This is a genomic window from Eikenella sp. NML03-A-027, assembly GCF_001648395.1.
In the GTDB taxonomy this organism is placed as follows: domain Bacteria; phylum Pseudomonadota; class Gammaproteobacteria; order Burkholderiales; family Neisseriaceae; genus Eikenella; species Eikenella exigua.
This window is the reverse complement of sequence record NZ_LXSM01000011.1, coordinates 1-114,387: the sequence shown is the minus strand read 5'-3', so window position 1 is coordinate 114,387 and position 114,387 is coordinate 1. Positions and strand designations below refer to the sequence as shown.

Below are 114,387 nucleotides of genomic sequence, written 5' to 3'. Positions count from 1 at the left end.
CATCCACCGCCACCGTGTTCAGGATATTGCGCACCGAATCCACGGCGTTGATGCGCTGCTGCACCTGTTCTTCCAAGTCGGCAGAAATCAGCTCACCTAGCCCCTTCATCGAGAATACCGCCTGTTGCTTGCGCTCCATGATGGCCTTGGTGCGGCAGCGGGCTTCCTCCCATTCCAATACGGCTTTATAGCCGCGCGTTACTGCATCGCGCCCCTGCCAGTAAATGCGGCGCGTTTTAGTGTCCTGCGGCATCGGATCACCAGGAAGTGGAATCAAGCGGCTCTCATGCACAATAAAGCTGCCGCCAGTGGTGCTGATTTGGTAAAACTCCGGCTGTCCGAAGTTCGGTTTGGTCGCGTCAGAATACAGGCTGCCTGAAACCGATACCTGGTCGATGTGATATACGCGCAGTTCGGCGATTTTATCCAAGCTGCCGTAGTCCAACGGATCAGACAACGATTTATTATCAGCCACCACCGGCACAATACACGCCCCGCCGTACAACCGTGCCCAGCGCAATGCTTCTGCCACGGTAGAAATCACTTTCAGGCGATCTATCTCGTCCCGAATCGTGCCGTCATCTCCGACAACTGTGAAACCGCCAGCCATCGCCTTATCAGCAGGTGCATCCACAATCCGCGCAAATATCCCACCTTGAGCATACAGAAAAGGCGCAGAAACCGAAGTTACCCGCGCCTTTGCCATCCGACTACCCAAAACAGCAGATTGGTAGTTATCTAGTCGAAATTGTTTCATGTCAGCTTAATGCCTTAAAGCGGCTTGCTATGTTGCCGTTTTTCATTAATGGCTCTAGGGCATAGCGCACCGCATCAATGTAATGGTTGTTTTCGTCCAGTACCGCCGGCAGTACATCGCCGCTTAATCGGTCTGTTTTGTAGCTGTATAGTTTAAATTCCCGCAACGTAGCGGTGGCATCGGGGTGGATGAATACGCGCTTAAACGACTTAATGAACTCGATACCATCTTCCACGCTGCCTTTGCCTTTCAGCACGCCGATAATACGGGGCAGGCCGTGGCGTTTCAGGTAGCTGATGGATTCAGGCCGTGCGCTGTCTGCGCGTATCACATATTTTTCAATGCCGGATAGGTGTTGCCGCAGCATGGGTGCGGTATCGTCTAACTCTAGGCCGATTTTGCCATAATCCTGCTCGATATACAGACAGCCGTCATATATCCAGCATTTAACCGCTGCCGTAGGGTCTTGTGAGAAACCGAAGTCCAGCCCGAAATATGGACCATCCCAATCATCGCGCGGCGTGAAGGATTTCTCTTCATACTTGCCACGGAAAATCTGTGCTTCGCTCTTGGTGTTGTATTCCCCAAGCCATACATGACCGAACGAGTGCTGGTTATATTTGCGGTCGTACTCCATCTCACAGCGCAGCTCATCCGACAGGAATGGATTGTCGTAATAGTTCACATGAACCAAACACACTTCATCCGAGCCGTTGGCAATCGCTTCATTGAAAAAAGCATCAACCGCATCCATTGGCTGGTCGGGGTTCCATGTTACCCAAATCTCACTACCAGAGGCGCGGATAGTAGGGCGTAGCAGTTGGAAGCTGTGATGCGATAAGCTTTGCCCTTCCTCCACCCATGCAATATCAAAACCTTCTAACGATTTGATACTGTCGGCGGTGTGGTCTTGCATGCCCTGAAAAATTATCAAGCCACCGCCCGGGGTGCGGATTTCATCGCGCGTTATCTCGAATAGGCGCGATAAGCCGAATTTCTGTATCTTGCTTTCAATAAGTGCCTTGGCTGAAAATTTAAGCGACTTCTGAATCTCGCGGATACATACCACCTTTAAGCCGGGGCGCAGGATTGCCTGCTCCACCAAAGCTTCTGCCCGTTCATGCGATTTACCTGAACCGCGCCCGCCTTTAACTCCTTTGTATCGGCATGGCTTCAATAAGGGAAGAGACCAGCGCGGGGTATCAATGCTCAGGTTCATTCTGCTTAGGATCAATCACAATACGGGTAATGGTTGTTGGGGTCATGCTGCCGTCAGAGCTCACGTTATCCACCACTTGAGTTTCACTCCATCCAGCCTGTGTTTTTAAAAAGAAGATTGCAGCCGCCACATTTCCTTCGCGAGCCTGCTGTAGCAAGCCTTGCGCTATTGAATCGATGGCTTTTGCTCTCCCTTTTTTATATCTTTCAGAAACCTCAGGCTGTCTTTTCTCGATTTCGATGAATGTTGTTTGCGACATGCCGAAATAATCAGCAATTTGCGCCTTTGACAATACCGCAGCCAATGCCTCTACTTGTTCGATTTGCGCTTCAGTTAGCTGTTTTTTCGGCCTGCCGCCGCTTCCTTTCTTGCTTACCATTTAAACCACCTTTACCACAGACAGCGCCGTCAGTCTGAAGGCGGCTGTTCTTCTCTTGAGTTACACCAGCAAATGCAAAAAGCCCGAATGCAATTAAAGCACTCGGGCTGGATTCTATATTTGTTACCCATGGCAAAACCCCCGCATGGGTAACAATTGAATAATACGCCGCTGATAACTGAAATGCAAGTGTTTTTTATATTGTTTGTATATGAGATTTAACTAACAACACAAAAGCAGCCCGAAGGCTGCTGAAAAGCCCGCACGGGGCGGGCTGGTGGGTATCTTGATTATACTGGTCCGGCAGTAATGCGCCCGAGTGGCAGGTTGGAGCGGATACCGAAATCAGACAAAAGTTCCTTGAGCTTGGTTTGGATAGCTGTTTCATAAAGCACTTGCGCTTCATATATCAAAACATCCTGCAGGAACTTTTCGGCAGCTTCCTGATTCCAATCTCCTTGTTCCTGTGTCCATGCGTCAGTTTCAAAGAAAGCAGAGATTTTGCCGTTTAACACAGTCAATTCTTGAGGCTGCTCTCGATTGCTTATGTCATGGGCGGTATAAGACAGGCTGATAGATAAGGCAAATTTATCTTTATTTTTAGCACTTACCAAATAACCCTTTACCCCAGTTGTGCTGCGCTCTTGGATCGAAGAGGTGTTCAATGTTCTGGTTTCTTCATGAACACGCACTTCGAGCGTCTCAAACCGAATACGTAGGAGGGAAAGATTATGATTCATATACCACCTCTGCGACAGAAACCGGTTTAAACTGTTTTGGGTTGTCGACTTCCCAATCGCCGGATTCGGCCAGACTTATTTTTTCTACCGTTGCCAGTAACGAGCGTGTATCATTCTTCCGCAGCCGAATAATGTGCGGGTCAGGCTTTAAGGAAAGCTGGAATTGCTTATCTAAAGCAGTAGCAATATCAGCAATTGTACCGAGGGTAAGGTTCTTTTCTTCGGTACTTAGTATCTGTGACAAGCGGGCAGCAGAGATATTTAATTTGTTAGCCAGCTCTTTCTGCACGATGCCCTGTTTGGCAATTTCTTCCCGCAACAAATCAGCCGCCTGTATATTAAGAGCAGTGCGGTTGAATTTCAGGCGGTAGGCGTTTTTCTCCAGCATGCGGTTGAGAACACCTTTTCTTTGCGGCTTAGTAGCCGCCGTTTTTACTATATTCATCATAAATCTCCTTCATCAGTCTTTTATCCGATGGGAGCAGTTTAGGGGTTGTCTTGCGGTGAAAGTGAGTAATCACCATTTGGTGTTCGTCGCTTTCAAAGTGGCGGAAGTAGGCGCGCAGACTGCCCGGGCGTTGGGTCTTGATGGCAAACCATGGATAACCTTCTGAATTGAACTCCAGCTCAAACTTCAAATCGCTCGGATCGTTGCAATAACGCACAATACGGGCTATAAGTTCGTCCGTATCGAACCCAAATAAGCTGTCTGGGAAATCATCTTCTTCCCCGTCCATACCCAGTTGCTTGGCTGCATAATCAGAGAGGATACAATCAAAGCGCTCCCCTTCATACAACAATATCGGCATAATAATTAACTTTAAACTTAACTTCAATAGCCATGTACTAGCTGGCGGCACAATCCAACATTCCACCATCATATCGTAGCCACAATAAAAAAGCAGCCCGAAGGCTGCTGAAAAGCCCGCGCTGGGCGGGCTGGGGGATTATCGTTTTATCGGTTCGGCATCTTTGATATAGGCGTCTTTAAATGTCTGCCCAGTATAAGTTTTGTTGAGAGTAATAGACAACGGACTACGATTTCTAAATGCCTGCCACAACAATTCTTGTGTATCAGCATCTATTTCCTTTGTATCCAACGCGGCAGAGATTTCATTTCCATTACTATCTACAAGAGTTAATCGGAGAATATCTGAGTCTCTGAAATTAGAAATAATAATGAAATAAGTGCCTGTTTCAATTACCGCCTTTAGCTGCCCACGTTCTGCGCGCTGGGTAGCATCTCGAATTTCAGCACTTGAATATTGCTGATTGCCTAGCTGTACGGTATTTGCTGTTTTTACTCCATGCAGCACGGCTATTCTGCTGTCTTCGCTGGTCTTCTCTGTGTGATCTAGCACCTGTTCTGCTGTTGGTAAGGTGCCGCGGGGACTGTTTAATGCAGCTTTCAATCGTTCTGTTTGTTGTTTTTCTGCCTCTTGTTTGGTACGTTCTTGCTCTGCATCTTGCTGTTGTGCAATTTGAGCTCTAGCTGTTTGCCCTTGCTCCCCTATAGCCTTCCAGCTAACAACGAAAAAACCAATCAGCGATATCATAGCCATAATGAAAATAGCTTTTGATTTCACGTCCATTCCATCCATAACTTTGTTAGCTAACTCACATACTGCGTTGATTATTTTATCAACTATTACATCTGTTGAGCCTGATTTAATTGTAAAAATAAGCTCATAATCTTTCAAGTCCTGCTTGGTTAATTTCCGGATATCATCCTTCCCATATAGCGCATAAGCAACAGACTTATAAAAATTTCTTTGAATAGTAACTAACGCTTCAGCAAAGGATGAAGGGAAGCTTGCCTGATAATCTTCACCATCAACCTTAATAAACAATATCAACCTATCTTGATGGCTTTGTAATAAGGCCTTTAAATCGCTTTCATCTGTAATGGTTTCAATCGACTTATAAATATCATTAAAATCAGCAGTCTGAAGAATAGCGCTCATTTTTTATCCTTTCCAATTTGGCGTTCCACTACAAATAACTCTGTTTGAACTTGCAACAGGGGTGGGACTAAATCCGTATTTTTCTCATCTATCGCCATGTTTTTTAACACCTCTTACCCGGGACTAAAACGCCATTATAACGCAGCCAGTCCTAATTACTATTAATCCAACTCGCTTCACCAAACCGCGCGGCCATCCCTGCCTCAGTTTTAATTTGGTGGAATTCTACCAAATTAAAATTTGGGTTATTGATGGTTTCCCAAACCCCAAGAAAATCAATGGTATTTTTATTTCTTAACCACGATTCGATTAAGGGGCTTGGGCTACCTGAAATCAAATATCAAAACAGAGTCGGTGATACTGCTGTTTCTCCGCCGCATCACCCGCCCACGGGAAGCTGTCGAAATATCGATGGTCGGGCAAGTTTACGCCCAAGTGGCGGGCGGTGGCGCGGATAAGCCGCATCACATCTTTGGCATGGTCGCTGATACCTGCCGCCAGCGAACGATTGAATAACCTGAATGCCGCATCATGATGATAGATGAACTCCGCACAGAACAGCGTATGGAACAGCATCGGTTCGAGATTGGGCAGCGTGGCAGGCAGCCTGTCCAACACTTCGCCGCTAATACCGTTATGCAACATCAAGCTGTGAACGTAGGCCACCGCAGAGGGCAGCAGCGGCGCGGCGATTTGGTCGATATGCGCCACACCGAAGCGTTGATGCACCATGCGGTAGGCTGCCGAATAATCGATACCGCAGCGGGCGACCAGCAGCTTGACCGCATCCACTAAGCCGCGCCGTTCGTCTATCGTGGTTTGGGTTTCGAGCTTGGGGCTACCTGAAACATCTTCCTGCGTATCGAGAAACGCACGGATAACCTTCAGCGAGAAGGCGGGGGAGATCCACATGCCGTAGTGAACCACCAGCTCTTTGCAAACGAATGTGCCAAGCCCTTGTTTTGACTGGATAACACAGTTTTGTGTTTTCTCTAATTCTTTAATAAGTTCAATAGCTTGCTGACTACGAAGCCAAGCATGCGGCTCATGCTTACGTTCTTTGCCAGCAGCGCGGTGTAAATCGTTGATGGAATAAAGCCCGTTGAACTGACGGACAGAGACATTGGCCACAGAGATTTGAGCGTTCATTTCTGAACTCCTTTTGATTTAGGGATTAAAGGCCACCTGAATAGGTGGGGGTGTCCTACGCTCAAAAGATGCGCCGGGTCGTTGCCGATACCCGCACCCCCGTAAACTTGAAAATCTGTTGAAGGAGAGAGCAATCAGCAGACTGTTGGGGATTTGGTATAGATACAAAAATACCGACAACTGGTCGGGTACAGCTTTTGAAGTAGGAGACTGCATCATAAACAAAACCCCCTGCAAATGCAAGGGGCTTTGATTATTGGTTACTTCATCGCCATACTGACTTCTACATCCGTATCGGTAATAACGCAACGTGCGCGGTACTCTATTTCCATGCCAGCATTATTTTTTGCAGTAAAGCCACGGGTAACAACAATATTCCCTGTCGCCCCGATAGATGTTCCTGTATCAAGAATATGCCCGCTAAACGTGGATGGGTTTGCTAATTGCCGCTTAATAGCAGCATCGCATAGGTTGATAGCAGCGGCTTCATCAACCTGCTTATCCTGCACAGCCGTAACAGATGCTTGGCCTTTAATATCAGCCTCGGAAACATAGAAACGCTTGCCGTTGGCGCAATCGGCGAAGAATACAATCTGACTGCGCGGCTTACTCTTGCTGTCAGAAACCTCTACGATTTCCACCCTGTCGCAAGTGGATTCATTGGCCACAAGTAAAGCAGCCTGTGGCAGTAGTTCGTTGATTTTCGCAACGCCTGCCTTACCCCAACGTTGATAAAGTTTCGGGTAGTCTTTTTGCGTGTATTTGAAATCCAAAATACCAGCAGCAATTTTGGATTCTGGAGAGACAGTAGACGATTGACTGGCTTGACTGCCTCCACCAGACGAGCTACCGCCATCACAACCCCTGCCAAGTGAGAAAAACACACAGACGGCAAAAAGTATCCAAAGCACCTTTTTAACTGGGATTTTTTGTTTAGTTCCCACGCCGTTTTCAGGAGTATTTTGTTTGATTTTCACGCCTTTTTGTTGTTTAGTTCCCACACTAGCTAATGTTTGGCGCTGTATCCAGTTCTGCCTACGGACTTCCAAATCTTGCGGTTCGTCAAATAACGCGGTACGCAATGTTTTGATAAATGCTTCATTTTGCTCTATCAGCAACCGCCTACCATCAAACAGGTGGATTTCAATTACGCCGCCGCTTTCTTCGCTATATGATTCAATATCGATTAGATAAATCTTTGTTTTCCTGTTGAAAACAATAAATGAATCATTATAAGCAGCAGGAGCTTTTGGGAAGTCCCCTGCCAGCACTTTAATTAAACGCATCATCTTTTAGCTCTCTTGTGCAGTTGGGAATATTACTAAATCTTAACAAAACCATTACAACTGTTCAAACAACAGCTCGAAATCTTCCCCTGCCAGCTTGCGGATTTCCTCCAGCCAGTACATTAGCCCTTTATCTGTTTGGGTGTGGACTACTCTTTCCCCGTGGATAGCAAATGCCTGCTGTAGCCGCTCTTCATAGTCAGCTTGAGATTTTGCGCCCATGCCGAACGAGACCTTAATCATCTTTTGCATGGCCTGCGGAACTTTGCCCCATGCTGTTAGTCCAAGCCAGAAGGCATCTTCGCCGTATGGATATACGGTTTTGCTCTCTTGCTGTTGTTGCGGCTTCGGCTCGCCTTGGTAGCGGTGTTCGATGCTCAAACAATGCGAGCGGGCGCGAACATCACGATAACGGCGCTCGAAGGCTTGGGCGTAATCAATCATCAGCTCTAAATTGTTCATACTATTTCCTGTTCATCTGTTTGGATAGTAGTTTCTTGATACGGCGGCGTTTCATTACCCGGTACCAGCGGCTTGCCCGGATTTTTGCCTTGCGTTGCCGCTGGGCTTCACGGCGGGCTACTTCATCAAAGGTCGGGTCTTTGTAGGTTTGCGGCATTCACCCCTCCCTTCCGCCAAACTCCACCCCGTTGCCCGCCGCCCACGCCTGGATATACTCAATCAAACTCGCCGTACGCCGCACCCCCATCCGCGCCGTACTCTCCCGTAAGTTGATGACTTCGCCCTCCAAGCCAATCGCCATTTCAGCCGTGCCGCCGGTGGCAATCCGGTGCCCGGAGACAAAAATCATCTTCCATTGCTCGATTGAGAGTTTTTGGCCATTAAAGGTTTTCTGTTTCGCAATATCCCCCAGCATCGCGTGCAGCTTGGCATTTTGCGCATCCGAACGTTTCCGCTCCCGCACTTCCACAATGACCTTTTCATGCGACTGCAATAGCGTTCCCGCCATCTCATACGCCAGCTTCATCACATCCCGCTTGTTTTTCTTGTCTAGCACCCGCTCAAACTTTTGGCTCATTCGATTTCCCTCGCCTTCCTGCGGTACTCCGCCGCCAGTTCGCGCAGCTCCTCTTTCGTCCACTTCCGCACTTCATGGTCGGCATCCAGCTCCTCCACCCGCGCCTGCCCGATGCGTTCAATCAAGCCCTGCCGGTAGCCCCGGATATTGCCGCTCTCGTACAGGTTGCAGCGCACACAGCCGCCATGCACATTGGCCTCGTCAAACCGCAGCTTGCCGCTCCTGCCCGCCGGCACATAGTGGCAGGCTTGGAAGTTGTCCTTCCACGGTGTGCCGCAGCTGATGCAAGGCCTGCCCCTGTCCCGCAGCCGGATGTAGCGGTTAAACGCCTGTTGTGCCTTCTTGGTCAGCTCCGGTATCGTCTCCAGCCTGTGCCGCAGTGCCTTGGTTCTCGCCCGCTCCTTGCGCTTGGCTTCGCGCTCTGCCTTGATAGCCGCCTTGCGCTTCTGCTCGCGCCGATACTCAATGCCGCAGGTTATGGAACAGACAAGCTGCCCCATCCTCTGCTTCTCAAACACCGTGCCGCACACCTTGCATTTACGCTTGGCCATCCCGCTTCCTCCCGCGCCAAACCGTCCGGTAGCGTTGCGGGTATGATGTGATGTAGCCCCGGTATTCGCGCCAGCATTCCGATACGAACAGCCAAGCCCCGGCCAAAGCCGCGAATATCAGCAACAGCACAAAGCCAATCAACAGCACCACGGGCGAAGTCAGGATATACAGCCATCTGTGCTGCTCGTAACGTTGTAAAAATTCATCAATCGATTCCATGTTGTTTCCTCACTTTCTCCAAAATCTCTTCACGGGTCGGCGCACCGGACATGGCAGTCAGCTGGTGCAACATCTTCTCCTGCAGCTTCCTGTTTGGCCGGCAGCGGCGGATTTGTTCGGCACAGCATTCCGGGCAGCGGAAGTTCAGCACAGGGCCGGTAGGCGGGCAGCAGGGGCAGTTATCCACGGCTGCTCTCCCAGTCGAATATCAACACTTCCCCGCCATCCTCTTTCACGCGGTCGGCGATGCGGTCGCCCACCGCCGCTTTGAAGCCTTCAGGGTCGAGGTTGGAAATCAGGATGGTGGGTTTCATGTTCTGATAGCGTTCGTTGAACACGTCGAACAGGGCGCGGCTCTCGGCCTCCGTGCCGCTCTGCACGCCCACCTCGTCGATAATCAGCAGGTCGTAGCCGCCGAAGGCCTCGATAACCTCGCTCTCGCTTATTTCGCTGTCGTAGCTCTTGGATTCGCGCACGATGCGGTTGATTTCAGCCACGCTGGTAAAACGGGCAAAACCATTGCAGTTGCGGATAACATGCCGCCCGATGGCGCAGGCCAGATGGGTTTTGCCCGTACCAGCATTGCCCAGCAAAGTCAGGCAGCGGCCGGAATGTTCGCCACTACTGAACTCTTTGGCGTAGGCTTTGAAACGCTCCACGATGTAGCGCTGCTGCTCGTTGTCGGCACGGTAGCCGGAGATGGTTTTGTCGCAAAACCGCTTCGGAATGCGGGAATCGCCAATGCGTTTCTCAATTTGCTGCAGATGCCATTGGCGGTATTGTTCCGCCCGCTCTTCAGCCTGTTTCTGCTGGCGTTCCGCTTCGGCTTCTTTGGCACATTCAGGGCAGCCGCGAGTGAAGCGGGTGTACACCTCCTCGGTGTACTCGATGCCGTGTTTGGCACAGGTTTTCTGGCTGGTGCTGACGGGGGTAAACAGGTCGGGCAGTTTTTCGCGTACAAGGTCGCCGATGCTGTGCAGGGTTTCGGTTTCCATCACAAAATATCCTTGGCTAGGTGGGCGCCGCCGTTGCTGTGCTGCGGCACGGTGTTGATGCGGTTGGGCTTGGGGTTAGGGGCATTGCTGCCACGGTTGGCATGCAGCCATTCGGCACGGAAGCCGCGCCAGCCCCGTTCACAGCAAATCGTCAATACCTGCTCCAGCGACAAGCCCGCGTTGTTGGCCTCACGCTCGATGCCCTTCAGCGCGGTTTGGGTTATCGGGGCACGGTGGGATTTGCGCAGGGCGATGTAGTCTTGGGCAAGCTGGCCGTCTATGCCGTGTTCCCCAAGTACCCGGTAAGCCTCCGGTTCGATACGGGCGGCAGACGGTTGGCGTTTTTTCGGTTTGTCAGGTTTTAGCGGTTCAAGTTCGGCAGGCACAGGCGCATCTGCGACAGCGGATGCGTGTATATCTCTTGCTGTAATCTCTTGCTGTAAGTCTTTTGCTGAAATCTCTTGTTCCTTATAAGATTGCTCATTTTGATTCGTCGATTGCTCATTTTGACGCGATGATTGCTCATTTTGATTCGTCGATTGCTCATTTTGAGCAATCGATTGCTCAACCGTTTCCAGCGCGAAATAATCAATGGCGAACCAGCGCCGCTTATCAAAGCCGGACTGGTTGTATTGAGTGGTGGTAATAATCAGTTTCTGCTCTTCCAAGCTGGCAATAACCCGGCGGATGGTCGGGGCAGACCAAAACGGGAAAATGGCCTGCCAGTCGGCAGACGAGTTGTATATCCAGCGCTGCCCGTCTTTCTCATGCTTGCTCATGCTCAAAAAGTAGTGAAGCTGCTGTAAGAATATGGCTTCGTTCAGCCCGATGCGGATAGCCAAAGTAGGCAGCACCTGCAACGGGGATTCGTTGATTAACAGTTTGCTCATCATAGATTCCACATATCAATGAATGCTTGGGTTTCGCTTTCGATAGCCGCCCGCCACTCAGTCCAATTTTTGGTCGATAGTGCCAGCTCTTTCAGCCAGTCCATCCGTACCCCCTCATTAACCGCGTTCTTCATCAAAACCAGTGCCATTTTTTCATTCACATAATGAAACCGATTCCGCATAATTCCTCGGATGTATAGCAGTTGGCGCATATCTTCCGGCACGCTTTGATAGGCAAGGTTTCTCGGGATATAGTTGAAAAAATCATCTGCCGAATCAGGCATTTTTGCAGAGGAAAAGCGTTCAGCTACCTTATCTATCGAATCTAACACAGCATTAAGCGAATACTTTTTCAGCCATCGCTTAATGGTTCTTTTACCTTGGTCGTTTACTGCGGCTGGGGAAATAAACTCATTGATTCTTGTTGCCACTGCCTCAATGCATTGGCTATCAATATCTTGCAATTCCTCACGCCATTTCATCAGCATTTCCAACTGCTCACGCCGCTGGTTCAGTTCATCCAGCATGGCTTTCTGCTTTTGAATCACAGCGTGATCGTCCAGCGTCCGATGCTTCTTACCCTGATTGCAGTCCCGGCACAAAGTAATCAGATTCATGATGTCGTTATCGCCACCATTGCTGACCGGATTAATATGGTCTATTTCCAACACCACATCAGGTGCAGCTGCCACAATACTGACAAGTAAAGGAATCTCGCTTTAAAACTTCAAACCTAAGTTTTTTTGTTATCGATTTGCGCTTGCTTTGTGTCGTCTTGTTTGTCATAATCTACTCCGATTTGTAGCTCTCCCTAACACCATTGCCCGCCACGCTCCGGCGGGCTTTTTTTCATCCCCACCATTCCCGAAACCGCCGAAACCAGGCAGCCCTGACCGGCACATAAATCCGTTGCATGATTTGCCCGTCATAACGCGCATTGGCCGCAGCCCCCAGTTTCTCCCTAGCCTCTTCCGGGCTGTCCGCCCAAATGCTCAATGACCACGTCCTGCCTTTGAAACGGTAGGAGAACGTATATTCGTTTTTCGCATAATCCATAGGAGTTCCTTAGTGTGATTTTCCAGCCCGCCTCAGCGGGCTTTCTTTTGCCCGTCTGTCCGGGCTGCCAAGCGTCTTTCCGCTTTGTCTGCCGTGGTAGAATGGCTGCCTCTCACAACAGCCGACCACGGAGTTAGAAATGGCTATACCTGATTCACTTCCCCTTACCTGCCCGCAATGCGGCGGACAGGGATTCCACGTCGATAGAAGCGACGGCGACGGTCTGAACGCCTTGATTGGCGGTGTCTGCCCCAGCTGCGGGTACGTTTTCAGCCAAACGGATGTCGATAAAATCACCAACCACCTCAAGGAGCTTATGGCAGCCGAACTGCGCGACCAGCTCAAGAAGGCGGGGTTCAAATAGATTTAACCCGCTGAAGTCCAGCTTCAACGCTTGGACGAATACACCTTCTTTCGTTTCTTCCTGGGCAAACCATCCCCTCTTTTCCAGCAGTCGGTCATAATTCCGAACGGTGGCGACGGCATGGCACATCTCTTCAGCTTTATCCAGTAGGTTTGCTCCGGGATGTGCTTCCGCCAACCTCAACAACGCCCTGACAATCTCTTCTTGGTCATCAAGTGAAACAAAAGACCGTTGTTTTTCTTTCATCTTCTTTCCTTTCCTCAAAAATATTTGCGACCCTACTCGTCCCTAATCGTCTCTGTGAGCAAATCCTGATTAGGCGTAACCTCTCCGTACAGTTTTTCGCGCAGCAGTTGGCGAATCAGCGGGCTGAGCGAATCGTAGCCACGTATGGCGGCCAGCGTTTTCAAGTCGGCCTTAAGCTTCTCCGGCAGGTGCAGCTTGACCTCTTCAGTGCATTTTTCGCGTTTCATGGCTTAACCCTAAATACTTCCGCATACAAAGCACGCAGTTTGTCCATAACGATGTATGAAGGGGTTGTTCGGGTGCCGTTATTCAGCTTCGACACATAGGCGGTTGAGCAGCCAATATTCTTAGCAATAGCCTCATTACTCAGGCCTTTTTTCTTAATATTCGCTACAAGAGTTCTCGGTTTCATAGTCTTATCCTACTCATCAATAGCTGCATTATAAGTACTAATGTACTCAAAAAGCAAGCACCAAGATACTTATCTCATTAAGTACAATAGTACAAAAGGAAATTAAGATGAAAACACTACAAGACCGTTTGAAGTTTGCTCGAGCCAAGAAGGGATTAAGTCAAGCCAGCCTAGCTAAAGCCATCGGTAAATCCCAGTCCTCCATTGCCGCCATCGAAGCAGGCCGGAATAAAGAGACCACCAATATTGCTTCACTAGCTATGGCATTGGGCGTAGATGCAGTTTGGCTGGAAACAGGTAGAGGTACACCATTCATCAACAGTGCCAACGTCCGTGAGTTAGACATTCCCCTTAATACCGTCCCCCTCATCTCATGGGTCAAAGCCGGGTATTGGGCGGAAGCCATCGATTTGCTCCAGCCCGGCGAAGGCGAGCGCATCTCCACCAGTATCAAAGTCCGCCGCCACACCTACGCCCTAATCGTGGATGGCGACAGCATGGAGCCGGAATTTACCGATGGCGACATCATCATCGTAGAGCCGGATGAAGAGCCCGTCCCCGGCAAATTCGTCATCATCCGCCAAAACGGCGGTGAGGCCACCTTCAAGCAGCTCATCAAAGACGGCAGCCGCTGGCTGCTCAAGCCGCTCAACCCCCGCTACCCCGTCATGGAGATGCGCGAAGACGCCGTCTTCTGCGGCGTGGTTAAAGAAAAAATCAAACGCTATTAGCTAAAAGGAAAATAAGGATGAAAGGTTTGGCACTCATAGTTTTCTTGGCCTATTCACTGGCTTCGCTGATATTGGGAGTAATGGGTATAGGCCATGAATTTGGTTACTGGTGGGCATTTGCCGCAGTTGCCGCTTTTATTTTCGCCCGCTTTGCCATTCCGATATCTGTCGGCGTCTATCTCTATGCCCACCACGTTTGGGGGTGGCATTGGATCGGCGCGGCCGCATTCGCCTTCCCATTGGTCGCCGTCCAAGTCGCCTTACTGTTCGGCGTAACACTTGCAACCGCCTTCGAATACATCACACGCCCCAAGTCATAGGCCGCGTGTTCTGGTGGAGCGTGTTGGATTAGTTCGGCCAAGATATGGCCGTGTGTTGAAATGTGGAGCGTGTTGGATTAAAGCACTGTGGCAGGGCGGGATATTGCCGCAGGGGTTGGCTGGGGACTAGTGCTTCAGTAAGGTAAATGTAATTGCACTATATAACTAAAAAGATATAATATGCAGCTTAACATACATGAAAATGCAATATCTGATTTAAAATTTCTATCGGAAAAGGACGCGGAAGGTGTCGCCTATATTGACTTAGTATTTAATTTAATCAGTCAAAACCCAAGTTTTCTAGAGCACTTATTTCAAGAACAAAATTTCCGAGATTATTATGATCCTCCAGATAATATATTAGGCATCTGCGTTAAAAGGATCAGATCTCTCTGGAAGAGGGATATAAAAGTTATGCGGATTAGGCTAGATGATGAATCTGTTATTAACTATCGAATTATTTTTTGTACTAATTATGAAAAACAAGCAGATGGCTCCTACGCGAACAGGGAAATACAAATCCTTGCTGTGCTAGATAAACAGGTAAATAAGTTTAATTATGAGGTTGATCACACGATAACACAAAGGATTATAAGAGACTATGCTGAACTATCCTCAAACTAGCCACACTTATGCTATCGGATGGGCACTGTTGAGTGGGGTTTTATTATCTTCAGGGCCATCTACTATTGTGCCTTATCAAAATACACCAAAAACTGGTTATTACTGTAATAGATGCGTAGCCAAGCAGCGCAGTAAAACTGTGAGAGCAGATGACTATCTTGCACAAGTTCGCCGTGACCCGAGAAGAAAAGCTGCAATGGATAGAGTGGCAAGAAAAATTGCTGCTCGTTTGGATGCTAACACAAGCGGGATGACTATTGTTTCTTTGAGGCTATTACAAGGGCTTACTCAATCTGAACTGGCTCAAAAAACAGGATTGCCGCAACCTTATTTATCCCGTATTGAAAATCATCGGCAATCGCTATACGATCAAACCGTAGAAAAATTAGCAGCTGCGTTAACGGTGTCGCCGGAAGAAATTCGCCAAGCATTTAACAATCAATGGCAATACTTAGAAAGCCTTAAGTCATGAAGCCAAGCATATTTGTAAACTACTGTGATGATGTTATTCAACATGTTGATCCAGGGAAGCATAGTGCAGTTGGTATATATCCTGGTGTATATCCAATTAAAGAATTTCCGTGGGTTGTGCCAAAAATAGGTTTTAGTATCGCACTGTCAATCCCGGCAACATATGACCGTTTATACAACGATGAGTTAAATGTTGAGATAATGAAAGAAGACAAGGTGATCGCTAGTGTTACTATGCCTCCTGTAAATGCAAAGTTATTGGATGATAGCGGAGTTAAAATAGAAGAAAAAGTATTTAACGGATTTGCTCTGCAAACCATAGAATGCTTATATATTGAAGAAGAAACTGAATTAAAAGTTCGCCTACGCATAGGGGATGATATTGTGGCAGAAAGTGAGACACTTAAATTTATCTTTTCTCCTATGTAGCAGAACTTTAACCCCGCCCAGCCCGCCCAGCGCGGGCTTTTCTTTTGCCCGTCAAATCCCGTCCGACCGTAACCCGTAGCCGACTGTTGCCGCCAAGTGCGGCTTTTTTGTTGCGTGTGAAAAATAAATTCAACAGATAATCAAGTACTAAAGTAATTTATACTGAAATTAAGTACAATAGTACTTTACAAGTATTGAGTACGATAGTACTATATACCCCAACGAAGCACAACACCGCTTCACCGCCACCCTCAAGCAGCAGCAGTCAGGCCGGAGGGGAACTGGGGCAAAAGACAAACAGGCCGGGAAGCCGCCGCCCCTATCAACGGTTAATTAGGCGAATTTTTAACAGAGCCATTTCAAGGAGATGGCTTGATTAAACATTCATTAATTGATTGGAGAGAACAATCATGTTACGCATCGATAGACACCACGACAGCCAATTAAATGCCTACTTGAGCAGCCTAGACGATGACAGTTACGTTTCTGATACTGCGGACGAAATCATAGCCGACAGCATCCTGGACGACATCATGCCCCACCTCAGCCCCGCCGCCGTGGATGAAGTAAGAAAAATCGTTTTAGAGATGGCAGCAAAGCGCATCCGAAAAGAGCGCGAAGAAGCAGGGCGTGAAAGAGAATCTGATGAGCGCGAATACCGCGAGGAGTGCATCAACGAAGCATACTGGAACAGCTTCTAACATAAGGAAGGGAACATCATGCAAAGCAATACAGATTGGAAGTGCAGCCGCGCCATTAAGGTACTGCAGCGCGGCATAAACCTTATCCAAGGCACAACGCTGGATGAAATCATAGACGGGCTAAGCCCGGAGGTGCGGGCTGCAATCATCAAGCACATGATGGATAAAGCCGACAGCCTTATCCGCGAGGAAGAGGAAGAACAAGAGGAAGAGCAGCGCGAACGCGAACAGCAGTTCATAGGCTTGGCAGCCGGCCAATAACTGCAAAGTGGCGCAGAGACCCCCAGCCGGCGGTGGGGCAAAACACCGGCAGCAGGCAACGGAAAAAGCAAAGACCTCCTATACGGGTAATCCCCCCGAAAAGTCGCCGGATGCCTGCACCTTTACATAGGCAATTCTTGAAAATAGTTTAGCGATGCCGTATATTATCCGCCAATAGGCAGTACAGAACATCTTACGGGTATGTTGTTGGTGAAAGCAGCAACTTATATTTTTAACCACTAAATAAAAGGAGCTTACCATGAAACATATTTATTCAGAGGGCTGGGAAGTCTAAATGGGCGCCAGCTTTTTAAATTTAATAGCAGGGCTAGGTACATGTATCGCAACGGTGTATCTAGCCATTTTTGCGTATGCACAGGTAACGCTATCCAAACGGCAAAATCAGCAAAAATCCACAGTAGACCTCCTTATTTCCAACAATAGCAATCAGCATTACCGTGAGCAGCGGCAAAAATATCTCAATATGCGCCGCAACAGGGAGAATTTTACTGCTTTGGCTTGTAAAATGTCAGAGAAAGGGGAACACGAGAGCAAGAATATTGTCATCCTTGATGTTCTGAACTCGATAGAGTTTATTTGTGTTGGCATCAAAGAAAATATTTTTGATGAAGCTGTATATAAGCGCATGAGTCGAAGTAGCGTCATCAATGATTGGCATGCCCTCAAGCCATATATCATGGAATTGCGTAAGTTAAACAATAATAACGATAAGTTATTCTGCGAATTTGAATGGTTGGCTGAAAAATGGATTAACGAAGACAAGTAGTTGTTAAAAGTTAAGAAACAATAGTTTTAAGCCGTCTCACAAGAGGCGGCTTTTTTCATGGAGACCCAAAATGAAATCCCCCCTCGCCGCTTGGACAGCGGCCTTTTTTATGGGCGCGGCCTTTGTCGCCATGCCCACCCTAGACGCACAAGACCGATATTTACAGACCGCCCAAGCAGAGACCGCAGCCGAGCGGATAGCCAAGCTCGACCGACAAGCCGAGCAAGAGGCCGCCGAAGCGCAGAAACACTACGAAGAGATGACCGACTACGAGATTATGCGCGGCGTGGTGTACGAACCGACTGAATAGGAGGTATTCATGATTTTCGAACGTGAAGTTTATGCCAACGTAGAAGTTGAGATTGAGCTGGAAGAGGTACTCGAAAGTCTCAACAAGGATGGTATAGGCCAAGTCGAGCAATGGCTGAAAGAGCAGAAAGGCCAAGAATTAATGGCTGCCGACACTATCAGACTTTGCGACCTTGCCCAAATAGAAACGCTGAATATGCCGCTTCCATATTATTTGAGAGAGTTATTAAGTATGACATTTGGAAGAGACTTTGGAGTGCAACAATGAGCCCAAAAGAAGACCTGTACCGCAAAACCTACCCGCTAGAGGCCAACTCCATTTTAAGCATGGCTGCATCCGTTGCCGGAGCGGCGATACACCACTACCGGCTCAACCCCAAAAGCGAAGATAGCAGGTTAATGGCCATCACCATTCCCCTCGTGCGGAAAAACATCGCCCCGATTGTCGAAGATGCCTATTACGTTGCCAAGAAAGGCGACAAAGGGCAAGACATATTTTTGGATGCGGTGTTCAAAACGGTCATGCTGCTTGATACCGCCTGCAAAGAGGCAGCAGCGCTTGGTTTGGCCGAAGAAACACCGAATCCGACCATCCAATAACCACCGGAGCCAATCATGACCCAGCAAAACAAAACCCACTATCGCAAAGTATTCGACAGCCCCTACCTGTCCGCCGCCGATATTGTCGAGCCGGTAGTGCTTACCATCAGATGCGTTCAAGTCGAGGCAGACAAAACCAAAAAGACCAAAGACAGCATGAATACCGCCTACTTCGCCGAGCGTGAAATCCGAGCAGGCGAGCCGTTAAAACCCATGATACTCAACGCCACCAATTCCAAGATGGTAGCCAAGATAACCGGCAGTCCGTTCCTGGAAGACTGGAACGGCGTGCAGGTAGAAATCTATGTAGACCACAACGTGAGATTCGGGCGCGAAACCGTGGAAGGCCTGCGCATCCGCCCTGCCGCCGTCCGCCCGCCGAAGCGCGAGCTCACCCCAAGCAACCAAGTCATGTGGCAGCGCGCCATCGATGCCTATAAACGCGACGGCAGTCTGGAACAGGTGGAAGCCCACGTTCACATCAGCGAAGAGAACCGTCAGGCGCTTATCCGGCAGGCGACCCAATCATGAAATGGTACGACATCGAACAGAACAGCCCGGAGTGGGAAGAGCTGCGCGCCGGGCGGCTGACTGCTTCCAACTTCGCCCTCATCATGGCCAACCAACCCAAAGCCTTCAGCGATGCCGCCAAACGCCTGGCCGTACAAATCGCTTTCGAGCGCATCAACGGCCATTCCATGCGCGCCCACTACGGCGACGGCTACAGCAATGCCGATATGGAGCGCGGCCACATAGAAGAGCCGGCAGCCCGTGCCTTGTATGAAGCAGAAACATTCTGCACCGTGCAAAACGGCGGCTTTTTCTGTGATGACTATATCGGCTGCTCCCCCGACGGCCTTATCGGAGAGGATGGCGGCATCGAAATCAAAAGCGTGCTGCCGCAAACCCACGCCGCCACCAAACGGCGCGGCAGCTTCGACCCCGCCTACCGCTGGCAGATACTGGGCAACCTTGCCCATACCGGGCGCGAGTGGTGGGATTTTGTCAGCTATTGCAGCTTCGCCCCCGATCCATACCGATTATTGGTTTACCGCGTCTGCCGCGAGCAATACAGCACACAGATACAGCAACTGCTGGCGCGTGAGCAGCGATTTATCGAACTTATCCAAAAACAAATGAAGGAGTTTTCATGAGCACCATCGCAGTAGCAGGCCGCTTCACCAAAGACGGCGAAATCCGTATTACCCCGAACGGCCACCACATTCTTAATTTCGGCATTGCCGAAAACATCCGCATCAACGGGCAAGAGCAGGCACAGTTCTTCAACTGCCAACTGTTCGGTAACCGGGCCGAAAAGCTTGCCCCTTATATCAAAAAGGGCGGGGCGGCTACCGTATTTGGCAGCCTGCAAATCCGCCAATACACCGACCGCCAAGGCATCGAGAGGCAGAGCATCGACATCATTGTCGGCGACATTACCCTGCAAGGCAGCCGCGACCAAGCCCACGCTTCCCAACCGGCAAGGCAGCAACCAGCCGCGCCCGTGCCGCAAGATGATATAGACGATGGAACAATCCCTTTCTAGGCTACCTGAAACCATTGCCAAACCACCCCAACCCTGCAAAAATCATCTCCGTTTATTACTCGAACGGAGATGAGCATGGAAGCCAAACTGGACGACAACATGACACTCATAGTAAAAATCAACAACAGCGAGCCCGTAGAGCTGGCCGATTTTGCCAAAAGCATGATGAGCCTGGCCAACGACTACCAAAGCCGCCAAACCGCCGACCCCAAACTCCCCGCCAAACTCTACATCAAAGAAATCAAAAGCGGCAGCATCATAGCCGCACTTGCCCCCATGATGCCGTTGGCCGGGCAGCTGCTGATAGAGCATTACGACCAAATCGAAAACTACGCCGAACACCTGTATCGCCTGATCGGCTGGCTGCTGGGGAAAAACGACAAGCCCGAAAACACCAACGGCAAGCAACTGAACAACCTGTACAACATCGTTAACCCCGTTGCCAACGACAAAGGCAGCCAACTCACATTCAGCACCATCGACAACAGCGGCAGTGTCGTCAACAACATCACCGTCAACTATTACGAAGCCAACACCGTGCAAAACCGCGCACGGCAGGAAATCCAACAGCTTCAAGAGCAAGAAGCGTCGGTAGAAACCGGCGACTATACCCAAGTTGTCATGTACTGGGCGCAGGCAGCCCCAAACAAAGAAACAGACCAAGCCGTTATTGAAGCGGTTTGGCCCAAGCCCGTCAAAGTCATACTGCCCGACCGCATCAAACAGGAAATCCTGCTGGACGAGCCGTATCCTTTTAAAAAACTCTACATCGTGGATGTGAACGTACAAACCGTCAAAGGCAGGCCGAAGCTCTACAAAGTCCTGGCCTGCTACGGCTCAATGGACATGGATGAAAACTGATTGCCAAACCCGCAGAAATAGGGTACTATGGCAGCGCTGTTCAATAGCAGCGCAGGCTTGGTCGCCTGTTTTCTTCCTACGGCTCACAACGCCGCTTCATGCGGTTTTTTGTTTGCATAGTGCTCTAAAATCTGCCGTATGTTTTCATACAGCAGCCCTTACGGGGCGGGCTAGGCGGGACACCTTTGGGTGTGCCGTTACGTAGGAACGGTCGACCAACCTGCTTAGTTTCGCCCCACCTCATTCTTGGTCGGATGAGCGGGCGGATTGGAAAATCTTCCCTACGGAGTATTCAAAATGCAAACCCATATTTTTAACAGTCAAATCCCTGTTTCTTTTCGAGAAGACGGCTTTTTAAATGCGACAGCCATTTCTGCCCACTTCGGCAAACGGCCAAACGACTATTTAAAAACCGAACAAACTCAAGAATATATCGCCGCACTTGCTGATTTTTTAAGCGTTACGAATAAAATCGTAACGAAAGAAAATCAGGTAGTTATCATCAAGCAAGGCGGCACGGAACAAGGTACTTGGCTACATCCGAAACTCGCTGTACATTTTGCCCGCTGGTTGGATGCTAAATTTGCCGTGTGGTGCGACATGAAGATTGAAGAAATCTTGGGCGGCCAATCAGGCTACCTGAAAATCTCCCCCGCCCAAAAGCAGCAGATACAGCAGGCCGTAGAAGCGCGGCACCACCGCACCGGCGAACATTGGCAGAGCATCTACCGCAAACTGCACCAGTTCTGCCGCGTAAACAGCTACCACGAAATCGCCGCCGCTCGATTCGAAGCCGCCATGCAGTTTCTCGCCGCCACCCCCGACACCCCCGCGCGTGCAGAAACACAAAAACCACTACGCAACTTGCAGGGCGCCGTAATCAACAGCCTGTACTGCGCCGAATTTATCTACCAGCATAGGGCAGCCTTGCGCGGGCTGAACCGCCGCCTGGCCGCTACGCTGAACGACCACGCCGCCGACAGCATCATGTTCCTGCGCAACGTGGCCGAACAGGCCGGTATCAGAGTACCCGACAACGAGTATTTCCAATACTTCCCTTGGGATGGCGACAGTGCGGAGAAAGCCCGCTACCACCAATTGAACGCCTGATTTTCAGGTAGCCCCCAACCACGCCCCGTATTCCACGGGGCTTTTCTTTGGAGCAACCATGACACCCACCACAGACCCCGCCGCGCAATGCAGCTTTAATTTTGGATATTGATTAACCAGGCCGCCTTCGGGCGGTCTTGAGTTTGGAGAACAAAATGAAATCCGCAAAAGACACAATAAGGCAGGGGGGTGAAACATGACCGACACCTTTTTAACCCGCGAAGAAATCATCGAACTGACCAGCCGCAAGCAGCCGAAAAAACAGGCCGAAACCCTGCGCAAAAACGGCATCCCGTTTTTTACCAACGCCGCAGGCTATCCCGTTGTCAGCCGCAGCGTGCTGGAAGGCAAACCGCAAAAACACAAGCCGGACAAACCCAAGTGGCAGCCGGCAGTCTAAGGAGTATCCATCATGGGCAGGAAACGAAGCGCAAACAGCAACCTGCCGGACAGGATGCTGGCGCGCAAACGCACTCGAAAAAACGGCAAGACCACCGTCTATTACTACTACGACGGGCGCGAAGACGGGCGGCGAAAAGAAATCCCGCTCGGCACGGACTACGTTGCCGCCGTCCAAGAGTGGAGCAAGCTCGAGGCCGCCAAACTGCCCAAGTCCGCCCGCGTTACCTTCCCCGTTGCCGCCGCCCGCTACCTGCAAAATATCATCAGCCACCGCAGCCGCAACACCATCTCCAGCGCCAACAACGCCGTGCGCAAGCTGTCCGAGTTTTTCGGCGGGGAGAACCCGGCGCCACTGGATGAAATCGAACCGGCGCACGTCCGCCGCTATCTCGACTGGCGCAAAGATACCCCCGGTAGTGCCAATAATGAGATTACCTACCTCAGCGCCATCTTTAATTACGCCCGCGAACAAGGTTGGGTGTCCAAAGAAAACCCCTGCCGCAACGTCAAAAAGCACGGCAAGCGCCGCCGCGAAGTCTATATTGAGGACTACCTGTATCAGGCCGTCTATCAGGCCGCCAACCGGCAGATGCGCGATTTAATGGACATCGCCTACATCACCGGCCAGCGCCCCGTTGATATAGTCGGCATCCACAGCAGCCACATCCACGACGGCATCCTGCATATCAGCCAGCAGAAAACAGGTGCCAAACTGCGTTTTGAAATCAGCGGGCGACTGAAAGAAATCATCGACCGCATCCGTCCGGACAACGGCTACCTGTTCCTCAACCGCCACGGGAAACCACTGACCCGCGACTCTTTGGGCAGGCAGTTTCTAGAGTTGCGCAAAACTGTCATGCGGCAACGACCGGAGCTGGCGGAAGAGCTGTACAATTTCCAGTTTCGAGATTTGAGAGCCAAAGCAGCCACGGACATTTACCTGGCTGCCGACACCCGCAGCGCCTCCGACCAGCTCGGCCACGCCTCCGAACGCATGACCAAAATCTACATCCGGCGCGGCAAAATCCTCAAGCCGCTGAAATGATTTTGCGGAACGCCTCTGAAAATTGCGGAAATAAAACGGCTGCTAAAAGATAAATTATGCTTATGCAGTATATATTTATCTGTGGCAGCCGTCTTGATGATTGATTCTTCGGTACAATACCGCATCTTCATTTTCCAGCCGCTCCCACCATGAACACTTCCCCCCTTATTGCCCTGTGCGCAGGCGAGGCCTCGGGCGATTTGCTCGGCGCGCACCTGATTGAGGCCGTCCGCGCGCGCTGCCCGCAGGCGCGGTTTACCGGCATCGGCGGCCCGCGTATGCAGGCGGTGGGGCTAAAAAGCTTGTTCGACCAAGAAACGCTGGCGGTGCGCGGCTATGTGGAGGTGCTAAAAAACCTGCCAGCGATTTGGCGCATCCGTAAGGGCTTGATTGCCGAAATGAAACGGCAGCGGCCAGACGTGTTCGTGGGCATCGACGCACCGGATTTCAACTTGGGCGTGGCTGCCGCGCTCAAGGCCTCGGGCATTCCCACGCTGCATTATGTGAGCCCTTCGGTGTGGGCGTGGCGGCGCGAGCGGGTGCACAAAATCGTGCAGCAGGCAGATGAAGTGCTCTGCCTGTTTCCGATGGAGCCGGAGCTATACCGGCAGGCCGGCGGGCGGGCGCGATTTGTGGGGCACCCGTTGGCGCAAACCCTGCCTTTGGAAGCGGACCGCGCCGCCGCACGCCGTAAGCTGGGGCTACCTGAAACACAGCCTGTATTCGCCCTGCTGCCCGGCAGCCGCGTGAGCGAAATCGACTATATGGCGCCACTGTTTCTACAAGCCGCGCAGCTGGTATCGCAGCAAATTCCCGAAGCGCATTTCCTGCTGCCCTACGCCACCGAAGCTACCCGCACGCGCCTGCAAAGTCTGCTCGCCGCTGAGCCGTATTGCCGCCTGCCCTTGCAACTGCTCCCGGGCGGCACGGCGCAAGCCTGCACGGCGGCGGATGCGGTGCTGGTAACCAGCGGCACGGCCACGCTGGAAGTGGCGCTGTGTAAGCGGCCGATGGTGATCAGCTACAAGATTTCGCCGCTTACCTATGCGCTGGTGAAGCACAAAATCAAAGTGCCCTATGTGGGGCTGCCCAACGTTCTGCTCGGCCGTGCCGCTGTGTCGGAGCTGCTGCAGCACGATGCCAAACCGGAAAAGCTGGCTGCCGCACTGCTGGATTGGTATCGCTCGCCGGAGAAAACCGCCGCGCTGCAACAGGATTTCACCGAGTTGCACCGTTTATTGCGCAAAGACACCGCCGCCGAAGCCGCAGCGGCAGTGCTGGCCGCCGCGGGGGCAAACCCATGATTTGGCAGGCCGGTGTGGACGAGGCCGGGCGCGGGCCATTGGTCGGCAGCGTGTTTGCCGCCGCCGTGGTACTGCCAAACGAATACGATTTGCCGGGGCTTACCGACTCGAAAAAACTCAGCGAACGCCGCCGCGACGAGTTGGCGGTGTTGATTAAACAGCAGGCATTGGCTTGGTGTGTGGCCGCCGCCTCGGTGGAAGAAATCGACCGGCTCAACATCCTGCACGCCACCATGCTGGCGATGCGCCGCGCCGTGCACGGGCTGGAAAGGCTACCTGAAAAAGCGTGGATAGACGGCAACCGCGTGCCGCCCGATTTGGGCTGCGAGGCCGAAGCCGTGGTAAAAGGCGACAGCAAAATCATCCAGATTTCCGCCGCCTCCGTGCTGGCCAAAACCGCGCGCGACGCGGAAATGTATGCCCTGGCCGAACGTTATCCGCAATACGGCTTCGAGCGGCACAAAGGCTACGGCACCGCCGAGCACCTCGCCGCCCTGCAGCGCCACGGCGCGCTGCCCGAACACCGCCGCAGCTTTGCTCCGGTGCGGGCGGTATTGGCGCAGGGGCGGCTGTTTGAGTGAATCAGGTTTGCGCCCGCAGAAACTCAGCTTTGCCTTCGCCAAGACATCGCTTTCAGGTAGCCTGCGTTGGGCAGAATAGCCAAATTGCGCAAACAAAATTAATCAAACAATGCAGTCCAATAGCCTTTATGTGGCGCACAAACTTGACAAGCTCCGCCAAGGCGCGTATAGTCTACCTTCCCTGACGCGGGGTGGAGCAGCATGGTAGCTCGTCGGGCTCATAACCCGAAGGTCGTAGGTTCAAATCCTGCCCCCGCAACCAAATTCAAACCTCCCGGCAAATTGCCGGGAGGTTTTTGCATTCCGGCAATTTTATGCCTTCACCTGCCTAGAAAGTAAAACGATGTGGCGAAATTTCGTGAGCTCTGGCAATCTGTTGGAAATTTACCAATTCTAACATTATAGACTCGTGCTGTTTTGGCCGCTGAGTTTTATTTCTGCACGAAGTTTCGTGTAGAATAGTTATTCAACGTTAATAGCCAAACAGCTTCATTATTATGTATGCGGGGCAGCAAGCCGCAACGGATGCAGATGTTTAGCTGTATGGCGTAACGTTTCAGGTAGTCTCTTTCATCAAGGCTACCTGAAAACTTGCCTGTTAATCGACAAACATCTTATTTCTTTAACCGAATACATCATGACAACCCGCCATTTCTCCCGCCTCGCCTTGTTGCTGGCTGCCGCCTTCTCCATCCAAGCCTGGGCTTCCGGCTACCATTTCGGCACTCAATCCGTGAGCAGCCAATCCACAGCCAATTCATCCTCCGCCGAAGCCGCTGACCCTTCCACTTTGTTCCACAACCCTGCCGGCCTCACCCAACTTGAAGGCACGCAGGTTAGCATCAACGTCAACCTTGTTGCCCCCAGCGTGAAATACAGCGATGCCGAAGCCTACTACCCCGGCACCAACCAACCCGTGCAAGGCGCCACTTCCGGCAACATCCGCCCGAAGAGCATAGTGGTTGCGCCACATTTTTATTTGTCGCACCGCCTAAACGATAACGTTGCCCTCGGCTTGGGCATGTACGTTCCCTTCGGCTCCGGCACCGAATATCAACATGATGCCGTTTTGCGCTACAACCTGAATGAGTTGAGCGTGAAAACCATCGCCATCCAGCCCACCGTTGCCTATAAAATCAACGACCAGCACTCCATCGCCCTCGGCCTCGTCGCACAACACACCACCGCCAAGCTGCGCCAATATGCCAACTTCGGCGCTTTCCCTCCGCTGCGCCGTAACGGCTTTGCCGACGGCTACGCCAGCGTGGAAGGCAGCGATTGGGGCTTCGGCTACAACCTCGCCTGGCTGTGGGACGTGAACGATTCCCTGCGCTTGGGCGCAAACTATCGCTCCAAAGTCAGCCACAACCTGCGCGGCGATGCCGAATGGAAACTGGTGGGCGCAGCCTTCCAAACCCCGATGGGCGGCGCACTTTCCAACGCCCTCCGCGCCAATGGTTACGCTGAATCCGAAGCAGCCAACGTACGCATCGTTACCCCTGAATCCTTCTCCCTGCACGGTATGTACAAACTCACACCGCGCTGGTCGCTCTATAGCGACGCCACTTGGACGCGCCACTCCCGCTTCAACCGTGCCGAGCTGAATTTCGGCAACACCAAAACCGTGGCCAACCCCCAAACCGGCGGCCTTGCCCGCAGCAACCAAACTATCCTCACCCCCCAATGGCGCAACACCTATAAGCTCTCCCTCGGCGCGTCTTACCAAATAACCGATCCCCTGCAACTGCGCTTCGGTATCGCCTACGACCAATCCCCCGTACGCGGCGCCAACACCCGTATGAGCACCCTGCCCGATGCCGACCGCCTCTGGTTCTCTCTGGGCGGCAAATACGACATCAATCAGCAACACAGCGTAAATCTTGCCTACAGCTACGTGCACGTGAAAAACACCTCCGCCAACGTAAACGGCTGGTGCGGCGGCACAGCCTCCGGCCCCGGCTCGCAGGCTTGTGTGTCCAGCCGCACCCACGGCTCTGCCAAATTCAGAAGCCACTCCCATATCTTAGGCTTGCAGTACACCTATAAATTCTGATTAGATTAGTGGCAACGGAAAAGGCTACCTGAAAATACCAAAAAGCAGCCTGCACTTTGCTGGGTAGCAAGTGCAGGCTGCTGCTTTTGTGTTTTAGTTTGTGCTGAAGCCAATACTTTCAGGTAGCCTCAAATGATGCTTGCCAATGATGCCGAGGCAGGCAAGAGGCTACCTGAAAAATGAGCTGGAACCTAAAATGGCGGTATGGTGATAACGGCGTGGCCGAAGCGCACGTCCGCGCCTTGTTTGGCGGCTTCGTCGATTAGGATTTTATCGAAGATTCCGCGGCGCACTTGGTAGGTGGTGCCGGGGCCGGGGGTGAATTTGTCGGTGAAGTCGAAATAGGTGTAGCGGCTGCCCCAGGTGAAGGCGGCGCCGTTTTTAAACTGGAAGCTGGGTTCGGCTTCTACGGCGGATAGGAAGCCGGCTTCTTCGATGAATTCCATGCAGTGCGGCAACAGGCTTTCGCCGATGACGAAGCGGGGGAAATGCTGCTTTTCGAGCACGCATACGGAAAAGCCGTGTTTGAGCAGCAGGGCGGCGGCGACTGCGCCGGAGGGGCCGGCGCCGATGATGGCGATATCGCAGGATTGGGACATGTTTGGTCTCCTTAAGGATGGGGGTGTGGGTTTCAGGTAGCCTTTCAGACGGCCTCCTGCCCTGCGGCTTCCTTTTTCAGCAGCCAGGCCGAGAGCAATACGTTCAGCCCCACGCCGAGCGATACGGTGATGCCGAAGGCGGCGACGGCGGGGGTGGTGCTGATGGCGAGCAGCAGGAAGGAGATGGCGGTGGTGAGGGCGGCGAGGAGGATGCCACCGAGTTTGGCGGCGGGGGTTTCGCGGGCGGTGAGGGCGTAGACGGCGTAGTCCGCGCCCACGGCGGCTACCAAGAGCAGGCCGAACATGGCGAACAGGCTGATGGGCAGGCCGAGCCAGCCGAGCAGGCCGACGGTGGCGGCGGCGGAAATCATGGGCACGGCGAGGATGAGGCTGCCGCGCCGTGCGCCGAAGATGCGCCTCAGCACGAGCCAGGCCAGGGCGAAGGAGGCGAGTTTGAGCCAGGCGGCGTGGTTGCGGGTGTGGCGGAAGAGTTCGTTCAGCCGGGCGCGTTTGTCCACCAGCCGGGCGCAGGTGCCGCCTCGGTTGCAGGGCAGGGCGGAGAGCGCGGTTTGCACGGTGGCGGCATCGTTCAGGCCTTGCACGCGCACGAGGGCGGCTTCTTGGCCTTGGATGTTGCCCAGATAGAGGGTGCGCCAGGCTTCGGCGGTTTGCCCGCTTAAGGCTTGATCAAGGGGGACGACGGGCTGCGCGGCGGCTTGCTGCAGGGCGGTTTGGATGGTGTCGGGCTTCAGGCCGAGTTGCAGCATGGGGTCGGCGGCGGGGGCGGGCTCCTTGGCCAGACGGCGCAGTTGGGCGAGCAGGGCTTGTTGTTCTTCGGCGGGCAGCAGCCATTGGTTGAGCGACTGCACGCCGCCGAGACCGCCTTTGCCGACCAAGGGTTGCAGGGCGGCTTCCACTTGTGCGCTGCGGCGCAAGAGTTCGTCTGCGTTGTCGGCCTGCACGAGAATGCTGCGGCCGCCAGTGTCGTTGCCGCTGATGTCGGCCACTTGGCGCATTTCGGCGATCAGCCGGGGCGACAGGGCCGCCCAGTCGCGGATGTTGTCGCGCCAGTCGGTTTTCAGGTAGCCTGCAGCGGCCAGCGGCAGGATGGGCAGGAGCAGCCAGTGCAGGCGGGCGGCGGCGAGCTTGCGCATGGCGGCGGCAAACCGGGCGGCGCGGGGGCGGTAGCCGCGGAACAGCGGCGGCAGCAGGAGCACGGTGGCGGCAAACGCGCCGCCGAGCGCGGCCACGGAAAACACGGCGGTTTGGCGCAGCACGGGCAGCGGGGTGAAGGCAAGCAGCAGGTAGCCGGTGGCGGTGATGCCCAGTCCGGCGAGGAAGGCGGGCAGGACGCGGCGCATGGCTTCTTTGGCCGCCCAGTCGGGCGAAAACACCGAGGGCGTGAGCCAGTGCAGCGGGAAGTCCACCAGCATCCCCACCAGGCTGGTGCCGATCACGACGGTGAGGATGTGGATATGCCCGAACGCGCCCACCACGGCCGCCGCTCCGAGCAGCATGCCCGCGCCCAGCGGCAACACCAGCGCAAACACGCTCGGGCTGCGGAACACGGCCAGCAGCAGGGCGAAGGTGAGCGACAGGCCGATGGCGGACATCAGGCCGCTTTCGCGTTCGGATTGGGTTTTGGCTTCGGCGGCAAACAATGCGCCGCCGGCGGCCAGCAGGCGGTAGCCGCCGCGCTCGGCTTGGACGCGGGAATCGGCCAGAAGCGGCAGCAGGCGTTCGGCCTGATCGGCGGCGGCTTTTTCAGGTAGCCTGGCGCGCAGCCACACCCAAGTGATGCCGTCTTGTTCGCTATACATCATGCCGTTGCCGCTGTGCCATTGCAGGCGGCTGGAAGGCTGTTTTTGCTGCACGAAGCGGGCGAAGCCGAGCCAGTCGTCTTCCAGCGGCACGATTTGCGCGGCAAACGGGTTGGCCGCGTCTTCGGCGCGCTGTTGGAAATAGGCGGCGGGGGCGTGCAAGAGCAGTTGTTGCTGTTCGCGCGGCAGGGCGTTCACGCCGAGGCGGCGGATTTCCTGCCGCAGCTGCGCCAAATCGGGGTTTAGGCAGCTGTCCACCGCGGCGAACAGGCCGCTTTGCTGCCAGCGGCCGGCCACCTGTTCGGCGGCGGCGAAGGCGCGGTCGGCATCTTCGCTGCCCACCAAGAGCAGGATTTGGCCGTTGAGCTGTTTTTCGCCCGCTTCGTCTGCCGCGCGCCATACCGCGTCCACCTGCGCGTCGGCGGGCAACAGCGCGGTGAGGTCGGTTTGCAGGCGGCCTCCTTGCGACAAGCCCCAGCCCAGCCATGCGGCGGCGAAGGCCAGCAGCAGGGCATACAGCCACGCGAGCCTAGTCATGCAACGCCACCCTGCCCGAAGCGCAAGGCGTGTCGCCCTGCCTGATGGCGAAATGGATTTTGTTTTTCGCCGCGTCGTGCCGCAGCGTGAGCTGCACGGTGTCGTGCGGGCGTACGAAATGCTGGTATTTCAGGTTTTCGATGTGTTGCACCGGTTTGCCGCCCCAGTCGAAGCGCGCCGCCAAATCCATTGCCCACTGCACTTCAATCACGCCGGGCACCAGCGGGAAATCGGCGAAATGGCCGCCGAAATAAGTCAAATCCAGCGGCACCATGCCTTCAAACGCATATTCGCGCGTTTCTTCGTTTGCGTGCAGCAAAGCCCACTGCGGCGCGGTTTGCGGCTGAGTAAAGGCTACCTGAAAATCCTGCTCGCGGATTTTTGCCTGCGGATTGCGCGGCAGGGCGGCGGCGAAACGCCAATAGCGCGGCAGCGCGGCGGTGTCTTGCGTTTTGGCCAGATGCTGTTTCAGGGTTTGCGCCACGGTGGCACGCCCCTGCTCGCGCAGCGCGGCAATGCCCTCGGCGGAAAGTGCCGCCCAGGCGGCAATCCGGTCGTGCTGCGGATGGCGGGCGCAATGCGCGTCGGCCACCCAGCCGTGGGCGAGCAAATCGTGCTCCAGCTGCGCCAGCGACACGCGCTTGTCTTCCAGTTTGATGATGCGGTCTTGGCGGCCGAGCAGCTCTAGCCGCCGCCCGTCCAGCCGCACCGCATCGGCGGTTTGCCGCACTCCGCCGCTCCACGGCGAGGCTACCTGAAAAATGTTTTCTTCGTTTACCGAAGCCTCTACTTCAGGCAGCAGTTCCCAAGCACCGCCCTGCCGCAGCGCGATCACGCCGGTTTCCGTGCTGCCGTACACATCGTGCGGCGCAAAGCCCAGCTTCTCTTGCAGCAGCGCGGCGGTGGCCGCCGGCAGCATCCCGCCCGCGCTGATGATGCCGCGCACATGCTGCCGCAGCCGCGCCCAATCGCGCCCCTCGCCCAAGCGGTTCAACAGCGCGGGGCTGGCAATCCACACGCATTCGCGGCGCGAATCGGCCAGCAGCAATTCGGGATACACGCACTGCCGCCGCCCAATTATCCAGCCCGCCGCCAGCGACACGAACACGCGGAAGGTCAGCCCGTATAAATGCTGCGGGCTCACGCTGCCCGCCGCCGCCAGGCCGCGCCAGCTTACAGGTAGCCTTTCGGCCAGCGCAGCCGCTTCGGCCAGCATCTGCGCGCGCGTTTTGGTTTCCACCTTCGCCTTGCCCGAAGAGCCGGAAGTTTTCAGATACAGCACGTTTTCACGCGGCCATTCCAACGCTTCCGCCGGCGCGGCCGCCTGCTCCGCCGCCCCGTCGTACAACCAGAGGCCGTCTGAAACTTCCGGCACGTCGCTCAACCACACCGCCCCGCCCGCTTCCGCCCAACGGCGGTTTTCCTCCGCCAGATTCGGCGGCAGATACACCTCCGCCCCCGCCAGCCAAGCGGCCAGCAGCGCAGAAGCAAAGCGCGCCGCATCGTCAAACCACAGCGCGGCAGCCTGCACCTTGTGCGCGCGCAAACGCGCGGCCAGCGAGAGCGTGGCGGCGGAAAACTGCGAGGCTGTCCAGTCTTCGGCCAGCGGGGAATCGGGGGAGCGGTTTAAAAGCGGGAGTATGGACATGGTTTCGGGTTTGGGTTGGATAAGGGATTGGCGGTGTTTCAGGCAGCTTTAGGGGCTATCTGAAAAGCGTCGTATAGGCAGCCCGCTGTTAGGCTTGGAACGGTGGGCCGAAGTTCCTGCGGGCCGAAAAATAAAACGAAGTGGCACATGGGCGGCGGAAGCTGCAAGTCACCTATGCAGGTTACGCTTGGCAAAAGGCTACCTGAAATTTCAGGTAGCCTTTTTGGCTGTAACCGGCTTAACGATGGCCGTAGATACTGTAATCGTAGCCCGTGCAGAAAGCCATGCCGTTTTTAGTACGCACATCCAAATAGCTGCATTGCCCTTGCCCATGTCGGGCTTCGCAGGCCTGTATGGATTTGGCCGCGGCTCTTGAGTCGTCGGTATCAATGCCGACAAACAAATCTTCTGTTGAGCGCGCCCCCCTGTCCGGGCGCGTAACCACGGCGCAAGCGTTTGAGAAGGTTGCAAATACCTGGCAATTGGATGTTTTGCATTGTTTCAAGCTTCTCTCAACTGCCCGGTGTTCAGAATAATAGCCACCGGCCCACATGATTTCAAACGTACCGAAATCATAGGCAATCGCCATGTAAAACGGCGTGCGGCGCAGTTCCGCGATTTCGGCTTGCACCTTTGCCTCGCGCTGCTCCCAGGCGCGTATTTCGGCGGCGGTGGGGCCGGAGTTTTGCTGACGGCAACCATGCCCATGTTCGTCTCCACAATTTCTTATATTGTCTGATCGAATCGCATCCATCATTTGCTGTTGCTGTTGAAACTGTTGTTGCTGAATTTGCGCTGGTGTGGGTTGTGCCCAAGCCAAGCCCGCACTGCCCAACAGCAGCGCCGCCATTACGCCCGCTGCCGTCTTCATCATGGTTTGCTTCATCTTGCCGCTCCTGTTTGGAAAGGGGAATAAGGGTATTGCCGCTGATCGGATTGTAACAAAAAACAAGATATTGTAAACATCTATCCCGCTGCTTGAAGGCTACCTGAAAGCGCAGCTCCCGCGTAGTTAAAAGTGATTTCTGGCTTGGCTTATTCGCCCAAGGCTTGTTGGGCGGCGGGGCTGAGTGGCTGGTTGGTTTGCAGCTGGCTAAACTGCATCACGATGCGGTCGCCCTGTTTTTCGTCCAGCTCCACTTTCTGCACCAGCTGGCCGCCGCTGATGACGATTTGGTTGAACACTTGTCGCATTACAGCAGTTTTCGGGGTGAGGGCGAGCTGCCATTGCCGGGCGTTGCCGGAAAGGGCGAGGTTGAAGTGGCGTTGCAGTTCGGCCGTGTCGCCGCCGAGCACGGCCATGAAGAGTTTCACTTGCGCGGCCTGCGCGGTTTGGCTGCCGTTGGCGCGCCACTGCCCTTGCGCGTCTTGGCGGCTGATGCCGTTGCGGCGCACGCGCAGTTTCATTTCAAACGGTTTTTGCAGGTGCCAAAACAGACCGCGGCCGGGGCGCAGGGCGAAGCGGCCGCCGGTTTGCACGGGTTTGTCTATGGAGCGCAAAAAACGCTGCTGGATAAAGCTGCCCTGCACGCTCTGCGGGGCTTGCAGCTGTGCGGCAAGTTCGGCGGTGCTGAAAGCGGGTGCGGGGAGTGCGGCAAGGGAAAGGAGGAGGCTGAGGAGGAGTTTTTTCATGGTGTCGGGGTTATGCGGGGAGTGGGAAGGGAAGCATAGTATAGTGGATTTGCGGGGAAGGCGTGCAGTGTGAGGAGGGCGCGGGGTTTCAGGTAGCCTCAATCCTTGGCCAAGGGGGCAAACCCTGCAAACTGCCGCACGGCCTTTTGCCAGCTTGCGGGGGTTTGGAACTGCATTTCGCCGTTGTCGATGCGTTGGGCGACTTGGGTGGTGTGGGCTTGGGTGAGTTTGGCGCCGCTTTCTGCGTCGCGCAGGGTGTAGTCGATGCGCAGGCAGCTTTCGTATTCGGTTACGGCTATTTCCACGCGGATTTTTTGGCCGAAGCGGGCGGGGCGGATGTATTTGAGGTCGAGCTTTACCACGGGCCAGGCGTGGCCGTGCTTGAGCATAACGGTGTAGTTGTAGCCGATGGCGTCGAGGAAGGCGCAGCGGGCGATTTCGAGGTATTTTACATAGTGGCCGTGCCAGACGATCTGCATCACGTCTACGTCGAAAAAGGGAACTTCGATCTCGGTGTGGTGGCGGCAGTAGATGTGTTTAGCCATGTGGGGCGTTACTCCAGAAGTCGTAGAAGTTGAACCATTGCAGGGGGGCGCGCGCGGCGTGGGCGGCCAAGACGTCGGCATACTGTTGCGCCATGTTTTCGATCACTTGTTTGCGGGTGGCGGCTGTCCAGCCAGGGGCGGGCCGGAAGCGTTTGAGGCAGAGGTGGTAGCGGCCGTGTTCTTTTAACGCGAAGACGGTGTTGGTGGGCGCGCGCAGCAGGCCGGCGAGCAGCCAGGGGCCTTGCGGCAGGTGGGCGGTGTGGCCGAGGAATTGCACGGGCACGGTTTTGTTGCCACGCACGGGGGTGCGGTCGGCGGCGATGGCGAGCCATTCTCCGGCGTCGAGTTTTTGCGAGAGTTGGAGCATTTTGGCGGCGTCGAGCCCGGCTACCTGAATCAGCTGCAAATCGCTGGCACCGGCGGCTTTGAGGGCGCGGTTGAAATCTTCGGCGTGGGCGTTATGCACGAGCACATTGAGTTTGAAGCCTTGGTGGTGGGAGACGAGGGCGCGGCACACTTCGATGTTGCCCAGATGCGAGCAGATGAGGATTTGGCCGCGTACGTTGTGGTTATCTATATCGGCATACAGGTTGTCGGGGTCTTCCACCACGAGGTCGGGCACGGTAATTTTATGCTGCCAAACGGCAAAACGGTCGGCCACGGCTTGGCCGAAGGCGGCGAATTGGCGGTATACGGGGAAACACGCGGGCAGCGGTACGGTGGGGAAACTGGTTTTCAGGTAGCCTTGATATTGGCGCACGCTGCGGCGTTGGGCGGCGGAAGTGAGGTAGAAATAGGCGGCAACGAGGGCGGCGATGCCGTGCACCGGCCACAGGGGCAGGTAGTGCACCAGCCATTCGGTAATCTTGAGGAAGAGGCGGTGGCCGCGTTCGCGCTGTGCCGACCAATGCGCCTGTTCGGTTTGTGCGGCTTGAGGCCGTCTGAAAAGGCGGCCGAGGCGGCGGGCAACCATGCCGCAAAACAGGCGGGCATGCATTTTGCTGATGAGCAGGTTGTCGCGGCGCAGGTTGAAGTGCGATACGCCACCCGCTTCGTAGCGCACGGGCGTGTCCAGCCACACGAAGGGCGCGCCCGACCAATGCAGGCGAATGAGGATTTCGTTGTCGAAATCCATGCGCTCGCCGATGATGCCGCCGCCGTATTGGATGGGCAAAACGGCATCCAGCGGATAAACGCGGAAGCCGCACATGCCGTCTTTGATGTCGAACGACCAAGTGTGCAGCACGTTCCAAAAATCGGTGATTTTGCGGCCGTAGAGGCGCGATTTAGGCACGTCGCCGTCGTATACCGGCCGCCCGCACACCACGGCCTGCGGCCTTTCACGCGCGGTTTCGACAAAACGCGGGATGTCGGCGAAGCTGTGCTGCGCGTCGGCATCAATCTGCAAAACGTGGCTGAAACCTTGCTCCACCGCCAGCTTGAAGCCCCATTTCATCGCACTGCCTTTGCCGCCGTTCACCGGCCGGAAGGCCACCTGAACGCCCTCGCCACGCAACGCCTCCAAACCGGCGCGGCAGTCTTCGCCCGAGCCATCGTCCACCACCAAAACGGGTAAACCGCAATGGCGCAGGGCGGAAACCACCTGCGGCAGTGTGCCGAGGTGGCGGTAGTGGGGAATGACGGCGAGGAGCTTCATGATTGGGCGGCGGTGGGAAAGGCTGGATTGTAGCAAAAGGGCGGAAGGGCTACCTGAAAGCGCAGCTTCAACGAAGCCAAACTTAACTCTCCCCGTTCTGCTTCCCTTCCAGCATCTCCCACCGCTCCAATTTCTCCAGCAGCAGCATTTCAATTTCTTCCGCCCGCGCTTGCAGGCTGCTTGCTTTTTCGTAATCTCTGAAGATTTCCGGGTCGGAAAGCCGGGTATTCAAATCGGCTTGTTCGGCTTCCAGCGCGGTGATTTCGTCGGGCAGGGCGTCGAGTTCGCGCTGTTCTTTGTACGACAGCTTCACGCTGCGGTTGGGCTTGGGCTTGTCTTTTTCCGGCTGTTTTTCTGGCTTGGTGGCGGTGGCGGTGGCAGCCTGCACTTTGTCTTCGCGTGCTTTTGCGTCGGCATAGTCCTGATAGCCGCCGATGTATTCTTTCAGACGGCCTTCTCCTTCAAATACAATGCTCTGCGTAATCACGTTGTCCAAAAACATACGGTCGTGGCTGACGAGGAACACGGTGCCGGCGTAGTCGCGCAGCAGTTCTTCCAGCAATTCCTGCGTGTCGATGTCCAAATCGTTGGTCGGCTCGTCCAGCACCAAAATGTTGGCGGGGCGGGTGAACAGTTTGGCCAGCAGCAGGCGGTTGCGCTCGCCGCCGGAAAGTGACGACACGGGCGACTGGGCGCGGGCGGGGTGGAACAGGAAGTCTTCCAGATAGCCCATCACGTGCCGCTTTTTGCCGCCGATTTCCACATAATCGTTGCCCTGGCCGAGCGTGTAGAACACGGTGTCGTTTTCGTTCAGCGCGCTGCGGAATTGGTCGAAATACGCCACTTCCTGCTTGCTGCCGAGGCGGATTTTGCCGCCGGTGGGCGCGAGTTCGCCCAAAATCAGCTTCAAAAACGTGGTTTTGCCGATGCCGTTCGCGCCAATCAGGCCGATTTTGTCGCCGCGCTGAATCACGGCGGAAAAATCTTTCATAATCATTTTGTTGCCGTACGCAAACGAGGCGTGTTCCAGTTCGGCGATAATTTTGCCGCTTTTCTCGCCCGCGTCCAGCTTGAACGACACCTGCCCCTGCCGTTCGCGCCGCGCTGCGCGCTGTTTCCGCAATTCTTCCAAACGCTTAACCCGCCCTTCGTTGCGCGTGCGCCGCGCTTCGATGCCTTTGCGAATCCACGCCTCTTCCTGCGCGTGGAATTTGTCGAACAGGCGGTTGTGTTCGGCTTCTACGGCCAGTTCTTCCGCTTTTTTCTCGCTGTATTTGGCGAACGAGCCGGGATAAGAGCGCAGGCTGCCTCGGTCGAGTTCGACGATGCGGTTGGCCACATTGTCCAAAAAACGGCGGTCGTGGGTAATCACAATCAGGCTACCTGAAAAGTTTTTCAGCAGGTTTTCCAGCCACAAAATCGCGTCGATGTCCAAATGGTTGGTCGGCTCGTCCAGCAGCAGGATGTCGGGCTTCTGCACCCATGCCTGCGCCAGCGCGACGCGCTTTTTCTGCCCGCCGGACAAATTGGCGATTTTTTCGTTTTCAGGCAGCCCCAGTTCGCCGATAGTCTGGCTCACCAGCGCGTCGAACTGCCAGCCGTTTTGCGCTTCGATTTGGTTTTGCAGTTCGTTTAATTCTTTGATTAAGCTGTCGTTCTGCCCGTGCGCCAGTTCGCGGCCGATTTCGTGGTAACGCCGCAGCACGCCGCGCAGGCTGCCCAGCCCTTCGGACACGATGTCGAACACGGCGGCCGCGCCGTCGAAAAAGCTCTCCTGCGGCACATACACGGTTTTCAGCCCGTTTTGCAGGATGAGCTGGCCATCGTCGGGCTTCTGCACGCCGGCGAGGATTTTCAGCAGGCTGGATTTGCCCGCGCCGTTGCGCCCGATCAGGCCGACTTTGTCGCCCGCGGCCAGTTGGAAAGACGCTTTGTCGAGCAGCGCGACGTGCCCGAAGGCGAAGGAAAGGTTCTCGGCTTGGAGGATGGTCATGGGTGTCCTTGGGGTGGATGTTTCAGGGTTGCAGCCTGCATTTGGTTTCCAGATGGGGTTTCAGGCAGCCTGCAGGCGGTAGGTTGGATACAAGTATCTGACCCTACAGCTGCTACATCCGTTCAAATACCAAATCCACAAATTCACGCTGTACCAGTTTGCCGCTTTTGCTGACTGCCCAATCGCGGCTGCGCTGTTCAAGTACGCAACGCAACGGCAGGTTATCAGTTAGGGCATGGATGTCGGTGGCGTTGTAGAACGTGAAGCCGTGAGCTGCAAACGGCAATTTGGACATGAATTCTTTTTCACAGAAATTCAGGCACAGTCGGCCGGCGGGTTTCAGTACGCGACAGAATTCGGACAACATGAGCGGCGCATCGTCCCAAAAATAGACGGTGTTGACTGACACGGTTTTATCGAACGCGGCATCGGTAAAGGGCAGCGCGCCGCCGTCATACAGCAAATAATCTGCCTGCCCTGCGGCAATAAACGGCGCGTTGAATGCCTGCGCTTGCTCACACATCAATGGCGAAATTTCCAAGCCGGTGTAGTGCAGGTCGTTCGCCTGCGACAGGATGTAGCCCAGCAGACCGCCGTTGCCGCAGCCGGTTTCTAAGATCTTGTCGCTGTTTCGCAGGCGGGCGGCGGCGAACGCGCTGATGATTTGGGCCAGGTTGCGCAGGTTCATCACCTGCCCGAAAAGCACTCCCGCTTCATCGTGCGGACAGCGCAGTTGGGCGGCAGTTTGTTCAGCGGATAATTCCATTATGGCTCCTTAATGTCTGTAGTTTAAGCAGGTGTAGTGTAGGCAGATGATACAAATTGCCGATTGTTGTAGGGTGGGCATTTATGCTTATGCGGTTTCAGGTAGCCCCAAATACAAAACGTGCGGGTAGCAAGTGCCCACCTTGCTCATAGCTTATGGCTTGCCGCGACAGATAATATAACCTACAGCCCCTGCGGATGAGCCCATGAAAGATACATGTATGGGGTGTCGGCAGTTTGGTAAAACGCCAATGTGGGAAAGTTGGCAATATTGTTTGCCGTAATTTGGTGTACGGTAATACTTTCCAAATCCAGAATCCATTTTGTAGGCGGATGTTTTCAAACTAAAAATAAGCAACGTTTTGGAATAACAGTGTTTCTCCGTTGTTTTAAAAACAGTTGCAGCGTTTGTGCGGCAGGGTTGTGGTGGTGACTGTGGATTTCTTTGTCGTGGTGCATTTTTGCGGCGGGTGGTGTTGGGCAGGAAAAAGCCGTCTAAAAATCAAGCTTTCCGGCAGCCTGACAGGGGTTCCAGGCTCGAAATTCGGTCCATGTGTTGTACGGTTTATGAAATTCCCAAGCATTATCGTGCCCTTTGAATGCGTGAGATTTGCTTGACTGATGAGCCTTATTGAGCATTTCGAACGTCTGCTCTGGCTCGTTTAAATGCGGATGGGCCTCGCCGATAGCGATTATAGTCATCATCATGGGATCTATTCAGGAATTTGATTAGGCTGACAGCCAATTCCAAGGCTTCTTTAATAGCGTTTCTGTTTTGTCCAAGCAATCGTAATTAAAGTCTGCATTATTTAGTTTTTCAGTCAAGGTCGGTTATCCTGTGGTTGCGTAGGGCGATTTTGTGGTTCAGGCTACCTGAAAACCATTCAAACCGTTGTTCGTACGAAATTTTGTGATAACATTGAAACGTTAATTTTAACACTTAGGAGAGCCTCATGTTGTGGATTGTCCTTCTTTTATCGGCCGCGTTGAGTGTGGTGGGCGTGATGGTGTACAACCGTTTGGTGATTTCGCAAAACCAATACCGCAACGCCTTCTCCCAAATCGGCGTTCAGCTGCAACGTCGGCATGACCTGATTCCCAATTTGGTGGCTGCCGCCAAAGGCTACCTGAAACACGAAAATGACACCTTTACACAGGTTACGCAGGCGCGCAATCAGGCCGCTGGCGTGCTGGGTGGTGTGCGGCCGGAAAATGCGGAAGCGGTGGCGCAGCTTTCTGCTGCCGAAACCCTGCTCACCCAAGCTGTGCGCAGCTTGATGGTGCAGCTTGAGGCCTATCCAGATTTGCAGGCTGCTGCCAATATGCGCCAGCTGGCCGAGGAAATTACCAGCACGGAAAACCGTATCGCCTTCGCCCGCCAGGCCTACAACGACGCGGCCATGGGCTACAACATGCTGCGCCAGCTGTTTCCGCACAGCATTATCGCCGCCTATTTCGGGCACCGGCAGCCGGCACAGCTTTTGGAGTTTCCCGACCGCGCCAAACACCAAGTGCCACCTGAGGTGCGGTTTTAAGGGTAGATAATGAGGTTTTCAGGTAGCCTTTTTGAATCCATTCGGTATGCCCAAGGCTGATGTGGTTTTTGCATGGGTGACAAGTTGCTTCAGCTATATGTGCTCTGCAGGCTAGGACAATAGTAAGGCAAAAAGTGTTTTTAGGCAGCCCTTTCAAAATGCGAAGAGGCTTGAAAATATTTTGAACAATAATAACAACACATTACCATAGCCCGTAGAGCGCCAATCGCAGCATGCAGAAAAACCGCTTGAAAGGACATGCCCTTTCAAGCGGTTTGGTTTCGCTAAAGCTAGAGTCAGCAGCAGCGACCGCCGTTGGCGCCACAGCGGCGTTTGCGGCAGTAATCTGCAAACTGCTGTTCGGTCATCACCGGTGCGTTGGGGTTATAGCGCCTTTGGCGTACCACATAGTTGGCGTAATCCGGTACGCCCACCATCAGGTTGGCGGTCAACTTGGCTGTTTTCCAAGCCTGATGTAGGTGCTGTTTCAGTTTATGCTTCATTCACGGACTCGGTGTTTGCGCCGGCGGTTTCGTTACGGAATACCGGCGGGATTTCGTGGGCGGTGGCCCAGCCGACTTTGCGAGCTTTCATGGCTACCTGGAAGCCGTAAACAGCCACAAATACCACCACAGCCAAGAACAGCACGGTTAGGCCGGAGTTCACATAGTCGTTGAACGCGATGCGGCTCATTTCTTCGGCGGTTTTGGCCGGAGCCAGGATTTCGCCGTTGGCCAAGGCTGCTTTATATTTGGCAGCGTGAGCCATAAAGCTGATGCGCGGGCTGGAATCGAACACTTTCTGCCAACCGGCATAGCAAGTTACCACTAATACGCCGATAGACGGTACCAAAGTAACCCAAATGTAGCGGTCGCGTTTCATCTTAATTAGAACCACAGTACACAGGATCAAGGCCACGCCTGCTAGCATCTGGTTGGCGATACCGAACAGTGGCCATAGGGAGTTAATACCCCCCAGCGGGTCGGTTACCCCGGTGTAGAGGAAGTAGCCCCACAGAGCCACGGCTATGAAGGTAGCAATCAGGTTGGCAGGCAGGCTGTCGGTGTTGCCGAACGGTTTGTAGAAGATACTGCCCAAGTCTTGAATCATGAAGCGGGCCACACGGGTACCGGCGTCCACTGCAGTTAGAATGAACAGAGCTTCAAACAGCAGCGCGAAGTGATACCAGAACGCCATCATGCCTTCGCCGGGAATCAACTGGCTCATGATGTGCGCCATGCCCACAGCCAGAGTCGGCGCACCGCCTGCACGGGACAGGATGGTGAGCTCGCCCACTTCTTTGGCAGTATGCAGCAGAGTGGCCTCAGTTACCGGGAAGCCCAGCTGGGTGGTGATCACGTGTGCGGCATTGGCAGCATCGGTGCCGATGAGGGCAGCCGGGCTGTTCATGGCGAAATACACACCAGGATCAAGCGAAGCAGCAGCAGCCAGCGCCATAATAGCCACAAAGCTTTCCATAATCATGCCGCCGTAGCCGATCATACGCACGTGTTCTTCGTTTTCCACCATTTTCGGGGTGGTGCCGGAAGAAATCAGGGCGTGGAAACCAGATACCGCACCGCAGGCGATGGTAATGAATAGGAAGGGGAAAAGGCTACCTGAAAACACCGGGCCGGAGCCGTCGATAAAGCGGGTAACGGCATGCATTTGCAGCGGCGGGCTAACAATAATGATGCCTAAGGCCAATGCAATGATGGTACCGATTTTCAGGAAGGTGGAAAGGTAGTCGCGCGGAGTGAGCAGCAACCATACCGGCAGTACGGAAGCGATAAAACCATAGATCATTACCGCCCAGGCGATAGACAAGCCTTCCAAGTCGAAGATATGCCCGAAGGAGCTTTCGGCCACGTTTTTACCATACACAATCGCCAACACCAGCAGGATAAAGCCGACGATGGAAATCTCGCCGATTTTGCCTGGACGGATGTAGCGGGTGTAGATACCCATAAACAGGGCAATCGGGATGGTGGTGGCGATGGTGAAGGTACCCCATGGGCTGTGGATCAAGGCTTTCACCACAATCAACGCCAGCACGGCCATAATGATCACCATGATCATCAGAATACCGATGGAGGCAATCACGCCAGCCACGGTGCCCAGCTCTTGTTTAACTATATCACCCAAGGATTTACCGTCGCGGCGCATGGACACGAACAATACCATCGCGTCCTGAACCGCACCGGCAAACACTACGCCGAAGATAATCCACAGCGTACCAGGCAGATAACCCATCTGCGCGGCTAGTACTGGGCCTACCAAGGGGCCGGCGCCGGCAATGGCGGCAAAATGATGGCCGAACAGCACACCTTTGTGCGTCGGCACATAGTCCAAGCCATCGTTGTGGCGCTCGGCCGGCGTGAGCCGGTTGGGATCGAGCTGCATTACGTTTTTGGCAATATAGAGGCTATAAAAGCGGTAGGCAATAGCATATACGGAGACGGCAGCAATTACCATCCAGACTGCACTTACCTGTTCACCGCGATGGATAGCCAAAGTGGTAAAGGAGGCCAAGCCAGCCAGCACCACAGCACCCCATATCAGGAAGCTTTTGAGTTTGTTCATGATAACAACACTCCGATTCAACAAAAATAAAACGGCTGTCCGGCCAGGCCGTACTGCCCAACTTCGGCAGCCCCCTATCCGGTAATCGGACGTTGTACCATTAATAAGGCACAAACGTCTTAAACTACCAAACAGTATAAGCTTAACATATTTGTGGAAATAATTACGTTAAATTTTCAAGAGCCAGCTGCTATTTTTGCCATGGTTTAGACAGAAAAGCCTAAATTCAGTACAAAAATGCACTTAAACAAGGATGATTTGACTTAAATCAATAAACAGCTATATAGATTTAAAGTAACCTACTAAATTTTACAAAAAATCGGTCGGGAGAAAGATTATAAAGATTGCTTTGTGGAGTTTGGCCACGCTGACGCTTTCAGGTAGCCTTTGGCCACTACCACTTTGACGATTGCCCGAAGCCTAATAGGCTGCCTGAAAACAGCAAAACCGGATAGCTGTGTGCCTGTCCGGTTTTTGTGGTTCAGCCGATAATCCTGATACCCCGCCTACTGTGCGGGCTGTGCCGTTTGGGCAGGGGCTTTCCGGTAGCGCCCGGCCATGGCTTTATACACCATGCTTTCGTAACGCAGGGCTTGATAGCGGGCCTCAAGCAGGCTTTGTGCACCGGAATATTCGGTGTTCAGCGCGGAAAGCCAGTCTTTGAGCTCGTTGCGGCCGTGTTGGTAGCGCACACGGTAGTAGCGGCTGTTTTCGGCATCGAGCCGGTGGCGGCGGCGCTGGTTTCCTAGGGTTTGGCTGCTGGCGCGGTATTGACGGTAGTTGGTATCGACTTCGTTGAGCGCGGTGGTGAGGGCTTTTTCGAAGGCGAGTTTGGCGTTTTCAAAGTCGGCTTCGGCGCTGCGGTCTTTCCAGTGCATGGTGCGCCAGTTGAGGAAGGGTAGATTGAGGCTGACGCTGCCGCCCAATATCGGCACGTTGAACAGGTTTTTGCTGTGTTCGGACGAGGTGCTTAGCGCGGCATTCAGCGTGATGCTGGGATACCAGTTGCGGTATTGCGCCTGCTGGCTTTTGAGGGCGGACTGCAGGCGGTAGTCGGCGGCGATGAGGTCGGGGCGGGCGGCGAGGGTGGAGATAGGCACATTCAAATCGAGCTTGCCGCCTTCGGGCAGGCGGAAGGATTCAGGCTGCACGGCCATTGCCTGGCCGGGGCGCAGGTTGAGCAGGTTGCGTAGGGTGGCTTCGGTGTTGCTGCGGCTCTGTTGCAGGGACAGCAGGCTGTTTTCGGCGGCGAGCAGGGATTGCTCGGCCTGAGTAACCTCAATTGAGGCCACGCGGCCGTGGCGGTATTTGCTGCGGGCGATTTGCAGGATTTGTTTGTATTGCTCGATGGTTTTTTCGGTGAGCTTAATGGCTTCGTTGAGATAGGCTACCTGAAAATAGGCATCGGCCACATTGTTGATTACAGTCAGGCGGGTGGCGGCCAAATCTTGCTCGGTGGCGCGCTGCTCCCACGCTTGGGCAGAGGCGGTGGCGTTGAGTTTGCGCCATAAATCGAGCTCGTAGCTTAAGCCGAGCTGGCTGCTGTAGCTGTGGCTGTTTTGGCGGGTGTCGAGGTTGCGGTTGGCGTTGGCACCGAGCGAAGCGTTGAATTCGGGCACGAGATTGGCGCCGAGAATGTTGGCCTGATACAGAGCTTTGTTCACACTAACGGCGGCCTGTTTCAAATCCACATTGTTGGCCAAGGCCTGTTCCACCAAGGCATTGAGCCCGCTGTCGCCGAAAGTTTGCCACCAATCGCCTTCGGTTTGGTAGGCGCAGCCGGCGGGATCGGGGCAGTGGCCGCTTTCGCTGGCGGCGGTTTGTACACTGCCGTCGCGCTGAGCTTGGGCGAGGCCGATTTGGGTGTTGGGGGTTTGGTCGATGGCGCAGCCGGCGAGCAAAAGCAGAGCCAGCGCGGCCGCACGGATGGGCAGGTGGGTTGTGTAGTTCATAAACCCTCGTTTCTTGGTTGGGTGTCGGGTGGGTTTCAGGTAGCCTTGGTTGCCGGTTGTAGGCTACCTGAAAATATCAGGCAGCGTTTTAGCTTCGTGGCTTCTCACGCTCCCAGGGGTCTCTAATCGCGCGACAGGGCGGTAATCGGGTTGAGCTTGGAAGCGTTTTTGGCGGGCATGAAGCCGAACAGCACGCCGATGAAGGTGGAGCAGCACACCGCGCTCACAATCGACCAGGTGGAGAATGACATGGCAAACTCGCTGGCCAGAGCGTTGAAGCCCAAGCTGATTAAATAGGAAAGCAGAATACCGGCCGCGCCGCCGATGAGGCAGATGAGCACGGCTTCAATCAGAAACTGCTGCAAAATATTGCCCTGCCGCGCGCCGATAGCCATGCGTACGCCGATTTCCTTGGTGCGCTCGGTTACCGACACCAGCATGATGTTCATCACGCCGATTCCGCCAACCACCAATGAAATCAGGGCGATACAGGAGATCAGCAGAGTCATCGCACCGGTGGTTTTTTCGATGGTCTGCTTGATGCTATCGCTGTTGCTGGTGAAGAAATCTTCTTTGCCGTGCCGCGCCAGCAGCAGCTCTTTGATGCCCTGTTCGGCCACGGAGGTGCTCACATCGTCGCGGATTTTTACGGTTACCGAGCTGATATAGCGTTCGCCGGAAATGCGGTTCATCACCGTGGTGTAGGGCGCCCACATTTGCAGGCTGTCGTTGCTGCCGAAGCCGCTTTGGTCTTCGGCACTGATGCCGATCACACGCAACGGGCGTTTGCCGAACAAAATGGTTTGGCCGATGGGGTTGGTGCCTTCCGGGAACAATTGTTTGCGGGTGTTCGGGTCGATAACGACGACTTGCGCGGCGGTGTCCACGTCGTCTTGGTTAAACAGCCGGCCTTGATCGAGTTTGATGCCGCGTACGTTGAAATACTGCTCGCCCGCGCCGTAGAGCTGGGCGGTAACGTTGGTGTTGCGGTAGGTGGCGGTGGCGCTGGAAGTGGTCGTCGGAGTAACGCTATCGACATAGCTTTGCTTGCCGATGGCTTCGGCATCGGCAATGGTAAGCGTGCGGATGCGGCCTCGGTGGCGGTCGCCGAAGCCTTTGCCGGGATACACGCCGATGGTGTTGGTACCGATAGCGCTGATGTCGGAAAGGATTTTCTCCTGCGTGCCGCGCCCCAGCGCCACCACGGATACCACTGAAGCAATGCCGATAATGATGCCGAGCATGGTGAGCAGGGAGCGCATTTTGTGCGCCATGATGGCCTGCACCGACATTTTGAAGGCTTCCACAAACTGGTCTTTATAAAACAGCCAAGATTGCTTTTCGGTGCGGCTTTCCACGCTGCTGGGTGGGATTTCGGCATTTTTGCTGGTGTCGGCGATGATTTCTCCGTCTTTGATTTCAATCACGCGGTTGGCGAAGGCGGCGATTTTCGGGTCGTGCGTAACCAAAATAATGGTGTGGCCTTTGGCGTGCAGTCCGCAGATGATTTCCATCACCATTTCGCCGCTGTGCGAATCGAGTGCACCAGTGGGCTCGTCGGCCAGGATGATTTCACCGCCGTTCATCAGCGCGCGGGCAATGGAAACACGCTGCTGTTGGCCGCCGGAGAGCTGGTTGGGGCGGTTGGCTTCTTTGCCTTCCAGACCCAAATCGGCCAGAAGCCGGGTGGCGCGCTCGTATCGCTTTTTCTGATCCATGCCGGCATACACGGAGGGCAGGGCCACGTTTTCGCGCGCGCTCAATGCGCCCAAGAGGTTGTAGCGCTGGAAGATGAAGCCGAATTTGCGCCGGCGCAGCGCGGCCAGCTCGTCACCGCTCATCTGTGTGGTTTCCACACCGTTGATTTGATACGAACCGGAAGAGGCGCTGTCGAGGCAGCCAAGGATGTTCATCAGCGTGGATTTACCGGAGCCAGATTGGCCAATGATGGTGATGAAATCGCCTTTTTGGATGGTGAGGTTGATGTCTTTTAAAACATGAACGCGGTTGGCGCCTTCACCAAAATAGCGGTTGATATTACGGCATTCGATTAGGTTCATATGCGTACGGATTTTGTTGTGGCAGGAGCCACCTGAAAGCATAACTTCAACGAAGCTGAAACAGAGCGCCGCGGAGTTGCTGCGAAGCTAAATTGTCTATACGGCTTGGGTTGAGGGTTTCAGGTAGCCTTAACTTAAGACAGGAGTACGGTGAAAGTGTCGGGTAGTCTGTAGTCTGCAGGCACATCTGCTGTCCGACACCTCTTATTACATCGGCGGACCACCCTGCCACTCTTTCACTGTGCCATCGCTCTCCGACACGATTACTTTCTCACCCTCTGTCACGCCCGATTTCACTTCGGTGAGTGTGCCATCGCTGATGCCCACGGTAATGGTGCGCTCTTCCACCTGATTTTCCGCTTTCAGCACGCGCACATAGCGCTCGCTGCCGCGCTGCTTCACGGCGGTGGCAGGAACAGTGAGCACGTTTTTGGCTTCACCGATCACGATGTTGTTTTGCGTGGTCATGCCGATGGCAAGCTTGCCGTCTTCGTTCGGTACGAGGGCGCGGGCGTAGTAGTAGATGGCGGTGTTGGTAGTGTCGGTGCTAGTGGTGTAGCTGCCTTGTGACATGGTAGTCAAGCCCGGATCAATGCTTTCCAACTTGGATTCCCGTTCGCTATTGGGGTCGGCCAGGGTGGTGAACAGTAGGGTTTGGCCGGCTTTCACGCGGGTTACGTCGCCCTCAGCAATCTGCATTTTATTCAGCATGCGGCTCAAATCGGCCACTTGGCCGATGGCGGGTGTGCTCTGCGCCGCATTCACGGTTTGCCCTTCTTCCACTTTCACTGAAACCATCGTGCCGGAAATCGGCGCGGTGATGCGGGTGTAGCCCAAGTCGGCTTCAGCCGTGTTGATGGCAATGCGGGTTTGGCGGATGGAAGATTGTAGCTCGCCCACCTGCGCCTTGGCGGCGGCATACGAGCCCTGCGCGCTTTCCAGCTCTTCTTTGGAAGTGGCATTTTCCGCCCACAAGGCCTGCTCGCGGCGGTATTTGCGCTCGGCGTTTTGCAGTGCCACCCGTGCAGATACGAGCTGTGCCTGATAGGTTTCCAGCTTGGCCTTGTTTGTGTTCAGTGTGTTGAGCTGGGTGGTGGAGTCGATTTCGGCGATGAGGTCGCCTTTTTCCACATGCTGCCCGAGCTTCACATACAAGTGCTTGATTTGGCCGGAAGCCTGGGCGCCCACGTCTACCAGCTGCGCAGCAGAGATTTCGCCGGTGGCGGATACGGTTTGGCGCACGTCGGCACGTTTCACTTCTTCGGTGAGATAGGTGGTTGGCGGCTTGCTTGGATTCAAAAAGGCATAACCAGCCGCACTCATGGTCAGCGCAGCCACTGCCCACAACGTCCATTTCAATGGTTTTTTCATTTTGCTCTGCTTGCCCTTTCCGGCAGCTGTTGGGAAATGCGGCTATTCTAGGAAACTGTCGCTGTTTGCGCCATCTGATTAACCTATCCTTACCCCGGTGGGACTTTGTTGGCAGGGTTTTACGGAAATTAGGGCTTGTGCGGGGAAAGCTACCTGAAAACAGCTGCTCAGGCACAATCGTTTCAGGTAGCCTCTTGACTCAAATACCGTGCTACCACCGCTTAAAGATCAGCGACGTATTCACGCCGCCGAAGGCGAAGTTATTGTTCATCACATATTCGGTGTCGATGTGGCGGCCGGAGCCGGTGAGGTAGTCGGCTTCGCCGCAGCGGGGGTCGATGTCGTTCAGATTCAGCGTGGGGGCGAACCAGCCGCTGCGCATCATTTCGATGGCAAACCAGGATTCAAGCGAGCCGCATGCGCCGAGGGTGTGGCCGAGGTAGCTTTTTTGCGAGCTGATCGGGATGTGGCCGAACACGGCGGCAGTGGCTTGGGTTTCGGCAATGTCGCCCTGTTCGGTGGCCGTGCCGTGGCCGCTGACATAGCCGACGGCAGAGGGCGGCAGTGCGGCGTCTTCGAGGGCGAGCTCCATGCAGCGTTGCATGGTGCGCATCTCGGGGCAGGTAATGTGGCTGCCGTCGCAGTTGGCGCCGTAGCCGACGATTTCGGCGATGATGTGCGCACCGCGTGCTTGGGCGTGTTCTAATTCTTCCAGCACCATCATGCAGCCGCCTTCACCGAGCACGAGGCCGTCGCGCGCGGTGTCATATGGGCGTGGGGTAAGTTCGGGCTCGTGGTTGCGGCGGCTGGCGGCGTAGAGGCTGTCGAACACGTAGGCTTCGGAGGGGCAGAGCTGGTCGGCGCCGCCGGCCAGCATCATGGGGATTTTGCCGTATTTGATGGCTTCGTAGGCGTAGCCTATGCCTTGGCTGCCGGAGGTGCAGGCGCTGGAAGTGGGAATCAGGCGGCCGGTGAGTCCGAAGAAGATGGCTACGTTGGCGGCGGTGGTGTGCGGCATCATGCGCACATAGGTGTTGGCGTTGAAATTGTTGGGCTGGTGGGCGAGCAGCAGGCCGATGTCGAGCACGTCGGCGGTGCTGCCGCTGGACGAGCCGGCGGCCACGCCCATGCTGCCGTTGCGGATGGCTGGATCGTCCAATAAACCAGCCTGTTTCAGCGCCTGTTCGGCGGCATCGGTGCAGTATTGCGCCAAGGGGCCCATGCTGCGCAGTTGTTTGCGCGACCAATGTGCGGGCGGCGCGTAGGCGGGCAGCGGCGCGCCGAGCCGGGTTTCCATTTCGGGGAAGGCATCCCACGCTTCCATGCGGCGCACAGCGTTTTTGCCCGCGCGGAAGGCAGCTTCGATTTCGCTCCATTTGCGGCCGAAGGCGCACACCGTGCCCACGCCGGTAATCACCACCCGTTTGGTTTTCATCAACACAATCCTCCGTTTACCGCAATTACCTGCCGCGTGATGTAGGCGGCGTGTTCGCTCATTAAGAAGCGCACGGCATGCGCCACTTCTTCAGGCAGCCCCATGCGCTGCGCTGGAATGGCTTTCAAAAATTCCTCCACCGGCACGTTTTCATCCAAAATTTCCGTATCAATCAGGCCGGGGGCAACGCAGTTGACCGTAATCTTGCGTTTGGCCAACTCCACCGCCAAAGCCTTGGCCGCGCCAATCAGCCCCGCCTTCGACGCGCTGTAGTTCACCTGCCCGCGGTTGCCGATCAGGCCGGACACGGAGGCCATGCACACAATCCGCCCCGGCGCGCGGCGGCGGATCATCGGCATGATGAGCGGGTGCAGCACGTTGTAGAAGCCGTCCAGATTGGTGCGCAATACGCGGTCCCAATCCTCGTCTTCCAGCGCGGGGAAGGCATTGTCGCGCGTCAGCCCCGCATTCAGCACCACGCCGTAATACGCGCCATGCGCTTCAATATCCGCTTCCAGCACGCGGCGGCATTCGGCGCGGTCGGCCACGTCAAACTGCAACACCCGCGCCTGCCGCCCTAACGAACGGACTTGTTCCGCCACCGCCTCGGCGTCCGCCATGCGGCTGCGGCCGTGCACCACAATGTCGAAGCCGTCTTGTGCCAAGGCCAAAGCGGCCGCACGGCCGATGCCGCGCGTGGATCCGGTGATGAGGATGGTTTGGGTCATGGTGGGGTTCCTTTGCAATATCGGGTCAGGCGGCTGGAGGCTACCTGAAAAAAGGCCGTCTGAAAACGGCCGGACGGGTATTCGGTACGGCGGGGCGGTCGGGTATCCATGCCCTGCAGCCGTACGCGGAAGAATTGATACGTGGGCGGAAGGGCTTTAGTCCGTCAATCCTTCCCATGCCCTGCAATGGCGGGCTGAAGCCCATCCTGCTTATGTATCCGTTTTTATGCGTTGGCTGCATTCCGGCTCCCCCCCCGCAGGCGGATTGTACCTGCGAACCGGGCTGGCCGGAATGTGTTTCCGTTTTCAGGCAGCCTTTGGGATTGGCGGCCGTCTGAAAGGCTACCTGAAAAACAAACACGGCGGCAGGGTACGGAATGCACGCACGCTCTGCGCCCGTTGCTGCATATTCCGACATGGCGGGCTGCAGCCTGCCTTATGCGTCGGGCTACCAGAAAACGGTGCATTCAGGCCTTGCCGGCAAGTTTCTGATAGCGGGCGAGCAGGAAAGAGACGCGGTCGGCATCGGCGGTTTTGCCGGTGTAGCCGTAGGCTTCGTCCACGGCGTCGTCGAGGGCGTTGTGGGCTTCGGCCAAGGGTGGCGGCATGGTGTCGGGGTGGTAGAGGCCGGCGAGTGTGGGTTCGGGCAGGGGCGTGAAGCCGGGTTCGGCGGCGCGGGCGGCGTTGATGCGGCGGATGCGGTCGCGTTCGGCTTCACGCCCGTCAAGCACGGCTTGGGCGGCGGCTTCAATGGCGGCGCGGTGCGCCTGCCCGCCCTCGGTGGTTTCGGGCGGCAAGGCGGGAAACGGGAAATTGTTGTACACCACGCTGCTGGAATATTGGTATCGGCTTTCCAAACGGCCGGCCACAGCACGCATAAAAGCGTTGTGCATGGTGCTGCACAATATGCCGAAATGGTAGAGCGTGGCATCAGGGACGATAAGCGCACTGCCGTTGGCGATGATATCGGGTTCGATATAGCCAATGGGGAGATAGCGGCGGTTTTCCGAGGATACTTTAGGCAGGAGCAGGTAGCGGTTTTCCGGCTGCCTGATTTCACCGAATAGGCCGGGTGCGGCGGCCAGCTCGTAGGTGGTTTTGCGTTTGCTTTTTTCACGGAAGGCCCGTACTTGCTCGGTGCGCCGTCGGGCAAAGCTGCTGGCGGCTGCCTGTTCGGCGGGGATACCGTCCAGCCAGAGGCAGTAGCGTTTTATCCCGTTGAGGAATTCTTTGCCGCCCATGTAGGGGCGGATGAGTTTGCCGTTGGCGGGGTCTTCCTGCAAGGCTGCCTGAAATTCGCTTTCGGAAAGGATGAGGAAACCGTCGTCTATCGGCATGCTGCCGTAGCTCATGGGCGGGGCATCGGGTGAAACAGGTTTGCCGCGCTTGCCGATGATGATGTCGGGGGCTTCCAGCAGGTAGGGGTTGATGCGGCGCACGCTCTGTTCGCGCCCGTCGCCCGCGATGTCGTCGGAATAATCCCACAGGGTGCGGCGGCGGGCGGCTTCGGTTTTGGTTTGCGGGATGGCAAAGCCGATGATGACGCAGTGGACGGCGGCCATGCCGTGTCCGGCATTCTGCCATTTGAAGGTGCGGTGGGCGAAGAGGATGTGGATGCCGCCGGCCAGCAGGGGCGGCCAAAGGACGGCCACTTGTTCGCCCTGGGTGATGCTGTTGGTGGAGACGAAGGCGGCCTTGACGTGCGGGTGCTGCTTCATCCATTGCGCGGCTTTGATGTACCACGCGGTTACGTAATCCAGCACGCCCGCGCCTTTGATGTGCCCTACCACTTTGCCCATATCGGCTTTCTGGGCGGGGCTTTGTTCTTTTTTGCCCAAAAACGGCGGATTGCCGACGATGTAGGCGATTTCCTGCGGGCGGGAAACGAGGGTTTCCCAGTCGGCCTGCAGGGCGTTGGCGCAGCGGATGTCGGCGCGGCGTTCGAGCGGGATGCGTTTGTAGCCTTCGCGGTAGCGGCGGTTCATCTGGTGGTCGGTAAGCCACATGGCGACGGCGGCGATTTCGCAGGCGGCGGGGTCGATTTCGATACCGTGGAACTGGTGCACGTCGCATTGGGAGGCGGCCTGCTGCGCGCCTGCGGTGTGTTCGAGTTCGCGCAGCGCCTGCATTTCCAAAAGGCGCATTTCGCGGTAGGCGACGATGAGGAAGTTGCCGCAGCCGCAGGCGGGGTCGAGGACGTGTATCTGCTGGATGTGTTTGACGAATTTTTCCAGCTTCTTGGCATCTCCCTGCGCCTGGCGGTATTGTTCTTTGAGGCCGTCGAGAAACAGGGGATTGATGGCGCGGCGGATGTTTTTCTCGCTGGTGTAGTGTTCGCCGAAGGCGCGGCGACGGGCGGATTTCCGCTTTTTGCCGTTTGCGGGCGGCGTATCGGCGTTTTCCATGATGTTTTGAAACAGCGTGCCGAAGATGTCGGGCGAGATGTCGGCCCAGTCTATTTCGCAGCATTTCAGCAGGGCGCGGCGCATTTGGCCGTTGAAGGCGAATTTGCCTCCGCCGCCGTTTTGGACGAAGAGTTTGCCGTTGATGTAGGGAAACTGCAGGCGGAAGCCGCCGTATTCGGCCAGCAGGGGCTTGGGGGTGTTTTGGCGGAGTCGGTCGGCGGTATCCAGCCATTCGAACAGGTCGCGCAATCTGCCGCCGAGGTCGCCGCCGTCGGCCTGGCTGCCGGAAACCAGTGCTTCAAACACGCCGTTGCCGCCAAAGAGTTCGGTGTCGTCGGCAAACAGGCAGAAAAGGAGGCGCACGAGCATGGTTTGCAGGCTTGCGCCTCCGTAGCCTTGGTTGAGGAATTCGCGGTGCAGGGCGGAGAGGCTGTCGGCGGCGGCGAGGGTGAGGGCTTCGTTGCGCTTGGCGATGATGCGCTCGTAGCCTGCGATGAAGGCGAGGTCTTCTACATGCCGCTGGAAGTCGTAGAGCTTGAATTTGAGGGTTTTTTCGGGCAGGGCCGCGGTTTTGGCGGGGTTGAGCGCGTAGAGGTGCAGGTTTTCAAAGTCGGAAACGAGGATATGTTCGGGTTTGTCGCTTTCTTTTTCTAAAAGCTGCACGTATTCCAGGGCTTGGTTGAAGGCGGCTTCCAAATCTTCGCCGCGCGATTTCATTTCGATGAGCAGCAGGCCGGGAAAGAAACCGTCGATGCGGTTGATGCCTTTGCGGTCTGCCTTTCTCACGCGGAATTCGAATTCTACGGCGTGGTGCGCGTCGAGGCCGTATACGCGGCACAGGGCGGTGATGAATTTCTGCGCCTCGCCCATTTCATAGGCGAAGGCGGCGCAGTCTTTGGCGAAGCGGTCGGCGTTTTGCCGGAGGATGGCGGGGTCGGTCATGGCTGGTCGTGTGTTGTTGGTAATCGGGCTTGGTGATAAATGTTCAGACGTGCCGGGCGGTGGGAGGCCACCTGAAAACGTGGGCTTCAACGAAGTGGGAACAAGCAAAGCGAAGCACCGCCGAAACGGCGTTTTGCCGCAGCCGAAGCCGGGTTTCTGCGCAATTAAAGCGGGAAGTGCGGGATTGTGCCACGACCGCGCCTGTTCGGAAACAGGAGAGCAGGGTTGATTTTGCAGGTAGCCTTAATTAAAGGCCTGGGGCTGTTTGAAAAGGGTTCGGCATAGCACACCGCAATCGCCGTGCCGCCGTCTTGTTTTTGGTAATACGCGCCTGCGCTGCCCCATGCGAAGCGGCGGCATTTGCCTGCGGCCGATATTTGAACGGTGCAGAGCGTGCTGCCGAGCTGTTTGTCCAGCCAGCGGTCGAATTCCTGTCTGCGTTGCAGTTCGCGCGCTTCCGTCCAGGCTTCCCAACTGTTGTCTTCGCCTATCGGGCAGAAAAATAGCGACACGCTGTCCAGCCGCTCCTGCCGGAAGCGTGCGGCAACGGCGTATTGCTGAAACGTGTCGGCAAACGACAGTCCGAAATGGGTGGTTCCGGCGTATGGAACGAACGGGCGGGCTTGGGGATAAAGGGCGGCCAAGTCAGACAAGGCGGTATGCGCGGTGATGATATTGCCGTCCGGCAGGGTAATGCTGCCGTTTTCGGAGTTGAGCTTCATTTTGTTTTTGATTCGGCTTCGGTTTGGCGCAGAATGTGCAGGCAAACCCTCATCCCGCATTGCTATGCCTGCCGCGCTTAATTTCAGGTAGCCTGAAAACCGGTTGTTTATTGGCCGGAGGGGGAGGCTACCTGAAAACGCAGTGCGGCGGGTTTGGCGAGGCGGGAAACCGCTACCTGCCCAAAATCGCGTCCAAAGCCTCGCGGTTGGTGGGGCTGAATACGTTGAGTGCGCCGGAGAGGAGCAGCGTGCCGGGGGTGAGGTCGTCGCGGCCGGGGGGCGGGGTGCGGCAGGCGAGGGTGCAGTCGAACACGCCCATATTGGTGGCGTTGTCTTGCCAGGACAGGGTGATTTGCACGTCGAGCACGGTGCCGACGGGGATTTCAGGTAGCCCGAAGGTGAGCTTGCGGGTGCCGAGCAGGAAGCCGAGCTGCACGGGGCGGCCGGCGTCCAGCGCGTGTGCGCCCGCCCATGCGCCCACGCCTTGCGCCATGATTTCCATGCCGAGCCAGCCGGGCAGGGCGTTTGCGCCGTCGGGGAGCAGGATGCAGTCGGGCCGGATGGTGCAGACGGCGTGCAGGCTGTTTTCGTCGTAGGATAAAACTTCGTCCAGCAGCACCATGCGGCCGCTGTGCGGCAGGAGGGCGGCGGGTTGTTTAATCGGACATTGGGGCATGTTCTTCTCCAATGATGAGGACGCTGTTGTTGCCGCCGAAGGCAAACGACGAACTCGCGCCGATGCGCCGCCCTTGCGGCCATCGGCTGCCTGAAACGGTGAGCGCGATTGAGGGCAGTTCGGGATCGGTTTGGCCGTCCCACAGTTGGGGCGGCAGGCTGCCTTCGGGATTATCGCGGCGGCTGGCGATGCCCCATACGAAGGCGGCTTCGATCGCGCCGGCTGCGCCGAGGGTGTGGCCGGTGAGCGGTTTGGTGGAGGTGGCGGCGGTGTGGCTGCCGAACACTTCGGCCACGGCGCGGTTTTCCATGCCGTCGTTGAGCTGTGTGCCGGTGCCGTGCAGGTTGATCCAACCGATGCTTTCGGGCGGCAAGCCGGCGTGGTTTAGGGCTACCTGAAAAGCCTGCGCCGCGCCGAGGCCGTCGGGGCGCGGGGAAGACATATGGTGCGCGTCGCTGCTGGCGCCGTAGCCCAAGAGTGGCAGGGCGTCGCCGTCGTCTTCGCGGGTCATCACGAATACAGCGGCGGCTTCGCCGATGTTGATGCCGTTTCGGTTGCGCGAAAACGGGTTGGCAATGCCGTCTGAAAGCACCTCGAGGGAAGCGAAACCGTTGATGGTAAGCGGCGAGAGCGTGTCCACGCCGCCGCACAACACCGCGTCGCACACGCCCAGCCGCAGCAGCCGCGCCGCGCTGATGAGCGCCCGCGCGCCGGACGTGCAGGCGGTGGACACGCCGTAGCACGCGCCCCGCAGGCCGTACGCCGCCGCGGCGAAATCGGCGGGCGAGGAAAGCAGTTGCGCCTGCTGTTTGAACGGAATGTCCGCCCAGCCGCCACCGTTTGCAACGTGTTGGAACAGCGGGATATTTTCGTCCGCACCGCCCACCGACGTGCCGATTACCACGCCGATTCTATCCGCGCCATAGCGGCTGAGGGCTGCCTGAATCTGCGGCTCGATTTGCGCCAAAGCGTCCCACAGCAATTGATTGTTGCGGCTGCAGTGTTCGGCGGGCAGATTGTCGGGAAACAGGCGCAACGGCCGGTTTACCGCGCCGAAAGCACGGTTTTTGCCCTTCACCCATTCGCTGGAAAACGTGAGCGGGCTGTTTTCAGACGGCCTCAACAGGCCATCCAAATGCTCTGCCAAACCGCTGCCCAAAGCCGACACCAAACCCGGCCGGCCGAGGTATACCCGTGCCTTATTCATCATTCTCTCCCAAAGGCGTCAGCCGCCATTTCGCCCCGCTGCCCTCCAACTCGCGCGGCCGGCCGTCTGAAAAACCGTTTTCCAACAGCGGGAACATCGCCGTGAACACCGCCTGCGCGGCATGGTTCGGCGGCACGAAGCCGTCGCGCCGCCAGCCGCTTGGCGTGGCCAGCAAACGCGCCAGCGGCGCACCGAACGCGTCGGTTTGAATCCAGCGCGACTGCCCACCCGCCTCGCCCTGCACCACCAGCAGCGACACCTGCTCCGCCGCGCCGGTTTCATCCAGCCGCTCCAGCTTGAAACGGCGGCTCTCGCCCGCCGCCAAATGCGGCAAATCCTGCGGCGCGAAAGTGGCACCGCAGGCGGCAAGCAGCAGCGCGGCAACGATGGGGACGAGAAGCTTGGGGAAGGTCATTTCAGGTAGCCTTTGCGGAATGGGAATGGGGTGGGATTATAGACGAAGCGGGGCGGGAGTGGATTGTCGGGGATGAGCGTTTTGATGATGGGCTTTCAGACAGCCTCTTTGTAGAGTCGTTTAAAAAATGTATTTAGTTTGAAGTACACTTTAATTAAATGACTTTTTTGGAAGTTTTCCCGATAGCGGTTGAGTGTGCTGAGGTTGATAGCGGAGTATTGCTCGCCGGTTGTGCCGTCGTTTTCCCATCGGTAAATCGGGCAGGAAGCCTAATCTGCCGGAGGACGGAGGGAATAAAACGAGTAGTATGGGCAAGAAATAAGACTAATTTTTCATTGGTGCTTAACTTGAAATTCGTTTTGAGCATGCCGTTTTAATTCTTCGATCAGGTGTATTGTCGGCCAATCCGATAAGGACGACTGGCCAGAAGAAATCGGTATGTTTAGTTAGTCTTTTGGCTAATTGGTGGTTTGTTTATTAGTATATGGTTAATTACTTTGGATGTATCAATACTACTTAGGTTTTGATTTTTTGACAATTATGTTTTCAGGTAGCCTCGAGAAAAGGCTACCTGAAAACGTTTGGACAGCATATGCTTGGATTTTACTAAAATACTGCGCTGATACCGTTCGATTTCGCTGCCACACTATTTATTTTATCCATCTTAGATGTTTAGATACTAATATGAGTTTTAATTTCTTCCTGCCTAATTCTCCTGTTACGAATAGTCAAACCAACTATTAGATATAGTGTGGTAGGTATCATTCCTAAGGAGAGGGAAAAGAAAATGGCATGATTTTTTTCTATAGAAACAATTCCAAGCAGGAGTAGAGGATTGATAACAGCATCTTCCATAGTATGTGCAATGACTAAAGGCCATAGCGACTTAGTAATTCTGAAAATCTCGGTATACATTACACTCCAAGCTATAACCACTACAAAACCTATTAGGAAAAAAGGGACTCTTCCAATAGGCAGAGCATTGTTAATTTCAGTTTCTGATAAGAAAATCATAATATAAGGAAGATGCCAAATCCACCATATACATCCAACAAGTAGATAAAGTGCTAAGTCTGATAATTTCAGTTTTAATAGCTGATTTGTGAGATATCCTCTCCAAACAGATTTTTCAAATATATTTTTTATAAACTGCGCTGCAATTTGAACAAGTAAAATGCCTATATAGGTTCCAATAGTGATATTAGTGCTGGGAAATTTTATACTGCCTGTCATTGTCCCAAGTAAAATGACGATTACAGTTACTGTAGGGTATATCAATAAACTGATTAAATACATCATTTTATTTTGTTTAAAGTTGGGGTCAAATCCGGAATTTTTCCAACCATCTCCTCCGAAAGTACGGAGAATTATTGTACAGATAAGAGGAGAAGCAAGCCATAAAAGTAGGCCTAAGGATCCGCCTTCGCCAGTTGTCGTTCCTATATTTTCATAATTAGCTTGATTAGTCGCTATATCTATCAGATAGCCTATCCAGCCACAAAGAGTAGAAAAAATTGTAAAGATAATTATATTGCGCTTAATTTTCTTTTTATCATGCATCTTAAATTACCTTTTATTCAATATAATTATAATTTTATAATTTTTTTGTGGCTGATTTAGATAATTAGGATAAATTACTCTTTATCATTGTTTTAAAATAGAATAAGAGACTTTATTTCACTATTTTAAGCCGTCACCTACATTCCTTAAATATAACTTTAAATTCTCTTTTGGAATGCCATTAAACTTACGTAAATGACGTTTTGTCTTTTGGCAAAGCGGGTACTGTAGTTGATGCACAAGAGGCTAAACTCGCTGACATCTAGCACATCATAGCTTTATAACAATCTGTATAAACAATGCTATCAAGCCTTACTTGTTCGCGGATAATGGGCAATGAAGTAGTTTTGTGATTGGGTACTGCAACGGTATAAACTCTGCCATTGCGCTTCAAAAGCTCGAATACAGCAACTTTTCCTGTAGCACCGCGACCCCGTTTGTCTTTAAGTCGTTCACTAAAATAACTTTCGTCAATCTCAACTTCTCCGTTGAATATTTTCGAATGTGAGCTGTTGTGAAATATAACAGGAGCAGTCGGTGGAAATAATAAGCTGCGGTATTTTTGTTGACGCCGACCAATTGGGCTGCTGTTCTGGCAGTAACGCCAGCAACTTTCAGGTAGCCTTTATTTTCTCTGCCGCTATTGCTGCGACTGCTGTGTGGTTGGAGCACTGCTGTGTTTGCGCGCATACAGTACCCAATACAGCACGGAGCAGGCGGCAAACCAGATGGGCATGCACATCAGCCCCAGCCGGGTGTCGGCATCGCGCGAGAAGAGCACCAGCACGAAGGCGAGGAAGGCGAGGCACACCCACACCATGGCGGTACCGCCGGGCAGCTTATAGATGGATTTTTCGTGCAGATGCGGGCGGGTTTTGCGGTATTTGAGGTAGGCCAGCAGAATAATAGCCCACACGAAAATGAAGCCGATGCTGGAGAGGGTGGTGACCACGGTGAACATGGCCATGATGTCTCCCTCCTGATACAGCAGAAATACGGCCACAATCAGGTAGAGGCAGGAATAGAGCAGGCCGGTGGCAGGCACGCCGTTGCGGTTGAGGCGGCTGAACATGCGCGGAGCCACGCCGGCTTCGGACAAACCATACAACATGCGGCCGGTGGAGAACATGCCGCCGTTGGCGGAAGAAAGGGCGGACGTGAGCACCACGAGATTGACCAGCCCGGCGGCAATCGGAATGCCGATAAGGGTAAACATATTTACAAACGGGCTCTTGGCGGGATCGATTTCGTCCCATGGCGTTACCACCATAATCACGCTCAAGGCCAGCACGTAGAAAATAATCACGCGCACGGGGATGCGGTTGATGGCTTTGGGCAGGTTGATTTCCGGGTCTTTGGTTTCGGCGGCAGCCGTGCCCACCAATTCAATGCCCACAAAAGCGAACACGGCAATCTGGAAGGCGGAGAAGAAGCCACCGATGCCGTTGGGGAAGAGTCCGCCATGATTCCAGAAGTGGCTGAGCGAGGCTTTTTCGCCGGAAGTGGGATCAACAAAACCGCTGACCACCAAAAAGCAGCCCACGGCAATCAGGGCAACAATGGCTACGATTTTCACCAGGGCAAACCAAAATTCCATTTCGCCAAAGAGTTTTACCGTGAGCAAATTCATACTGGCCATGAGGATGATGCACAGCAGCCCGGGCAGCCACAGCGGCACATCCGGCCACCAGAATTGGGTGTAGCCCGTAATGGCGATGATGTCGGCCATGCCGATTACCACCCAGCAAAACCAATAGGTCCAGCCCACAAAAAAGCCGGCGGCCGGGCCGAGCAAGTCGTGGGTGAAGTCGGTGAAGGATTTGTATTCGAGGTTGGAAAGCAGCAGCTCGCCCATGGCGCGCATGATGAAAAATAGGAAAGCGCCGATGATGATGTAGGCGAGGATAACGGAAGGGCCGGCCAGATGGATGGTTTTGCCCGAGCCCATAAACAGGCCTGTGCCGATGGCGCCGCCGATGGCGATAAGTTGCAGGTGGCGATTTTTCAGGTTGCGTTGCAGGCTATGCGGGGTTTCTTGGTTGGTGCTCACGGGTATTCCTTTGTACTTCCTATCGCGGATGAAGTTGGCACTTAAATCCGCTCTAACTTAATCGGCCGCCACAGCATTGCGGCAGCCCGAAGCGGAATATACCCCAGCAAATAGCGCACAGGCAACTGATTTTTATAGATAATATTAAATTATCGCTGTTTAAAAACCCTTTCCAACCCGTTTTTTGGTATGCATTTCCCCTGAAAAATATAATTTCGCATGAAAAATGCCGACCAAAACCGCTGGTCGGCAGAAATTTTCAATGCTTGCTTCAATTCGTTAAGCAATCCGTTTGAGTAAATCCAGCAAAATGCGCCAGCACTCTTCCACGGTATCAATCTGCACCCTCTCTTTGGGCGAGTGCGCGCCTTTGATGGTGGGGCCGAAGGAAATCATTTCAGTGTGCGGCAGGTGTTTCTGCATCAGGCCGCATTCCAGGCCGGCGTGTACTACTTCGATTTGCGGCTGCTGCCCGCGTACGGCGGCAAAGGATTCGATGGTTTTTTGCAGCAATGCAGACGACATATGCGGCTCCCAGCCGGTGTAGTCCTGTTCAGTTTGCAGCGTGGCGCCGGAGAGGCGTGCGATTGAGCCGAGCAGGCGGCAGAAGTCGTCTTTCGGCCGTTCGCGCAGCGAACGCAACAGCATAGAGGCGGTAAATTTGCCGTCTTTCGTGTGCACTACGCTTAAGCAGTTGGAGGTGTCCACCACGCCATCGAACTCTTCGCTCCATTTAAGTACGCCGCTGGGAACGGCAGCGAGCAAATCAATAATGCGGCGGCTGTCGGCATGGCTGGCGGCCTGTGCACCCTGGCCGAGCGGGGCTACCTGAATCGCCAATTTATCGGCAAACTTGCCCAATTCGTTTTGCGTTTCGGCACGCACGGTGTCGGCCAGTTCGGTCAGCGCACCAACAAATGCCTGGGGCAGCACGATTTCGGCTTCTGCCTCGGAAGGAATCACGTTACGCAACGCACCGCTGTGGAAGGCGGCCAGCCGCCAGCCGCTTTCTTCCGGCAGGCGTGCCAACAGGTCGGTCAACACCTTGATGGCGTTGCCGTGGCCGCGGTGAATATCGATACCGGAATGTCCGCCCAACAAGCCGGACACGGTAATGCGCACATGCTGCCCATCGGCTGCTTCGGCGGCAAAAGGCAGGCTCAAATCGGCATCGCGTCCGCCCGCGCAGCCCACATACACGCAACCGGCTTCTTCGGTATCCAAGTTGATCAAATAGCGGCCTTGCAGCAAGTCGCCACGCATTTGGCGTGCACCGTCCATGCCGATTTCTTCTTCCACCGTGAGCAACACTTCCAAGGGCGGGTGCTTGATATCGTCGGCAAAAGCCACGGCCAAGCCCATGGCCGAGCCGAGGCCGTTATCCGCGCCCAGCGTGGTTTGCGTGGCGTGTACCCAGCCATCGATGATTTGCGGCCGGATGGGGTCGGTGGCGAAATTGTGCGGCGAATCGGGAGTTTTTTGCGCCACCATATCGATGTGCCCCTGCAAAATCACGCCGGGCTTATCGGCCATGCCCGCGCCGTGTGCCGGCTTGCGGATATAAATATTGCCCTTTTCGTCTTGCTGCACCGCCAGGCCTTTTTCCTTGGCACGGGCAACAATCATTTCGGCCAGCGCGGCTTCTTGATAAGTGGGGTGTGGAATAGTGCAAATATCGGCAAACCACTGCCAAACAGCCTGCGGCTGCAAAGAATGAAGCGGATTCATGGGGTCTCCTTTGGGAATGATGGGGCTACCTGAAAATGTAGCCGGAGCAAGAGCCGATACCGTTTGGCAAACGCATCGGCGCAAAAAACGGCTTGAGTTTAAACCTGCATCGCACGACAGGCAAGTGGAGTAAAAAGACTACCTAAAAGCATGAGTTTCCACGAAATGAAAAACTGTTTTATTTTTCAGGTAGCCTCCCCGCTATTAGCTTGTCCGTCCCCTTTTCCATTACAATACTACTTAACCCATCTTCAAGCCATCTGCATGCGCACCCTCGTCTTCCTCCTCTTCCACACCCTGGCCGCACTGCCGCTTTCCGTGCTGCACTTCATTGCCAACTGCGCCGGCGGCCTGCTTTATTGTTTCGCCCGCGCCGACCGCGAACGTATCCGCAACCACCTGCATACCGCTGGCCTGCCCAACGATGCCGCCCACGTCCGCACCGTGTTCCGCGAAACCGCCAAAGGCGCGCTCGAGCTGCCGCTGGCCTTTTTCCGCAGCCCCGAGCAGGTGGCCGCCCTATTCGTAGAAACCCACGGCTGGGAACACATCCAGGCCGCCCTCGATGCCGGCGAAGGCCTGCTGCTCATCACCCCCCACATCGGCAACTACGACCTCGCCGGCCGCTACATCAGCCACCGCCTGCCTTTCCCGCTCACCGCCATGTATAAGCCGCCGAAAATCAAAATCTTAGACGACATCATGCAGGCCGGCCGCGTGCGCGACAAAGGCCGCACCGCCCCCACCAACCTGCACGGCGTGAAGCAAATCATCCAAGCCCTGCGCCAAGGCGAAGCCACCATCGTTTTGCCCGACCACGTGCCCGACGAACACGGCGACGGCGTATGGGCGCCCTTCTTCGGCCGCCCCGCCTACACCATGACCCTGGCCGGCCGCCTCGCGCAAGTAAAAAACGTGCGCCCCCTGTTTTTCGCCGGCATCAGGCTACCTGAAAACCACGGCTTCGCCCTACATATCGAGCCCGTAACCGGCAGCTTCAACGGCGACAAAGTTCACGACGCCGAAATCATCAACCGCAATGTGGAAAACTGGGTGCGCCGCTTCCCTGAGCAATATCTCTTCGCCTACAACCGCTACAAGCATCCTGCTGGTGCCCCGCTGCCGCCTCAGGGGTAAATCACGCCTTTAGTTGAGAAAATATCTATTAGAATAAATAGATTAGAGGCTACCTGAAAATTCCAGGTAGCCTTTCTTGCCATAGCCTTCCGCCAAATAGCCAAGCACTTTTTGCTATAATTACTTCTTTTGTTTTCTTTCAACTTTCTCCAGCCAAATGCCGCAGCAAGATTTCTCCCAGATCCTCTCCAAAGACCGCCACTTTCTGCAATCCGCCTTCAAAAATCCAAATAAATACGGCGGCTTGCCCAAAGTCGAAGAAAAATACCAAAAATCGCACGACCTCTATCTGCAACGCCTGTTCAAACTGTCCAAACCCGAATTCGACAACACCCTGCCCGTTCACGAAAAGCTCGAGGAAATCAAAAAAGCCATTGCCGAAAATCAGGTAACGATTATTTGCGGTGAAACCGGCTCGGGCAAAACCACGCAGTTGCCCAAGATTTGTTTGGAACTCGGGCGCGGGGCAGCGGGGCTAATCGGGCATACCCAGCCGCGCCGTTTGGCGGCGCGCTCGGTGGCGGAGCGGATTGCCGAAGAGCTAAAATCGGAAATCGGCAGCGCGGTCGGCTATAAGGTACGCTTTACCGACCACACCTCGCGCGATGCCTGCGTCAAGCTGATGACCGACGGCATCCTGCTGGCGGAAACGCAGACCGACCGTTATCTCGCCGCCTACGACACGATTATCATCGACGAAGCGCACGAACGCAGCCTGAACATCGACTTCCTCTTGGGCTACCTGAAACAACTACTGCCGCGCCGCCCCGACTTGAAAGTCATCATCACCTCGGCAACGATAGACGCAGAACGCTTCTCCCAACACTTCAACGGCGCGCCCGTGCTGGAAGTGAGCGGGCGCACCTACCCCGTCGAAATTCTCTACCGCCCGCTGACCAGCAAAGACGAAGACGACGCGGAAGTAGAGCTGACGGATGCGATTGTCGATGCGGCGGACGAATTGGCGCGATACGGTGAAGGCGATATTTTGGTATTCCTGCCGGGCGAACGCGAAATCCGCGAAGCCGCCGAAGCCCTGCGCAAATCCATGCTGCGGCGCAACGACGAGATCCTGCCCCTGTTCGCACGCCTGTCGCACGCCGAACAGCACAAAATCTTCCACCCCTCAGGCGCAAAACGCCGCATCGTGCTGGCGACCAACGTCGCCGAAACCTCGCTCACCGTGCCGGGCATCAAATACGTCATCGACACCGGCCTCGCGCGGGTCAAACGCTATTCCGCACGGGCGAAAGTGGAGCAGCTTCATGTCGAAAAAATCTCCCAAGCCGCTGCCCGCCAACGCTCCGGCCGCTGCGGACGCGTATCCGCAGGCGTGTGTATCCGACTGTTTTCAGAAGAAGATTTCAACAGCCGCACCGAATTCACCGATCCCGAAATCGTCCGCAGCAACCTCGCCGCCGTCATCCTGCGCATGGCAGCGTTGAAACTCGGCGATGTGGCAGCATTCCCATTTTTAGAAATGCCCGATTCGCGGTATATCAATGATGGGTTTCAGGTGTTGTTGGAATTGGGGGCGGTTAATGAACACAACCGCCTGACCAAACTCGGCGAACAAATGGCGCGCCTGCCCATCGACCCGAAAATCGCGCGCATTTTGCTGGCGGCGAAGAAACACGACTGCATGGCGGAAATATTGGTGATTGCGTCCGCGTTGTCGATTCAAGACCCACGCGAGCGGCCGCTGGAAGCGCGCGATGCTGCCGCCAAGGCGCACGAGCGGTTTACCGACAAGCAATCCGATTTCCTTGCCTACCTGAACATTTGGGACAGCTTCCAGCGCGAGCGCGACAAAGGCTTGTCCAACAAGCAGTTGGTGCAGTGGTGCCGCCAATATTTCCTGTCGCACCTGCGGATGCGCGAATGGCGCGAGCTGCACCACCAACTTGCCCAAACCGCGATTGAAATGGGTTTGACCACCAAGGAAGCCGCTTTCAGACGACCTCCCGAAGTCAGGCAGCTCACGTCGTCTGAAAATGCTGGCAACCAAGACCTATCCGACAAACTCAAACAAAAACAACTGGATAAGAAACAACACCGCGCCCAAATCCGCGCTGCCAAAGAAGCGGGCTACGAACAAATCCACCGTGCCCTGCTCACCGGCCTCATCGCCAACGTCGGCATGAAATCGCCCGACGGCAACGACTACACCGGCGCGCGCGGCAGCCGCTTCCACCTTTTCCCCGCCTCCGCCCTGTTCAAAGCCAAACCCAAATGGGTGATGGCGGCAGAACTCGTTGAAACGACGAAACTTTATGCCAGCGACGTGGCCGCCATCCAGCCCGAATGGATCGAGCAGGAAGCGCCGCACCTCGTCCGCTACCACTATTTCGAGCCGCACTGGGAACAAAAACGCGGCGAAGTCATCGCCAGCGAACGGGTAACGCTCTACGGCCTGACCGTCTTGCCACGCCGCCCCGTGTCCTACGGCAGAATCGCCCCCGAAGAAGCCCGCGAAATCTTTATCCGCAGCGCGCTGGTGGCGCAGGAATGCGATTTGAAAGCGGACTTTTTTGTCCACAACAAAAAGCTGATTAAGGAAATTACCGAACTCGAACACAAATCGCGTCGGCAGGATGTACTGGTCGATGATGAAGCCCTGTTCGCGTTTTATCACGAACGACTGCCCGATTTTTATACGGCAGACGCGGTTTTAGACGGCCTGCATCCCGCAAATCCGCAGCAAACCGCCCCCTCCTATTCGGGGGAAGATCGGAGAGAGGGCAAAACAGTTGCCGCCCAAACCAACTTTCCCGCAGTCACAGCAAGCCCTCTCCCTAACCCTCTCCCACAGGAGAGGGGACAGAGTACCGCAGTTTCAACGGTTTCAGACGACCCCAAAGCTCAAAGGCTACCTGAAAACTCCCTATGCTACGCCGACGGTCAACCAATACTGCTGGGTGACCGTGTAACGATCGACAGCAAACAATGGCACGGCAAAATCGTTGCCTTGATTGCCGAGCAGCAATGCGACCCGTCCATCGGTTCCGCCGAAGAATGGGCGACATTACAAAGTGGCGTAATGGCGCAATTTGACGAAGCAGGCTTGGTGCACTATCCCGATGCTGAGACTGCCGACGAACTCATCTTATTGGCACGAGCGGATGCAGCAGATGTCCTAAAATCTAAAAAGCACAACGTAGAATGTGTGGCGCAAGCCACGCACGCGGATTCCAAAGATACGGGCAACCGCGTGCGTGAACCGAGTTCACACACCCTACAAAATGTTTCAGACGACCCCAAACCCCAAAAGCAGCCTGCACCCCCAAAAGGCCGTCTGAAACCCCTCCCCCTCGCCGACATCCGCACCTTCCAAGCCTGGCTCAAAACCGCCGAGCGCGACAACCCGCGCCTGCTGTTCCTCAGCCGCGACGACCTCATGCAGCACGCCGCCGCGCACATCACTGAAGAACAATTCCCCAAACACTGGCAAACCGCAGACGGCAAATTCAAACTCAGCTACCGCTTCGAGCCGCACCACCCGCTCGACGGCGTTACCCTCACCCTGCCGCTCACCGTGCTCAACCGCATCAGCCCCGCCGCCCTCGAATGGCTCGTGCCCGGCATGATACGCGAAAAAATCCAGCTACAAATCAAAGCATTGCCCAAACAAATCCGCCGCATCTGCGTGCCCGTGCCTGAATTCATCACCCAATTTTTAAGCCAAAACCCCGACCGCAACGCCCCCATCCTGCCCCAACTCGCCCAAGCCATCGCCAAAACCGCAGGCGACATCCGCATACTGGAGCAAATCAACCAAGACGAATGGGCCGCGTTCAGGCTGCCCGAACACTGCTATTTCAACCTCCGCATCATCGACGACGGCGGGCAAGAATTAGCCATGGGGCGCAATTTAATCCAAATCCAACAACAACTTGGCAAAGCCGCCGCCACCACCTTCCGCGACAACACCCAAGAATTCGAGCGCGAAAACGTTACCGCATGGGACATCGGCACCCTGCCCGAATCCATCAAATTCGCCCGCGGCAAACAACAGCTCACCGGCTACCTCGGCCTGCAAAAAGAAAAAGACGGCCGCATCGCCCTGCGCCTGTTCGACACGTCCGCCGCCGCCGAACAAGCCCACCGATTAGGCGTGATCGAACTCATGAAACTACAACTAAAAGAACAAGTTAAAGACCTGAACAAAGGCATTCAAGGCTTCACCCAAGCCGCCATGCTGCTCAAACACATCAACGCCGACACCCTGCGCGACGACCTCACCCAAGCCGTCTGCGACCGCGCCTTTATCGGCGAAGACGAGCTGCCGCGCAACGAAAAAGCCTTCAAAGAACAAATCAAACGCGCCCGCAGCCGCCTGCCCGCCGTCAAAGAAGCACTCAGCCGCTACTTGCAGGAAATCGCCGCCGCCTACGCCGAACTCAACGGCAAACTCGGCAAACACCCGCTCACCCACCTCCTAAGACTACACCTGCAAACCCTGCTCGCCGCCGGCTTCGCCACCCGCACCCCGTGGGTACAATGGCCGCGCCTCCCTATCTACCTCAAAGCCATGACCATGCGCCTCGAAAAATACAGCGGCAACCCCGCCCGCGACGCAGCCCGCGAAGCCGATATACAGGAATTGGAACAAATGTGGCAGGAAAAAACCGACAGCTTGGTGAAACAAGGACTACCCGTTTCAGACGACCTCGCCGCGTTTAAATGGATGATTGAAGAATTGAGAGTGTCGCTGTTTGCGCAGGAATTGAAGACGCCGTATCCGGTGTCGGTGAAAAGGTTGTTGAAGGAGTGGGAGAGGTTAGGTAACTAAGCTTTAGCTTTGTTTCAGGTTATCTGAAAAATCAACTTCTTTGTTGATAACGATGTTACTATGCACGAAATCGAATGCACGTACTTGTCACGCCGTCTTTCTCATCAACGAAGCCAGCTATGCTGATATTTTGCATTAAGTGCGTACGCAGGAATTTTAGGCGGAAGTTCAGAATATAAGGCTTTTTTATACAGCCAAACTAAGGCGCAAGCCTCTCTTTAATCCACTTATCACCCTCCAGCCGATATTGAATGCGGTCGTGCAGGCGGCTGGGACGACCTTGCCAGAATTCCATCCGGTCGGGAATCAGCAGGTAGCCACCCCAGTGCGGCGGACGCGGTACGTGCAGGGGGTGTTTCACAGCTTCAGCCGCTGCGCGTGCCACGATGATACTTTTACCGGCAATCACGCTGCTCTGCTCGCTGGCCCACGCGCCCAAGCGGCTGGTGTAGGGGCGGCTGGCGAAGTATTCATCTGAAGATTTAGCGTCCAGTTTTTCCACCCGCCCTTCGGCACGCACCTGCCGCTCCAGCTCCGGCCAGAAAAAGGTGAGCGCGGCAAACGGATGCGCCGCCAGCGCGCGGCCTTTGCGGCTTTGATAGTTGGAGAAAAACACAAAGCCCCGGTCGTTTACCTCTTTCAATAACAGGATACGGCTGTTGGGCCGGCCGACTTCGTCCACCGTGGCCACGCTCATGGCGGTGGGCTCTTTAGCGGCAGAATGGATGGCCTCGTTCAGCCATTTTTCAAACTGCGGCAGCGGCGTATTGGCGCAATCGGCTTTGGAAAGCTCCTGTTTGCTGTAGTCTTCACGGATATTGTGCAAATCCATCGGTTTCTCCTTTCTCAAGTTGCTAACTGATAAACACTATCATATTGAAGTTATTAAAAGATTTTATTCACCATCCAGTGCGGTTTGGCTATAATAGCGCAGTTTCGGTTTTTAGGATAATCCGCCATGCAGCTTACCGCCATCGGCTTGAACCACCAAACCGCTCCGTTGAGCATACGCGAGCGGTTGGCTTTTGCTGCTGCCGCGCTGTCTGAGGCATTGCGAGCTGGTAGGCAGCCGCACGGCCAACGAAGCCGTGATTTTATCCACCTGCAACCGCACCGAGCTCTATTGGCGTAGGCGAGCTGGACGATATTGTCCGCTGGCTGGCCGACTACCGCAAGATTCCCGGAGCACGCTGGAGCCCTACTTCTATCGCTACTAAACCGAAGCCTTGGTACAGGTGTATGGGCTAAATTCTAGATAAAGCACTTTTTTGAGAGCTTGGTTGTTGAGCAGGAAAAGGCTACCTGAAAATCTCAGGTAGCCTTTTCCTATGCAGCCGGGCTGCTTATTTAACTTCTTTAACTTCGTTGTGGATTACGTGTTGGGTACAAGCATTCGAACTGCTGTTTTCAAGTAGCCTTTGCCGCCTTAGGCTTCGCCTGCTTCGTCCATGCCGACAATGGCGAGGCTGTCGATGCCGGATTTTTCGTTATCGCGGCCGCGTTTGCTGTTGAGCTGGATGTTGAGGCGCAGGTCGTTTACTGAGTCGGCGTTTTTCAGGGCGTCTTCGTAGGCGATGTGGCCGGCTTCGTAGAGGTCGAACAGGGACTGGTTGAAGGTTTGCATGCCCAAGTCGCGGGAGTGGGCCATGATTTCTTTCACGCCGTGGATGTCGCCGTTTAGAATCAGCTCGGCGATCAGCGGGGAGTTGAGCAGCACTTCCACGGCGGCCACGCGGCCTTTGCCGTCGGGCTTGGGCACGAGGCGCTGGGAAATGAAGCCTTTGAGGTTGAGCGAGAGGTCGTTCAAAAGCTGGGTACGGCGCTCTTCGGGGAAGAAGTTGATGATGCGGTCGAGCGCTTGGTTGGAGTTGTTGGCGTGCAGGGTGGCCATGCAGAGGTGACCGGTTTCGGCAAAGGCTAGCGCGTAGTCCATGGTTTCGCGGTCGCGGATTTCGCCGATGAGGATTACATCGGGGGCTTGGCGCAGGGTGTTTTTGAGGGCGGCAAACCAGTTTTCGGTGTCCACGCCCACTTCGCGCTGGGTGATGATGCAGTTTTTGTGCGGGTGCACGAATTCGATCGGGTCTTCGATGGTGATGATGTGGCCGTGGCTGTTTTCGTTGCGGTAGTCGATCATGGCGGCCAGGGAGGTGGATTTGCCGGAGCCGGTGCCGCCCACAAAAATCACGAGGCCGCGTTTTTCCATCACCACTTGTTTCAAAATCGGCGGCAGGTTCATGTTGTCGAACTTGGGAATCTGGCTGGTGATCACGCGGCAAACGAGGGCGGTGGCACCGCGCTGCACCATGGCGTTGATGCGGAAGCGGGACACGCCGGCCAGGCTGATGGCGAAGTTGCATTCTTTGGTGTTGTCGAATTCTTCGGCCTGTTTGTCGTCCATCAGGGCGCGGGCGATGAGGGCGGTGTGGTCGGCGGTGAGCGGTTTGTCGGTAATCGGGGTGAGCTTGCCGTCGAGCTTCATGGCCGGGGGGAAGCCGGCGGTGATGAATAGGTCGGAGCCTTTGCTCTGCACCAGGTGGTTGAGCAGGCCATGGATGAATTTTTTCATCTCTTCGTTGTAAGCGGGGATTGCCATAGGACGTTTTCCATTTGGGTTAAGGTTGTGGAGTATTTAGATGACGTTTTCAGGTAGCCTCTTTGCGCGGGCAGGAGGCTACCTGAAAGTTGGTGCAGTTAGGCTTCGCTGTCTGGGCGGCGGAACAGCAGCACGGGCATGGGGGCTTGGCGCAGCACGCCTTCGGCTACGGAGCCCATCAACAAATGCAGCAGGCCGGAGAAGCCGTGGGTACCCATGGCGATGAGGTCGCACTCTTGGCGCACGGCCTCTTTAATCAACACGTCGGAAATACGCATGCCGTCGTTTTCCAGGGTGTCCACTTCGTATTTCACGCCGGCCTGCTTCATGATGGCTTCGGCATGGTCGGCCACCTGCATTTCGGCCGCATACAGCTCTTCGGAATTGGGCAGGCGGCTGGCTTCGCGTTTGAGGTCGGTTAAATCCACTACGTGCACGGCCACCAATACGGCATCGGTTGCCTTGGCCAACCGGCAGGTTTGTTCCAGGGCGTAGAGAGAGGTTTTACTGTCGTCTATCGGAACGAAAATCCGTTGATACATTTTGCCACTCCTTTTAGTTGCTGGCGGCCGGGCAGGATTGCCGCCGCCAATTCTTTGCAGACCGAATCACTTTACCTGCGATGAGATTGTAAAGCAAATTGCATCACTTTACAGCGACTGCTCTATTTACCAAGGCAGGCTACCTGAAAACTGTGGCAGCTTGGCACGGCAACATCTCAACAAGCCGTGCTACACAGCTTAAAGGCTACCTGAAAAACCAATTCCGTTTTTCAGGTAGCCTTTAACAATAGATACCAACTACTCTTCGTCTGGCGGCAAATCGGCGCTGCCCATGCGGCGCAGGATGATGCGGGTTTTATTGCGCAGGCGGCGGTCTTTGCGGTGTTGTTGGAAGTATTTAGGGTTGGGCAGCATGGCGATGAGGGAAGCGGCTTCACCGGCGCGCAGGCGGGATGCCGGCTTGTGGTAATAATGTTGGGAGGCGGCTTCGATGCCGTAGATGCCTTCGCCGAATTCGGCCACGTTCAGATACACGGTGAGGATGCGCTCTTTGCTCCACATGTTTTCCAGCATCACGGTAATCACGGCTTCTTCGGCTTTGCGCACGTAAGAGCGTTCGGCAAACAGGAACAGGTTTTTGGCCAGCTGCTGGCTGATGGTGGAGCCGCCGGCGCGGATGGTGCCGCTGCGCTGGTTGCGGCGCATGGCGTGTTCGATGCCGTTCCAGTCGAAACCGTCGTGGTTGCTGAATTGGGCATCTTCGCTGGCGATGGCGGCCTGTTTCACCACGCGGGCGATTTGGCTCTCGTCCACCCAAGTTTGCTGCACGCGGGAGAAAGTGGAAAGGTTATGACGCAGCATAAAGGCGCTGGTGTGCACGGGCTGGCCTTTCCAATAGGCTAAGAGCAGGAAAACCAGCAGGTGGAAGCCCAACAGGAGGAGAATGATGCTCCATACCAGGCGTTTAAACCAGCGGCGCAGCAGGCCAGGGCGTTTCTTGGCAGGTGGCGTAGTGGGGGTGGTTTGGGGGGTGGAAACGAATTCGGGGGAGAGGGTATCCATCGGCAAATCAATATTGGGCAGGACGGGGCAATTATAAAGGAATCCGGTTTTAATTTTGGTGAAGCTTATGTTTTAGCTTCGCAGGAACTTTGCCTTGGCTTTGCCAAGACGTCGTTTCAGGTAGCCTCAAATCGGATCTAAGAATTAAGGGGCGCTACCGGCGTACTTTTTCAATTAGTTTGTCCAAGGCTGAATGTTGAATCACCGGTTCTCCTATTCTCCCAGTTTTGGACTATGTTTGCTGAACTGGTTCACCGCCAAGGTTTCCCGGCCGATGATGAAGTGAGCTTCGGTTTCGGTCATCTGTTTCTCTTTCAGACTAAGCAACGATTTTTCAGGTAGCCTTTCAGTATGCCTGACAGGCTACATGAAAGCGTCAAAGCGTCCGTAGTTTCTATGAAGCTAAAACGTAAACAGCCAACCATCAAAGTAAATCGGCTTGTATAGTGCTTGCTTGATGCGTCCGTGGGTGAGGCCGGGGAGGTAGAGCTGCATGAAATCGCAGGCATAATTGCGCAGATAGCCATCCTGCTACATCACAACAATAGATGGTCTGCCGGCAGGCAAACCAAATCGGCATCGCGCTGCGGGTCGTAGGCGGTGTCGGCTAGAAGCTCCCAGCCGGTGCGCACATAAGTTTTAATCATGCCCTCATTCATGCTGGAAAGTGCCACCTGTGGCAAAGCCAACCTGCTGTTGGTAAAGGCTTGCTACAATGCCGCATCCTGTTCGGCATCGGTGTAACCGATGAGCGGTGCGGACGACAAATTTACTAGGTTGATGCGGCTTTGCCCGTTAGCGCGTGCCCCTGCGGTACCAATACGCAGCGGTTCCAAGCCCGCACTGATATGACGCAACTTGGAATGACGCGCATCCCCTCCGAATTGATGGTGAAATCGGCTAAGCTATCGGCCACTAACGGTGGCAACACATGCCGTGCCTAAGGCGTAGGCAATCATTTAGCCACTATCCTGCTCGGCAAGTTCAGTGCCAATGCTGCGGATGCTCTGCACCTTGAGGAAGATGCGCTCGGCAATCCCTAGTACGGCCTGCCTCAGCAGCGTAACTGCCACAATGCGCTTGCCGTGCTGCACACAAACAGCTGCTCGCCCAGCTCGTCTTCTAAAAGCTTTATTTGTTTGGAAATGACCGGCTGGGAAGTGAAAAAATTTCTACCACCTCCGGAATATTCAGATTGCAGCGGTAATCTCTAGAAAATAGCGCGGTTGTCGCAGTTTCATGATGCATCCAAGTGGTGTTTGTCGGATTTATGCGACAAGCCGGTCGACGAAGTGCCACAGAAATCACCAGTTTCGCCTGAAACTGATAAAGATTGGATGGTAGCATGACCTGCCAGCATTATTTTGCCGTGTGCTGGTAATTTGCGATGGGATTTGTTGTTTTTTAACAACTTACAGAGAAATAACCCTTTCTTTTGCCATTATACTGCTGACAGTAAGGGTAATTTTGGGCATGATTGGGTACGTAGGAAACGGAGGCGCCCGTGCGGCGGGTAGCCAATTCCTTATTGACAGTTCGGGCACGGTTTTTTATAGTGATACCCCGAATATATTTGGATTACCGCAGTATCTGGGCGGTCCGTATATGGTGATTTTTGTGAAGACCGGTATGCTGTAAAGCTTCCCAGGTCTACGCATAACAAACTTTTTGATGAGGGAATAACATGACCAAACAGCTTAAATTAGGCGCTTTGTTCTTGGCCTTGGTTGCTTCCGGTGCCGCTATGGCGGACAGCAGCTTCAATAATGAAAAATATGGCTACACTATCAGCGAGCAGTCTCGCGAAGTAGTTCGCTCCAACTATGAGCCCAAAGGTGCTCACGAATGCTGGGAAAACAGCTTCTTGAACGCTGAAGTGGATCGCTTGGGTCTGGTAGAGTGTGGCGACCGTCAGCCAGAAGCTCCTCCTACCGAACCGCAAGTACGTGAAGAGCTGGTGTCCTTGTCATCCAACTTCCTGTTTGGTTTTGACAAATTCAACCTGCGTCCCGAGGCTCGCACTACTTTGGATGAGCTGGCTCAGCGCTTGACCGGCAGCAACGTACAATCTGTACGTGTTGAGGGTAACACTGACTTCATGGGTAGCGATGCCTACAACCAACGCCTGTCTGAGCGTCGTGCTAACACTGTTAGCGAGTACCTAGTTGGCCGTGGCGTACCGGCTGAGAAAATCTCTGCTGTTGGTTTGGGTGAATCTCAAGCTAAGATGACCGAGCAGTGTCAGCAAGAAGTTCGCAACTTGGGTCGTCGTGTTTCTGCTGCCCGCAAACGCAGTGCTCTGATTGCATGTATCGAGCCGGATCGTCGTGTAGACGTTCGCATCCGTACTTTGGTTGAGCAACCTGCTCAGTAATCGTTATCCAATTAGCATTTAATACTGAAAACCGGACTTTATACAAAGTCCGGTTTTTTATATGCATTACTTGCAACTAGGGGAATGCAGAAATAGCTGCTTGCCAACAATTTCCCATTGCTAATGCAGGTGGGATGGAGCAAAATTTGTCTGCTGGAAAATATTTTATTAAAAATAATATTATGCTGGAAAAACTTCTACTCCTCTGCACACACCACTTCCGCCTGCTGTTGGCATTTGCTTTATCCTTTTATTTTCAGGTAGCCTTTGCCATCGATTTCGGACGTATCCAGCCGGAAGAGGCTGCCGTTTATGTGCAAGACCTCGACAGCGGTGAAGTGTTGTTTGCACATCGAGCTGATGTTTCTATGAATCCCGCCTCCACCATGAAATTGGTAACCACCTTCGCCGCCTTGCGTGGATTGGGCGGTGATTACCGCTGGCAAACCCAATGGCGCAGCAGTGGTACGGTGGCTAATGGTGCACTACAAGGTGATTTATACTGGGTGGGCAGTGGCAACCCTGCCTTCGACCAGCCCGATCTCTTGGATATGCAACAGCAGCTAGTGCGGCAGGGCATCTTGTCGTTAAATGGCAAAGTGGTGCTGGATCGGCGTGTTTGGGGTGGCCTTGCTAGTGCTGAAGGTTTTGAAAATGACGCAGACGAAAGCTTTGTTGTACCGCCTGACCCACACATGATTGCTTACAAAGCCCTTTGGATTACTGCCGCCCGCAATGAAGCCGGACAGCCTGTTTTCTTGCTCAATCCGCCACTCTACGGCATCCAAACTGACCTCAGCCAACTCACCGAAACCGACGGCCGCTGCGGCAAACTTTCCAATCATGTTTCCGCCAAATTTGAAAACGGTGTGCTGGTGTTCCGTGGCCGCCTGCCTGCTGCCTGTATGGGCGAGAAAATGTTTATCAATTTGTTCGATGCCCCACGCTTTGCCGAAGAAAGTTTTCGCGGCTATTGGCTCGCACAGGGCTTGGGCGGCCTATATGGCTTTGGCCGGGGAGCTGCCCCTAGCAATAGCCGCATCTTGGCCACGCACTTTTCTAAACCGCTGGGCGAGGTGCTGACCGACATGAACAAACACTCCAACAACCTGATTGCACGCAGTGTTTTTCTCACTCTTGGCCACCAGGCAAGCGGACCACACAGCGTGCAGAACGCCGAGGCTGCCGTGCGGCGGCAGCTGGTTTCGGTCGGATTGGATGATGAAGCGCTGGTGTTGGAAAACGGCTCCGGCCTCTCCCGCCGCGAGCGGCTTACCGCCCGTTTTCTCGGCAGCATGTTGTTTCAAGCCTACCGCTCCTCTTTCCGCGATACCTTCATCCACACCCTGCCGATTGCCGGTACCGATGGCACCCTGCGTGGCCGCTTTCGCCAGCTCGGCCGCTCGCTGCGCATGAAAACAGGTACGCTGCGCGACGTGCGTGCACTGGCCGGCTACTGGTTGCCGCCCAATGGACGCAGGCTGGCCGTGGTGGTGATTATTAACAGCCACCGTTCCGGCGGCTACCTACCCGATATGGACGCCATGGTGCGCCGGATTGTGCATGATGCCGATAGATTGGATAACGTTCAAACCGTACCCACCCAATAATCGGCAAATGCAACGGGAAAGCTGCCGAATACCTTATCCCACAAGGAAAAGCTGGCAAAGTAGAGCATTTTCAGGTAGCCTATAAAGTTTATAGCGGATCAATCCGCCATATCTCCATTTTGATTTTTTCACCCCTTTCTCAGGAGTAAACCATGAGCGAACAAGAACAACAGCAACCGATTTTCAATGTAGAAAGACTGTATGTAAAGGATTTGTCTTTGGAAGTGCCGCACGCACCGGAAGTATTCCTCAGCCAGGATGCTCCGAACGTGGAAATCCAAGTACACACCGATTCTAAGAAACTGGAAGAAGAACACCACGAAGTAACCGTCACCGTCACCGTCACCGCTAAGTTGCCTGATGGCAAAGTATTGTTCCTGAACGAAGTGGCGCAGAGCGGCATTTTCCGTTTGGCAAACATTCCGGAGCAAGATGTGAAAGTATTGCTCGGCATTGCCTGCCCGAACATCCTCTACCCCTATGCCCGCGAAGCTGTGTCTTCCTGCATCACCCGTGCCGGCTTCCCGCCCGTGGTATTGATGCCGATCAACTTCGAAGCCATGTACGAACAGCAACAAGCCGCTGCCAATGCTCCGGCTGCTGGCAACGCTTAATTCGAGGTCAATAAGGCAAGCAGGCTATGGTAGGAAATGCCATAGCCTGTTTTGCGTTTTGCACAAAGAGGCTGTTTATTTTTCAGGTAGCCTCTTTATCATCTAGAAGGCTACCTGAAAACTTCCGGCAGCCCAAAAGCCAATCTTCAAGGGAATGCCTAAAGATTATTCTGTTATTCCCCTGATTCGTTTTATCTCTTTCTCGTATTTACGGTCATTGAAATAATCGCCTGTACTTATTTCCAGTTCGCCGCAATCGGAAATGAGGCAGTCTTGTGTGTCATAAATTTTATAAGTTTGTTGAATGTTTCCTATCGCACATTCGCCATCCAATCCTAACGATATGGTGTAGAACACATCATCCAGCAGGGTGTTGATTGTTTCTTTAAGCTGTTCGGTTTGGCTATCGTTAAGCAGCAGGGTTTTTATTTTGGTATTTACAGTGCTGGGGGTAGGCCGGCTGTTGTTCAAAACAAGATTTGAGAAATTTCAGCTTTCCCAGATAGAGATTTTTGGCAAATTCGTCTGCAGGCATGGCTATCCCTTCTTCCCGGAGAGATGTCGGTAAGATAGCTGGCAGGCTTGCGGATGTTTCCCAATTAAGTTTTAGCTTCGCAGAAACGCTGCTACGCTATGTTTCTACTCCGTTGAGGCTGACGCTTTCAGGTAGCCTAGCTCAACTAAAAGGTTACCTGAAGCTTATAGAAGCTGTTTTTCAGGTAGCCTTTAATCAGAAAACCGCATTTAGCACAATAAAGCAAATCGATGCCAGCAGGCCGGCGGCCGGCACGGTGATTACCCAAGCCAAGGCGATCGGCTTCATCAGCCGCCAGTTGGCATTGCGGTTTACCAGCCCAATGCCGAGCACGGCGCCAACGAGGATGTGGGTGCTGGATACGGGCAGCCCCAGCGCGGAGGCCAGCATCACAACGGTGGCGGCGGAGAGCTCGGCCACGAAGCCGGAAGAGGGGTGCATTTTGGCCAAGTTTTCGCCCACGGTGGCAATCACTTCCCGCCCGATAAACCACAGCCCTACCACCAGCGATACGCCAAAGGTGAGCATGGTAATTGGCGGAATGTCGCCGCTGCTGCCGATGGTGCCGCTGCGCAGCACGTCCATGATGGCGGCAAACGGACCGATGGCGTTGGCGATGTCGTTCGAACCGTGGCTGAAGGCAAAGCAGCAGGCAGTAAACACTTGCAGCCAGCTGAACATGATGAAGGTGGCGCGGTCGAGATTGGCACCAGTTTTCAGGGTGCGGGCGTAGGCAAACGTGCCCATCCACAATACCGCGCCAACCATGCCGACAATCAGCAGGTTATCCAGCGTACCCAAGCCTAAATTGAGGTGTTTTAGGCCTTTAAACAGCAGCATCGCCGCCATCACCATGCCGCCTACCGCACCCACCAGCGGCACCCACAGGCGCAGGGCACGGAAGGCGTTGATTTCGTCTTTGCGGCAGTCGATTTCGTGCAGGCCGCGATAGTAGTCGGACACCAGCTCTTCTGGTTGGTAGTTGCCTTCGTTGTAAAGCTGGGCATCGCGCACGATGGTGGCGGTGTAGGCCATCTGCTGCAATTCGCTCATCTGCTCGAAGCGTGTTTTGTGTTCCTTTTTGTAGGCCAATTTTTGCTTGCGCAGGCGCTGCACATGGCGGCTGGAGGCCACGTTGTAGCCCAGGATATAGGTTTTAATGTTTTTAAACACCAAATAGGAAGTTACCCCACCCAAGAGTGGCGAGAGCACCCAGGAAATAGCGATTTCGCCGATTTTTTCCCAGTGCACCATATTCAAACCGGCCAAACCGTTGTTGTAAAAGCCCAAAACCATCGCTGCTCCCACGATGCCGCCGATGATGGAATGCGTGGTGGACACTGGTAGGCCTTTTTGCGAGGCAAACAGCAGCCACAACGAGGCGGCGGCCAGTGCAGCCATCATAATATGGACAAATTGCACAGGTTCCAGTGTCATGCTGCTCAAATCCACGATGCCGTTGCGGATGGTATCGGTAACGCCGCCGCCAACCAGTATCGCGCCGCTCACTTCAAACACCGCCGCCACGGCCAGCGCCTGCGGGATGCTCAGCGTGCCGGCGCCCACCGAAGTGCCAAAGGAGTTGGCCACATCGTTGCCACCGATATTGAACGCCATAAAGATGCCGAACAGTGCCGCGAGAATAAACAGCGCGGAATGGTTATGTTGTATATAGCCCAGCCCCCAATAGATGAAATAGCAGGACACGCTGAACAACAAGGCCATACCGAGGAAATTAACGCTTTTCAAACGCAGCGAGGCAGAAGAACCGGCCATGGTGAAAATCTTTACAAACAAAATGTTGAATATGGCAGCCGCAGCAATTCATGCTGCAGCCGAACAAACGGCGCAATTATACCAAACCAATTTGTGCTGCATGCAAAATCAGGCTACCTGAAAGCATCGCCTCAGGTAGCCTGATATACAGAATGGGCGGATTGCTACACTTTTGCCTGACTGTATTCCTGCAATAGCGTGCGGAACGCTTCCGCCGTTTCCGGGTGTTTCAGCCCGTAGGCCAGCGTGGCTTCCAGGTAGCCCAGCTTGCTGCCGCAGTCGTAGCGTTTGCCCGCAAAAGCGTGTGCCAACACCGGTTCGTGTTCCAACAGCTTGGCGATGCCGTCGGTAAGCTGGATTTCGCCGCCCGCCCCGCGCCCTACGGTTTGCAGCAGGGAGAAAATGCGCGGCGTGAGGATGTAGCGCCCCACCACGGCCAGGTTGGACGGTGCTTCTTCCGGCTTCGGTTTTTCCACAATGCTTTGAATGCGCTGATATTGCTGCCACGGCGACACTTCCACGATGCCGTAGGAGCCGGTTTGCGAAGGCGCTACGGTTTCCACGCCCAGCACGCTATTGCCGGTTTGACGGTACACCTCGGCCATTTGCGCAATCGCACCCTGCGGCGCATCGATTAGGTCGTCGGCCAGAATCACGGCAAAGGGCTCGTTGCCCACCGCCGCGCGGGCACACAGCACGGCATGCCCCAAGCCCAAGGCCTCGGCCTGGCGGATATACAGGCAGGTAACATCGGGCGGCAAAATATCGCGCACATGCGAGAGCAGCGAAGTTTTGTGGCGCTGTTCCAGTTCGGTTTCCAGCTCGTAGGCCTTGTCGAAATGGTCTTCGATGCTGCGTTTGTTGCGGCCGGTAACAAACACCAATTCGGTGCAGCCGGCGGCTACGGCCTCTTCCACTGCGTATTGAATCAGCGGCTTATCTACAATCGGCAGCATTTCTTTGGGACTGGCCTTGGTGGCGGGCAGAAAGCGCGTGCCCATCCCGGCCACGGGGAAGACGGCTTTTTTGATTAGAACGGGGTTTTGCATGGTTTTGCTTCGGTGTCAGTTCGAAAGATGGCGCATTATATAGCTAAAGCAATTATTTTTTCATACAAGACGAGCCAACGTGGTAGGAAGAAATAAGTACTTTAGCTATAGCCACAGACACGGCTTACAATGGATGTTTAAAGGCTACCTGAAATTTTCAGGTAGCCTTTTCGGCTGCATTTCAACGCCATGCGGCCAGAAATTCCTGCCAATGTACTTTGTCTTCTTGAGTTTTCAGGTAGCCTTTAAGCCGCCGGATTTCCATTTCGTATTCGTCGGCATCGGCTGCACCGCTCATCAGGCGGAAGCGTTGGAACATGAGGTAGGTGTTGGCGGCGTCGGTTTCGCAGTAGTCGCGGATTTCGCGCAGGCGGCCTTCGTGGAAGGCTTGCCACACTTTGCTGCCGTCCATGCCCAGCTTGCCGGGGAAGCCGCACAGCTTGGCCATGTCGTCTAAGGGCACGCTGGCGCGGGGCTGGTGGAGGGCGAGCAGGTCCATCAGGTCGCAATGGCGGTTGTGGTAGCGGTTGATGTAGTTGTTCCATTTGAAGTCGCGGCTGTCGCCGAAATCGCCCTCACCGGTGTCCCAATAGCGGGCGGCGGATAGGCCATGAATCAGGGCGCGGTAGTGCAGCACGGGCAGGTCGAAGCCGCCGCCGTTCCAGCTCACCAGCTGCGGGGTGTGGTTTTCGATCAGCTCGAAAAATTTGGCGATGATGGTTTCTTCGCTGTCGCCGATTTCGCCGATGGTGCCGACGTGGATTTTGTCGCCGCCCCAGCGCATACAGCAGGAAATGGCCACCACCTGCTGCAAATGATAGGGCATGAAATCGCTGCCGTTGTGGGTGGCGCGGCGCTGCTGCTGCGCCCAGGCGACCACGTCGGCAGCGGGCGTATCGGCAGGTAGGCCGTGCAGTAGGCGGATGCCGTTGGCATCGGGAACGGTTTCGATATCGAAGGCGAGGATCGGAGTCATGATGGGCGGCGTGAGGTGGGAACAGCATGGATTGTGGCACGAAGCGGGGGTTTCGCCAAGATTGGTTGATGAGTTTCAGGTAGCCTGCGGCTGCTTGGCCAAATCACTGCAATAAAATTGCAGGCACGGCCTCAATTCCTAATGGAACCTTTTATTTGCACATCCTGAATCAGCTGTGAAAAAAGAGCCGCAAATTGCTCTGCAGCTCTTTTTGATATCCGCCTTACCGCTTCAACTTCGCAAACGCATCCGCCATCGCCGAATTGGTTGGGGCGCGGTCGTTGCGTTGTGGTTTGCGGTCGCAGCGTTCGGAGTGTTTGTTTTGACGAAACTCGCTACGCACGTTTTCAGACGACCTGTTGCCTTTGGCTGCGCCGCCCGGTTCGTCATCCAAGCGCATGGTCAGCGCGATGCGTTTTCTGGCCGCATCGACTTCCAGCACTTTCACTTTCACTACATCTCCGGCTTTCACGACTTCGCGCGGGTCTTGGACGAACTTATTGGACAGGGCGGAGATGTGCACCAAGCCGTCCTGATGGACGCCGATGTCTACGAATGCGCCGAAGTTGGCGACGTTGGAGACCACGCCTTCGAGTATCATGCCGACTTGCAAGTCGCTGATTTCGTGTATGTCTTCGGCGAATGAGGCCGTCTGAAATTCGCCGCGCGGGTCGCGGCCGGGTTTTTCCAGCTCGGACAGGATGTCCAGAATGGTCGGCAGGCCGAAGCGCTCGTCGGTGAAGTCGGACGCTTTGATTTGCTTCACGCGCTCGCGGTTACCGATGAGTTCGGCGGCGGTAATGCCTTGTTGCGCCAGCATTTTGGCGACGACGGGATAGGCTTCGGGGTGGACGGCGCTCGCGTCCAGCGGCTCTTTGCCGCCGTTAATCCGCAAAAAGCCCGCCGCCTGTTCGAAGGTTTTTTCGCCCAAACGCGGCACTTTCAGCAATTTTTTGCGGCTGTCGAACGCGCCGTTTTCATCGCGGTAGGCGATGATGTTTTGAGCAAGGGTTTGATTCAAACCGGAAATCCGCGCCAAGAGCGGGGCGGAGGCGGTGTTCACGTCCACGCCGACGGCGTTCACGCAGTCTTCGACCACCGCGTCCAGCGATTTGGCGAGCTGACTTTGGTTCACGTCGTGCTGATACTGACCTACGCCGATGGATTTGGGGTCGATTTTCACCAATTCGGCGAGCGGGTCTTGCAGCCTGCGGGCGATGGACACCGCGCCGCGCAGGGAAACGTCCAAGTCGGGGAACTCGCGCGCCGCCAGTTCGGACGCGGAATAAATCGATGCGCCGGCTTCGGAGACGACGATTTTGTGCAGCCCCATTTCCGGCATCCCGCGCACCAGTTCGCCCGCGATTTTGTCGGTTTCGCGGCTGGCGGTGCCGTTGCCGATGGCGATGAGCTTCACGCCGTGTTGTTTAATCAGGCGCGACAGTGTTGCCAACATATTGTTTTCTTGGTGCAAATAGACGATAACCGTATCCAGCAGCTTGCCCGTGTCGTCCACCACGGCGCATTTCACACCGTTGCGGTAGCCGGGGTCGAGTCCCAGCGTGGTCAGCCGTCCGGCGGGCGCGGCGAGCAGCAAGTCTTTGAGATTGCGGGCGAACACGGTAATCGCGTCGGTGTCGGCGGCTTCTTTCAGACGACCTAAGGCTTCAAGCTCCAGCGACAAAAAGATTTTTGCGCGCCAAGTCAGGCGCACGGTGTCGCGCAGCCATTTGTGGCCGTCTGAAACCTTGAAACGGCGGGCGATGATTTGCTCGTATTCGCTTTGCTGCGTAATCGGCGTGTCGTCGGGCTGGTATTTGAGCGCGATGTTCAACACGCCTTCGTTGCGGCCGCGCAAAACCGCCAGCGCGCGATGGCTGGGCATGGCGCGGACGGGTTCGCGGTGGTCGAAATAATCGCTGAATTTTTCGCCTTCGGTTTCTTTGCCTTCAACGACTTGCGCGTGGATTTCGGCTTCGTTCCACAGCTTGTCGCGCAGCGTGCCAATGAGTTCCGCGTCTTCGGCAAACTGCTCCATCAGAATCGCGCGCGCGCCGTCCAGCGCGGCTTTGGCGTCGGGGACGTTTTCGTTCAGGTAGCCTTGCGCGGCGGCTTCCACGTCCTGCGGCTGCTCGGCAAGCAAAACGTCCGCCAGCGGCTGCAACCCGTGTTCGCGCGCGATTTGCGCTTTGGTGCGGCGTTTGGGCTTGTAGGGCAGGTACAGGTCTTCTAGCGCGGTTTTGTTGTCGGCGGCTTCGATTTGCGCCCTGAGGTCGTCTGAAAGCTTGCCTTGCTCTTCAATGCTTTTTAAAACAACGGCTTTGCGCTCTTCCAACTCGCGCAGGTATTGCAGCCGCTCGGCAAGCTGTCGCAACTGCGTATCGTCCAGCCCGCCCGTGGCTTCCTTGCGGTAACGGGCGATAAACGGCACAGTCGCGCCGTCGTCTAAAAGCTCGATGGCGGCGGTGATTTGGGCGGCAGTGGCGGAGAGTTCTTGGGAGAGGATTTGGGTGATGTTCATTAGTTATTTCCTATTAAAATTTCAATGCATTGTATTAAAAGTGGTGATTTCAATTTGTCCGCTTGTGTAGAGGAATGTCGGGAAGATAGGCAACAAGCGCGTAAGAAAATCGGATTGTTGTGGCTTGTATCTGAATCAAAATAGCAGGATTTCGGATGGGTCAAGCGGCGATGTCGCCGGCTTATTCCTCATCATATTCTTCATCATCTTCTTCTTCGTCATAAGAAGTGTAGAGCCAATTGTCCCAGCCGAACAGTTCGAGCAGAGTGTCGAAGCGGTCTTGGTCGGCAGTGCCGATAAATACGCCGCTTGCGTTGCCGTTTTCAGCAAAACAAAGCAGGATGATTTCGTGAAAACCGTCGGTGTAGAAGCGTTGGTTCTCTTTGCGGAGTTCTATGATTTCGGTGCGGTTTTGTTGGATAAACCGTGCGGCTTGGGCATCTATCGATTCCTCGTTCATGAAGTTGGCGCAGTAGTACAGACCGCCCATAGCGGCGTTGGTGCAAGCCAATTCCAGCAGTAGGGCGCGGGTGTCAGGCAGGTGCGGCTGCCATTCGTAGCTTTCGGTTTTATCGGTATAAAAGCTGATATGGACAGGCGGGTTGTCTTGCGCCAAATCGGCTCTGGCAATGCCACACAAAAACACGCCTTGGTTTTCTTCCATCAGCACCAGATAATCGCCGTCAAAATCTATCTTTTCTAATGGCAACAATCGGTTAAACGATTAATTGACCGCTTCGCTGCCGCCTAATGTAAGCAGATATTTGCGCAAGACGGCAGGAAAGCGGATGCCTAGGCGTTGTTCGGTAGCGGTGATTTTGGCTTCGGGCAAGCAGCAGGGGGAAATTGAGCTGATAGAGGGCGGATATATGTTTTAGATAATCCATGGTTGAGGCTGGAGGCTACCTGAAAAGGCAAAAGCCGGATTATGCCATATATCGTAATATAGCAAATCAATGCACTTTCGATACAAGGCAAGCCAACGCCGTATTTGGAGTTAAGTTGATTTGTGATTTGCTATAACTATTTTCAGGTAGCCTTCCTACCTAAACTCAGGCTACCTGAAAGCCGCCGTGCGCAAACTTTGCTAAAATGCCGCCAACTTTTTCTATGGAAACCGTTATGCAACAGCAGCCAGACGACCAGCAGGAATGGGTGAGCAAAACCCGCCACAAAAAAGAAATGCACGATTTGCAGGATTTGGGCATGCAGCTTGCCCGCCTCTCCGGCGACACCCTGAAGAAAATCGAATTGCCCGAAGAATTGCGCGAAGCCATTGCCATGTATAAGAAAATTAACAGCAACGGCGCGCTCAAGCGGCAAACGCAATACATCGGCCGCCTGATGCGCGATCTCGATCCGGAGCCGATCCGCGAGTTTCTCGACAAACTGCAGGGCAGCCACGCTGCTTACAACGCGTTCTTGCAGCGTGTGGAACAGATGCGCGAAACCCTGTTGGAAAGCGACGATGCGCTCACCGACTTCCTGCGCGATTACCCCGCCGCCGAAGCCGGCCAGTTGCGCACCCTGATTCGCAACACGCGCAAGGAACGCGAGCAGGCCAAGCCGCCCAAACACTTCCGCGCGCTCTATCGCTACCTGAAAGAAGCGATGGAGGCGGATAACCCCGCCGCAGGCGCGCCGGAGGAGGAAGACGGGCAGGGCGGGGAGCAGGAATAAGCGGTTTGGCCCTAGCTAGCAAGAAAAGGCTACCTGAAAAACAGTTTTCCAGTTTTCAGGTAGCCTTTATTTTGTTTGCCGTGGTGCCGGGGCTTGGTGCGGATAGCGGATGAAAATCAAAATATAGTGAATTAACAAAAACCAGTACAGCGTTGCCTCGCCTTGCCGTACTACCTGTACTGTCTGCGGCTCGCCGCCTTGTCCTGATTTTTGTTAATCCACTATAGGGCAGGGCGAGCCAATGCCGTATTGAATCCGCTATGCTGCGGCCAGCCGGGCTTGGTTGGGCATCGCGGTTTCATCCTTTTGATTTCGCTGTTGGGGATATGCTGAACAGGGGGAGGGCATTCGTCCCGAATGTGGCTTAACCTTACCGTTTCGGCAAACGCGCTATAATGCCGCGTTTCCCAGTTTTACCCCGCAGCGGAGCAGCACCATGACCTCATCCAGCCAACGCCCAGCCGACTCCTCCCATGCCGACGGCCAAACGCCGCTGCGGCGCGCGTGGGCGGGCTATACCGACCGCCGCGCCATCGCCATGCTGTTGCTCGGTTTTGCGGCGGGGATTCCGATTTTGCTGATTTTCTCCAGCCTCTCGTTGTGGCTCACCGAAGCCGGCGTCGACCGCGCCACGGTTACCATGTTCAGCTGGGCGGCATTGGGCTATTCCTTCAAATTCATCTGGGCGCCGTTAATTGATGCGCTGCCGCTGCCGTGGCTCACGCGCCGTTTCGGGCAGCGGCGCGGCTGGCTGCTGCTGGCGCAGGGGCTGATTATCGCCGCGATTTTGGCGATGGCCGCGCTCAATCCGGCCAATGCGGCGGTGTTGCCGTGGATGGCGGCAGCGGCGGTGTTGCTCGGCTTTTCTTCGGCCACGCAGGACGTGGTGATTGATGCCTACCGCATCGAAAGCGCGCCGGGCGATGCGGCGATGCAGTCGGTGATGTCGGCCACTTATACGGCGGGCTACCGCGTGGGCATGATTGTGGCCGGGGCGGGCGCATTGTGGCTGGCCAGCGGCTTCGGCTCGGAAAAGGGGCATTATCTGTATGCCGCCTGGCGCAACACGTATTGGCTGATGGCGGCCACCATGGGCGCCGGGGTGCTCACCACGCTGTGGGTGGCCGAGCCTGCGGTAAAACGCGAGCGGCCGGCCGGCTTGGCGCTGGGCGACAATGCACGGCTGGTGGGCTTGTTTGTGTGTGCGGTGGCGGCTTTTGTGCTGATGTTCCGCTGGGCTGGCGGATGGCTACCTGAAAACCAAGGGCCGCTGCTTTCCCTGTTGTGGGAAGGCGCTCGGCTTTCGGCGGCATTGATGGCGGCGGTGCTGACGGGTCGGCTGTTGGTGTTGCTGGGGCTGGTGCGCGGCGAAGTGGTGCGGCAAACCTGGGTGTTGCCGCTGGCCGACTTTTTCCAACGCTACGGCCGCCATGCTGCGCTGCTACTAGCCTTAATCGGGCTATACCGCATTTCGGATATCGTGGCCGGGGTGATCGCCAATGTGTTTTATGCCGATATGGGCTTCAGCAAAGACGAGATTGCCGGGGCGGTGAAAACCTTCGGCGTGCTGATGTCGATTGCCGGCGGCTTTTTCGGCGGCCTCTTGGCGCAGCGGTTTGCCGTGATGCGCATGATGATGCTCGGCGCCGTGCTGGCTTCGGCCACCAATTTGCTGTTTATCCTGCTGTTTTGGCAGGGGCACAATCTGCCCTTCCTCTATTTGGCCGTGGCCTTCGACAACCTCGCCGGCGGCTTGGCCAGCGCCGTATTTGTGGCCTTCCTCTCCTCGCTCACCAGTATCCGGTTTACCGCCGTGCAATACGCCCTGTTCAGCTCGCTGATGACGCTCCTGCCCAAAACGCTGGGCGGCTACTCCGGCAGCATCGTGAACCAAATCGGCTACGACGGCTTTTTCCTCTTCACCGCGCTTCTGGGCCTGCCGGTGCTCGGCCTGGTGTGGCTGGTGGGGCGCAAGTTGCCGCTGCAGGGGTAGGTTTTCAGGTAGCCTCAATCAGGCAGAAAGGCTACCTGAAAATCGAAATCCCAACGAACCCAATCTTGATTGACTAAAAATATTGATACAAAACAAGCTGCAATATTCCCGCGTAGACACGCCGTCCGCCTTTTGGTGTAGACTGCGCGCCACCCAGCGTTTTTATTTTTAGGAGCAAATCCCTTATGCTGAAAAATATTCTCACCGCCGCCGTATTGTCCGCCCTGCTCGGCGCCTGTGCCGCCACCGGCAGCGGCGAAGCCTTCCCCGCCCGTGCCGACCAGCTGTCCGCCCGCACCGAGCAGGCCGCAGCCGCCGTGCGCCAGCGCGAAGCCAAGGAAAACATCATCGCCTACTACGATGCCGACGGCGATGCCGCCGAACGCCCGATGAAAGGCGGCTACTACCGCGTTCTGCTCGGCCGCACCGCCGAAGGCCGCGCCGTGGTGCAGGATTTCTACCAAGACAGCCGCACCAAGCAAATCAATCCCGTGGTTATCGGTAAAGACAGCGAGCTGAAAAACTTCAGTTCCGATGTGATTGAAGGTTTGGTGGTGTGGTACACCCCCGAAGGCCGCCTCACGAATTTTGCCGAAATCCATGACGGCAAACAGCTTCGCGCAGGTATGTATGGCGAAAACGGCCAGCTGGTGTTGAGCATTGCGGGCGAGCCGGATGTGAAAGACACGCCCTTCGAAATGAAAGGCTACTACGAAAACGGCAAACCGATGTTCGAGCTCATCGATAACCACACCGAAAACGGCTTGGTGCGTACCTACTATTACGCCAACGGCAACAAACTGATGCAGAGCGTGGGCAAGGAAGATGTGAAAACCGAATTTTGGAAGGAAGACGGCAGCAGCGCCACGGCAGACGAGGTGCAGACTCAGCTGCGCGAGAGCCTCCAGCGCGTGAATTATCTGATGAGCAAACACCTGCGCTAAAGCTGGTATAAACTATCAAAGGCTACCTGAAACCCTTCAGGTAGCCTTTTGCTATGGCGGTGTGGGTAGCATCCTGTATGGAAAAATAATGAGTTTGGCTATAGAATTGCATCAATCTGCCAATCGCGTAGATACTCACTAATTCCAATAGGGAAATCTATGAATAAACACTTCGCCACTGTGGCTGCGGCCCTGTTGCTGGCCGCCTGTAATCCCAATCAAAACAATAGCCAAAACAACGCAGCATTTGCACCGCCGGCTGCTTCCAACACTGCCGAAGGCCAGCAGGCGACTGCTATGGCCTTGCCTGCCGATGCAACAGAACTTGAAGCGGCGGCTGCCAAAGCCGTGGAAGGTTATCAGCCTGCTGCTGAGAAGCAGGTGATTTATTTCGACAAAGATTCCAAACCCACCGATAAACCCAGCGTCGGCGGCTATTACCGTGAAGTGTTGGGCACCATGCCCGATGGTCGCTTAGTGGTGCAGGATTTCTACCAAGACAGCGGCAAGCCGCAGATTCTGCCCGCCATTCTCTCCAAAGACGGCGATCCGAAAAACTTCTCCACCGATGTGAACGATAGCCTGGTGGTGTGGAAAGAGGAGGACGGCACGGTATTTGCCGCCGGCAAATTTACCCAAGGCAAACTTGACGGCTGGTACGGTATGTACCGCAACGGCCGCCAGGTTCTCCAAGTTCGTGATAGTGGGTCTGAGTCGGATGACGAAGTGGTGTTCTTCTATAACGATGGCAAACCGATGGTGTGGGGGCGTTCCGCTGCAGATAAACAACGCCTCATCTTAAACTACTATTATCCAGGCGGGAGCATCATGCTTAACTCCATTGTCAACCTCAATGGGACAGAACAACCTGTTCTCTCCGCTTGGGACAAACAAGGCAAACCCACTTCCGTGGACGCCATCAAAGGAGATTGGGAATCCATTCAATCTTCCTTGGTTGAGCTGCAAGAATATATGGAGCAGCATAAAACGGGCATGGGTGGCGGACAATCCGCTTCCGCACCTAAATAATCTTATGATCTTACAGCCGCTTAACGCAGAGTGATGCCAATGCTTCCCATGCTAGGCGGCTGATTCTTTCTCCACCCCGCTTTTCACACATAAAGGAGCTTCAAATGTCTCAATTCGACGTAGTGGTAATCGGCGCCGGCCCCGGCGGTTATGTTGCCGCCATCCGCGCCGCACAGCTGGGTTTCAAAACCGCCTGTATCGATGCCGGCGTGAATAAGGCCGGCGACGCCCCCGCTTTGGGCGGCACCTGCCTGAACGTGGGCTGCATCCCTTCCAAAGCTCTGTTGCAATCGTCCGAGCATTTCCATGCTGCGCAGCATGACTTTGCCGAACACGGCATCACTGTGGGCAATGTGCAGTTTGACGCCGCCAAGATGATCGAGCGCAAAGATGCTATCGTCACCAAGCTCACAGGCGGGATTAAGTTCCTGTTTCAGAAAAATAAAGTAACCAGCCTGTTCGGCACGGCCTCCTTCGTAGGCAAAAATGGCGATTTCTGGCAGCTGGAAGTGGACGACAAAGGCGCAAAAACCACGGTTGAAGGTAAGCACATCATCGTGGCCACCGGCTCCACCCCGCGCGCGCTGCCCTTGGTGGACATCGATAACGTGAACGTGTTGGATAACGAAGGCGCGTTGAATTTGACCCAAGTGCCGGCCAAGCTCGGCGTCATTGGTGCTGGCGTCATCGGTTTGGAAATGGGCTCGGTGTGGAAACGCGTGGGCGCAGAAGTCACTATTTTGGAAGCCTCCCCCGTGTTCCTCGGCGCCGCCGACCAGCAGATTGCCAAAGAAGCGTTCAAATACTTCACCCGCGAGCAAGGCTTGAACATCCAGCTGGGCGTGAAACTGAACAAAATCACCAGCGGCAGCAAAGTGGTGGTGGAATACAACAACGCCAAGGGCGAAGCGCAAACTGCCGAGTTCGATAAGCTCATCGTGGCCATCGGCCGCGTGCCCAACACCCACGGCCTGAATGCCGAAGCGGTCGGCCTGCAGAAAGACGAGCGCGGCTTCATCGTGGTGGACGGCGAATGCCGCACCAACCTGCCCAACGTATGGGCCATCGGCGACGTGGTGCGCGGCCCGATGTTGGCACACAAAGCCAGCGACGAAGGCGTGGCCGTAGCCGAACGCATTGCCGGCCAGAAACCGCACCTCGATTTCAACACCATCCCGTGGGTTATCTACACCGACCCGGAAATCGCCTGGGTGGGCAAAACCGAAGAGCAGCTCAAAGCAGAAGGCGTGGACTACAAAAAAGGCACGTCCGGCTTTGCCGCCAACGGCCGCGCCATGGGTTTGGGCAAAGCCAAAGGCACGGTTAAAGTGCTGGCCGATGCCAAAACCGACCGCATCTTAGGCGTGCACATGATCGGCCCGATGGTGAGCGAGCTGATCAGCGAAGGCGTGGTGGGCATGGAATTCTGCGCCAGCAGCGAAGACATCGCCCGCATCGTCCACGCCCACCCGACCCTGTCGGAAGTGGTGCACGAAGCCGCCCTGGCCGCCGACAAGCGTGCCCTACACGGCTAATCCCGCCGCCTGCCTGCCTTGTGCGAAATGGCGCGTAGGGCAGGCAGGAGGTGATGAAGGCTACCTGAAATGGTTTGTAGATTTCAGGTAGCCTTATATTACGCCCCGACAACAGGGGCAAGCAGTAAAAACCAATCTGAACAGTATCTTAGGCGGTTGCTTGACAGCCAGCCTGCATTCGAGTAAGCAAAGATTGCCCTTGTGTCATAGACCAAGGGCGATTTTTTATGAAACTCAAACAACAGATGATGAGGCAGGGCAAGGCAAGCGTAGCGAGCCGCAGCCTTCCTTGTCTAAATAAAAACAACTCAATCGGCAGCACCACTGCCCCTGTGAAGTGGGGCTGGCAGGCCGATACCGCCGAAGCTGTGGAAGCTCGGTTGAATGAGTTCACGACCGTCCACCGCAAATCAGCCTATGTGCTGCAACTCAACGTCAAGTCTTTTATAGACCGCCACGGCATCGACCGCGTTGGATTTTTAACGCTGACCTTTGCCGACGACGTAAAAGACCCCAAAGAAGCACAGCGCCGCTTCAACAGCCTGCGCACAAACTTCTTGAAACACCACTACAAACAATACATCCGCGTAGTCGAACGAACCAAAACAGGCCGCATACATTACCACCTGCTAGTAGCCTGCAAGGAAAACATCCGCCGTGGTCTGAACTTCCGCCAAATCGCCGCCCGTAATTACAAAAGCGCGAATGCCGCGATACGCGGCCACTGGGCACGCCTACGCGAAGCAATGGGCAAATACGGCTTCGGCAGAAGCGAACTCATGCCGGTAAAAACAAACAGCAAAGGCTTGGCAAACTACATCGCCAAATACATAGGCAAACACATAAACGCACGGATAAGCGCAGATAAAGGCGTCCGCTTGTGCCAGACCAGTCAAGATAAAGGCTTTCGCTGGAAGATTGCGACAAGTGGTTTTCAATTCGTAAGCGAAGGGTCGAAACAATGGCGGCAGAAACTCGCCAAGTGGGTGCAAGAATGGGACAGCTATTTTTTTTACAAAACCTTGAAAGGAAACAAAGTCCTGGGCGAACCGCAAAACTATATATCGATAACCGAAGACAACTTTTTAGAACGCCTGAAGGAAGAACTAGGCAGCAAATGGGCATACAAAAATCGCGAAGCGATAGCCGCCACTCCGATTTAACGAAAGGACTAAACGAAATGGAAATATTAGTACGAGGGAATATGCAAAAAGGATTTATCGCCTGTGCCGTTACAGAAAGCACCGATATTTTTATAGACACTTATTCAAACCCGATAGAGGCAATACAAGAACTGCAACAACGAATGTTCAGAGGCCGCGCACAAATTTCCGTTATGTTCCAAGAAGAAGACGAACAGGAAGAATGGCAAGTTTTAGACGAAGTACCACCCACCCAAGCAAACGAAAGGAAAGCAAAATGAGCAGCAACGAAACCAGCAAACCCACCGAAGGCTTTTACATCGAAGCCAGTTTTGACCGCATTATCGCCAAAGAAAAGAAAGACCGCGAAGGCAACACCTACAAAGCCTACTACGTCGGCGTAATTGTCAGAACCGAAGAGGCCACCAGCCTTTACCAGCTAAAGACTAAATCCCCCGAATTGTACACCAAATACAAAAGCGGCGACCCGTTAAGAGTAAGGGTAATGCCACGAGCATTCAAAGACTTCCTGTATTTCACGATTGTGGAGTAATAGATGGCAGATATTAACCATTATTGGGATTTAAAAGACGAATTAGATGCAGTTATTGATGAGCTTGTCTCCACTGGTGATGAACTTTTGGAAGAGGGGCGCATAGATGAACTTAATGAATTGATTTCAAGACGAGATGAGATTAAAGCGGAATTGGAGGCTTTAGATGATGAATTTGAAGAGGTTGTTTTCTTCCAAGAAGGCGATAGTCTGACGTTTGATGTCTGAACCTATTCAGCCCCCGCGGGCAGGCTGGATAAAAACCCCTGTAACGCCCGCATTTTTTACAACTTGAAAGGAAATGTTATGAAAAACTTGATTAATAACGCAAAAGCCCGTGCAGCCGTACTGGGTACAACCTTAGCCATGCCCATTCTCGCCTTCGCTGAAGACGATTTGAGCACCACCGCAGTGGCCGAAATCGGCAAGCTGAAACCGATGGTTGCAGCCGTAGGCGGCGCATTCCTCGGTGTAGCTCTCGCCTTTGTCGGCTACCGCGTAATCATGAAAGTGATTAACCGCGGCGGCTAAGCCGAAGGGGGCAATTATGGGCTACAGAATAGGCAGCCAGTGTTTTGAGACCAAGGCAGCGGCAACCGATTACCAAATGTCCACGGTTGCCCCCGTTATCACGGCAGACGGCAAACTGTTGCATCCGGTTAAAAGCGGGGAGACATGGACGTTTGCCGGGCAGCCCGTGAACCTGAGCTTCGGCGATTGCGACCCAGTCGCCGAATTCAAAGACGGCGCGGCGGTGGCCGCCGCCATCGTCGGCCTGATGGTTACAGCCTATTGCATACGCTACTTTATCGCATTCATCCACAAAGCCGCCAACGCAGAGGGGGAAGCATGAACGAACTCCGAAAGATAAGCACAGTCCTGCGGGCTGTGCGTTTGACTATATGGGCAGGAAGGAAGACAAGACATGACCGTTTATTTTTACATCGGCTTTATCGCTGTGCTGTTGCCATTTTGGCTGTTGTTGCAGCCGTTCAGGTAGCCCGGGCAGACGTACCGCCCGCCTACCCGCCGCAGAATACGCCAGCGATACAGCAGATGGCAACCGCAAGGACTGGGCAAACTTTCAGCTACAACAGCCAAGCAGGGCGAATGACTATTGGGGAGTACCAGCCCGGACAAGTGCCGCGGGCAACATTTACTAGGGCAACCCCCAGCCTAGGCCAGCGAAGCCACCCTGTGAATCTGACTGACAATTACGGCAACGTCGCACGCGGTCAAATCCAGACGCAAACCCAAATCCCGGGCGGCGCAGGCGGTAGCGTGATGAACAAAGCAGTAACCGGCCTGATTGCCGGTGATGTAGCCGGACGGGTAGTCAATTCACCCGCCGCCCAAAATGCCGCCAAATCCATCGGCCAAGGCAACTACGCCGAAGGCGCACTGTCAGCAGCAGCCGCCTTTGACGTATTCGATATCGGCAGCGGCCTCAACAGCCTCAAGGACATCTTTGTCAAAGCCCAAGAAGCTAAAACCGCCAGCGTGATACAAGCCCGCGAAGAGTTTGCGAAAAGCTATGAAGAGTTAAAAGGGCTGTCGAAGGTATATGTAGTTTACCGTAGTGCCCAAGGCGGTCAAAACGCGGATTACCCCGGTTTTGGCATCATCGGCATTTATAAAGAGCCGGTAACATTGTCCAACGGATATATTAAATCAACAAACCGCTATCCAAACGGCAAGGGCGGCTATGATAGCAAAGTGTTTGGCACTTATCCTTTTGAAATTAATGGTGTACAAGTATCTCATGCAGTGAAACAGGTTGCTCCCACTCCTGAGCTCTTCCAGCGCCCCATTACGCCGGAAGAACTCATGCTCAATGCCGCAGAAATGCAGCAAATCGTATTACAGCAGCTTGCCGACCAAAACAGCGCACTCAACAAAAACACCGAAGCCATGACCCAGCTAATTAATGCCCTGTGGGCAGGCGGCCACCTTGGCCCCGGCAATACCCAAAGCATGGTTTCAGGCAGCCCGGCAGATAACACCTTTCTAACTTCTCCCTACACTCCCGCCGGTAGCAATCAAGCCCAACAAACCCAGTTTGTCGTCAACAACAACGGCACAGTAACCCAAACAACGATTAACAGGCCGGATTTGGCCGCCAACACGAGCCAAGCACCTACGCGGGCAGAGGTCGGCAAAAGCCAGCAGCAGGCTCAAGACACGCGACCAGCCAAGGAAGGAAGCAGCAGCGAAAAGCCCGATATCTGCGCCCAGAACCCAAACAGCCTAATGTGTGCCGAAGCGGGGAATGCCGATTACACCGACCCCGTTATACCTGAAAAGCAAATTGATTTCGACTTCAAGCCTGCCAACATATTCAGCAACGACGGCGTTTGTCCGCAGCCTGTAACGTTCGAGATATTCGGCAAGTCGTACCAGTTCAGCTACGCGCAAAGCTGCGATTTCCTGCGCAAAGTGCGCCCGCTGATAATACTGGCGGCAATGGTAATGGCCATGATAATGGCCTATAACGCGGTAAAGGAGCTATGAAATGAGGCTGAATCTAGGCAGCGTATTAACAGGCGTATTGATGAGCGTGGCCGGAAAGCTGATAACGGCGTTAGGGGTCGGCTTCGTGTCTTACGCCGGGCTGAACCTGCTGCAAAACAAGTTCGCCGGTTGGCTGCAAACACAGATGGGCGCCATCCCCGCAGATGCGCTGCAAATATTTTACATCGCAGGCGGCGGCGTCGCCCTGAATTGGCTCTTTGGCGCATTCGCCTTTATCAGCACCATTAAAGCCAGCGGCAAGCTGATAGCTGGCATGAAAAAATAAGGACAACCCACCATGATATATCTGATTACAGGCAACCCCGGCACAGGCAAAACCCTGCACATGGTATCCATGCTGGCCAAGCGCGAAGACCTGCGCAACCGCCCGCTTTACATCGACGGCATTAACGAACTGGACAGCGACAAAATCCCCTATTTGCCCATGCCGGAAGGCTGCAACGGCAGCAACTGGCACGAATGGCTACCTGACGGGGCAATACTCGTGGTAGACGAATGTCAGCGCTACTGGCGCGCCCGCTCCAACGGCTCAAAAGTGCCTGAAGCTGTGCAAGCCATGGAAACGCACCGCCACAAAGGGGTTGATATCTACCTGCTCTCGCAAAAGCCCGGGCAGCTTGACTACAACCTAAAGGCACTTGTCGGCAACCATAAGCACCTATGGATTAGCCAGCTCGGCACGCGTCGCATGTACGAGTGGCAGAAATGCGCTAATCCCGACAGCAGGGCGGATATCGATTTAGCCCTTGTCCGCGGCTATAAGCTGGATAAGTCCGCGTATAACCTGTACAAGTCCGCCGAAGTTCACACCAAGACAGTACAGGGCAAAAGCAAATGGCTGTGGCTCATGCCCGTAGTGCTGCTGGCCACTGCTGGCCTGTCCTATTGGGGCTATGCGCAGTTTAAAGATAGGCTTGAGCCCGAACAGACTGCGGCAGCGCAAGCGGACGCATCGCCGACAGGCGGAGGGGGAGGAGCTACTGCACCGCACCAGACGCCAGGCGGCGACAGCGCCCCAGCCTACGCGCCGCCCGCTGAAGAGGTCAAGACCCTTAAACCAGAAGATTTTAAGCCCAGCATGGACGGCAAACCGTGGACAGCCCCAGCCTACGCACCGCAGAACACAGCCATCAGCACCATGCCCTACCCTGTCGCCTGTGTGAAAAGCGGCGATAGCTGTACCTGTTATACCGACCAAGCCACCCCTATCAGGGGCATGGATAAGGGCTTGTGTATCGACTTTGCCGAAAACGGCATTTACAATCCATACCGAACCGCCGTGCAGAGTGCCGTAGCGGATAAATCCTAAGGAGATGTGAAATGTTTGAGAAAGTGCCTGTAAATGGTTTGGTAGATGTACGGGTTTTGAAGGGCGAAGAGTACGACGGTAATTTTTTGCTGGCAAAGCGTGTCCTTGGCAACCCACAGCCTGAAAACAGGACGTTGGGCGCGTTGATAGTGGACGGCCAGCAAGCAGACGTTTTGGCTAAAGCGTTGGCCACCGTCAAGCAGGAGTTCGAGCTAGACCGCGCCGAAAGCCTGATATTGGCTAATATGATTGAAGCCGTTGAGCAGTTAGCACATGTAACGGCAAATGCAAAGTTTGAAGTTTTTGAGTAGTTTTGTAGTCCCCCCGCCCAATGGATGCCGTGAAAGGTAGCTGGTCGTAGGAGGCCGAACAAAAGATAGGCAGGGCGGAGCTCCCACATTTAATTCTGAACAGTATCGAAGGCCGCGCAGCGAGCCTGCATATAAGTGGAGAATACACCATGAACTATTTAGGAATAGATGTAAGCAAGAAGAAAATAGACTGCTGCCTAATCGTAGGGGAAAAGTACCTACATCGCGTATTGAAAAACGACCAAAGCGGATTTGAGAAGCTGCGGGATTGGCTCAAGAAATACACGGACAAGCCCGTTTACGCCTGTTTGGAGGCGACGGGCATTTATAGCGAACACATCGCCGATTGGCTGCATGATGAAGGCCATCGCGTAGCGATCGCAAACCCGTTAAGCATTAAGAAATTTGCCGAAATGCAATTGCTGGCAGTCAAAACAGACAAGCAAGATGCCAAGACCATTGCCAAGTATTGCCGGATGACACAGCCCACGCTGTACGCACCGCCGCCGAAATCCGAGCGACAATTGAAAGCGCTAACCCGTCAAGTCGAATATTTGAAAGAAATGGTAGTCGCCAATCAAAACCGCTTTCAGGTATCGCAAGACGTAACGGCGCCCATCATCGCCGACACAATAGCGCATCTGCGGCAGCAGATCGCGCAAGTCGAGCAGCAAATTCAAACGCACATCAAGCAAAGTCCAGACCTCAAAGACAAGGCCGACCTGCTAAAGTCGGTTCGGGGCATCGGTGCAGCGACGATACCCCACCTGATAACGCTGTTCGGGTTCAAGACGTTCAGCACGGCAAAGGCTGCGATTAAGTACGTCGGATTAAACCCCATTATCAAGCAAAGCGGCGAAAAGAAAACAAGGTTTGTCGCTATCTCGAAGCAAGGGGATAAGACCATTCGCACGGCGTTATATATGCCGGCAGTCCGCGCATTCACTTTGCCGGAATGGCAGCCGTTTGTTAATCGGTTAAAGGCCGCTGGGAAGACGGGTAAGCAGATTGTTTGCGCGATAATGCGCAAGTTGTTGGTGTACTGTTTTACCGTCTTAAAGAGTGGCAGACCCTACGACCCGCAAATACAAGCAGCCTGAATGGCTTTAGCTCCGCAGGAGGTAAAGGCAGGCAGGTTGCCGCCAAGCGAAGCGCGGCAGCTAAATGGTTACCGCTTCGCAAGGGGAAATACGTCGAAAAATCAAGAGAGATACGGAGATTTAACTAATATTTACACAGTGAAAATTTGACAAGATATGTAACAGTATCTTTTGTGTGCCTGCCGATTATGGAGCGGGCTTGGTTGGGGCTACCTGAAATGCTGGAGAGGCGGGTTTGATGATGTAGGAATCAACGGCGTTGTTTCGCGCAGGTATGTAGATATTGTCTGCGGCCCGCCGCCCGGTTTTCTTCTCTTTCCCATTCACTATATATCCGCCCTGCTGCTATATCAAAGGCTACCTGAAAATAGTGCGAACGTATTTCCAGCTTCGTTGGTGCTTTGCTTTCAGGTAGCCTTCAACGTTGCCGACGGCAGCCGATTTCGTGGGGCGGGGTTGATATCCGCCCACCCAAACTGCTGATGCCGTGCTAAAATCCGCCCGTTGCCAGATATGGATAACGGCCATTCCGTTGGCCGATTGATTTTCAGGTAGCCTCTCCTCGGCTTGAGGCTACCTGAAAATTTTCATATCTATCCGGCCGCTCTTACTATCCATTCAGAATACGAAAGCCCATGATCCGACACCGCCTCCTCCCAATCTCCGCCGCCCTCCTGCTCGCTGCCTGTACCGGCCTTGGCACGCAAATGTCTGCCGAAAGCTGGCACGACGATGCCGCCACGCCCGAGTTTGAAGCCTCCGGCCGCATGGGCGTAAAGGAAAACGAACGCGGCAGTTATGCCAATTTCGATTGGCTGCGTACTGCCGCCGTGCAGCTGTTTGAAGTGAAAACCCCGCTTGGCAACAGCGTGGGGCGTTTGTGCCAAGACAGCGGCGGGGTGCAGGCGGTGGCGTCCAACGGCCAGGTTTTCCGCGCCACCACCACCGCCGAACTCAGCCGACAGCTGCTCGGCTACGACCTGCCCGTGGCCTATATCGACCGCTGGGCCAACGGCCTACGCGTGCCCGGCGAGCCCTACAGCGTGCTGCCCGACGGCCGCCTGCAGCAAATGGGCTGGAAGATCCAACGCAATTTGGGCGAAGACGGCCAAGTGCGCATGCTGCTGCTGGAACGCACCGGTCTGAGCCTGCGCCTGGTGTTCGACCGCTTCGGCCAACCGGAGCAGCGCCCCGGCAGCTGCGCAGATAATGCCGGGCAGGCCGTATGATGCAGCCGCACCCCGCCGCCCGAGCTTTTCCCGCCCCGGCCAAGCTCAATCTCGACCTGCGCATCATCGGCCGCCGGGCCGACGGCTACCACCTGCTCGAAAGCATCTTCTGCCTGATCGATCTATGCGATACGGTGTGGCTGCTGCCGCGCGAAGACGGGAAAATCATCCTGCACAACCCCGCCGGCAGCATCCCGCCCGAACAAGATTTGAGCCACCGCGCCGCCCGCTTGCTGCAACAGTTTTCAGGTAGCTCCGACGGTGTGGGAATCTGGCTGGACAAACATATTCCCAGCAGCGGCGGGCTGGGCGGCGGCAGCTCGGATGCCGCTACCGTGCTGCTTGCCCTCAATCATTTGTGGCACACCGCCGTGCCGCCCGAAACGCTGCAAGCGCTCGGCCTGAAGCTGGGTGCGGACGTGCCGTTTTTCCTGTTCGGACAAAGCGCTTTTGTGCAAGGCATCGGCGAAATCCTGAGCCCGCTGGCCGTGCCGGAACAGTGGTATGTAGTGGTGCGCCCCGATGTGCATGTGGCTACCCCGAAAATCTTCGCCCACCCCGAGCTCACCCGCAACAGCCCGCCCTGCACGCAACCCGGTTTCGCGCAACTGCAACCTTTCCGCAACGATATGCAGACCGTGGTGCTGGCCGAATACCCGCCCGTAGCCGCCGCCTTCCGCCTACTGCAAGACCACGGCACGCCGCAGCTGACCGGCTCCGGCGCCTGCCTGTTTATCGCCTGCGCCACGCAAGGCGAAGCCGAGTATATCTATAGTAGGCTACCTGAAAATCTGGCTGCCTGGTGCGTGCGCGGTTTGGATAGGCATCCCTTGCAAGGCATCCTGAAAATATAGTGGATTAAAAAAAGAAAGCTACGGCGTTGGCCCGCCTTGCCATACTACTTGTGCTGTCTGCGGCTCGCCGCCTTGTCTCAATTTTATCCACTATGACAAAAACATCAGGCACGCTTGACAATATACCGAAAAAAACGCATAATTCGTCTCTTTCTTGAATCGCCTGCCGCAATAGCAGGATTGTACTGGGGATTCGCCAAGTTGGTTAAGGCATCGGATTCTGAATCCGACATACGTAGGTTCGAATCCTACATCCCCAGCCAGATTCGTCAACAATACATTTGGGGATTCGCCAAGCTGGTTAAGGCACCGGATTTTGATTCCGGCATGCGTAGGTTCGAATCCTACATCCCCAGCCACCTTACAAAAGCATGTACGCGTACATGCTTTTATTTTTATTGTATGCACCATACACTAAAAGGCTACCTGAAAACGAGCGTAGCGAGTTTCGCCAAAACAAAATCGGTTCGAAAACCGGAGTGGTAAGAATTTTCTTGCCGTGGAAACCCGTTTATTCGGTTTTGATTGCTCAATTAAGGGCGAAAGCAAACCATGCTCAGGCATTCGTTGCCCGCCCCCGATATCAAGTAGGTACAAATGGTGGATATTCCGCACAAACAGCACTTTGGTTTTGCCTGCGCTCGGCGTATAATCTACCATTTGCAAGCCAGTCAAACCCAAGCGCGAGGGAGCGGCAATGTTTCCCACAGTCGGCGGCGAGACCGCAAACAACACAGGTAATGAAGAAATGGCATACGAAAGTTTAATGGTATTCGCCGGCAACGCTAGCGCCGGCTTGGCTGAAAATGTGGTGAAACACCTCGGTATTTCATTGGGGAGTGCTTCCGTTGGCAAGTTTTCCGACGGCGAAGTCGCCGTGGAACTCTTGGAAAACGTGCGTGGCCGCGATGTGTTTATCTTGCAGTCCACCTGCGCACCCACCAACGATAATCTGATGGAGCTGCTCACCATGGCCGACGCGCTTAAACGCGCTTCCGCTGGCCGTATTACCGCCGCCATACCCTATTTCGGCTATGCCCGCCAAGACCGCCGCCCGCGTTCCGTGCGCGTGCCGATTTCCGCCAAACTGGTGGCCAATATGCTCGCCACCGCCGGCATCGATCGTGTACTGACTGTGGATTTGCATGCCGACCAAATCCAAGGCTTTTTCGATATCCCGGTGGACAACATCTATGCCACCCCGATTTTGGTTCACGACATCCTGCAACAGCGCATCGAAAACCTCACCGTGGTCAGCCCCGACATCGGTGGCGTGGTGCGCGCCCGTGCCGTGGCCAAAGTGCTGAACACCGATTTGGCGATTATCGACAAACGCCGCCCCAAAGCCAACGTGGCTGAAGTGATGAACATCATCGGCGATGTTCAAGGCCGCACCTGTCTGATTGTGGACGACATGATCGATACCGCCAACACTCTGTGCAAAGCTGCTTCGGCTCTGAAAGAGCGCGGTGCAGAACGCGTATTGGCCTATGCCACCCACCCCGTGTTCTCCGGCGAAGCCGTGAACCGTATTGCATCATCTGATATCGACCAAGTGGTGATCACCGACACCATCGCCCTGTCTGATGCCGCCCGCAACTGCAACCGTATCCGCCAGGTTACGATTGCCGGTTTGCTGGCCGAAACCATGCGCCGTATCAGCAACGAAGAATCTGTCTCATACCTCTTCAACGAGGATGTGGCATCCCCGGGAGCATTGTTCCTCCCGTAATCCCCCGCCGTCAGGGTTGGTCGCAGCCCGGCAGACGGCTTTTTTAACTTAAATGGAGTTTTACCATGTCTTTCAAAATTGAAGCCCAAGTGCGCGAAGAGCAAGGTACTGGTGCGAGCCGCCGCCTGCGCCGCGAAGGCCGTGTGCCTGCCGTAGTTTACGGCGCCGGCTCTGACGCCACTGCTGTTTCCGTTGACCACAAAACCGTATTCTTCGCCCTGCAGAAAGAAGAGTTCCACACCGCCATCATCAAACTGGCGCTGAACGGCAAAGAGCACGACGTGATTGTGCGTGATTTCCAGATGCACCCCGTTCGCCGCGAAGTGCGTCACATCGACTTCCAAATCGTAGAAGCCGGCAAACCGATCAAAATCCGCCTGCCGCTGCACGTGGTTAATGCCGAGAAATCTCAGGCTGTTAAACTGCAAAACAGCCGCGTGGCTTTGCTGAGTACCAGCGTGGAAGTGCTGCTGGATCCGAAACATATCCCGTCTGAACTGGTTTTGGATTGCGAAAAAGTCGTGGCCGGCGACGTATTGCACCTGTCTGACATCCAATATCCGGAAGGCGTGGAAAGCACCTCCCTGCGCCGTGGCGCCAACCTGGCTGTGGCCACGGTAACCGCTGCCGGCAAATAAGCTGCAGCTTTGATAACAAACCCCGCTTTGCAGCGGGGTTTTGTTTGGCCGGTGTTGCGGTGTAAAAGCTACCTGAACAGTTGTAGCTGGCGGTTTCAGGTAGCTTCTTCGTATTTGGAAAAGGCTACCTGAAAAAGCTCCACCATCTCCTTCAGTCCTCAGCCCTACTGCGTTTGGTGTTAAAATTCTGCCCAAACTAAATTATGGAAAAACCATGAACCACACTATTGAAGTCAGCCCCATCAGCCGCCCCGTGCTTGTTCCGCCGGGTGGGCAAAATAAAGTCTTGCTTCACTCCTGTTGCGCCCCGTGCAGCGGCGAAGTGATGGAAGCCCTGCTTGCTTCCGGCATCGACTACACCATCTATTTCTACAACCCCAATATTCATCCGCTCAAAGAATACCTGTTGCGCAAAGAAGAAAACATGCATTTTGCCGACAAATTCGGCATTCCTTTCATCGACAAAGACGACGACTACGAAAACGACCGTAAAGAATGGTTTGAGAAAGCCAGGGGCATGGAATTCGAGCCAGAGCGCGGAGTCCGTTGTACCATGTGTTTCGATATGCGCTTTGAAAAAGCCGCCCAATATGCCTATGAAAACGACTTTCCTGTGTTCACCAGCAGTCTCGGCATTTCCCGCTGGAAAAATATGAGCCAAATCAATGATTGCGGCCACAGCGCCGCCAGAAAACACCCTGGTTTGGTGTATTGGGACTATAATTGGCGCAAAGGTGGTGGCAGCTCGCGCATGATAGAAATTAGTAAGCGCGAGCACTTCTACCAGCAGGAATATTGCGGCTGTGCCTACTCACTGCGTGATTCTAACGCCCACCGTAAATCACAAGGGCGGCCGCCGATTAGAATCGGGGTGAAGTATTATGGTGATGAAGAGGATGCAGGTTGAATGCTGCCGATTACATGGAAAAGCTACCTGGAATTTTCAGGTAGCCTTTTTATTGCAACTTTAATTGCAGCGAGCGGGTACGAAACAAGCTGCTACATAGCTTGCAGCGAGCAAAACCGATATAGGCGTAGACTACCTGAAATCCTGTAGATGCGGGGTTGATACCCATTCGCCACAGCACCCAAGGCTACCTGAAAATTGGGAGGAGCTGCCCAAATCGATGTTTGCGTAGCAACACTGCGCTACAGTTTTCCAACAGAGTAGGGCGGATCGCTATACCGCTACATGAGGCTATCTGAAAATCCCGGCGCACATTTTTCAAGTAGCTTCCACTTCTATTAAGAAAGAGAAAATCGCTGAAAGGCACTGTATTCGGCGTTTGTAAAGCACTTTGGTTTGCTGACTAGGAAAATAAATGTTGGGAAATGCAAATTTATGCTTGCACGCAGGCGCAGTGCATACTAATATGTGCCACACCAAGTCCCCCTTTGTGCAGGAAAAGCGGATGCGGCTTTCATTTGGATACTGTCCGTATTCTTCTGCCAAAGGAGGAATTATTTTTTGTTACAACAGCGCCGCTTGGCCGGAAGCAGGCTTGCCATGGTTGGATGAGGCGCAACGCAGCATTTTTTAGGTAGTCTGTACGCAGGCATAGAAAAACAGACCATTAGCAAGGAATCCTTTATGACTACGCCAACCAATGAACGCTTTACCACTTCCGTCACCGAAGGCGGCTCATCCAAAGGTGATTTTTTCGGCCATCCACGTCAATTGGGTACCATGTTCCATATTGAGCTGTGGGAACGTTTCTCTTTTTACGGCATGCAAGCCATCCTGTTGATTTACCTCTACTACGCCACTAAAGACGGCGGCCTGGGCATCGATAAAAATCTGGCCGGCGGTGTGGTAGGCGCATACAGCGGCAGTATCTATTTGGCCACCATTCTGAGCGGCTGGTTGGCCGACCGCGTATTGGGAGCGGAAAAAACCCTGTTTTGGTCGGGCGTGGTGGTAATGCTCGGCCATATTGCCCTGGCTGTGCTGCCGGGTTTGGGTGGGCTGATTGTTGGCCTGGTGCTGATTGCCTTGGGAAGCGGTGGGGTGAAGTCTTCTGCCGGCGCCATGGTGGGATCGCTATATGAAGATCCGTCGCGGCGGCACCTGCGCGATGCGGGATTTTCAATTTTTTACACTGCCATCAACATCGGCGGCTTTATCGGCCCGTTGCTCACCGGTTGGCTGCAGTTGAAATACGGCTTCCACTACGGTTTCGGCGCAGCAGCTATAGGCATGGCTTTCGGCCTGTGGCAATACTGGCGTGGCCGTAGCCAATTGCCGCCCTCTCCACCTGCCAATCCGTTGCCGCTCGAGCGGCGCAAACTGGCTGTATCCATTGCGGTAATCGCTTCGATGGTGCTAGGTGGCAGTATTGCGGGTAAGCTGTTGCATCTGGAAAATTTTTCACGTGTACTCTTGATCGTGGTAATTATTGCCAGCCTTACTTATTTCGTGCGCATGTTCACCAGTGAGCAGGTTTCTTATGCGGAAAAACGCCATATTCTGGCCTATGTACCGATGTTTGCGGTAATGTGCCTGTTTTGGGCGGTGTGGTTTCAGATTTACACTGTGGTAACCATTTACTTTGACGAAACGTCTAACCGCGTGTTGTGGGGCTTTGAAATCCCCGTGGCTTGGTTGGCCGCTTTACAGAGTCTGTGGGTTATCGTATTTGCCGGCCTGATGGCTGCGCTGTGGACCAAAATGGGCACCCGCCAGCCGAAAACACCCATGAAATTTACCTTGTCGATGGTGATTCTGGGTGCATCCTACCTGTGCTTCATTCCTTTCCTTTCCTCCGGTCAGGTTATGCCGCTGGTGGTAATGGCGCTACTGATTCTCACGATTACCATTGCTGAGCTGCTGCTCTCGCCGATTTCTTTGTCGTTTGCCACCAAAATTGCGCCCGAAGTATTCAAAACACAGATGGTATCGTTCAATTTCCTTACCATTTCGTTGGGGTTCACACTGGGTGGGGTACTGTTCGACCAGTTGTATAATGCTACCAAGGTAATTGAATTCTACCAACTGTTGGGCATCCTCGGCGTCAGTGCAGGCGTGGTGTTGCTGGTGATGCTGCCTATGTTGAACCGTCTGTTGAGCGACATAGACTAAATTGCATGATTTTCAGGTAGCCTCAAGTTACCCACTCACTAAAACCCCTGCCGGGAAATGCTGTCGTGGTGGTTTTCCATACTTCTCTAACTAGGCAATATGATTGCATTAACTTTGCATTTGAAAAATCATATTTGCCGCTTTGTAAGCGGATTGTTTTCGGGTAGGCTTGCAGCTGCCGGCGATATTTAATATAGCAACGATAAGCGGCAATAAATGCGTACTTTACAATCAGACAAGTTAAAGCAGCAACACCTTGCATCAACAGCATCTTTACCAGTAACTGCCAAAGGAGTCAGCTATGAGTAATATTCACGCACAACGTCTCGCCGCCCTGCGGCAAACCATGCAAGAACAGAAAATTGACGTTTGGATTGTGCCCTCCGCCGACCCACATATTTCCGAATACTTGCCCGAACATTGGTGCGGCCGTGCTTGGTTGTCCGGCTTTGATGGCTCGGTCGGCACGCTGGCCGTGAGCGCTGATTTCGCCGAATTGTGGGTGGACAGCCGTTATTGGGAACAGGCCAAACGCCAGCTCGAAGGCAGCGGTTTCGTATTGCAGAAACTCGGCCAGAGCTACCCCACCATGGTTGAATCGTTGGCTGAGAGGCTACCTGAAAACTCCGTAGTCGGCATTCCGGCAGATGGTTTGTCGCTCTCACTCAAGCACGAAATGCAGGCTGATTTTGCTGCGAAAAACATCTACCTGCGGCTTGATACCGACCTACTCAATAACTTCTGGCACGACCGCCCCGGCTTGCCGGAAAGTCCTATTTTCGTACACGAAGCCCGATTCTCGCCAGAAAGCGTGCCGGAAAAACTTGCCCGTGTGCGTGCCGCAATGAAAGAGTTTGGTGCCGACCGTCATTTGGTTTCCTCGCTCGACGACATCGCTTGGATTACCAATCTGCGCTGCAATGACGTGCCGTTCAACCCCCTGTTTATCTCCTATCTGCTGATTGATGCCGAACGGGCTACCCTGTTTGTGAATCCCACCAAGCTCACTGATGCCTGCCGCAAAGTGCTGAACGAAGCCAAAATCGACGTAGCTGAATACCGCAGCGTGGTGGATGCCGTGGGCAAACTCAGTGGCAGCCTCCTAGTCGATCCCGACCGCACCGCCGTTTACACCTTGGGCAAGTTGCCCGACAGCGTGCGTGTAATTAAAGACATCAACCCCAGCACCCTATTTAAAGCCTGCAAGTCTGAAGCCGAAATCGAACACGCCAAACATGCTATGGTGCGTGACGGCGTGGCTTTGTGCGGCTTCTTTGCCGAGCTAGAGCAGAAACTGGCTGTCGGCGAAATCGTTACTGAGCTGGATATCGATACCATGTTAATCGACCACCGCAGCCGTCAGGCCGATTACATTTCGCTCAGCTTTGATACTATTGCCGGCTTCAACGAGAATGCCGCTTTGCCGCACTATGCCGCTACACCCGAGCACTATAGCACCATCACAGGGCAGGGCATCCTGCTGATCGACTCCGGGGCACACTATCTGGACGGTACCACTGATATCACCCGCGTTATCCCTATTGGTTCGCCTACTGCCGAGCAGAAACGTGACTACACCCGCGTGCTAAAAGCACACATTGCCCTAGCCGAAGCAGTGTTCCCGGAAAATCTCTCCGGTCAAGTACTGGATGCCATCTGCCGTGCACCGCTGTGGAAAGAGCAGTGCGACTACGGTCACGGTACCGGCCACGGTGTAGGTTATTTCCTCAACGTGCACCAAGGTCCACAGAAAATTGCCTACAACACTTCTGGTCTCAAGTGCAACAATATGAAAGAAAACATGATTACCTCCAATGAGCCTGGTTTATACCGTTCGGGCAAATGGGGTATCCGCATTGAAAACCTGGTAGTGCACCGTCGCGTGAAACAGCCGAAGGAAACCGAATTTGGCCAATACCTGTGCTTCGAGCAGCTCACCCTGTGCCCAATTGATACGCAGCTTATCGAACGCAGTATGTTGAGCGACGACGAAGCCGCTTGGCTAAACGACTACCACTCTCTCGTGCGCGAAAAACTGGCCCCACATACCGAAGGTGCAGCTAAAGCATGGCTGGAAAAGAATACCCAGCCCATTTGATTTTGATGATGTGGTTCAATAACGTGCTGACAAAAGACTACCTGGATTTCAGGTAGTTTTTTGCCTTTCAGGCCATATTTTCTGCCTGGAAAGGGGCAATTTCCGTTTCGTGTAAAGAAATTTTTACATAACTTGTTTTTACAAATAATAGACTTACGGTCAGTAGGGTTGTTTTTTGTTGCTTTTCAAGCGAAAAATATTTGGCAGTTGTTTGGCAGTTATGCTAATATTTCACTGCGCAGCAAGGGAAAAATTTTAAGAATTGCGCTGTGTTAGCATATAAAGAAATAGAGATGTGAACCGTTTTCATTTAAGCGCACAGAGAATTTAGCACTTATTGTTTGGTTAATAATAAAGCAAAATGCTAAATTTTGTTTAGGTGGAATGCGGAGCAAGATGACTGATTCACAAAACTACACAAAAACACAAAACATAACATACACTCATCACTCCAATAAAGAGTTTTCCCATTGCTGCCGCTGTGGTTTGGCGGCGGTGTTTTTAAACACATAGGAGTTTGATATGACGTTTTTGAAAGTAGCAGCCAGCCCGTCTGTTCAACAGGGCTTCACCACTGAGTTAGATGTGGTGGACGTGCAAGGTGCCGACCTCGCAGGTATTGGTGCCGTTGTTGCTTCTACTGCTGACGCAGCCAAGGCTGTAGAGCAGGTTGAAGCCACCGGCTTCGGTATTCCGGTATTTGTTGCTCTGCAGCCCGGCGAGAGCGTGCCCGAAAGCCTGTTGACCCGTGTGAACGGCGTGATTCAATTAGGTCGCGGCAATGAAGAATACTATGGCCGCCAAGTGGATACTGCCGTAAATCAATATGGTTCCAAACTTGCCCCTCCTTTTTTCGGTACGCTGAAGCAGTATGTAAATATCGGTAACGCCCAGTTCGACTGCCCCGGACACCAAGGTGGACAGTTCTACCGCAAACACCCTGCCGGCCGCGAATTTTACGAATTCTTCGGTGAAAACGTATTCCGCGCCGACTTGTGCAATGCCGACGTTCGCTTGGGTGATTTGCTGATCCACGAAGGACCTGCTTGTGCAGCCCAGCAATACGCTGCCAAAGTGTTCAATGCCGACAAGACCTATTTCGTTCTGAACGGTACTTCTTCTTCCAATAAAGTGGTGGCCAATGCTCTCTTGGCTAAAGGAGACCTGGTATTGTTCGACCGCAATAACCACAAATCTAACACCATCGGCGCGCTGATTACTGGCGGCGCTATTCCAGTTTATCTACAAACCACCCGTAACCCCTACGGCTTCATCGGCGGTATCGACAACACCTGCTTCGAAGAAGCTTACATCCGCGAACAACTGGCTAAAGTTGCTCCGGAGCGTGCTAAAGAAGAACGTCCGTTCCGCTTGGCTATTATTCAGTTGGGTACTTACGACGGTACCATCTACAATGCTCGCCAAGTAGTAGACCGCATTGGTCACTTGTGCGACTACATCCTGTTTGACTCTGCTTGGGTAGGTTACGAGCAATTCATCCCGATGATGCGCGATTGCTCACCGATGTTGCTGGAACTGAACGAAAACGATCCTGGCATCTTCGTTACCCAATCCGTACACAAACAACTGGCTGGCTTCTCTCAAGCTTCTCAGATTCACAAAAAAGACAGCCACATTAAAGGCCAGAAACGCTATTGCAGCCACAAACGCTTCAACAATGCGTTCATGATTCATGCTTCTACCAGCCCGTTCTACCCGATGTTCGCTTCTCTGGACGTGAACGCTCGGGTTTTGGATGGTGAAGTAGGCCGCAACCTGTGGCGCGACTGCGTAACCGTAGGTATTGAAGCTCGTAAGATGCTGCGTGCAAGCTGCAAGCTGATCAAACCGTTTATTCCGGAAACCATCGACGGCAAACCGTGGGAATCTTACCCGACCGAGAAGATTGCTCAAGATCTGCGCTTCTTCGAATTTGAGCCGGGCGCTAAATGGCACTCCTTCCCTGGCTACGGTAAAGGCCAATACTTTGTTGACCCGTGCAAATTCCTGTTGACCACTCCTGGTATCAACGTGGAAACCGGTGAATACGAAGACTTCGGTGTACCAGCTACCATTTTGGCTAACTTCCTGCGCGACAACGGTATCGTTCCGGAAAAATGCGACTTGAACTCCATTCTGTTCCTGATGACTCCAGCCGAAGATCTGGCTAAGATGGAACACTTGGTTGCTCTGATCTCTCGCTTCGAAAAACACATCGAAGCTGACAGCCCGATGAGCGAAGTGGTGCCCACTGTATACGGCCGCAATGCTGAGTACTACAAAGGCTACACCATCCGTCGCCTGTGCCAAGAAATGCACGACTTCTACAAACGCAACAACATGAAACAGTTGCAGAGCGAGATGTTCCGTGCCGATGGCTGGCCGAAACAAGCTATGCTGCCCTACGACGCACAGCAAGCCTTCATCCGCAACGAAGTGAAACTGGTTCGCTTGAGCGAAATCGCTGGTCAAATCGCTGCTGAAGGTGCTCTGCCTTATCCTCCGGGCGTACTGTGTACTATCCCGGGCGAAGTTTGGGGTGGTGCAGTGCAGAAATACTTCCTGGCTCTCGAAGAAGGCATCAACTGCTTGCCTGGTTTCGAACCTGAGCTGCAAGGTGTATATCTGCAGACCGTGGAAGACGGCAGCCGCCGTGCTTTCGGTCATGTAGTGGTTAAAGGCTAATAAGCCGTATCAGGCTACCTGAAACGGTTTCAGGTAGCCTTTGTTAGATAAATTTGATTGCGCGGCAGCGCAGGCTTCGCCAGAATATTGGTTAAACCCGCCTGCTGCATTAAGAAGGATTAAGTATATGTCAACCTCTCAAAACAAGATGGGCGTGGTGCAACTGACCATTCTCACCATGGTAAATATGATGGGCTCAGGCATCATCCTGTTGCCGGCCAAATTGGCTCAGGTTGGTACGATTTCTATTTTATCGTGGCTAGTTACCGCTGGTGGCTCTCTGGCCTTGGCTTACGCGTTCGCCAAGTGTGGCCGCTTCAGTAAAAATGCTGGTGGTATGGGTGGTTATGCCGAGTATGCCTTCGGTAGATCCGGTAACTTTATTGCCAACTACACCTACGCCGTTTCTCTTGTAATTGCCAACATCGCTATTGCTATTACCGCAGTAGGCTACCTTGCCCAGTTGATGGAATGGCAGCTTTCTCCGCAGCAAGTAGCCATGTGGACCATTATCTTCGTATGGGTAACCACGGTTGCCAACTTCGGCGGCGCATCCATCACCGGCCGCATCGGCAGCTTCACCGTGTGGGGCGTGGTGATTCCGGTGGTTGGTATTTCCATTATCGGCTGGTTCTGGTTTGATGGCGCTAAATATGCTGCCGCTTGGAACCCGCATAACTACGGTGTGTTTGAAGCACTGCCGAAATCCATCTCAATCACCTTGTGGTCATTCCTTGGCTTGGAATCTGCCTGTGCAAACTCTGATGCCGTAGAAAACCCTGAGAAAAACGTGCCGATCGCTGTATTGGGCGGTACCCTGATGACTGCGGTAATTTATATCGTTTCTACCAACGTAGTAGCCGGTATTGTCGATAATGCTGCTTTGGCTGCTTCCGATGGCCCGTTTGGTTTGGTGTTTGCCCAAATCTTTAACCCGACTATCGGCAAAGTGGTAATGGGTTTGATGGTGCTGGCTTGTACTGGTTCCCTGTTGGGTTGGCAGTTCACTGTGGCCCAAGTGTTCAAATCCAGTGCTGACCAAGGTTACTTCCCCAAAGCGTTCAGCTCTGTTACCAAATCTAACACTCCGTTGGTAGGTATGATCATCCTGTGCGTGGTTCAAACCCTGCTTTCCCTGATGACCATAAGCCCGAGCTTGAGTGAGCAGTTCGACGTATTGGTGAACTTGGCTGTAGTAACCAACCTCGTGCCCTACGTACTGTCTATGTCTGCCCTGTATGTCATGCAGAAAGTCAGCAACGTGCCGGCTGGCGAGTTGAAAGTAACCACCATCGTTGCCCTGATTGGTAATATCTACAGCTTCTACGCCCTGTATGGTTCAGGCGCAGACGCCATGCTCGGCGGCGGTTTGGTAACCTTCTTCGGCTGGCTGATCTACGGCCAGGTTGCAGGCAAAAAATTCGACCTGAAAGAGCCGTACTAATCGATTGCAGCAAGCCGGTCTGAATACAGTTTAGACAAACCTGCTAAAAGCAGCCCCCGAATTCTAATAGAGGAGAATTCGGGGGCTGCGCTTTTTCAGGTAGCCTCATGGATTGAAGGCTACCTGAAAAATACGCTCCGGCTTTCGGGCAGCCTTCCCGAATCTGTTACAATACGCCCCTTAAATTTAACGCATTAAACACCAAGACAATAATTATGGAAGCCGAACGCATCAACCTACTCAACAACACCCTCGCCGACTTGGAAAAACGCAGTGTCGAAATTCGCGTGTATCTCGATTACGACGGCAAAAAAGACCGGCTGGAAGAAGTGGTCGGCCTATCCGAAGATCCTGAGCTTTGGAACGATCCCAAACGCGCCCAAGAAATCGGCAAAGAGCGCAAAGTGCTCGAAGGCATCGTGCTCACGCTCGACAACATCGCCGGCGGCATCGACGACAACCGCCTGCTTATCGATATGGCGCTGGAAGAGGGCGATGAAGACAGCTTTGCCGCGATTGAGGAAGATGTAGCCGAGCTGGAAAAACAAATGGCCGAGCTTGAATTCAAGCGCATGTTCAACCAGCCTGCCGACGTGAACAACTGCTTTATCGATATCACTGCCGGCGCCGGCGGTACTGAAGCCGAAGACTGGGCCGGTATGCTGCTGCGCATGTATGTGCGCTATGGCGAGCGCAAGGGCTTCAAAGTGGAAATCATGGAGCAGGACGACGGCGAAATTGCCGGTATCAATCGCGCCACCATCCGCTTGGAAGGCGAATACGCCTACGGCCTATTGCGTACCGAAACCGGCGTGCATCGTCTCGTGCGCCACTCCCCATTCGATTCCAACAACAAACGCCACACCTCCTTCGCTTCCGTGTTCGTCTATCCCGAAGTGGACGACAGCTTTGAAGTGGAAATCAACCCGGCAGACGTGCGTACCGACACCTTCCGCGCATCCGGCGCCGGCGGCCAGCACATCAACAAAACCGATTCCGCCGTGCGCATGACGCATATTCCCACCGGCATCGTGGTGCAGTCGCAAAACAGCCGCTCGCAGCACGACAACCGCCGCGTGTGCGAAGAAATGCTGCGCGCCAAACTGTTCGAGCTGGAAATGCGCAAACGCAACGAAGAAAAACAGGCGCTGGAAGAAGGCAAATCAGACGTGGGCTGGGGCAGCCAGATCCGCTCCTACGTGCTCGATTCTTCCCGCATCAAAGACTTGCGCACCAGCCACGAAACCGGTAACACCAAAGCCGTGCTCGACGGCGATTTGGACGACTTCATCGAAGCCAGCTTGAAACAGGGCATGTGATTGCCGCCTAAGTGATTTGAATGCAGAAAGGCCACCTGAAAGTGTGATGAGGGTTTCAGGTAGCCTCAAACGTTTAACTCAAGGGGCAATATGATGACTAAACGACAGCGTGAATACACATTTCGCCTAAGCTAGCCTTACTCAGCGGGTGCAACTTTTAGCGGTATTGGTGTGCCTGAGCCAATTATTGAGTTGGCTGGTGGGAACAGCTTTGTTGAAGGCGTTGGGTTGGCTGGAATTGTCGGCAGGGGAACCCGGCAACTTGGCAGGGTGGCAGTGTCTGGAACTTGGGTGTTGGTTGGTTTGCTGCTGTGTTCGGGTTTGGTGTTTTTGTGCTGGCTGTACCGGACGGCCTGTAATGTGCGGGCTTTGGGGCGCAGGGGATGCAGGTGAGCCCGGCTTGGGCGGTTAGCTTAGCTGTTTGGCCGCTTCAATGGCGTAATTAGGTGAGAATGCCTCTGCGGTGGTGCGTTTAAAGGCGAGCAGGCTTTCGAGGATAACTTTGTTGCCGTCAAGCCAGCCGTTTTTGATGGCGGCTTGGAGCATGGTGTATTCGCTGGATATTTGGTAGGCATAGGAGGGTACGCCGAATTGGTCTTTCATGCAGCGGATGGCATTGAGATAGGGCAGGCTAGGCTTCACCATCACCATGTCTGTACCTTCCTGTAAGTCGAGCGCGATTTCGTGCAAGGCTTTGTTGCTGTTGGCGAGACCCATTTGATAAGTGCGTTTGTCAGCCTTGCCTAAGTTGGCGGAACTGCCCACTGCATCGCGGAACGGACCGTAGAAGGTGGAAGCATAATTTAGCAGAATAGGCCATCAGTCGGGTATGGATGTGGCCGGCATCTTCCAAGGCTTCGTGGATGGCGCGTGGATGGAGCCAATACGACCGTCCATCATATCGGAGGGGCAACCACTTGTACGCCGGCTTCAGCGTGGCATATGCTTATTTAATCAGCACTTCTACGGTTTCATCATTATAATACATACGTAGCCATTTTCATCAATCAAGCTGTCTTGGCCGTGACTGGTGTAGGGGTTGAGTACTACATCAGTCATCATGCCCAACTCGGGAGAGCGGTCGCGCAAGGCGCGCACGGTGTGCGGTACGATGCTTCTGGGTTGTAGGCTTCGCTGGCAGTTAGGTCTTTATGCGGCACTGAAGCAGGAAATAAGGTCAGCATGGGAATGCCCAGTTCGCAAGCTTGCTCAGCTTGGTGCAGCAGGTTATCCAAGGTTTGCCGCTCAATGTCGGGCATGGAAAGGAATGGGCTCGTTGCCAGAGCATTGCTCCAGCACGAATACAGGGTAGATTAAGTGAGGGGATGCTTACGCATCGGGCAACGAGAAAAATCATCTCTACGCATCCGGCGTGGGCGGATGAAGGGAGCTTGGCAGGGCGGGAAATTCATACTGGAAACCTATGGGATGTTTTTAACGGCGTATATTCTATGTCGTTTAACTAGTAACTAGAAAAGGGGATGGATGAGAGTGGTGGCAGATGTGGTACGCAATTTTCTGCTAATGAAATTTCTTCCGTCTTAGTGCTTTAGTTTTTGTTTGTGGATATTTTGTTTTTCGGTATTTGACAAAATATTTTGGTAGGCGTATAGTCCGCATCTTCGCTGTTCCTTACGGCACGGTTTTGTTGTCAGTTTTACGGTTCAGC

The 114,387-nt window shown here is 54.5% G+C and carries 111 protein-coding genes, 3 tRNA genes and 5 pseudogenes (1 of these 119 only partly in view); 56 read left to right on the top strand and 63 right to left on the bottom strand.

Annotated features, from left to right (window positions below; genetic code table 11):
* The 21 genes from A7P96_RS05105 to A7P96_RS05010 all read right to left on the bottom strand — a co-directional run.
* Positions 1-757, bottom strand: the 5' portion of a protein-coding gene (locus tag A7P96_RS05105; RefSeq protein ID WP_067525270.1) for a DUF1073 domain-containing protein. It extends 509 nt beyond the left edge of the window; only the first 757 of its 1,266 coding nucleotides appear in the window; the start codon lies at positions 755-757; its stop codon lies off the left edge, out of view.
* Between the two features lies 1 nt (position 758).
* Positions 759-1,976, bottom strand: coding sequence for a PBSX family phage terminase large subunit (locus A7P96_RS05100; protein WP_067525269.1), 1,218 nt, complete (start codon positions 1,974-1,976; stop codon positions 759-761).
* Positions 1,960-2,355 carry a hypothetical protein gene (locus A7P96_RS05095; protein WP_067525267.1) on the bottom strand — a complete coding sequence of 132 codons (396 nt, stop codon included), beginning with the start codon at positions 2,353-2,355 and terminating at the stop codon, positions 1,960-1,962. Before A7P96_RS05095 ends, A7P96_RS05100 begins: the two co-directional genes overlap by 17 nt.
* Before the next feature lie 290 nt (positions 2,356-2,645).
* Positions 2,646-3,095 (bottom strand): hypothetical protein, encoded by a 450-nt coding sequence (locus tag A7P96_RS05090; RefSeq protein ID WP_067525265.1) that lies wholly within the window; start codon positions 3,093-3,095, stop codon positions 2,646-2,648.
* Positions 3,085-3,543 (bottom strand): helix-turn-helix domain-containing protein, encoded by a 459-nt coding sequence (locus A7P96_RS05085; RefSeq protein ID WP_082887913.1) that lies wholly within the window; start codon positions 3,541-3,543, stop codon positions 3,085-3,087. The genes A7P96_RS05090 and A7P96_RS05085 overlap by 11 nt, the downstream gene beginning before the upstream one ends.
* Positions 3,512-3,976 (bottom strand): hypothetical protein, encoded by a 465-nt coding sequence (locus A7P96_RS05080; RefSeq protein WP_067525261.1) that lies wholly within the window; start codon positions 3,974-3,976, stop codon positions 3,512-3,514. Before A7P96_RS05080 ends, A7P96_RS05085 begins: the two co-directional genes overlap by 32 nt.
* Before the next feature lie 66 nt (positions 3,977-4,042).
* Positions 4,043-5,059, bottom strand: coding sequence for a hypothetical protein (locus A7P96_RS05075; RefSeq protein WP_067525259.1), 1,017 nt, complete (start codon positions 5,057-5,059; stop codon positions 4,043-4,045).
* A gap of 333 nt (positions 5,060-5,392) precedes the next feature.
* Entirely contained in the window at positions 5,393-6,208 is an 816-nt protein-coding gene (locus A7P96_RS05070) for a KilA-N domain-containing protein (RefSeq protein WP_067525258.1), read from the bottom strand.
* A 260-nt stretch (positions 6,209-6,468) separates the two neighbouring features.
* Positions 6,469-7,497: a hypothetical protein gene (locus tag A7P96_RS05065; RefSeq protein ID WP_156496274.1), complete on the bottom strand. Its 1,029-nt coding sequence runs from the start codon at positions 7,495-7,497 to the stop codon at positions 6,469-6,471.
* Positions 7,498-7,548: 51 nt separating this feature from the next.
* Positions 7,549-7,956: a hypothetical protein gene (locus A7P96_RS05060; protein WP_067525254.1), complete on the bottom strand. Its 408-nt coding sequence runs from the start codon at positions 7,954-7,956 to the stop codon at positions 7,549-7,551.
* Positions 7,957-8,113: 157 nt separating this feature from the next.
* Positions 8,114-8,533, bottom strand: a complete 420-nt coding sequence (locus A7P96_RS05055; RefSeq protein ID WP_067525252.1) for a recombination protein NinB — start codon at positions 8,531-8,533, stop codon at positions 8,114-8,116.
* Positions 8,530-9,084 (bottom strand): recombination protein NinG, encoded by a 555-nt coding sequence (locus A7P96_RS05050; RefSeq protein ID WP_067525250.1) that lies wholly within the window; start codon positions 9,082-9,084, stop codon positions 8,530-8,532. The genes A7P96_RS05055 and A7P96_RS05050 overlap by 4 nt, the downstream gene beginning before the upstream one ends.
* Positions 9,071-9,304: a hypothetical protein gene (locus A7P96_RS05045; protein ID WP_067525248.1), complete on the bottom strand. Its 234-nt coding sequence runs from the start codon at positions 9,302-9,304 to the stop codon at positions 9,071-9,073. Before A7P96_RS05045 ends, A7P96_RS05050 begins: the two co-directional genes overlap by 14 nt.
* Positions 9,291-9,491, bottom strand: coding sequence for a hypothetical protein (locus tag A7P96_RS10695; protein ID WP_156496272.1), 201 nt, complete (start codon positions 9,489-9,491; stop codon positions 9,291-9,293). The genes A7P96_RS05045 and A7P96_RS10695 overlap by 14 nt, the downstream gene beginning before the upstream one ends.
* Complete coding sequence (locus A7P96_RS05040; RefSeq protein WP_067525247.1) at positions 9,484-10,299, bottom strand: ATP-binding protein; 816 nt, start codon at positions 10,297-10,299, stop codon at positions 9,484-9,486. Before A7P96_RS05040 ends, A7P96_RS10695 begins: the two co-directional genes overlap by 8 nt.
* A complete protein-coding gene (locus A7P96_RS05035; protein ID WP_067525245.1) occupies positions 10,299-11,189 on the bottom strand; it encodes a hypothetical protein in 891 nt (296 codons plus the stop codon). The genes A7P96_RS05040 and A7P96_RS05035 overlap by 1 nt, the downstream gene beginning before the upstream one ends.
* Complete coding sequence (locus A7P96_RS05030) at positions 11,189-11,881, bottom strand: HNH endonuclease (RefSeq protein WP_197476448.1); 693 nt, start codon at positions 11,879-11,881, stop codon at positions 11,189-11,191. The genes A7P96_RS05035 and A7P96_RS05030 overlap by 1 nt, the downstream gene beginning before the upstream one ends.
* A 157-nt stretch (positions 11,882-12,038) precedes the next feature.
* Positions 12,039-12,245 (bottom strand): hypothetical protein, encoded by a 207-nt coding sequence (locus A7P96_RS05025; RefSeq protein ID WP_067525243.1) that lies wholly within the window; start codon positions 12,243-12,245, stop codon positions 12,039-12,041.
* 154 nt (positions 12,246-12,399) lie between these two features.
* Positions 12,400-12,855 carry a hypothetical protein gene (locus tag A7P96_RS05020; RefSeq protein WP_067525241.1) on the bottom strand — a complete coding sequence of 152 codons (456 nt, stop codon included), beginning with the start codon at positions 12,853-12,855 and terminating at the stop codon, positions 12,400-12,402.
* A gap of 32 nt (positions 12,856-12,887) precedes the next feature.
* A complete protein-coding gene (locus A7P96_RS05015; RefSeq protein WP_067438191.1) occupies positions 12,888-13,082 on the bottom strand; it encodes a ribbon-helix-helix protein, CopG family in 195 nt (64 codons plus the stop codon).
* On the bottom strand, positions 13,079-13,267 hold the full coding sequence (locus A7P96_RS05010) for a helix-turn-helix transcriptional regulator (RefSeq protein WP_067438194.1): 189 nt from the start codon (positions 13,265-13,267) through the stop codon (positions 13,079-13,081). The genes A7P96_RS05015 and A7P96_RS05010 overlap by 4 nt, the downstream gene beginning before the upstream one ends.
* Before the next feature lie 107 nt (positions 13,268-13,374).
* On the opposite strand from A7P96_RS05010, the gene A7P96_RS05005 reads away from it, so the two are divergent.
* From A7P96_RS05005 to A7P96_RS04905, 21 genes are all read left to right on the top strand, one after another.
* Complete coding sequence (locus A7P96_RS05005; protein WP_067525239.1) at positions 13,375-13,998, top strand: LexA family transcriptional regulator; 624 nt, start codon at positions 13,375-13,377, stop codon at positions 13,996-13,998.
* Positions 13,999-14,015: 17 nt separating this feature from the next.
* The gene (locus tag A7P96_RS05000) at positions 14,016-14,318 is read left to right on the top strand and encodes a hypothetical protein (protein ID WP_067525237.1); all 303 of its coding nucleotides are present in this window, start codon (positions 14,016-14,018) and stop codon (positions 14,316-14,318) included.
* Between the two features lie 601 nt (positions 14,319-14,919).
* On the top strand, positions 14,920-15,414 hold the full coding sequence (locus tag A7P96_RS11195; protein WP_231863637.1) for a helix-turn-helix domain-containing protein: 495 nt from the start codon (positions 14,920-14,922) through the stop codon (positions 15,412-15,414).
* A complete protein-coding gene (locus A7P96_RS04990) occupies positions 15,411-15,842 on the top strand; it encodes a hypothetical protein (RefSeq protein WP_067525232.1) in 432 nt (143 codons plus the stop codon). Before A7P96_RS11195 ends, A7P96_RS04990 begins: the two co-directional genes overlap by 4 nt.
* A 410-nt stretch (positions 15,843-16,252) precedes the next feature.
* A complete protein-coding gene (locus tag A7P96_RS04985; protein ID WP_067525229.1) occupies positions 16,253-16,543 on the top strand; it encodes a hypothetical protein in 291 nt (96 codons plus the stop codon).
* Between the two features lie 18 nt (positions 16,544-16,561).
* A complete protein-coding gene (locus tag A7P96_RS04980; RefSeq protein WP_067525226.1) occupies positions 16,562-16,804 on the top strand; it encodes a hypothetical protein in 243 nt (80 codons plus the stop codon).
* Between the two features lie 295 nt (positions 16,805-17,099).
* Positions 17,100-17,591 (top strand): DUF4760 domain-containing protein, encoded by a 492-nt coding sequence (locus A7P96_RS10260; protein ID WP_082887911.1) that lies wholly within the window; start codon positions 17,100-17,102, stop codon positions 17,589-17,591.
* A gap of 70 nt (positions 17,592-17,661) precedes the next feature.
* Positions 17,662-17,901: a hypothetical protein gene (locus A7P96_RS04970; RefSeq protein ID WP_067525224.1), complete on the top strand. Its 240-nt coding sequence runs from the start codon at positions 17,662-17,664 to the stop codon at positions 17,899-17,901.
* A 9-nt stretch (positions 17,902-17,910) separates the two neighbouring features.
* Positions 17,911-18,168, top strand: coding sequence for a hypothetical protein (locus tag A7P96_RS04965; protein WP_067525222.1), 258 nt, complete (start codon positions 17,911-17,913; stop codon positions 18,166-18,168).
* The gene (locus tag A7P96_RS04960; RefSeq protein WP_067525220.1) at positions 18,165-18,500 is read left to right on the top strand and encodes a hypothetical protein; all 336 of its coding nucleotides are present in this window, start codon (positions 18,165-18,167) and stop codon (positions 18,498-18,500) included. The genes A7P96_RS04965 and A7P96_RS04960 overlap by 4 nt, the downstream gene beginning before the upstream one ends.
* Before the next feature lie 15 nt (positions 18,501-18,515).
* Positions 18,516-19,031 carry a hypothetical protein gene (locus A7P96_RS04955; protein WP_067525218.1) on the top strand — a complete coding sequence of 172 codons (516 nt, stop codon included), beginning with the start codon at positions 18,516-18,518 and terminating at the stop codon, positions 19,029-19,031.
* The gene (locus A7P96_RS04950; RefSeq protein WP_067525215.1) at positions 19,028-19,654 is read left to right on the top strand and encodes a lambda exonuclease family protein; all 627 of its coding nucleotides are present in this window, start codon (positions 19,028-19,030) and stop codon (positions 19,652-19,654) included. The genes A7P96_RS04955 and A7P96_RS04950 overlap by 4 nt, the downstream gene beginning before the upstream one ends.
* Positions 19,651-20,046, top strand: a complete 396-nt coding sequence (locus tag A7P96_RS04945; RefSeq protein WP_067525213.1) for a single-stranded DNA-binding protein — start codon at positions 19,651-19,653, stop codon at positions 20,044-20,046. Before A7P96_RS04950 ends, A7P96_RS04945 begins: the two co-directional genes overlap by 4 nt.
* Positions 20,047-20,121: 75 nt before the next feature.
* A complete protein-coding gene (locus A7P96_RS04940; RefSeq protein ID WP_067525212.1) occupies positions 20,122-20,907 on the top strand; it encodes a hypothetical protein in 786 nt (261 codons plus the stop codon).
* Positions 20,908-21,204: 297 nt separating this feature from the next.
* Entirely contained in the window at positions 21,205-22,017 is an 813-nt protein-coding gene (locus A7P96_RS04935) for a KilA-N domain-containing protein (RefSeq protein WP_067525210.1), read from the top strand.
* Positions 22,018-22,213: 196 nt separating this feature from the next.
* Positions 22,214-22,417: a DUF4224 domain-containing protein gene (locus A7P96_RS04930; RefSeq protein ID WP_067525208.1), complete on the top strand. Its 204-nt coding sequence runs from the start codon at positions 22,214-22,216 to the stop codon at positions 22,415-22,417.
* A 12-nt stretch (positions 22,418-22,429) separates the two neighbouring features.
* Positions 22,430-23,464: a tyrosine-type recombinase/integrase gene (locus A7P96_RS04925; protein WP_067525207.1), complete on the top strand. Its 1,035-nt coding sequence runs from the start codon at positions 22,430-22,432 to the stop codon at positions 23,462-23,464.
* A gap of 149 nt (positions 23,465-23,613) precedes the next feature.
* Positions 23,614-24,768 (top strand): lipid-A-disaccharide synthase, encoded by a 1,155-nt coding sequence (lpxB, locus tag A7P96_RS04920; RefSeq protein ID WP_067525205.1) that lies wholly within the window; start codon positions 23,614-23,616, stop codon positions 24,766-24,768.
* The gene (gene rnhB, locus A7P96_RS04915) at positions 24,765-25,349 is read left to right on the top strand and encodes a ribonuclease HII (RefSeq protein WP_067525203.1); all 585 of its coding nucleotides are present in this window, start codon (positions 24,765-24,767) and stop codon (positions 25,347-25,349) included. Before lpxB ends, rnhB begins: the two co-directional genes overlap by 4 nt.
* 185 nt (positions 25,350-25,534) lie before the next feature.
* Positions 25,535-25,611 (top strand) — tRNA-Met (locus A7P96_RS04910).
* A 375-nt stretch (positions 25,612-25,986) separates the two neighbouring features.
* Positions 25,987-27,402, top strand: a complete 1,416-nt coding sequence (locus tag A7P96_RS04905; protein WP_067525201.1) for an OmpP1/FadL family transporter — start codon at positions 25,987-25,989, stop codon at positions 27,400-27,402.
* Positions 27,403-27,614: 212 nt separating this feature from the next.
* On the opposite strand, the pseudogene A7P96_RS04900 reads toward A7P96_RS04905, so the two are convergent.
* From A7P96_RS04900 to A7P96_RS04860, 10 genes and pseudogenes are all read right to left on the bottom strand, one after another.
* Positions 27,615-28,001: pseudogene (locus A7P96_RS04900) on the bottom strand (NAD(P)/FAD-dependent oxidoreductase); the annotation flags it as partial.
* A gap of 44 nt (positions 28,002-28,045) precedes the next feature.
* Positions 28,046-30,358: an MMPL family transporter gene (locus A7P96_RS04895; RefSeq protein WP_067525198.1), complete on the bottom strand. Its 2,313-nt coding sequence runs from the start codon at positions 30,356-30,358 to the stop codon at positions 28,046-28,048.
* Positions 30,351-32,006, bottom strand: coding sequence for an AMP-binding protein (locus A7P96_RS04890; RefSeq protein WP_067525196.1), 1,656 nt, complete (start codon positions 32,004-32,006; stop codon positions 30,351-30,353). The genes A7P96_RS04895 and A7P96_RS04890 overlap by 8 nt, the downstream gene beginning before the upstream one ends.
* Positions 32,007-32,244: 238 nt before the next feature.
* Complete coding sequence (locus tag A7P96_RS04885) at positions 32,245-32,892, bottom strand: DUF4189 domain-containing protein (RefSeq protein WP_067525194.1); 648 nt, start codon at positions 32,890-32,892, stop codon at positions 32,245-32,247.
* Between the two features lie 149 nt (positions 32,893-33,041).
* Positions 33,042-33,638 (bottom strand): outer membrane lipoprotein carrier protein LolA, encoded by a 597-nt coding sequence (locus A7P96_RS04880; protein ID WP_067525192.1) that lies wholly within the window; start codon positions 33,636-33,638, stop codon positions 33,042-33,044.
* A gap of 98 nt (positions 33,639-33,736) precedes the next feature.
* Positions 33,737-34,183 carry a thioesterase family protein gene (locus A7P96_RS04875; protein ID WP_067525190.1) on the bottom strand — a complete coding sequence of 149 codons (447 nt, stop codon included), beginning with the start codon at positions 34,181-34,183 and terminating at the stop codon, positions 33,737-33,739.
* Entirely contained in the window at positions 34,176-35,318 is a 1,143-nt protein-coding gene (locus A7P96_RS04870) for a glycosyl transferase family 2 (RefSeq protein ID WP_067525317.1), read from the bottom strand. Before A7P96_RS04870 ends, A7P96_RS04875 begins: the two co-directional genes overlap by 8 nt.
* A 117-nt stretch (positions 35,319-35,435) precedes the next feature.
* Positions 35,436-35,840: pseudogene (locus A7P96_RS11190) on the bottom strand (glycosyltransferase family 2 protein); the annotation flags it as partial.
* A gap of 82 nt (positions 35,841-35,922) precedes the next feature.
* Positions 35,923-37,833, bottom strand: coding sequence for an ATP-binding cassette domain-containing protein (locus tag A7P96_RS04865; protein WP_067525188.1), 1,911 nt, complete (start codon positions 37,831-37,833; stop codon positions 35,923-35,925).
* Between the two features lie 112 nt (positions 37,834-37,945).
* Positions 37,946-38,599, bottom strand: coding sequence for a class I SAM-dependent methyltransferase (locus A7P96_RS04860; RefSeq protein ID WP_067525186.1), 654 nt, complete (start codon positions 38,597-38,599; stop codon positions 37,946-37,948).
* A 952-nt stretch (positions 38,600-39,551) separates the two neighbouring features.
* On the opposite strand from A7P96_RS04860, the gene A7P96_RS04850 reads away from it, so the two are divergent.
* A complete protein-coding gene (locus A7P96_RS04850; protein ID WP_067525181.1) occupies positions 39,552-40,133 on the top strand; it encodes a LemA family protein in 582 nt (193 codons plus the stop codon).
* 296 nt (positions 40,134-40,429) lie between these two features.
* Here the strand turns inward: A7P96_RS04850 and A7P96_RS04845 are convergent, their stop codons facing one another.
* From A7P96_RS04845 to A7P96_RS04775, 16 genes and pseudogenes are all read right to left on the bottom strand, one after another.
* Complete coding sequence (locus A7P96_RS04845; protein WP_067448708.1) at positions 40,430-40,636, bottom strand: YbdD/YjiX family protein; 207 nt, start codon at positions 40,634-40,636, stop codon at positions 40,430-40,432.
* The gene (locus A7P96_RS04840; RefSeq protein ID WP_067440154.1) at positions 40,626-42,716 is read right to left on the bottom strand and encodes a carbon starvation CstA family protein; all 2,091 of its coding nucleotides are present in this window, start codon (positions 42,714-42,716) and stop codon (positions 40,626-40,628) included. The genes A7P96_RS04845 and A7P96_RS04840 overlap by 11 nt, the downstream gene beginning before the upstream one ends.
* Positions 42,717-43,222: 506 nt before the next feature.
* The gene (locus A7P96_RS04835) at positions 43,223-44,668 is read right to left on the bottom strand and encodes a TolC family protein (protein ID WP_067525179.1); all 1,446 of its coding nucleotides are present in this window, start codon (positions 44,666-44,668) and stop codon (positions 43,223-43,225) included.
* Positions 44,669-44,790: 122 nt separating this feature from the next.
* On the bottom strand, positions 44,791-46,728 hold the full coding sequence (locus A7P96_RS04830) for a MacB family efflux pump subunit (RefSeq protein WP_067525315.1): 1,938 nt from the start codon (positions 46,726-46,728) through the stop codon (positions 44,791-44,793).
* Positions 46,729-46,935: 207 nt separating this feature from the next.
* Entirely contained in the window at positions 46,936-48,099 is a 1,164-nt protein-coding gene (locus A7P96_RS04825; protein WP_067525177.1) for an efflux RND transporter periplasmic adaptor subunit, read from the bottom strand.
* Positions 48,100-48,310: 211 nt separating this feature from the next.
* Positions 48,311-49,534, bottom strand: a complete 1,224-nt coding sequence (locus A7P96_RS04820) for a beta-ketoacyl-ACP synthase (protein WP_067525175.1) — start codon at positions 49,532-49,534, stop codon at positions 48,311-48,313.
* A complete protein-coding gene (gene fabG / locus A7P96_RS04815; RefSeq protein ID WP_067525173.1) occupies positions 49,534-50,262 on the bottom strand; it encodes a 3-oxoacyl-ACP reductase FabG in 729 nt (242 codons plus the stop codon). The genes A7P96_RS04820 and fabG overlap by 1 nt, the downstream gene beginning before the upstream one ends.
* A gap of 467 nt (positions 50,263-50,729) precedes the next feature.
* A complete protein-coding gene (locus A7P96_RS11455) occupies positions 50,730-53,717 on the bottom strand; it encodes a DNA methyltransferase (RefSeq protein ID WP_304438920.1) in 2,988 nt (995 codons plus the stop codon).
* A gap of 56 nt (positions 53,718-53,773) precedes the next feature.
* Entirely contained in the window at positions 53,774-54,331 is a 558-nt protein-coding gene (locus A7P96_RS04805; RefSeq protein WP_231863636.1) for a hypothetical protein, read from the bottom strand.
* 172 nt (positions 54,332-54,503) lie between these two features.
* On the bottom strand, positions 54,504-55,007 hold the full coding sequence (locus A7P96_RS04800; protein WP_067525169.1) for a thioester dehydrase: 504 nt from the start codon (positions 55,005-55,007) through the stop codon (positions 54,504-54,506).
* A complete protein-coding gene (locus A7P96_RS04795; RefSeq protein WP_067525167.1) occupies positions 54,988-56,214 on the bottom strand; it encodes a beta-ketoacyl-ACP synthase in 1,227 nt (408 codons plus the stop codon). The genes A7P96_RS04800 and A7P96_RS04795 overlap by 20 nt, the downstream gene beginning before the upstream one ends.
* Positions 56,207-56,629 (bottom strand): hypothetical protein, encoded by a 423-nt coding sequence (locus tag A7P96_RS04790; RefSeq protein WP_067525166.1) that lies wholly within the window; start codon positions 56,627-56,629, stop codon positions 56,207-56,209. Before A7P96_RS04790 ends, A7P96_RS04795 begins: the two co-directional genes overlap by 8 nt.
* Positions 56,630-57,301: 672 nt before the next feature.
* Positions 57,302-58,189 carry a CPBP family intramembrane glutamic endopeptidase gene (locus A7P96_RS04785; protein WP_067525164.1) on the bottom strand — a complete coding sequence of 296 codons (888 nt, stop codon included), beginning with the start codon at positions 58,187-58,189 and terminating at the stop codon, positions 57,302-57,304.
* Positions 58,190-58,333: 144 nt separating this feature from the next.
* A pseudogene (locus tag A7P96_RS10255) lies at positions 58,334-58,879 on the bottom strand (IS1595 family transposase); the annotation flags it as partial.
* Complete coding sequence (locus A7P96_RS04780) at positions 58,830-60,239, bottom strand: amino acid permease (protein ID WP_067525162.1); 1,410 nt, start codon at positions 60,237-60,239, stop codon at positions 58,830-58,832. The pseudogene A7P96_RS10255 and the gene A7P96_RS04780, both read right to left, overlap by 50 nt.
* A gap of 279 nt (positions 60,240-60,518) precedes the next feature.
* Positions 60,519-61,967 carry an aminoacyl-histidine dipeptidase gene (locus A7P96_RS04775; protein ID WP_067525160.1) on the bottom strand — a complete coding sequence of 483 codons (1,449 nt, stop codon included), beginning with the start codon at positions 61,965-61,967 and terminating at the stop codon, positions 60,519-60,521.
* 264 nt (positions 61,968-62,231) lie between these two features.
* On the opposite strand from A7P96_RS04775, the gene A7P96_RS04770 reads away from it, so the two are divergent.
* On the top strand, positions 62,232-63,104 hold the full coding sequence (locus A7P96_RS04770) for a lysophospholipid acyltransferase family protein (protein ID WP_067525158.1): 873 nt from the start codon (positions 62,232-62,234) through the stop codon (positions 63,102-63,104).
* 157 nt (positions 63,105-63,261) lie between these two features.
* Entirely contained in the window at positions 63,262-67,896 is a 4,635-nt protein-coding gene (gene hrpA / locus A7P96_RS04765) for an ATP-dependent RNA helicase HrpA (RefSeq protein WP_067525156.1), read from the top strand.
* A gap of 199 nt (positions 67,897-68,095) precedes the next feature.
* Here the strand turns inward: hrpA and pdxH are convergent, their stop codons facing one another.
* Positions 68,096-68,728 (bottom strand): pyridoxamine 5'-phosphate oxidase, encoded by a 633-nt coding sequence (pdxH, locus tag A7P96_RS04760; protein WP_067440200.1) that lies wholly within the window; start codon positions 68,726-68,728, stop codon positions 68,096-68,098.
* Positions 68,729-68,854: 126 nt separating this feature from the next.
* Here pdxH and A7P96_RS10250 point away from each other — a divergent pair.
* A pseudogene (locus A7P96_RS10250) lies at positions 68,855-69,078 on the top strand (glutamyl-tRNA reductase); the annotation flags it as partial.
* A gap of 244 nt (positions 69,079-69,322) precedes the next feature.
* Here the strand turns inward: A7P96_RS10250 and A7P96_RS04755 are convergent.
* From A7P96_RS04755 to A7P96_RS11500, 6 genes are all read right to left on the bottom strand, one after another.
* A complete protein-coding gene (locus A7P96_RS04755) occupies positions 69,323-70,492 on the bottom strand; it encodes a PilT/PilU family type 4a pilus ATPase (protein ID WP_067525154.1) in 1,170 nt (389 codons plus the stop codon).
* Between the two features lie 98 nt (positions 70,493-70,590).
* Complete coding sequence (locus A7P96_RS04750; protein ID WP_067525152.1) at positions 70,591-71,034, bottom strand: universal stress protein; 444 nt, start codon at positions 71,032-71,034, stop codon at positions 70,591-70,593.
* Positions 71,035-71,292: 258 nt separating this feature from the next.
* On the bottom strand, positions 71,293-72,057 hold the full coding sequence (gene mtgA, locus A7P96_RS04745) for a monofunctional biosynthetic peptidoglycan transglycosylase (RefSeq protein WP_197476447.1): 765 nt from the start codon (positions 72,055-72,057) through the stop codon (positions 71,293-71,295).
* Between the two features lie 710 nt (positions 72,058-72,767).
* Positions 72,768-72,893: a hypothetical protein gene (locus tag A7P96_RS11365; protein ID WP_255361164.1), complete on the bottom strand. Its 126-nt coding sequence runs from the start codon at positions 72,891-72,893 to the stop codon at positions 72,768-72,770.
* A 123-nt stretch (positions 72,894-73,016) separates the two neighbouring features.
* Positions 73,017-73,151, bottom strand: coding sequence for a hypothetical protein (locus A7P96_RS11360; protein ID WP_255361163.1), 135 nt, complete (start codon positions 73,149-73,151; stop codon positions 73,017-73,019).
* On the bottom strand, positions 73,112-73,204 hold the full coding sequence (locus A7P96_RS11500; RefSeq protein WP_369799141.1) for a hypothetical protein: 93 nt from the start codon (positions 73,202-73,204) through the stop codon (positions 73,112-73,114). Before A7P96_RS11500 ends, A7P96_RS11360 begins: the two co-directional genes overlap by 40 nt.
* A 537-nt stretch (positions 73,205-73,741) precedes the next feature.
* Between A7P96_RS11500 and A7P96_RS04740 the strand changes: the two genes are divergently transcribed.
* From A7P96_RS04740 to secB, 3 genes are all read left to right on the top strand, one after another.
* Complete coding sequence (locus tag A7P96_RS04740; protein ID WP_067440207.1) at positions 73,742-74,431, top strand: OmpA family protein; 690 nt, start codon at positions 73,742-73,744, stop codon at positions 74,429-74,431.
* Between the two features lie 182 nt (positions 74,432-74,613).
* Complete coding sequence (gene dacB, locus A7P96_RS04735) at positions 74,614-76,041, top strand: D-alanyl-D-alanine carboxypeptidase/D-alanyl-D-alanine-endopeptidase (protein ID WP_197476446.1); 1,428 nt, start codon at positions 74,614-74,616, stop codon at positions 76,039-76,041.
* 152 nt (positions 76,042-76,193) lie between these two features.
* Complete coding sequence (secB, locus tag A7P96_RS04730; protein WP_003823659.1) at positions 76,194-76,655, top strand: protein-export chaperone SecB; 462 nt, start codon at positions 76,194-76,196, stop codon at positions 76,653-76,655.
* A 165-nt stretch (positions 76,656-76,820) separates the two neighbouring features.
* On the opposite strand, the gene A7P96_RS04725 is transcribed toward secB, so the two are convergent.
* The 6 genes from A7P96_RS04725 to A7P96_RS04700 form a co-directional block, all read right to left on the bottom strand.
* A complete protein-coding gene (locus A7P96_RS04725) occupies positions 76,821-77,126 on the bottom strand; it encodes a hypothetical protein (protein ID WP_197476445.1) in 306 nt (101 codons plus the stop codon).
* A 259-nt stretch (positions 77,127-77,385) separates the two neighbouring features.
* On the bottom strand, positions 77,386-78,966 hold the full coding sequence (locus tag A7P96_RS04720) for an inorganic phosphate transporter (protein ID WP_067525150.1): 1,581 nt from the start codon (positions 78,964-78,966) through the stop codon (positions 77,386-77,388).
* A gap of 164 nt (positions 78,967-79,130) precedes the next feature.
* The gene (gene galU, locus A7P96_RS04715; RefSeq protein ID WP_067525148.1) at positions 79,131-80,015 is read right to left on the bottom strand and encodes a UTP--glucose-1-phosphate uridylyltransferase GalU; all 885 of its coding nucleotides are present in this window, start codon (positions 80,013-80,015) and stop codon (positions 79,131-79,133) included.
* A 181-nt stretch (positions 80,016-80,196) separates the two neighbouring features.
* Entirely contained in the window at positions 80,197-80,991 is a 795-nt protein-coding gene (locus tag A7P96_RS04710; RefSeq protein WP_067525146.1) for a 3'-5' exonuclease, read from the bottom strand.
* Between the two features lie 223 nt (positions 80,992-81,214).
* Entirely contained in the window at positions 81,215-83,512 is a 2,298-nt protein-coding gene (locus A7P96_RS04705) for a Tex family protein (protein ID WP_067525144.1), read from the bottom strand.
* 181 nt (positions 83,513-83,693) lie between these two features.
* Positions 83,694-84,224 (bottom strand): SMI1/KNR4 family protein, encoded by a 531-nt coding sequence (locus A7P96_RS04700; protein ID WP_231863635.1) that lies wholly within the window; start codon positions 84,222-84,224, stop codon positions 83,694-83,696.
* 410 nt (positions 84,225-84,634) lie between these two features.
* On the opposite strand from A7P96_RS04700, the gene yjgA reads away from it, so the two are divergent.
* From yjgA to A7P96_RS04580, 24 genes are all read left to right on the top strand, one after another.
* A complete protein-coding gene (yjgA, locus tag A7P96_RS04695; RefSeq protein WP_067525142.1) occupies positions 84,635-85,192 on the top strand; it encodes a ribosome biogenesis factor YjgA in 558 nt (185 codons plus the stop codon).
* Positions 85,193-85,730: 538 nt separating this feature from the next.
* Positions 85,731-87,185 carry an MFS transporter gene (locus A7P96_RS04690; protein WP_067525309.1) on the top strand — a complete coding sequence of 485 codons (1,455 nt, stop codon included), beginning with the start codon at positions 85,731-85,733 and terminating at the stop codon, positions 87,183-87,185.
* A 185-nt stretch (positions 87,186-87,370) separates the two neighbouring features.
* Positions 87,371-88,129, top strand: coding sequence for a hypothetical protein (locus tag A7P96_RS04685; protein ID WP_067525139.1), 759 nt, complete (start codon positions 87,371-87,373; stop codon positions 88,127-88,129).
* Between the two features lie 159 nt (positions 88,130-88,288).
* On the top strand, positions 88,289-89,158 hold the full coding sequence (locus tag A7P96_RS04680) for a hypothetical protein (protein WP_067525137.1): 870 nt from the start codon (positions 88,289-88,291) through the stop codon (positions 89,156-89,158).
* 104 nt (positions 89,159-89,262) lie between these two features.
* A complete protein-coding gene (gene lpdA / locus A7P96_RS04675; RefSeq protein ID WP_067525134.1) occupies positions 89,263-90,693 on the top strand; it encodes a dihydrolipoyl dehydrogenase in 1,431 nt (476 codons plus the stop codon).
* 227 nt (positions 90,694-90,920) lie between these two features.
* Complete coding sequence (locus A7P96_RS04670; protein ID WP_231863634.1) at positions 90,921-91,856, top strand: replication endonuclease; 936 nt, start codon at positions 90,921-90,923, stop codon at positions 91,854-91,856.
* Between the two features lie 17 nt (positions 91,857-91,873).
* Positions 91,874-92,116, top strand: coding sequence for a hypothetical protein (locus A7P96_RS04665; RefSeq protein ID WP_156496271.1), 243 nt, complete (start codon positions 91,874-91,876; stop codon positions 92,114-92,116).
* Complete coding sequence (locus A7P96_RS04660; protein WP_067525130.1) at positions 92,113-92,388, top strand: hypothetical protein; 276 nt, start codon at positions 92,113-92,115, stop codon at positions 92,386-92,388. Before A7P96_RS04665 ends, A7P96_RS04660 begins: the two co-directional genes overlap by 4 nt.
* Positions 92,389-92,391: 3 nt before the next feature.
* Positions 92,392-92,616 carry a hypothetical protein gene (locus A7P96_RS04655; RefSeq protein ID WP_067525128.1) on the top strand — a complete coding sequence of 75 codons (225 nt, stop codon included), beginning with the start codon at positions 92,392-92,394 and terminating at the stop codon, positions 92,614-92,616.
* A 78-nt stretch (positions 92,617-92,694) separates the two neighbouring features.
* Positions 92,695-92,919, top strand: coding sequence for a major capsid protein (locus tag A7P96_RS04650; RefSeq protein ID WP_067525127.1), 225 nt, complete (start codon positions 92,695-92,697; stop codon positions 92,917-92,919).
* 76 nt (positions 92,920-92,995) lie between these two features.
* The gene (locus A7P96_RS10950) at positions 92,996-93,241 is read left to right on the top strand and encodes a hypothetical protein (protein ID WP_197476443.1); all 246 of its coding nucleotides are present in this window, start codon (positions 92,996-92,998) and stop codon (positions 93,239-93,241) included.
* A gap of 344 nt (positions 93,242-93,585) precedes the next feature.
* Positions 93,586-94,899 carry a virulence factor TspB C-terminal domain-related protein gene (locus tag A7P96_RS04640; protein ID WP_067525123.1) on the top strand — a complete coding sequence of 438 codons (1,314 nt, stop codon included), beginning with the start codon at positions 93,586-93,588 and terminating at the stop codon, positions 94,897-94,899.
* A gap of 1 nt (position 94,900) precedes the next feature.
* Complete coding sequence (locus A7P96_RS04635) at positions 94,901-95,185, top strand: DUF2523 domain-containing protein (RefSeq protein ID WP_064105727.1); 285 nt, start codon at positions 94,901-94,903, stop codon at positions 95,183-95,185.
* A gap of 12 nt (positions 95,186-95,197) precedes the next feature.
* Positions 95,198-96,229 carry a zonular occludens toxin domain-containing protein gene (locus A7P96_RS04630; protein WP_067525122.1) on the top strand — a complete coding sequence of 344 codons (1,032 nt, stop codon included), beginning with the start codon at positions 95,198-95,200 and terminating at the stop codon, positions 96,227-96,229.
* 11 nt (positions 96,230-96,240) lie between these two features.
* Positions 96,241-96,540 (top strand): hypothetical protein, encoded by a 300-nt coding sequence (locus A7P96_RS04625; protein ID WP_067525120.1) that lies wholly within the window; start codon positions 96,241-96,243, stop codon positions 96,538-96,540.
* Between the two features lie 149 nt (positions 96,541-96,689).
* Positions 96,690-97,640: a transposase gene (locus A7P96_RS04620; protein WP_067525118.1), complete on the top strand. Its 951-nt coding sequence runs from the start codon at positions 96,690-96,692 to the stop codon at positions 97,638-97,640.
* A 635-nt stretch (positions 97,641-98,275) separates the two neighbouring features.
* The gene (locus tag A7P96_RS04615) at positions 98,276-98,869 is read left to right on the top strand and encodes an outer membrane lipoprotein LolB (RefSeq protein WP_067525116.1); all 594 of its coding nucleotides are present in this window, start codon (positions 98,276-98,278) and stop codon (positions 98,867-98,869) included.
* Positions 98,866-99,723 carry a 4-(cytidine 5'-diphospho)-2-C-methyl-D-erythritol kinase gene (gene ispE / locus A7P96_RS04610; protein WP_067525114.1) on the top strand — a complete coding sequence of 286 codons (858 nt, stop codon included), beginning with the start codon at positions 98,866-98,868 and terminating at the stop codon, positions 99,721-99,723. The genes A7P96_RS04615 and ispE overlap by 4 nt, the downstream gene beginning before the upstream one ends.
* A gap of 186 nt (positions 99,724-99,909) precedes the next feature.
* Positions 99,910-99,986 (top strand) — tRNA-Gln (locus tag A7P96_RS04605).
* Between the two features lie 19 nt (positions 99,987-100,005).
* Positions 100,006-100,082, top strand: a tRNA-Gln gene (locus A7P96_RS04600).
* Between the two features lie 389 nt (positions 100,083-100,471).
* Positions 100,472-101,455: a ribose-phosphate pyrophosphokinase gene (locus tag A7P96_RS04595; protein WP_156496276.1), complete on the top strand. Its 984-nt coding sequence runs from the start codon at positions 100,472-100,474 to the stop codon at positions 101,453-101,455.
* 65 nt (positions 101,456-101,520) lie between these two features.
* Positions 101,521-102,093 (top strand): 50S ribosomal protein L25/general stress protein Ctc, encoded by a 573-nt coding sequence (locus A7P96_RS04590; RefSeq protein ID WP_003824618.1) that lies wholly within the window; start codon positions 101,521-101,523, stop codon positions 102,091-102,093.
* Between the two features lie 214 nt (positions 102,094-102,307).
* A complete protein-coding gene (locus A7P96_RS04585; protein WP_067525110.1) occupies positions 102,308-103,000 on the top strand; it encodes an epoxyqueuosine reductase QueH in 693 nt (230 codons plus the stop codon).
* A gap of 684 nt (positions 103,001-103,684) precedes the next feature.
* The gene (locus A7P96_RS04580) at positions 103,685-105,172 is read left to right on the top strand and encodes a peptide MFS transporter (RefSeq protein ID WP_067525109.1); all 1,488 of its coding nucleotides are present in this window, start codon (positions 103,685-103,687) and stop codon (positions 105,170-105,172) included.
* Between the two features lie 22 nt (positions 105,173-105,194).
* Here the strand turns inward: A7P96_RS04580 and A7P96_RS10690 are convergent, their stop codons facing one another.
* Positions 105,195-105,443 (bottom strand): hypothetical protein, encoded by a 249-nt coding sequence (locus A7P96_RS10690; RefSeq protein WP_156496270.1) that lies wholly within the window; start codon positions 105,441-105,443, stop codon positions 105,195-105,197.
* A gap of 30 nt (positions 105,444-105,473) precedes the next feature.
* On the opposite strand from A7P96_RS10690, the gene A7P96_RS04575 reads away from it, so the two are divergent.
* From A7P96_RS04575 to prfB, 4 genes are all read left to right on the top strand, one after another.
* Positions 105,474-107,270, top strand: coding sequence for an aminopeptidase P family protein (locus A7P96_RS04575; RefSeq protein WP_067525107.1), 1,797 nt, complete (start codon positions 105,474-105,476; stop codon positions 107,268-107,270).
* 522 nt (positions 107,271-107,792) lie between these two features.
* Positions 107,793-109,955 (top strand): ornithine decarboxylase, encoded by a 2,163-nt coding sequence (locus tag A7P96_RS04570; RefSeq protein WP_067525105.1) that lies wholly within the window; start codon positions 107,793-107,795, stop codon positions 109,953-109,955.
* 127 nt (positions 109,956-110,082) lie between these two features.
* Positions 110,083-111,399, top strand: a complete 1,317-nt coding sequence (gene potE / locus A7P96_RS04565; RefSeq protein ID WP_067448633.1) for a putrescine-ornithine antiporter — start codon at positions 110,083-110,085, stop codon at positions 111,397-111,399.
* Positions 111,400-111,614: 215 nt separating this feature from the next.
* Positions 111,615-112,718 carry a peptide chain release factor 2 gene (gene prfB / locus A7P96_RS04560; protein WP_067525102.1) on the top strand — a complete coding sequence of 368 codons (1,104 nt, stop codon included), beginning with the start codon at positions 111,615-111,617 and terminating at the stop codon, positions 112,716-112,718.
* Positions 112,719-113,126: 408 nt separating this feature from the next.
* Here prfB and A7P96_RS11495 read toward each other — a convergent pair whose 3' ends face one another.
* Together A7P96_RS11495 and A7P96_RS11490 are read right to left on the bottom strand one after the other, a co-directional pair.
* Positions 113,127-113,483: a hypothetical protein gene (locus A7P96_RS11495; protein ID WP_369799139.1), complete on the bottom strand. Its 357-nt coding sequence runs from the start codon at positions 113,481-113,483 to the stop codon at positions 113,127-113,129.
* A gap of 198 nt (positions 113,484-113,681) precedes the next feature.
* A pseudogene (locus A7P96_RS11490) lies at positions 113,682-113,977 on the bottom strand (hypothetical protein).
* Positions 113,978-114,387: the final 410 nt, after the last annotated feature.

Excerpts from the sequence above, each read along its gene's own strand:
- A7P96_RS04940 (WP_067525212.1), top strand. The coding sequence starts at position 20,122 with ATGGAAGCCAAACTGGACGACAACATGACACTCATAGTAAAAATCAAC.
- lpxB (WP_067525205.1), top strand. The coding sequence starts at position 23,614 with ATGAACACTTCCCCCCTTATTGCCCTGTGCGCAGGCGAGGCCTCGGGC.
- A7P96_RS04880 (WP_067525192.1), bottom strand. The coding sequence starts at position 33,638 with ATGAAAAAACTCCTCCTCAGCCTCCTCCTTTCCCTTGCCGCACTCCCC.
- A7P96_RS04690 (WP_067525309.1), top strand. The coding sequence starts at position 85,731 with ATGCTGTTGCTCGGTTTTGCGGCGGGGATTCCGATTTTGCTGATTTTC.
- A7P96_RS10260 (WP_082887911.1), top strand. The coding sequence starts at position 17,100 with ATGGGCGCCAGCTTTTTAAATTTAATAGCAGGGCTAGGTACATGTATC.
- A7P96_RS05095 (WP_067525267.1), bottom strand. The coding sequence starts at position 2,355 with ATGGTAAGCAAGAAAGGAAGCGGCGGCAGGCCGAAAAAACAGCTAACT.
- A7P96_RS04750 (WP_067525152.1), bottom strand. The coding sequence starts at position 71,034 with ATGTATCAACGGATTTTCGTTCCGATAGACGACAGTAAAACCTCTCTC.
- A7P96_RS04805 (WP_231863636.1), bottom strand. The coding sequence starts at position 54,331 with ATGAAGCTCAACTCCGAAAACGGCAGCATTACCCTGCCGGACGGCAAT.
- A7P96_RS04800 (WP_067525169.1), bottom strand. The coding sequence starts at position 55,007 with ATGCCCCAATGTCCGATTAAACAACCCGCCGCCCTCCTGCCGCACAGC.
- A7P96_RS05015 (WP_067438191.1), bottom strand. The coding sequence starts at position 13,082 with ATGAAACGCGAAAAATGCACTGAAGAGGTCAAGCTGCACCTGCCGGAG.
- A7P96_RS04670 (WP_231863634.1), top strand. The coding sequence starts at position 90,921 with ATGAAACTCAAACAACAGATGATGAGGCAGGGCAAGGCAAGCGTAGCG.
- A7P96_RS04960 (WP_067525220.1), top strand. The coding sequence starts at position 18,165 with ATGAGCCCAAAAGAAGACCTGTACCGCAAAACCTACCCGCTAGAGGCC.
- A7P96_RS04580 (WP_067525109.1), top strand. The coding sequence starts at position 103,685 with ATGACTACGCCAACCAATGAACGCTTTACCACTTCCGTCACCGAAGGC.
- A7P96_RS05005 (WP_067525239.1), top strand. The coding sequence starts at position 13,375 with ATGAAAACACTACAAGACCGTTTGAAGTTTGCTCGAGCCAAGAAGGGA.
- A7P96_RS04870 (WP_067525317.1), bottom strand. The coding sequence starts at position 35,318 with ATGGATTTCGACAACGAAATCCTCATTCGCCTGCATTGGTCGGGCGCG.
- A7P96_RS04935 (WP_067525210.1), top strand. The coding sequence starts at position 21,205 with ATGCAAACCCATATTTTTAACAGTCAAATCCCTGTTTCTTTTCGAGAA.
- A7P96_RS04755 (WP_067525154.1), bottom strand. The coding sequence starts at position 70,492 with ATGGCAATCCCCGCTTACAACGAAGAGATGAAAAAATTCATCCATGGC.
- A7P96_RS04830 (WP_067525315.1), bottom strand. The coding sequence starts at position 46,728 with ATGAACCTAATCGAATGCCGTAATATCAACCGCTATTTTGGTGAAGGC.
- A7P96_RS05100 (WP_067525269.1), bottom strand. The coding sequence starts at position 1,976 with ATGAACCTGAGCATTGATACCCCGCGCTGGTCTCTTCCCTTATTGAAG.
- A7P96_RS05025 (WP_067525243.1), bottom strand. The coding sequence starts at position 12,245 with ATGGATTATGCGAAAAACGAATATACGTTCTCCTACCGTTTCAAAGGC.
- A7P96_RS05055 (WP_067525252.1), bottom strand. The coding sequence starts at position 8,533 with ATGAGCCAAAAGTTTGAGCGGGTGCTAGACAAGAAAAACAAGCGGGAT.
- A7P96_RS05075 (WP_067525259.1), bottom strand. The coding sequence starts at position 5,059 with ATGAGCGCTATTCTTCAGACTGCTGATTTTAATGATATTTATAAGTCG.
- A7P96_RS05000 (WP_067525237.1), top strand. The coding sequence starts at position 14,016 with ATGAAAGGTTTGGCACTCATAGTTTTCTTGGCCTATTCACTGGCTTCG.
- rnhB (WP_067525203.1), top strand. The coding sequence starts at position 24,765 with ATGATTTGGCAGGCCGGTGTGGACGAGGCCGGGCGCGGGCCATTGGTC.
- A7P96_RS04835 (WP_067525179.1), bottom strand. The coding sequence starts at position 44,668 with ATGAACTACACAACCCACCTGCCCATCCGTGCGGCCGCGCTGGCTCTG.
- A7P96_RS11195 (WP_231863637.1), top strand. The coding sequence starts at position 14,920 with ATGCTGAACTATCCTCAAACTAGCCACACTTATGCTATCGGATGGGCA.
- A7P96_RS04575 (WP_067525107.1), top strand. The coding sequence starts at position 105,474 with ATGAGTAATATTCACGCACAACGTCTCGCCGCCCTGCGGCAAACCATG.
- A7P96_RS04585 (WP_067525110.1), top strand. The coding sequence starts at position 102,308 with ATGAACCACACTATTGAAGTCAGCCCCATCAGCCGCCCCGTGCTTGTT.
- A7P96_RS04795 (WP_067525167.1), bottom strand. The coding sequence starts at position 56,214 with ATGAATAAGGCACGGGTATACCTCGGCCGGCCGGGTTTGGTGTCGGCT.
- A7P96_RS04785 (WP_067525164.1), bottom strand. The coding sequence starts at position 58,189 with ATGCATGATAAAAAGAAAATTAAGCGCAATATAATTATCTTTACAATT.
- A7P96_RS05065 (WP_156496274.1), bottom strand. The coding sequence starts at position 7,497 with ATGATGCGTTTAATTAAAGTGCTGGCAGGGGACTTCCCAAAAGCTCCT.
- A7P96_RS05020 (WP_067525241.1), bottom strand. The coding sequence starts at position 12,855 with ATGAAAGAAAAACAACGGTCTTTTGTTTCACTTGATGACCAAGAAGAG.
- A7P96_RS05070 (WP_067525258.1), bottom strand. The coding sequence starts at position 6,208 with ATGAACGCTCAAATCTCTGTGGCCAATGTCTCTGTCCGTCAGTTCAAC.
- A7P96_RS04630 (WP_067525122.1), top strand. The coding sequence starts at position 95,198 with ATGATATATCTGATTACAGGCAACCCCGGCACAGGCAAAACCCTGCAC.
- A7P96_RS04650 (WP_067525127.1), top strand. The coding sequence starts at position 92,695 with ATGAAAAACTTGATTAATAACGCAAAAGCCCGTGCAGCCGTACTGGGT.
- A7P96_RS04850 (WP_067525181.1), top strand. The coding sequence starts at position 39,552 with ATGTTGTGGATTGTCCTTCTTTTATCGGCCGCGTTGAGTGTGGTGGGC.
- A7P96_RS04985 (WP_067525229.1), top strand. The coding sequence starts at position 16,253 with ATGTTACGCATCGATAGACACCACGACAGCCAATTAAATGCCTACTTG.
- A7P96_RS04930 (WP_067525208.1), top strand. The coding sequence starts at position 22,214 with ATGACCGACACCTTTTTAACCCGCGAAGAAATCATCGAACTGACCAGC.
- A7P96_RS04685 (WP_067525139.1), top strand. The coding sequence starts at position 87,371 with ATGCTGAAAAATATTCTCACCGCCGCCGTATTGTCCGCCCTGCTCGGC.
- A7P96_RS04950 (WP_067525215.1), top strand. The coding sequence starts at position 19,028 with ATGAAATGGTACGACATCGAACAGAACAGCCCGGAGTGGGAAGAGCTG.
- pdxH (WP_067440200.1), bottom strand. The coding sequence starts at position 68,728 with ATGGATTTGCACAATATCCGTGAAGACTACAGCAAACAGGAGCTTTCC.
- galU (WP_067525148.1), bottom strand. The coding sequence starts at position 80,015 with ATGCAAAACCCCGTTCTAATCAAAAAAGCCGTCTTCCCCGTGGCCGGG.
- ispE (WP_067525114.1), top strand. The coding sequence starts at position 98,866 with ATGATGCAGCCGCACCCCGCCGCCCGAGCTTTTCCCGCCCCGGCCAAG.
- A7P96_RS04845 (WP_067448708.1), bottom strand. The coding sequence starts at position 40,636 with ATGAAGCATAAACTGAAACAGCACCTACATCAGGCTTGGAAAACAGCC.
- A7P96_RS04825 (WP_067525177.1), bottom strand. The coding sequence starts at position 48,099 with ATGAAAAAACCATTGAAATGGACGTTGTGGGCAGTGGCTGCGCTGACC.
- A7P96_RS04625 (WP_067525120.1), top strand. The coding sequence starts at position 96,241 with ATGTTTGAGAAAGTGCCTGTAAATGGTTTGGTAGATGTACGGGTTTTG.
- A7P96_RS05010 (WP_067438194.1), bottom strand. The coding sequence starts at position 13,267 with ATGAAACCGAGAACTCTTGTAGCGAATATTAAGAAAAAAGGCCTGAGT.
- A7P96_RS04770 (WP_067525158.1), top strand. The coding sequence starts at position 62,232 with ATGCGCACCCTCGTCTTCCTCCTCTTCCACACCCTGGCCGCACTGCCG.
- A7P96_RS05080 (WP_067525261.1), bottom strand. The coding sequence starts at position 3,976 with ATGATGGTGGAATGTTGGATTGTGCCGCCAGCTAGTACATGGCTATTG.
- A7P96_RS10950 (WP_197476443.1), top strand. The coding sequence starts at position 92,996 with ATGTCCACGGTTGCCCCCGTTATCACGGCAGACGGCAAACTGTTGCAT.
- A7P96_RS04885 (WP_067525194.1), bottom strand. The coding sequence starts at position 32,892 with ATGAAGCAAACCATGATGAAGACGGCAGCGGGCGTAATGGCGGCGCTG.
- yjgA (WP_067525142.1), top strand. The coding sequence starts at position 84,635 with ATGCAACAGCAGCCAGACGACCAGCAGGAATGGGTGAGCAAAACCCGC.
- A7P96_RS04680 (WP_067525137.1), top strand. The coding sequence starts at position 88,289 with ATGAATAAACACTTCGCCACTGTGGCTGCGGCCCTGTTGCTGGCCGCC.
- mtgA (WP_197476447.1), bottom strand. The coding sequence starts at position 72,057 with ATGGATACCCTCTCCCCCGAATTCGTTTCCACCCCCCAAACCACCCCC.
- A7P96_RS05040 (WP_067525247.1), bottom strand. The coding sequence starts at position 10,299 with ATGGAAACCGAAACCCTGCACAGCATCGGCGACCTTGTACGCGAAAAA.
- A7P96_RS04860 (WP_067525186.1), bottom strand. The coding sequence starts at position 38,599 with ATGGAATTATCCGCTGAACAAACTGCCGCCCAACTGCGCTGTCCGCAC.
- secB (WP_003823659.1), top strand. The coding sequence starts at position 76,194 with ATGAGCGAACAAGAACAACAGCAACCGATTTTCAATGTAGAAAGACTG.
- A7P96_RS05050 (WP_067525250.1), bottom strand. The coding sequence starts at position 9,084 with ATGGCCAAGCGTAAATGCAAGGTGTGCGGCACGGTGTTTGAGAAGCAG.
- A7P96_RS04665 (WP_156496271.1), top strand. The coding sequence starts at position 91,874 with ATGGAAATATTAGTACGAGGGAATATGCAAAAAGGATTTATCGCCTGT.
- A7P96_RS04620 (WP_067525118.1), top strand. The coding sequence starts at position 96,690 with ATGAACTATTTAGGAATAGATGTAAGCAAGAAGAAAATAGACTGCTGC.
- A7P96_RS04570 (WP_067525105.1), top strand. The coding sequence starts at position 107,793 with ATGACGTTTTTGAAAGTAGCAGCCAGCCCGTCTGTTCAACAGGGCTTC.
- A7P96_RS04905 (WP_067525201.1), top strand. The coding sequence starts at position 25,987 with ATGACAACCCGCCATTTCTCCCGCCTCGCCTTGTTGCTGGCTGCCGCC.
- A7P96_RS04945 (WP_067525213.1), top strand. The coding sequence starts at position 19,651 with ATGAGCACCATCGCAGTAGCAGGCCGCTTCACCAAAGACGGCGAAATC.
- A7P96_RS04875 (WP_067525190.1), bottom strand. The coding sequence starts at position 34,183 with ATGGCTAAACACATCTACTGCCGCCACCACACCGAGATCGAAGTTCCC.
- A7P96_RS04775 (WP_067525160.1), bottom strand. The coding sequence starts at position 61,967 with ATGAATCCGCTTCATTCTTTGCAGCCGCAGGCTGTTTGGCAGTGGTTT.
- A7P96_RS04635 (WP_064105727.1), top strand. The coding sequence starts at position 94,901 with ATGAGGCTGAATCTAGGCAGCGTATTAACAGGCGTATTGATGAGCGTG.
- hrpA (WP_067525156.1), top strand. The coding sequence starts at position 63,262 with ATGCCGCAGCAAGATTTCTCCCAGATCCTCTCCAAAGACCGCCACTTT.
- A7P96_RS05085 (WP_082887913.1), bottom strand. The coding sequence starts at position 3,543 with ATGATGAATATAGTAAAAACGGCGGCTACTAAGCCGCAAAGAAAAGGT.
- A7P96_RS05035 (WP_067525245.1), bottom strand. The coding sequence starts at position 11,189 with ATGAGCAAACTGTTAATCAACGAATCCCCGTTGCAGGTGCTGCCTACT.
- A7P96_RS04740 (WP_067440207.1), top strand. The coding sequence starts at position 73,742 with ATGACCAAACAGCTTAAATTAGGCGCTTTGTTCTTGGCCTTGGTTGCT.
- A7P96_RS04895 (WP_067525198.1), bottom strand. The coding sequence starts at position 30,358 with ATGACTAGGCTCGCGTGGCTGTATGCCCTGCTGCTGGCCTTCGCCGCC.
- fabG (WP_067525173.1), bottom strand. The coding sequence starts at position 50,262 with ATGACCCAAACCATCCTCATCACCGGATCCACGCGCGGCATCGGCCGT.
- potE (WP_067448633.1), top strand. The coding sequence starts at position 110,083 with ATGTCAACCTCTCAAAACAAGATGGGCGTGGTGCAACTGACCATTCTC.
- A7P96_RS04710 (WP_067525146.1), bottom strand. The coding sequence starts at position 80,991 with ATGACTCCGATCCTCGCCTTCGATATCGAAACCGTTCCCGATGCCAAC.
- A7P96_RS04590 (WP_003824618.1), top strand. The coding sequence starts at position 101,521 with ATGTCTTTCAAAATTGAAGCCCAAGTGCGCGAAGAGCAAGGTACTGGT.
- A7P96_RS04705 (WP_067525144.1), bottom strand. The coding sequence starts at position 83,512 with ATGAACATCACCCAAATCCTCTCCCAAGAACTCTCCGCCACTGCCGCC.
- A7P96_RS04720 (WP_067525150.1), bottom strand. The coding sequence starts at position 78,966 with ATGGCCGGTTCTTCTGCCTCGCTGCGTTTGAAAAGCGTTAATTTCCTC.
- A7P96_RS04660 (WP_067525130.1), top strand. The coding sequence starts at position 92,113 with ATGAGCAGCAACGAAACCAGCAAACCCACCGAAGGCTTTTACATCGAA.
- A7P96_RS04990 (WP_067525232.1), top strand. The coding sequence starts at position 15,411 with ATGAAGCCAAGCATATTTGTAAACTACTGTGATGATGTTATTCAACAT.
- A7P96_RS04820 (WP_067525175.1), bottom strand. The coding sequence starts at position 49,534 with ATGAAAACCAAACGGGTGGTGATTACCGGCGTGGGCACGGTGTGCGCC.
- A7P96_RS04790 (WP_067525166.1), bottom strand. The coding sequence starts at position 56,629 with ATGACCTTCCCCAAGCTTCTCGTCCCCATCGTTGCCGCGCTGCTGCTT.
- A7P96_RS04655 (WP_067525128.1), top strand. The coding sequence starts at position 92,392 with ATGGCAGATATTAACCATTATTGGGATTTAAAAGACGAATTAGATGCA.
- A7P96_RS04595 (WP_156496276.1), top strand. The coding sequence starts at position 100,472 with ATGGCATACGAAAGTTTAATGGTATTCGCCGGCAACGCTAGCGCCGGC.
- A7P96_RS04970 (WP_067525224.1), top strand. The coding sequence starts at position 17,662 with ATGAAATCCCCCCTCGCCGCTTGGACAGCGGCCTTTTTTATGGGCGCG.
- A7P96_RS04965 (WP_067525222.1), top strand. The coding sequence starts at position 17,911 with ATGATTTTCGAACGTGAAGTTTATGCCAACGTAGAAGTTGAGATTGAG.
- A7P96_RS04955 (WP_067525218.1), top strand. The coding sequence starts at position 18,516 with ATGACCCAGCAAAACAAAACCCACTATCGCAAAGTATTCGACAGCCCC.
- A7P96_RS10690 (WP_156496270.1), bottom strand. The coding sequence starts at position 105,443 with ATGCTGTTGATGCAAGGTGTTGCTGCTTTAACTTGTCTGATTGTAAAG.
- A7P96_RS04980 (WP_067525226.1), top strand. The coding sequence starts at position 16,562 with ATGCAAAGCAATACAGATTGGAAGTGCAGCCGCGCCATTAAGGTACTG.
- lpdA (WP_067525134.1), top strand. The coding sequence starts at position 89,263 with ATGTCTCAATTCGACGTAGTGGTAATCGGCGCCGGCCCCGGCGGTTAT.
- A7P96_RS04615 (WP_067525116.1), top strand. The coding sequence starts at position 98,276 with ATGATCCGACACCGCCTCCTCCCAATCTCCGCCGCCCTCCTGCTCGCT.
- A7P96_RS04840 (WP_067440154.1), bottom strand. The coding sequence starts at position 42,716 with ATGAACAAACTCAAAAGCTTCCTGATATGGGGTGCTGTGGTGCTGGCT.
- prfB (WP_067525102.1), top strand. The coding sequence starts at position 111,615 with ATGGAAGCCGAACGCATCAACCTACTCAACAACACCCTCGCCGACTTG.
- dacB (WP_197476446.1), top strand. The coding sequence starts at position 74,614 with ATGCTGGAAAAACTTCTACTCCTCTGCACACACCACTTCCGCCTGCTG.
- A7P96_RS05060 (WP_067525254.1), bottom strand. The coding sequence starts at position 7,956 with ATGAACAATTTAGAGCTGATGATTGATTACGCCCAAGCCTTCGAGCGC.
- A7P96_RS05090 (WP_067525265.1), bottom strand. The coding sequence starts at position 3,095 with ATGAATCATAATCTTTCCCTCCTACGTATTCGGTTTGAGACGCTCGAA.
- A7P96_RS04925 (WP_067525207.1), top strand. The coding sequence starts at position 22,430 with ATGGGCAGGAAACGAAGCGCAAACAGCAACCTGCCGGACAGGATGCTG.
- A7P96_RS04865 (WP_067525188.1), bottom strand. The coding sequence starts at position 37,833 with ATGACCATCCTCCAAGCCGAGAACCTTTCCTTCGCCTTCGGGCACGTC.
- A7P96_RS04890 (WP_067525196.1), bottom strand. The coding sequence starts at position 32,006 with ATGTCCATACTCCCGCTTTTAAACCGCTCCCCCGATTCCCCGCTGGCC.
- A7P96_RS05045 (WP_067525248.1), bottom strand. The coding sequence starts at position 9,304 with ATGGAATCGATTGATGAATTTTTACAACGTTACGAGCAGCACAGATGG.